At 67.7% G+C, this 113,582-nt stretch carries 104 protein-coding genes, 3 tRNA genes and 1 pseudogene; 50 read left to right on the top strand and 58 right to left on the bottom strand.

The annotated features are described in order from the left end of the window. Positions 1–136 precede the first annotated feature (136 nt). The 8 genes from MMB92_RS09570 to mltG form a co-directional block, all read right to left on the bottom strand. Positions 137–1,312: an AAA family ATPase gene (locus tag MMB92_RS09570; RefSeq protein ID WP_006485944.1), complete on the bottom strand. Its 1,176-nt coding sequence runs from the start codon at positions 1,310–1,312 to the stop codon at positions 137–139. 43 nt (positions 1,313–1,355) lie between these two features. Then, positions 1,356–2,528: a mechanosensitive ion channel domain-containing protein gene (locus MMB92_RS09565; RefSeq protein ID WP_006485950.1), complete on the bottom strand. Its 1,173-nt coding sequence runs from the start codon at positions 2,526–2,528 to the stop codon at positions 1,356–1,358. Positions 2,529–2,617: 89 nt separating this feature from the next. Next, on the bottom strand, positions 2,618–2,974 hold the full coding sequence (locus tag MMB92_RS09560; RefSeq protein WP_006485939.1) for a Rap1a/Tai family immunity protein: 357 nt from the start codon (positions 2,972–2,974) through the stop codon (positions 2,618–2,620). Between the two features lie 118 nt (positions 2,975–3,092). Further along, a complete protein-coding gene (locus MMB92_RS09555) occupies positions 3,093–3,803 on the bottom strand; it encodes an ankyrin repeat domain-containing protein (protein ID WP_006485954.1) in 711 nt (236 codons plus the stop codon). Between the two features lie 43 nt (positions 3,804–3,846). Next, positions 3,847–4,626, bottom strand: a complete 780-nt coding sequence (locus MMB92_RS09550; protein ID WP_062884483.1) for a TatD family hydrolase — start codon at positions 4,624–4,626, stop codon at positions 3,847–3,849. Between the two features lie 141 nt (positions 4,627–4,767). Continuing rightward, positions 4,768–5,796: a DNA polymerase III subunit delta' gene (locus MMB92_RS09545; protein ID WP_062884482.1), complete on the bottom strand. Its 1,029-nt coding sequence runs from the start codon at positions 5,794–5,796 to the stop codon at positions 4,768–4,770. A gap of 18 nt (positions 5,797–5,814) precedes the next feature. Next, on the bottom strand, positions 5,815–6,435 hold the full coding sequence (gene tmk / locus MMB92_RS09540; protein ID WP_006483888.1) for a dTMP kinase: 621 nt from the start codon (positions 6,433–6,435) through the stop codon (positions 5,815–5,817). Further along, a complete protein-coding gene (gene mltG / locus MMB92_RS09535) occupies positions 6,435–7,454 on the bottom strand; it encodes an endolytic transglycosylase MltG (RefSeq protein WP_006496368.1) in 1,020 nt (339 codons plus the stop codon). Before mltG ends, tmk begins: the two co-directional genes overlap by 1 nt. Before the next feature lie 77 nt (positions 7,455–7,531). Between mltG and MMB92_RS09530 the strand changes: the two genes are divergently transcribed. After that, the gene (locus MMB92_RS09530) at positions 7,532–8,566 is read left to right on the top strand and encodes a folate-binding protein YgfZ (RefSeq protein WP_062910568.1); all 1,035 of its coding nucleotides are present in this window, start codon (positions 7,532–7,534) and stop codon (positions 8,564–8,566) included. Between the two features lie 76 nt (positions 8,567–8,642). Further along, entirely contained in the window at positions 8,643–9,488 is an 846-nt protein-coding gene (locus tag MMB92_RS09525; RefSeq protein ID WP_277562672.1) for an NRDE family protein, read from the top strand. A gap of 16 nt (positions 9,489–9,504) precedes the next feature. Here the strand turns inward: MMB92_RS09525 and MMB92_RS09520 are convergent, their stop codons facing one another. The 6 genes from MMB92_RS09520 to MMB92_RS09495 all read right to left on the bottom strand — a co-directional run bounded on the left by MMB92_RS09520 (position 9,505) and on the right by MMB92_RS09495 (position 13,740). Then, complete coding sequence (locus MMB92_RS09520; RefSeq protein WP_006483905.1) at positions 9,505–9,951, bottom strand: GNAT family N-acetyltransferase; 447 nt, start codon at positions 9,949–9,951, stop codon at positions 9,505–9,507. A gap of 41 nt (positions 9,952–9,992) precedes the next feature. Then, positions 9,993–10,952, bottom strand: coding sequence for an alpha/beta hydrolase (locus MMB92_RS09515; RefSeq protein WP_058901537.1), 960 nt, complete (start codon positions 10,950–10,952; stop codon positions 9,993–9,995). A gap of 173 nt (positions 10,953–11,125) precedes the next feature. Continuing rightward, positions 11,126–11,605 carry a PaaI family thioesterase gene (locus tag MMB92_RS09510; RefSeq protein WP_006483907.1) on the bottom strand — a complete coding sequence of 160 codons (480 nt, stop codon included), beginning with the start codon at positions 11,603–11,605 and terminating at the stop codon, positions 11,126–11,128. Beyond that, the gene (locus MMB92_RS09505; protein WP_006483902.1) at positions 11,602–11,916 is read right to left on the bottom strand and encodes a Dabb family protein; all 315 of its coding nucleotides are present in this window, start codon (positions 11,914–11,916) and stop codon (positions 11,602–11,604) included. Before MMB92_RS09505 ends, MMB92_RS09510 begins: the two co-directional genes overlap by 4 nt. 561 nt (positions 11,917–12,477) lie before the next feature. After that, on the bottom strand, positions 12,478–13,212 hold the full coding sequence (locus MMB92_RS09500) for a hypothetical protein (RefSeq protein WP_049021673.1): 735 nt from the start codon (positions 13,210–13,212) through the stop codon (positions 12,478–12,480). Positions 13,213–13,344: 132 nt separating this feature from the next. After that, the gene (locus MMB92_RS09495) at positions 13,345–13,740 is read right to left on the bottom strand and encodes a RidA family protein (protein WP_058901539.1); all 396 of its coding nucleotides are present in this window, start codon (positions 13,738–13,740) and stop codon (positions 13,345–13,347) included. A gap of 703 nt (positions 13,741–14,443) precedes the next feature. Here MMB92_RS09495 and MMB92_RS09490 point away from each other — a divergent pair. Further along, positions 14,444–16,585, top strand: a complete 2,142-nt coding sequence (locus MMB92_RS09490) for a hypothetical protein (protein ID WP_062910567.1) — start codon at positions 14,444–14,446, stop codon at positions 16,583–16,585. Positions 16,586–16,676: 91 nt separating this feature from the next. On the opposite strand, the gene MMB92_RS09485 is transcribed toward MMB92_RS09490, so the two are convergent. From MMB92_RS09485 to MMB92_RS09465, 5 genes are all read right to left on the bottom strand, one after another. After that, positions 16,677–18,077: a sensor domain-containing diguanylate cyclase gene (locus MMB92_RS09485; protein ID WP_006483889.1), complete on the bottom strand. Its 1,401-nt coding sequence runs from the start codon at positions 18,075–18,077 to the stop codon at positions 16,677–16,679. A 262-nt stretch (positions 18,078–18,339) separates the two neighbouring features. Next, on the bottom strand, positions 18,340–19,518 hold the full coding sequence (locus tag MMB92_RS09480) for an acetyl-CoA C-acyltransferase (protein ID WP_062910566.1): 1,179 nt from the start codon (positions 19,516–19,518) through the stop codon (positions 18,340–18,342). A gap of 50 nt (positions 19,519–19,568) precedes the next feature. Then, on the bottom strand, positions 19,569–20,201 hold the full coding sequence (gene pncA / locus MMB92_RS09475) for a bifunctional nicotinamidase/pyrazinamidase (RefSeq protein WP_006483895.1): 633 nt from the start codon (positions 20,199–20,201) through the stop codon (positions 19,569–19,571). Between the two features lie 44 nt (positions 20,202–20,245). Continuing rightward, positions 20,246–22,330 carry a 3-hydroxyacyl-CoA dehydrogenase NAD-binding domain-containing protein gene (locus tag MMB92_RS09470; RefSeq protein WP_062910565.1) on the bottom strand — a complete coding sequence of 695 codons (2,085 nt, stop codon included), beginning with the start codon at positions 22,328–22,330 and terminating at the stop codon, positions 20,246–20,248. A 194-nt stretch (positions 22,331–22,524) separates the two neighbouring features. Continuing rightward, on the bottom strand, positions 22,525–24,168 hold the full coding sequence (locus MMB92_RS09465) for a 3-(methylthio)propionyl-CoA ligase (RefSeq protein ID WP_058901544.1): 1,644 nt from the start codon (positions 24,166–24,168) through the stop codon (positions 22,525–22,527). A gap of 178 nt (positions 24,169–24,346) precedes the next feature. Here MMB92_RS09465 and MMB92_RS09460 point away from each other — a divergent pair, with 178 nt between their 5' ends. From MMB92_RS09460 to MMB92_RS09440, 5 genes are all read left to right on the top strand, one after another. Beyond that, positions 24,347–25,915 carry a protein adenylyltransferase SelO gene (locus tag MMB92_RS09460; protein WP_062910564.1) on the top strand — a complete coding sequence of 523 codons (1,569 nt, stop codon included), beginning with the start codon at positions 24,347–24,349 and terminating at the stop codon, positions 25,913–25,915. Positions 25,916–25,959: 44 nt separating this feature from the next. Then, positions 25,960–26,391: a peptide-methionine (R)-S-oxide reductase MsrB gene (gene msrB / locus MMB92_RS09455; RefSeq protein WP_006483891.1), complete on the top strand. Its 432-nt coding sequence runs from the start codon at positions 25,960–25,962 to the stop codon at positions 26,389–26,391. Between the two features lie 129 nt (positions 26,392–26,520). After that, entirely contained in the window at positions 26,521–27,051 is a 531-nt protein-coding gene (locus tag MMB92_RS09450) for a septation protein A (RefSeq protein WP_006483893.1), read from the top strand. Between the two features lies 1 nt (position 27,052). Next, entirely contained in the window at positions 27,053–27,361 is a 309-nt protein-coding gene (locus MMB92_RS09445; protein WP_006483904.1) for a BolA family protein, read from the top strand. Positions 27,362–27,379: 18 nt separating this feature from the next. After that, positions 27,380–28,162 carry a peptidylprolyl isomerase gene (locus MMB92_RS09440; RefSeq protein ID WP_006483903.1) on the top strand — a complete coding sequence of 261 codons (783 nt, stop codon included), beginning with the start codon at positions 27,380–27,382 and terminating at the stop codon, positions 28,160–28,162. A gap of 173 nt (positions 28,163–28,335) precedes the next feature. On the opposite strand, the gene MMB92_RS09435 is transcribed toward MMB92_RS09440, so the two are convergent. Together MMB92_RS09435 and purL are read right to left on the bottom strand one after the other, a co-directional pair. Continuing rightward, positions 28,336–28,881, bottom strand: a complete 546-nt coding sequence (locus MMB92_RS09435; protein ID WP_059720657.1) for an N-acetyltransferase — start codon at positions 28,879–28,881, stop codon at positions 28,336–28,338. Positions 28,882–28,886: 5 nt separating this feature from the next. After that, positions 28,887–32,951 carry a phosphoribosylformylglycinamidine synthase gene (purL, locus tag MMB92_RS09430; RefSeq protein ID WP_062910563.1) on the bottom strand — a complete coding sequence of 1,355 codons (4,065 nt, stop codon included), beginning with the start codon at positions 32,949–32,951 and terminating at the stop codon, positions 28,887–28,889. Between the two features lie 328 nt (positions 32,952–33,279). Between purL and MMB92_RS09425 the strand changes: the two genes are divergently transcribed. The 3 genes from MMB92_RS09425 (at position 33,280) to pgi (ending at position 37,913) form a co-directional block, all read left to right on the top strand. Beyond that, the gene (locus tag MMB92_RS09425) at positions 33,280–34,581 is read left to right on the top strand and encodes an FAD-dependent oxidoreductase (protein ID WP_062910562.1); all 1,302 of its coding nucleotides are present in this window, start codon (positions 33,280–33,282) and stop codon (positions 34,579–34,581) included. Positions 34,582–34,634: 53 nt separating this feature from the next. Continuing rightward, positions 34,635–36,179, top strand: coding sequence for an NAD(P)H-hydrate dehydratase (locus MMB92_RS09420; RefSeq protein ID WP_062910561.1), 1,545 nt, complete (start codon positions 34,635–34,637; stop codon positions 36,177–36,179). Positions 36,180–36,290: 111 nt separating this feature from the next. Further along, the gene (gene pgi / locus MMB92_RS09415; protein WP_034201616.1) at positions 36,291–37,913 is read left to right on the top strand and encodes a glucose-6-phosphate isomerase; all 1,623 of its coding nucleotides are present in this window, start codon (positions 36,291–36,293) and stop codon (positions 37,911–37,913) included. A 69-nt stretch (positions 37,914–37,982) separates the two neighbouring features. On the opposite strand, the gene MMB92_RS09410 is transcribed toward pgi, so the two are convergent. Further along, complete coding sequence (locus tag MMB92_RS09410; RefSeq protein WP_196432868.1) at positions 37,983–38,696, bottom strand: ABC transporter ATP-binding protein; 714 nt, start codon at positions 38,694–38,696, stop codon at positions 37,983–37,985. Between MMB92_RS09410 and MMB92_RS09405 the strand changes: the two genes are divergently transcribed. Next, complete coding sequence (locus tag MMB92_RS09405) at positions 38,695–39,363, top strand: arylesterase (protein ID WP_006489343.1); 669 nt, start codon at positions 38,695–38,697, stop codon at positions 39,361–39,363. The genes MMB92_RS09410 and MMB92_RS09405 overlap by 2 nt on opposite strands. 74 nt (positions 39,364–39,437) lie before the next feature. On the opposite strand, the gene MMB92_RS09400 is transcribed toward MMB92_RS09405, so the two are convergent. The 7 genes from MMB92_RS09400 to tig form a co-directional block, all read right to left on the bottom strand. Continuing rightward, entirely contained in the window at positions 39,438–41,372 is a 1,935-nt protein-coding gene (locus tag MMB92_RS09400) for a SurA N-terminal domain-containing protein (RefSeq protein WP_006496352.1), read from the bottom strand. Positions 41,373–41,781: 409 nt separating this feature from the next. Continuing rightward, positions 41,782–41,858 (bottom strand) — tRNA-Asp (locus MMB92_RS09395). Between the two features lie 23 nt (positions 41,859–41,881). Further along, positions 41,882–41,957: transfer RNA gene (locus MMB92_RS09390), tRNA-Val, on the bottom strand. 204 nt (positions 41,958–42,161) lie between these two features. Beyond that, complete coding sequence (gene lon / locus MMB92_RS09385; RefSeq protein WP_006489349.1) at positions 42,162–44,585, bottom strand: endopeptidase La; 2,424 nt, start codon at positions 44,583–44,585, stop codon at positions 42,162–42,164. 197 nt (positions 44,586–44,782) lie between these two features. Beyond that, the gene (gene clpX, locus MMB92_RS09380; RefSeq protein ID WP_277562671.1) at positions 44,783–46,054 is read right to left on the bottom strand and encodes an ATP-dependent Clp protease ATP-binding subunit ClpX; all 1,272 of its coding nucleotides are present in this window, start codon (positions 46,052–46,054) and stop codon (positions 44,783–44,785) included. A gap of 163 nt (positions 46,055–46,217) precedes the next feature. Continuing rightward, positions 46,218–46,871 carry an ATP-dependent Clp endopeptidase proteolytic subunit ClpP gene (gene clpP, locus MMB92_RS09375; protein ID WP_006496351.1) on the bottom strand — a complete coding sequence of 218 codons (654 nt, stop codon included), beginning with the start codon at positions 46,869–46,871 and terminating at the stop codon, positions 46,218–46,220. 140 nt (positions 46,872–47,011) lie between these two features. Continuing rightward, a complete protein-coding gene (tig, locus tag MMB92_RS09370; RefSeq protein WP_006489335.1) occupies positions 47,012–48,358 on the bottom strand; it encodes a trigger factor in 1,347 nt (448 codons plus the stop codon). 391 nt (positions 48,359–48,749) lie between these two features. Here tig and MMB92_RS09365 point away from each other — a divergent pair, with 391 nt between their 5' ends. Together MMB92_RS09365 and MMB92_RS09360 are read left to right on the top strand one after the other, a co-directional pair. Further along, complete coding sequence (locus MMB92_RS09365; protein ID WP_058901551.1) at positions 48,750–49,895, top strand: glycerate kinase; 1,146 nt, start codon at positions 48,750–48,752, stop codon at positions 49,893–49,895. 62 nt (positions 49,896–49,957) lie between these two features. After that, complete coding sequence (locus tag MMB92_RS09360; protein WP_006478574.1) at positions 49,958–50,407, top strand: MarR family transcriptional regulator; 450 nt, start codon at positions 49,958–49,960, stop codon at positions 50,405–50,407. Between the two features lie 190 nt (positions 50,408–50,597). On the opposite strand, the gene MMB92_RS09355 is transcribed toward MMB92_RS09360, so the two are convergent. Together MMB92_RS09355 and MMB92_RS09350 are read right to left on the bottom strand one after the other, a co-directional pair. Beyond that, positions 50,598–51,596, bottom strand: a complete 999-nt coding sequence (locus MMB92_RS09355) for a 2-dehydropantoate 2-reductase (protein WP_058901553.1) — start codon at positions 51,594–51,596, stop codon at positions 50,598–50,600. A 107-nt stretch (positions 51,597–51,703) separates the two neighbouring features. Beyond that, positions 51,704–52,849, bottom strand: coding sequence for a helix-turn-helix transcriptional regulator (locus tag MMB92_RS09350; RefSeq protein ID WP_048989286.1), 1,146 nt, complete (start codon positions 52,847–52,849; stop codon positions 51,704–51,706). Positions 52,850–52,981: 132 nt separating this feature from the next. Here MMB92_RS09350 and MMB92_RS09345 point away from each other — a divergent pair, with 132 nt between their 5' ends. From MMB92_RS09345 to MMB92_RS09325, 5 genes are all read left to right on the top strand, one after another. Then, positions 52,982–53,155, top strand: coding sequence for a hypothetical protein (locus MMB92_RS09345; RefSeq protein ID WP_006496346.1), 174 nt, complete (start codon positions 52,982–52,984; stop codon positions 53,153–53,155). Continuing rightward, the gene (locus tag MMB92_RS09340) at positions 53,152–54,198 is read left to right on the top strand and encodes a porin (RefSeq protein ID WP_006496345.1); all 1,047 of its coding nucleotides are present in this window, start codon (positions 53,152–53,154) and stop codon (positions 54,196–54,198) included. Before MMB92_RS09345 ends, MMB92_RS09340 begins: the two co-directional genes overlap by 4 nt. Positions 54,199–54,219: 21 nt before the next feature. Next, entirely contained in the window at positions 54,220–55,428 is a 1,209-nt protein-coding gene (locus MMB92_RS09335) for an MFS transporter (protein ID WP_006496344.1), read from the top strand. Between the two features lie 14 nt (positions 55,429–55,442). Then, positions 55,443–56,552 carry a class II histone deacetylase gene (locus MMB92_RS09330; RefSeq protein WP_006488011.1) on the top strand — a complete coding sequence of 370 codons (1,110 nt, stop codon included), beginning with the start codon at positions 55,443–55,445 and terminating at the stop codon, positions 56,550–56,552. 111 nt (positions 56,553–56,663) lie between these two features. Continuing rightward, positions 56,664–56,894 (top strand): hypothetical protein, encoded by a 231-nt coding sequence (locus MMB92_RS09325; RefSeq protein WP_006487995.1) that lies wholly within the window; start codon positions 56,664–56,666, stop codon positions 56,892–56,894. A gap of 107 nt (positions 56,895–57,001) precedes the next feature. On the opposite strand, the gene MMB92_RS09320 is transcribed toward MMB92_RS09325, so the two are convergent. Together MMB92_RS09320 and MMB92_RS09315 are read right to left on the bottom strand one after the other, a co-directional pair. Then, the gene (locus MMB92_RS09320) at positions 57,002–57,295 is read right to left on the bottom strand and encodes a hypothetical protein (protein WP_006488005.1); all 294 of its coding nucleotides are present in this window, start codon (positions 57,293–57,295) and stop codon (positions 57,002–57,004) included. Positions 57,296–57,486: 191 nt separating this feature from the next. Beyond that, positions 57,487–57,573, bottom strand: a tRNA-Leu gene (locus MMB92_RS09315). Positions 57,574–57,808: 235 nt separating this feature from the next. Here MMB92_RS09315 and hpnD point away from each other — a divergent pair. After that, a complete protein-coding gene (hpnD, locus tag MMB92_RS09310) occupies positions 57,809–58,642 on the top strand; it encodes a presqualene diphosphate synthase HpnD (RefSeq protein ID WP_006488013.1) in 834 nt (277 codons plus the stop codon). A 10-nt stretch (positions 58,643–58,652) separates the two neighbouring features. Here hpnD and MMB92_RS09305 read toward each other — a convergent pair whose 3' ends face one another. The 3 genes from MMB92_RS09305 to MMB92_RS09295 form a co-directional block, all read right to left on the bottom strand. Then, positions 58,653–59,873, bottom strand: a complete 1,221-nt coding sequence (locus MMB92_RS09305; RefSeq protein ID WP_006487989.1) for a DUF1501 domain-containing protein — start codon at positions 59,871–59,873, stop codon at positions 58,653–58,655. Between the two features lie 67 nt (positions 59,874–59,940). Further along, complete coding sequence (locus tag MMB92_RS09300; RefSeq protein WP_062911425.1) at positions 59,941–61,443, bottom strand: DUF1800 domain-containing protein; 1,503 nt, start codon at positions 61,441–61,443, stop codon at positions 59,941–59,943. Between the two features lie 134 nt (positions 61,444–61,577). After that, complete coding sequence (locus MMB92_RS09295) at positions 61,578–61,856, bottom strand: hypothetical protein (RefSeq protein WP_012492681.1); 279 nt, start codon at positions 61,854–61,856, stop codon at positions 61,578–61,580. Between the two features lie 267 nt (positions 61,857–62,123). On the opposite strand from MMB92_RS09295, the gene ompR reads away from it, so the two are divergent. The 4 genes from ompR to MMB92_RS09275 all read left to right on the top strand — a co-directional run bounded on the left by ompR (position 62,124) and on the right by MMB92_RS09275 (position 65,594). Further along, on the top strand, positions 62,124–62,849 hold the full coding sequence (ompR, locus tag MMB92_RS09290; protein WP_004199523.1) for a two-component system response regulator OmpR: 726 nt from the start codon (positions 62,124–62,126) through the stop codon (positions 62,847–62,849). A 41-nt stretch (positions 62,850–62,890) separates the two neighbouring features. Continuing rightward, entirely contained in the window at positions 62,891–64,252 is a 1,362-nt protein-coding gene (locus MMB92_RS09285) for an ATP-binding protein (protein ID WP_006488007.1), read from the top strand. Between the two features lie 189 nt (positions 64,253–64,441). After that, complete coding sequence (locus tag MMB92_RS09280) at positions 64,442–64,990, top strand: peroxiredoxin (RefSeq protein WP_006478563.1); 549 nt, start codon at positions 64,442–64,444, stop codon at positions 64,988–64,990. A 76-nt stretch (positions 64,991–65,066) separates the two neighbouring features. Further along, complete coding sequence (locus MMB92_RS09275) at positions 65,067–65,594, top strand: carboxymuconolactone decarboxylase family protein (RefSeq protein ID WP_006478562.1); 528 nt, start codon at positions 65,067–65,069, stop codon at positions 65,592–65,594. Between the two features lie 125 nt (positions 65,595–65,719). On the opposite strand, the gene ispF is transcribed toward MMB92_RS09275, so the two are convergent. Continuing rightward, entirely contained in the window at positions 65,720–66,205 is a 486-nt protein-coding gene (ispF, locus tag MMB92_RS09270) for a 2-C-methyl-D-erythritol 2,4-cyclodiphosphate synthase (RefSeq protein WP_062910557.1), read from the bottom strand. Between the two features lie 28 nt (positions 66,206–66,233). Next, entirely contained in the window at positions 66,234–66,944 is a 711-nt protein-coding gene (gene ispD, locus MMB92_RS09265) for a 2-C-methyl-D-erythritol 4-phosphate cytidylyltransferase (protein WP_034201609.1), read from the bottom strand. Positions 66,945–67,051: 107 nt separating this feature from the next. On the opposite strand from ispD, the gene mfd reads away from it, so the two are divergent. From mfd to MMB92_RS09245, 4 genes are all read left to right on the top strand, one after another. Next, positions 67,052–70,522, top strand: coding sequence for a transcription-repair coupling factor (mfd, locus tag MMB92_RS09260; protein ID WP_034201608.1), 3,471 nt, complete (start codon positions 67,052–67,054; stop codon positions 70,520–70,522). A 104-nt stretch (positions 70,523–70,626) separates the two neighbouring features. Continuing rightward, the gene (argE, locus tag MMB92_RS09255; protein WP_006495598.1) at positions 70,627–71,847 is read left to right on the top strand and encodes an acetylornithine deacetylase; all 1,221 of its coding nucleotides are present in this window, start codon (positions 70,627–70,629) and stop codon (positions 71,845–71,847) included. 60 nt (positions 71,848–71,907) lie between these two features. Further along, a complete protein-coding gene (locus MMB92_RS09250) occupies positions 71,908–72,927 on the top strand; it encodes a threonine/serine dehydratase (RefSeq protein WP_006495597.1) in 1,020 nt (339 codons plus the stop codon). Between the two features lie 144 nt (positions 72,928–73,071). Continuing rightward, positions 73,072–73,506 carry a DUF3574 domain-containing protein gene (locus MMB92_RS09245; protein ID WP_006495596.1) on the top strand — a complete coding sequence of 145 codons (435 nt, stop codon included), beginning with the start codon at positions 73,072–73,074 and terminating at the stop codon, positions 73,504–73,506. Between the two features lie 84 nt (positions 73,507–73,590). On the opposite strand, the gene MMB92_RS09240 is transcribed toward MMB92_RS09245, so the two are convergent. Continuing rightward, positions 73,591–76,113 (bottom strand): penicillin-binding protein 1A, encoded by a 2,523-nt coding sequence (locus MMB92_RS09240; protein ID WP_006488026.1) that lies wholly within the window; start codon positions 76,111–76,113, stop codon positions 73,591–73,593. Between the two features lie 443 nt (positions 76,114–76,556). On the opposite strand from MMB92_RS09240, the gene MMB92_RS09235 reads away from it, so the two are divergent. The 4 genes from MMB92_RS09235 to MMB92_RS09220 all read left to right on the top strand — a co-directional run bounded on the left by MMB92_RS09235 (position 76,557) and on the right by MMB92_RS09220 (position 79,956). Further along, positions 76,557–77,237, top strand: a complete 681-nt coding sequence (locus tag MMB92_RS09235; protein ID WP_006487987.1) for a PspA/IM30 family protein — start codon at positions 76,557–76,559, stop codon at positions 77,235–77,237. A gap of 90 nt (positions 77,238–77,327) precedes the next feature. Beyond that, positions 77,328–78,506 carry a tetratricopeptide repeat protein gene (locus MMB92_RS09230; protein WP_006495595.1) on the top strand — a complete coding sequence of 393 codons (1,179 nt, stop codon included), beginning with the start codon at positions 77,328–77,330 and terminating at the stop codon, positions 78,504–78,506. Positions 78,507–78,744: 238 nt separating this feature from the next. Further along, positions 78,745–79,176, top strand: a complete 432-nt coding sequence (mscL, locus tag MMB92_RS09225; protein ID WP_006487991.1) for a large conductance mechanosensitive channel protein MscL — start codon at positions 78,745–78,747, stop codon at positions 79,174–79,176. A 333-nt stretch (positions 79,177–79,509) separates the two neighbouring features. Continuing rightward, positions 79,510–79,956 carry a hypothetical protein gene (locus MMB92_RS09220; protein WP_006488003.1) on the top strand — a complete coding sequence of 149 codons (447 nt, stop codon included), beginning with the start codon at positions 79,510–79,512 and terminating at the stop codon, positions 79,954–79,956. A gap of 66 nt (positions 79,957–80,022) precedes the next feature. Here MMB92_RS09220 and MMB92_RS09215 read toward each other — a convergent pair whose 3' ends face one another. Then, on the bottom strand, positions 80,023–80,916 hold the full coding sequence (locus MMB92_RS09215; RefSeq protein ID WP_062910556.1) for an NAD(P)-dependent oxidoreductase: 894 nt from the start codon (positions 80,914–80,916) through the stop codon (positions 80,023–80,025). 134 nt (positions 80,917–81,050) lie between these two features. Between MMB92_RS09215 and MMB92_RS09210 the strand changes: the two genes are divergently transcribed. Together MMB92_RS09210 and MMB92_RS09205 are read left to right on the top strand one after the other, a co-directional pair. Next, on the top strand, positions 81,051–81,260 hold the full coding sequence (locus tag MMB92_RS09210; RefSeq protein WP_006493215.1) for a dodecin: 210 nt from the start codon (positions 81,051–81,053) through the stop codon (positions 81,258–81,260). Positions 81,261–81,481: 221 nt separating this feature from the next. Further along, a complete protein-coding gene (locus tag MMB92_RS09205) occupies positions 81,482–82,411 on the top strand; it encodes a LysR substrate-binding domain-containing protein (protein ID WP_006490213.1) in 930 nt (309 codons plus the stop codon). 95 nt (positions 82,412–82,506) lie between these two features. On the opposite strand, the gene MMB92_RS09200 is transcribed toward MMB92_RS09205, so the two are convergent. Next, a complete protein-coding gene (locus tag MMB92_RS09200) occupies positions 82,507–83,919 on the bottom strand; it encodes an 8-oxoguanine deaminase (protein ID WP_062884475.1) in 1,413 nt (470 codons plus the stop codon). A 507-nt stretch (positions 83,920–84,426) separates the two neighbouring features. Between MMB92_RS09200 and uraH the strand changes: the two genes are divergently transcribed. After that, positions 84,427–84,780, top strand: a complete 354-nt coding sequence (gene uraH, locus MMB92_RS09195; protein WP_006490200.1) for a hydroxyisourate hydrolase — start codon at positions 84,427–84,429, stop codon at positions 84,778–84,780. 51 nt (positions 84,781–84,831) lie between these two features. Next, a complete protein-coding gene (locus tag MMB92_RS09190) occupies positions 84,832–86,025 on the top strand; it encodes a urate hydroxylase PuuD (protein WP_006490217.1) in 1,194 nt (397 codons plus the stop codon). A 101-nt stretch (positions 86,026–86,126) separates the two neighbouring features. On the opposite strand, the gene MMB92_RS09185 is transcribed toward MMB92_RS09190, so the two are convergent. Further along, the gene (locus MMB92_RS09185; protein WP_006495592.1) at positions 86,127–86,537 is read right to left on the bottom strand and encodes an ACT domain-containing protein; all 411 of its coding nucleotides are present in this window, start codon (positions 86,535–86,537) and stop codon (positions 86,127–86,129) included. Between the two features lie 60 nt (positions 86,538–86,597). Beyond that, positions 86,598–87,518, bottom strand: coding sequence for a LysR substrate-binding domain-containing protein (locus tag MMB92_RS09180; RefSeq protein WP_006490229.1), 921 nt, complete (start codon positions 87,516–87,518; stop codon positions 86,598–86,600). Positions 87,519–87,538: 20 nt separating this feature from the next. Between MMB92_RS09180 and MMB92_RS09175 the strand changes: the two genes are divergently transcribed. Beyond that, the gene (locus MMB92_RS09175) at positions 87,539–88,468 is read left to right on the top strand and encodes an aminotransferase class IV family protein (RefSeq protein ID WP_058901558.1); all 930 of its coding nucleotides are present in this window, start codon (positions 87,539–87,541) and stop codon (positions 88,466–88,468) included. A gap of 33 nt (positions 88,469–88,501) precedes the next feature. Here the strand turns inward: MMB92_RS09175 and MMB92_RS09170 are convergent, their stop codons facing one another. Further along, a complete protein-coding gene (locus MMB92_RS09170) occupies positions 88,502–88,906 on the bottom strand; it encodes a RidA family protein (RefSeq protein WP_048989279.1) in 405 nt (134 codons plus the stop codon). Between the two features lie 149 nt (positions 88,907–89,055). On the opposite strand from MMB92_RS09170, the gene MMB92_RS09165 reads away from it, so the two are divergent. Then, a complete protein-coding gene (locus MMB92_RS09165; protein WP_062884474.1) occupies positions 89,056–90,021 on the top strand; it encodes a LysR family transcriptional regulator in 966 nt (321 codons plus the stop codon). A gap of 81 nt (positions 90,022–90,102) precedes the next feature. Here MMB92_RS09165 and MMB92_RS09160 read toward each other — a convergent pair whose 3' ends face one another. From MMB92_RS09160 to MMB92_RS09110, 11 genes are all read right to left on the bottom strand, one after another. After that, on the bottom strand, positions 90,103–90,615 hold the full coding sequence (locus tag MMB92_RS09160) for an ureidoglycolate lyase (protein WP_062884473.1): 513 nt from the start codon (positions 90,613–90,615) through the stop codon (positions 90,103–90,105). Then, on the bottom strand, positions 90,612–91,625 hold the full coding sequence (gene alc, locus MMB92_RS09155) for an allantoicase (RefSeq protein ID WP_006490198.1): 1,014 nt from the start codon (positions 91,623–91,625) through the stop codon (positions 90,612–90,614). Before alc ends, MMB92_RS09160 begins: the two co-directional genes overlap by 4 nt. A 62-nt stretch (positions 91,626–91,687) precedes the next feature. Further along, positions 91,688–92,209: a 2-oxo-4-hydroxy-4-carboxy-5-ureidoimidazoline decarboxylase gene (gene uraD / locus MMB92_RS09150; protein ID WP_006490235.1), complete on the bottom strand. Its 522-nt coding sequence runs from the start codon at positions 92,207–92,209 to the stop codon at positions 91,688–91,690. Continuing rightward, positions 92,206–93,159, bottom strand: coding sequence for an allantoinase PuuE (gene puuE / locus MMB92_RS09145; protein ID WP_006490231.1), 954 nt, complete (start codon positions 93,157–93,159; stop codon positions 92,206–92,208). The genes uraD and puuE overlap by 4 nt, the downstream gene beginning before the upstream one ends. A 160-nt stretch (positions 93,160–93,319) precedes the next feature. Further along, positions 93,320–94,111 (bottom strand): aspartate/glutamate racemase family protein, encoded by a 792-nt coding sequence (locus tag MMB92_RS09140; protein WP_058901560.1) that lies wholly within the window; start codon positions 94,109–94,111, stop codon positions 93,320–93,322. A gap of 10 nt (positions 94,112–94,121) precedes the next feature. After that, complete coding sequence (locus MMB92_RS09135; protein WP_006495585.1) at positions 94,122–95,606, bottom strand: NCS1 family nucleobase:cation symporter-1; 1,485 nt, start codon at positions 95,604–95,606, stop codon at positions 94,122–94,124. Between the two features lie 149 nt (positions 95,607–95,755). Continuing rightward, positions 95,756–96,460 (bottom strand): GntR family transcriptional regulator, encoded by a 705-nt coding sequence (locus MMB92_RS09130; protein ID WP_006490206.1) that lies wholly within the window; start codon positions 96,458–96,460, stop codon positions 95,756–95,758. A gap of 308 nt (positions 96,461–96,768) precedes the next feature. Further along, a complete protein-coding gene (gene ldcA / locus MMB92_RS09125; RefSeq protein WP_264835303.1) occupies positions 96,769–97,707 on the bottom strand; it encodes a muramoyltetrapeptide carboxypeptidase in 939 nt (312 codons plus the stop codon). Positions 97,708–97,805: 98 nt separating this feature from the next. Then, on the bottom strand, positions 97,806–98,402 hold the full coding sequence (gene tadA, locus MMB92_RS09120) for a tRNA adenosine(34) deaminase TadA (protein ID WP_264835304.1): 597 nt from the start codon (positions 98,400–98,402) through the stop codon (positions 97,806–97,808). Further along, complete coding sequence (locus MMB92_RS09115; protein WP_006490221.1) at positions 98,399–98,800, bottom strand: DnaJ family domain-containing protein; 402 nt, start codon at positions 98,798–98,800, stop codon at positions 98,399–98,401. Before MMB92_RS09115 ends, tadA begins: the two co-directional genes overlap by 4 nt. A gap of 300 nt (positions 98,801–99,100) precedes the next feature. Beyond that, positions 99,101–100,318, bottom strand: a complete 1,218-nt coding sequence (locus MMB92_RS09110; RefSeq protein WP_034201597.1) for an MFS transporter — start codon at positions 100,316–100,318, stop codon at positions 99,101–99,103. Between the two features lie 316 nt (positions 100,319–100,634). Here MMB92_RS09110 and MMB92_RS09105 point away from each other — a divergent pair, with 316 nt between their 5' ends. The 11 genes from MMB92_RS09105 (at position 100,635) to MMB92_RS09055 (ending at position 109,948) form a co-directional block, all read left to right on the top strand. Continuing rightward, complete coding sequence (locus tag MMB92_RS09105) at positions 100,635–101,405, top strand: GntR family transcriptional regulator (RefSeq protein ID WP_006490849.1); 771 nt, start codon at positions 100,635–100,637, stop codon at positions 101,403–101,405. Further along, positions 101,402–103,141 (top strand): fumarate reductase/succinate dehydrogenase flavoprotein subunit, encoded by a 1,740-nt coding sequence (locus MMB92_RS09100; RefSeq protein WP_264835305.1) that lies wholly within the window; start codon positions 101,402–101,404, stop codon positions 103,139–103,141. The genes MMB92_RS09105 and MMB92_RS09100 overlap by 4 nt, the downstream gene beginning before the upstream one ends. A gap of 11 nt (positions 103,142–103,152) precedes the next feature. After that, positions 103,153–103,398 (top strand): ferredoxin family protein, encoded by a 246-nt coding sequence (locus MMB92_RS09095; RefSeq protein ID WP_006490846.1) that lies wholly within the window; start codon positions 103,153–103,155, stop codon positions 103,396–103,398. A gap of 49 nt (positions 103,399–103,447) precedes the next feature. After that, a complete protein-coding gene (locus tag MMB92_RS09090; protein ID WP_034201595.1) occupies positions 103,448–104,872 on the top strand; it encodes an ABC transporter substrate-binding protein in 1,425 nt (474 codons plus the stop codon). 44 nt (positions 104,873–104,916) lie between these two features. Then, on the top strand, positions 104,917–105,792 hold the full coding sequence (locus tag MMB92_RS09085; RefSeq protein ID WP_006495577.1) for an ABC transporter permease: 876 nt from the start codon (positions 104,917–104,919) through the stop codon (positions 105,790–105,792). Further along, the gene (locus MMB92_RS09080) at positions 105,789–106,577 is read left to right on the top strand and encodes an ABC transporter ATP-binding protein (RefSeq protein ID WP_006490845.1); all 789 of its coding nucleotides are present in this window, start codon (positions 105,789–105,791) and stop codon (positions 106,575–106,577) included. Before MMB92_RS09085 ends, MMB92_RS09080 begins: the two co-directional genes overlap by 4 nt. A gap of 37 nt (positions 106,578–106,614) precedes the next feature. Further along, on the top strand, positions 106,615–107,610 hold the full coding sequence (locus tag MMB92_RS09075; protein WP_080331625.1) for a HEAT repeat domain-containing protein: 996 nt from the start codon (positions 106,615–106,617) through the stop codon (positions 107,608–107,610). Next, positions 107,607–107,885, top strand: coding sequence for a DUF971 domain-containing protein (locus MMB92_RS09070; protein ID WP_264835306.1), 279 nt, complete (start codon positions 107,607–107,609; stop codon positions 107,883–107,885). Before MMB92_RS09075 ends, MMB92_RS09070 begins: the two co-directional genes overlap by 4 nt. A 106-nt stretch (positions 107,886–107,991) precedes the next feature. Then, positions 107,992–108,876 carry an NAD(P)-dependent oxidoreductase gene (locus tag MMB92_RS09065; protein WP_264835307.1) on the top strand — a complete coding sequence of 295 codons (885 nt, stop codon included), beginning with the start codon at positions 107,992–107,994 and terminating at the stop codon, positions 108,874–108,876. A gap of 52 nt (positions 108,877–108,928) precedes the next feature. After that, on the top strand, positions 108,929–109,402 hold the full coding sequence (locus MMB92_RS09060; protein ID WP_080403465.1) for an NUDIX hydrolase: 474 nt from the start codon (positions 108,929–108,931) through the stop codon (positions 109,400–109,402). 96 nt (positions 109,403–109,498) lie between these two features. After that, positions 109,499–109,948 (top strand): acetyltransferase, encoded by a 450-nt coding sequence (locus MMB92_RS09055; RefSeq protein WP_062911362.1) that lies wholly within the window; start codon positions 109,499–109,501, stop codon positions 109,946–109,948. Positions 109,949–110,029: 81 nt separating this feature from the next. Here MMB92_RS09055 and MMB92_RS09050 read toward each other — a convergent pair whose 3' ends face one another. Next, on the bottom strand, positions 110,030–110,653 hold the full coding sequence (locus tag MMB92_RS09050) for a 2'-5' RNA ligase family protein (RefSeq protein WP_046337317.1): 624 nt from the start codon (positions 110,651–110,653) through the stop codon (positions 110,030–110,032). A gap of 118 nt (positions 110,654–110,771) precedes the next feature. Between MMB92_RS09050 and MMB92_RS09045 the strand changes: the two genes are divergently transcribed. Continuing rightward, positions 110,772–111,389 (top strand): 3'-5' exonuclease, encoded by a 618-nt coding sequence (locus tag MMB92_RS09045; protein ID WP_062911361.1) that lies wholly within the window; start codon positions 110,772–110,774, stop codon positions 111,387–111,389. 208 nt (positions 111,390–111,597) lie between these two features. Here the strand turns inward: MMB92_RS09045 and guaA are convergent, their stop codons facing one another. Together guaA and MMB92_RS09035 are read right to left on the bottom strand one after the other, a co-directional pair. Then, complete coding sequence (gene guaA, locus MMB92_RS09040) at positions 111,598–113,217, bottom strand: glutamine-hydrolyzing GMP synthase (protein WP_006495569.1); 1,620 nt, start codon at positions 113,215–113,217, stop codon at positions 111,598–111,600. A gap of 107 nt (positions 113,218–113,324) precedes the next feature. Further along, a pseudogene (locus MMB92_RS09035) lies at positions 113,325–113,582 on the bottom strand (hypothetical protein); the annotation flags it as partial.

Here is a 113,582-nt window from a genome sequence, read left to right as displayed (position 1 = left end):
AGGTCTTGCATTTTTTGGGCGTTGTTACAGACCGGATACATTCGACCGATCGGGCTCGCCGCGTCGCTCGGGGCCGGCTGGCGCGGATTCGGCGCGGCCGGGCGTCGAACACATGCCAACGATCGCGATCAGGCCGTCAACGCGACGGCCACTTCCATGCCGGCAGGTGGCGCGAGTCGGCATCGACGAGCGCGGTCGCGCCGAGCTGCTTGTCGAGCACCAGCGATTCGCAGCCCGCCTCGCGCTCGAGCGTCGCGATGAGCCGCGCCGCGTGCGACACGACCAGCACCTGCGAGCGCCGGGCGGCCTGCGCGATCAGGCGGCCGAGCGCCGGCAGCAGATCGGGATGCAGGCTCGTCTCCGGTTCGTTCAGCACCATCAGCGCCGGCGGCCGAGGCGTCAGCAGCGCGGCCGCGAGCAGCAGGTAGCGCAGCGTGCCGTCGGACAGCTCGGCCGCCGCCAGCGGCCGCAGCAGCCCCGGCTGGCGCATCAGCACGTCGAAGCGGCCACGGCCGCCCGGGTTGTCGATCTCCACCGACGCGCCGGGAAACGCGTCGTCGATCGCCGCGTCGAGCGCCGCCGCGTCGCCGATTTCGCGGATCGTCTGCAGCGCGGCGGCGAGGTCGGCCCCGTCGTCCGCGAGCACCGGCGTATGGGTGCCGATGTGCGACTGGCGCGCCGGCGCCTGCGCATCGGTCCGGAAATGGTCGTAAAAGCGCCACGAGCGGATCCGTTCGCGTACCGCGATCATCTCGGGCGCGCCGGTCGGATCGGCGAACTCGGTCATCATGCTGTCGAAGCTCGCGACCGGCTGCGGAATCGTCTGCCAGTCGCCCGATGCGGTACGCACGCGGATCTGCGCGCCCTGCCGGTCGACCAGCAGCGTGGACGGGCGCAGCAACGCGCCGCCCCAGACGCATTCGCGCTTGACCACCGGATCGAGCGCAAACTGCGAACTGCTCGGCAGCGGCAGGCCCAGATCGATCGAGTAGCCGAAATCGTCGCACGCAAAGCCGAGCTTCAGGCTCACCGGGCCCTTGCGCACCGTGCCCGTCACCGGCACGTCGCCGGCCAGCATCGCGCGCGAGAAACGCTCGGGGCCGGCCCACAACGTCGACGGCAAGCCACCCTCGCGGGCGAGCGACGGGATCACGCGGCCCTGCGCGGTGTCGGCGAGCAGCCGCAGCGCGCGGTACACGCTCGACTTGCCGCTGCCGTTCGGCCCCGTGACGACGTTGAGCGCCGCGAGCGGCACGATCAGCTCGCGCAGCGAGCGGTAATTGGCGATGGCGAGCGTCTTCAGCGCGGTCATGGAATTGGGCGACGGGGAATGGCAGGCAGGCGCCGGGCCGCGTTCAGCGGCCGTCGACGGCCTGCGGATCGGCCGCGGTGTTGGCCGCCGTGCTGGCCGCAGGCGACCGCGCGTGCGGCCGCTCGGGATTCGGCGCATCGGGCGCGGATTCGTGCGGATACAGCTCCATCCGGCTGCGCGGCAGGCATTGCGGATAACGGTCCTGCAGATAGGCGATCAATCCTTCGCGCACGCGGCAGCGCAGGTCCCAGCACGACGACGAATCGGCCGCGCTGACGAGCGCGCGCAACTGCATCGTGCGCTCCGTCGCGTCGGTCACCTGCAGCACCTGCACGCGGCCGTCCCATTCCGGCGCCGCGTGGACGAGCCGCGCGAGCTCCTCGCGCAGCGGCGCGAGCGGCGTACGGTAATCGACCGACAGGTAGACCGTGCCGATGATCTCCGCGCTGCTGCGCGTCCAGTTCGTGAACGGGTTCTCGATGATCCACTGCAGCGGCACGACGAGGCGCCGCTGGTCCCACAGCCGCACCGACACGAACGAACCGGTGATTTCCTCGATGCGCCCCCACTCGCCCTGGATCACGACCACGTCGTCGAGCCGGATCGGCTGCGTGAGCGCGATCTGCAACCCGGCAATCAGGTTGCCCAGCACCGGCCGCGCGGCGATACCGGCGACCAGCCCCGCGACACCGGCCGATGCCAGCAGGCTCGCGCCGATCTGGCGCACGTTCGGAAACGTCATCAGCGCGGCGCCGGTACCGATGATCACGATCAGCACCATCACGGTCCGTACGAGCACCTTGGCCTGCGTATGGACGCGTCGCGCGTGGAGGTTGTCGGCCGTATCGATCGGATGGGCCTGGATGATCGCGTCGCCGACGCCGGCCGCGAGCCGCACCAGCAGCCACGTGAGCGACACGATCGAGCCGACCGCCGCCGCGGTGCGCATGCCGCGCACGAACGACATGCCGTCGTCGGCCTGGACCCACACGAATTCGAGCGCCAGCAACGCCAGCACGACGAGCGACGGCTTGTCGATGTAGCGCAGGATCGCGCTCATCAGCGGATACGGCTGCGCGATGCGCTTGACGATGCGTGCGCCGAGGCGGTGCACGACCGTGACGACCAGTATCACGATGACCGACACGACCAGCGTGCCGAGCCACGAATGCAACGGCGCATCGGCGATGCGCTGCAGTTCCTCGATTGAAATCATCGGCGCCCTCGAGTGATGAAGCGCGCAGGCTTCGTCCTGGATGCGTCGGCGACGTCCGGGCCACGCACGCGCCCGGACACGGCGTCAGATCAGTTGCCGCTCCTGCAGGGAAACGCCTTGCCGAGACCGAGCGACACCGCGGTGCTCGCGTTGTAGTCGGCCAGCTTCGGATTTTCGGCGATGTACTTGCGCACGGCGTCCGTCATCTGTTGCGCCCGGATGTCGGGCGGCAGGCAGAAGTACTGGCCGACGCGCGGCCCCGTGGTGCCGCCGATCGCATCGATCGTGTTGTAGACGCCGTCGGCGGCGCCTTCGATATAGGCCGCGCACGACGCCCGCGACTTGACGTCCGTCTTCGCGCACAGCCGGTCGAGATCCGCGCCCGTGAAAGCCGCCGCCGACAACGGCACGGCAAACGCCGCGGCACAAAACATTGCGCGCAACATGGTGTTCCTTATGTCAATGCGGCCGGTGACCGCCTGCTGCGTTGGCCGGTGCGGCGCCGGCTGCCCTGCCGCGGCCGGAAGCCGGCCGGGCGGACAGGCGGCGCCGCACCAAAAACCGTTATTTTGCACTCTTTTGTGCATCTGCCGGCGTCGACGCACCGATACGCGTCGTCCGCTTGCTCAGGATCTCGATCGCGTCCGGCGCGTTGTAGTGCTTCGCGAATTCGAGCGCGGTGATGCCGAGCTGGTTCTTCACCTGCGGATCGGCACCCTGGTCGAGCAGCAGCGTGACCGTCGACGCATGGTTGCCGCGCGCGGCCATCATCAGCGGCGTCGTGCCGTTCGGCGATGCGGTATCGATGTACGCGTCGTGGTCGAGCAGCACCTTGACGACCGCGTCCTGGCCGTTGGTCGCCGCGTAGTGCAGCGGCGCCCAGCCCTTCTTGCTGACTTCCGCGCCCTTGTCGATCAGCAGCTTGACGAGGCCGAGGTCGCCGTTCAGCGACGCGAGCATCAGCGCGTTTTCGCCGGCCTTGTCTTCCTTTTCGAGATCGACGTTCGGCGTCGTCGCGATCGCGGCCGCGACCTTGTCGGACTTCTCGCGCGCGGCGATCACGAGGATCGGGTCGCCGTTCGGCGCGAGCGTGTTCGGATCGAGCTTGCCGCTCTTGAGCTGCTTGCCGATATCGGCGATGTCGTCGAACTTGACGGCCTTGACGATCGCGTCGAGCGACTCGGCATGCGCGCCGGCGGCGGCGAACAGCCCGCTCGCGACGAATGCGGCCGCAACGAGTGCGCGTTTGGGCAGATGGTTGGTCGGCTTCGTCATTGTTGTGGGCTCCTTCCCTGGGTTGTCGGCTGCGCGCCCGTCGTTAGCGGGCGATCCTGAACAGCCGGAAAAAGTTCTGCGTCGTCGCATCCGCGAGCGCCTCGACGGCGATCCCGCGCTCGGATGCGATAAAGCGTCCGACATGGCTGACGTACGCAGGTTCATTCGGCTTGCCGCGATACGGCACCGGCGCGAGGTACGGCGAGTCGGTCTCGATCAGCAGCCGGTCGAGCGGCACGCGCCGCGCGACGTCCTGCACGTCGGTCGCGTTCTTGAACGTGACGATGCCCGACAGCGAAATATGGAAGTTCTGCGCGAGCGCCTGCTCGGCGACCGGCCACGGCTCGGTGAAGCAGTGCATCACGCCGCCCGGCACGTCCGCGCGCTCCTCGGCCATGATCCGCAGCGTGTCTTCCGACGACGAACGCGTATGGATGATTAGCGGCTTCATCGTCGCGGTCGCCGCGCGGATGTGCGTGCGAAAGCGGTCGCGCTGCCATTCCATGTCGGCGATCGAGCGGCCTTCGAGACGGTAGTAGTCGAGGCCGGTTTCGCCGATCGCGACGACCTTCGGGTGCGCGGCCAGCTCGACGAGCTCCGCGAGCGCCGGCTCGCGCATGTCCTCGTGATCGGGATGCACGCCGACCGACGCGTACACGTTGTCGTGCGCTTCGGCGATCGCGAGCACGTCGGGCAGCGTCTCCAAATCGACCGACACGCACAGCGCGTGGGTGACGTCGTGCTCGCGCATGTTCTCGAGAACGGCCGGCAGGCGGTCGGCCAGGCCCTTGAAGTTGATGTGGCAGTGAGAGTCGACGAACATCGTGTTTCCTGAATACGTGAGACGGACGCTCATGCGCCCGCCGGCATGCGGCAGCGGGCGACGTGGGCGGGCCGGCCGGCCACGGTCGCGCCGTCGCGTGACCCGTTCATCGTTTCGCAACCCATCGGAAACAATGCCGGATCAAGCAAACATTTCCCGATAGCCGAGAAACAATTCCTCGAATACGAGCCGCGCGTTGAGCGGATGGTTCTCGACGGTCCGCTGCCGCGTCACGGCTTTCATGAAGCGGGCGAATGCGTTCGCGTCGACCGCTTCCGCGCAGCGCGCCAGGGCCGCCGCGTGCATCGGGAAGTAGCGCGGCGCGCCGGCCATCCGCTGCGCGAGCACATCGTACAGCCAGCGTTGCAGCCAGCCGAGCACCAGCGGCACCGGCAGCTTCTGCAGCGTCTCGCCGCACGCGAACGGGTCGCAGGCCGCCCCGGCGGCCAGTTGCCCCAACGTGTAGTCGCGCAGCGGACGATTCTCGTCGCTCGCGAGCGCCAGCGCGGCGAGCGGCGCGCCGCCGGCTTCCGCAAGCAGCGCGCTGGCCTGGTCGACGCCCTGCGCCGCCAGCCACGCGGCGGCGGCCTCCGGTGCCGGCACGGTCATCGGCCACTGGCGGCAGCGGCTGATGATGGTCGGCAACAGGCGGTCGATGCGCGCCGACACGAGCAGGAACACGACGCCGGCCGGCGGCTCCTCCAGCGTTTTCAGCAGCGCGTTCGACGCGGCGACGTTGAGCGCTTCCGCCGGATACAGCACGACGACGCGCGCGCCGCCGCGGTGCGAGCCGACCCCGCAGAAGTCGAGCAGCGCGCGCACCTGCTCGATCTTGATTTCCTTGCTCGGCGCCCGGGTCTTCTTGCCGCCTTCGTCCGCGTCGGCCGGCTTCGCGTCGTCCGCGGCGCCCGGCGCCTCGCCCGCCAGCGCCTCGGGCAGCACGATCCGGTAGTCCGGGTGGTTGCCCTGCGAGAACCAGTTGCAGGCCGCGCAGGCGCCGCACGGCTCGCCGTTCGGCTGCGGCGATTCGCACAGGAAACCCTGCGCGAGATGCTGCGCGAACTGCAGCTTGCCGATCCCGGCCTGACCGTGCAGCAGCAACGCATGCGGCCATTGCGCGCGCAGTTGCTGCAGGCGGTTCCAGTCGTCGGTTTGCCACGGATAGATCATGGGGTGCGTCCTTGCGGGTTACAGCGCGGCGAGCACGCGTTCGAGCTGCTGGCGAATCTCGGGAATCGATCGCGTCGCATCGACGATCGCGAAGCGGTGCGGCGCCTCTTCCGCGCGCCGCAGGTATTCGGCACGCGTACGCGAGAAGAACGCGTCGGACTCGCTTTCGAACTTGTCCGGCATGCGCGCGGCCCCGCGACGCTCGCTCGCGACCTGCGGCGCGACGTCGAACAGCACCGTGAGGTCGGGCTGGAAACCGCCCTGCACCCAGCGCTCGAGCGTCTCGAGCTTGTCGCGCGGCAGCCCGCGGCCGCCGCCCTGGTACGCGAAGGTCGCGTCGGTGAAGCGGTCGGACACGACCCAGTCGCCGCGCGCGAGCGCCGGCTCGATCACGAGCGCGAGGTGCTCGCGCCGCGCGGCGAACATCAGCAGCGCTTCCGTCTCGAGATCCATCGGCTGGTTCAGCAGGATCTCGCGCAGTTTCTCGCCGAGCTGCGTGCCGCCCGGCTCGCGGGTCACGACGACCTGCCGGCCGGCCGCAGCCAGCCGGCCCTGAAGGCGTTCGCAGAACCATGCCAGGTGGGTGGTCTTGCCCGCCCCGTCGATGCCCTCGAACGTGATGAATTTACCGCTCGCCATTATTGACCTCGTATGTATTTGTCCACGGCCTTGTTGTGGTCGCCGAGCGTGTCCGAGAACACGCTCGTGCCGTCGCCCTTCGCGACGAAATAGAGCGCGCTCGTCGGGGCCGGATTGATCGCCGCCTGCAGTGCGGCGACGCCCGGCAACGCGATCGGCGTGGGCGGCAGCCCGCGTCGGGTGTAGGTATTGTAAGGAGTGTCGGCCTGCAGGTCGCGCTTGCGCAGCCGGCCGTCGTACGCGTCGCCGAGCCCGTAGATCACGGACGGATCGGTCTGCAGCGGCATGCCGATGCGCAGCCGGTTCGCGAACACGGCCGCGACGAACGCGCGGTCGGCCGCGTGGCCGGTTTCTTTCTCGACGATCGACGCGATCGTCAGCATCTCGTAAGGCGTCTTGTACGGCAGCCCCGGCGTGCGCGCGGCCCATGCCTCGTCGATGCGCGTCTGCATCAGGCGATAGGCGCGCCGGTAGATGTTCAGGTCGCTCGTGCCCTTGTCGAACAGGTAGGTATCGGGGAAAAACAGCCCCTCGCCGCTGCCGCGCTGCACCACGCCGTCCGGCGCGCCGATCGCGCGCAGCAGCTCGGCGTCGCTCATGCCGGCCGTCGCGTGCGCCAGATCGGGATTCGCGTCGAGCTCCGCGCGCATCCGCTTGAAGGTCCAGCCCTCGATGACCGTCGCGACGTATTCGTTCACGTCGCCGCGCGCGATCTTCTGCAGCACGTCGTACGGCGTGATGCCGGTCTTGAATTCGTAATTGCCCGATTTGAGCCGGCTCGACAGCCCGAGCACGCGCGTCATCGCGACGAAGGCGAACGGCTCGACCGGCACGCCGCCGCGCTTGAGCTGCAGCGCGACGCTCTTCACGCTGCTGCGCGGCTTGATCGTGACGTCGAGCGATGCCGACCCCAGCAACAGCGGCCGGGTCGCCCAGTAATACCCGCCGCCCGCGCCGGCAGCGGCCACAACGACGGCCAGCGCCACGATCGTCGCGGCGCATTTCTTCAGTAGGGACATGGAAACGTGACTCAGGTAAGACCCATATAATACTTGCTCGCCTTCGTCAAAGTCAGGGTTGACTGTTCCCTCATTCCATGAGCACACCGTTCGCTTCACCGGCTGCCCAGGCCGCATCTGCCTCGCTCCCCGTTTTCCCCCGCCCGTCCGCCGCCGATTTCGATGCGCCGGGCGCCTGCATGCCGCTGCCGCAGTTCGGCGTGATCGACGTGGCCGGCGACGACGCCGCGACGTTCCTGCACAGCCAGCTCACCAACGACATCGAGCATCTCGATGCCGGCAGCGCGCGGCTGTCCGGGTACTGCTCGCCGAAGGGCCGCCTGCTCGCGTCGTTCCTCACGTGGCGCGCCGGCCACGGTGTGCGCCTGCTCGTGTCGAAGGACGTGCAGCCTGCCGTGCAGAAGCGGCTGTCGATGTTCGTGCTGCGCGCGAAGGCGAAGCTGACGGATGCGAACGACACGCTCGCGGTGGCCGGTTTCGCTGGCGACGTGCGCGACGCGCTGTCGGGCATCTTCGATGCGCTGCCCGATGGCGTACACGTGAAGGTCGACGGCCCGGCCGGCACGCTGATCCGCGTGCCGGATGCGGCCGGCCGCAAGCGCTATCTGTGGATCGGCCCGCGCGCCGAGGTCGACGCGCGCCTTGCCGCGCTCGCCGACACGCTGCCGGTCGTGTCGCCTGCCGTGTGGGACTGGCTCGACGTGCGCGCGGGCGAGCCGCGCATCACGCAGCCGGCCGTCGAACAGTTCGTACCGCAAATGGTCAACTTCGACGTGATCGGCGCCGTTAACTTCAGGAAAGGGTGCTACCCGGGCCAGGAAGTGGTGGCGCGCAGCCAGTACCGCGGCACGATCAAGCGCCGCACCGCGCTCGCGCACGTCGCCGGCGAGACCGATACCGTGCATGCCGGCGTCGAGCTGTTCCACAGCGACGACCCGGGCCAGCCGTGCGGGATGATCGTCAACGCGGCGGCCGCGCCGGCGGGCGGCGTCGACGCACTGGTCGAGATCAAGCTCGCCGCGCTCGACAGCGGCACGGTGCACCTCGGTTCGGCCGACGGCCCGGCGCTCGCGTTCGACGCGCTGCCGTACGCGTGGCCGACCGAAGCGTGATGCACTGACAACCCGTTCGCGCGCCGGCTCGCGAGTCGCAGCCGGCACCCGATGTTTCCTGCGAGAGATTCGCCCGATGTGTCTGATTGCCTTCGACTGGCAGCCTGATGCCGCCGCCGGTCCCGTCTTTACCCTCGCCGCCAATCGCGACGAGTTCTTCCGCCGGACCAGCGCGCCGCTCTCGTGGTGGGAGGACGTGCCGGGCGTACTGGCCGGCCGCGATCTCGAAGCCGGCGGCACGTGGCTCGGCGTATCGCGCGACGGCCGCTTCGCCGCGCTGATCAACTACCGCGCGCCGTTCGACATCCGCGCGGGCGCGCCGACCCGCGGCAAGCTGGTATCCGACTTTCTCGGCGGACCATCGGTCGCACCGCTCGACTATCTCGCGCAGCTGGCCGAGCATGCAGCCGTGTACAACGGCTTCAACCTGCTCGTCGGCGACTGGCGCCGGCGCGAACTCGCGTGGTTCTGCAACCGCGCGCCCGAGGGCGAAAGCCGTGTCGCCGCACCCGTCGCGATCGCGCCGGGCGTGCATGCGCTGTCGAATGCGCGGCTCGACACGCCCTGGCCCAAAGTGGTGCGCAAGCGCGCGGAGCTCGGCACGCTGCTCACCGACAATCCGACCCCGTCGCTCGACGAACTGATCGCGCTGATGCGCGACCCGCACGTCGCGGACGACGACGCGCTGCCGCACACGGGCATTCCGATCGAGCGCGAGCGCGCGCTGTCGGCCGCCTTCATCGAGACGCCCGAATACGGCACACGCGGCACCACCGCGCTGCGCGTAACGATGAAGGAAGGCGTGCGGCTGACGGTGGAGGTCAAGGAGCGCAGCGACGACGACGGCTCGCACCGCACCGTCCGGCCGGGCGCGTTCGAGCGCGCGTTCACATTCGATATCGACGCGACGCGGCCGCGCTGAACGCACGCGTTGCGCGCTACGGCGCGCGCGCCATCTCGACGTGCGGCACGCCGGCTTCGACGAACGGTTCGCCGACCGCCGCGAAGCCGTGCCGCAGATAGAACGACACCGCCGAATCCTGCGCGTACAGCCGCACGACGGCTTGGCCGCGGCGCCGCGCGGCATCCAGCAGCGCATTCAGCACGGCGGACCCGACGCCCTGCCCGCGCATGTCGGCCAGTACCGCGACGCGGCCGATCGTGCCGGACGGCAGCAACCGCCCCGTCGCGACCGCGCGGCGCAACCCGGTCGCCGCGTCGGTCCGGTACGCGACCGCATGCAGCGACAGCGGATCGTCGTCGTCGAGCGCCCATTCCGGCGGAATCTGCTGCTCGCGCACGAATACCGCGTCGCGGATCCTGGCTGCGTCGCCGCCCAGTACCGTCCAGTCGCCCGTTTCCACTCCGCCCACGCCGTTCGTCATCGCAGTCCCTCCCACGGCGGGCGGCCTTCGGCCGCCCGCCGTCAAACCTCGTCGAATGCAGCCTTCAGCGCCGCGACCGCATCGGCATGCGCGGCCCGCACCTCCGGCACGTAGCCGCCCATCTTGAAGAATTCGTGGATCATCCCCGGATAGCGGACCAGCGTGACCGCGTTGCCGGCCGCACGCAACTTGTCCGCGTACGCGGCGCCCTCGTCGCTCAGCGGATCGTATTCGGCCGTCGCGATCCACGCCGGCGCAACGCCCGCGAACGACGGTGCATCGCGCGTGCCGTCGAGCGGCGCGAACCGCCAGTCGTCGCGATCCGCCCGATCGCGCACGTATTGCGCGAAGAACCACTGGATCGTGTCCTGCGTCAGCAGGTAGCCGTTGGCGAGCCGCGCGTGCGATTCGGTGTCCTGGTAGCCCGTCACGCCCGGATAGATCAGCATCTGCAGCGCAAGGCGAATGCCCGCGTCGCGCGCGAGCACCGCGCAGACCGTCGCGAGCGTCCCGCCCGCACTGTCGCCGCCGACCGCCAGCCGCGCGGCGTCGATGCCGAATGCGGCGGCCTCGCGATGCAGCCATTGCAACGCGTCGTCCGCATCGTTCACCGCGGTCGGAAATTGGTGCTCGGGCGCGAGCCGGTAGCCGACCGACAGCACCGCGCATTGCGCATCGTGCGCGAACATCCGGCACAGCGCATCGTGCGTGTCGACGCTGCCGACCGTGAAGCCGCCGCCGTGGTAGTACACGAGCGCGGGCAGCGGTTCCGCCAGGCTCGGCGCGACCGGTAAATACAGCCGCGCACCGATCGTGCGGCCGTCGCGCGTCGGCACGACGCACGCCTCCACCGAATGCATCGGCGCCGGCGCGACGTCGAGGATCGGCGCGCTCTTCTCGTACGCGGCGCGCGCCTGCTGCGGCGTCTGATGGTGATACGACGGACGTTTCGCGCGCTCGATCATGTCGAGCACCTGGGCGATCTTCGGATTCAGCGGCATCGGTATGGACGGCGCCGGCGTGGCGCCGTGAACGGACAAAGCGGACAAGCGTGACATGATGCCACGCGGCGGCCGGACCGGCGTACGCGCCGCGCCGTGTGCCGCCATCCCGTGCTGCCAAACAAAACGGCCCTGCCTCATCGAAGAGACAGGGCCGTGCATGGCCGGTGCGTTTACGCGTCGCTCGGGCCCGGCTGGGCGTCCGGCGCGGTGCGCGAACGTTGCCGCTTGATGTCGCGGCCGACCGCGAGCCGCCGCATGTACTTGAACGTACCGAGCGCCTTCGCAACGAAATTGCCGTCGCTGTCGCGCACTTCGCCTTCGCAGTAGGCCATCGTCGTCGAGCGGTGCATCACGCGCCCGTAAGCGCGCAGTTCGCCGCGCCCCGGCTGCATGAAGTTCACCTTCATCTCGACCGTGACGACGCCGACGCCGTCGTCGGTCAGGCTGCGCGCCGCCATCGCGAGCGCGATATCGGCGAGCGTCATCGTCACGCCGCCGTGCGCGATGCTCCACGTGTTCATGTGCCGCTCCTCGAGCGGCAGCACGATCTCGCTCGCGCCATCCTTCGCGGACACCAGTTGCACGCCGAGCAGATCGACGAACGGGCTTTCGATCGACGGGCCTTCCGTCGGGGTTGCCGCGTCGCTCATCGTGCGTTGTCGACGATGTAGTCGACACATTCGCGCGATTCGGCCACCGCGACGACGAATTTCTTCACTTCCTGGTGAACCGGATGCACCTGGTACGCGTCGAGCGCGGCCTTGTCGGCGAAATCGGAGACGAGCACGATGTCGGCGGTCGCATCGAGGCCGGGCGTCGCCACGCCGACGTCGATCTGCAGGGTGCCCGGCACGAGGTCGCGGCAGCCTTCGAGCTTTTCCTTCAGCTTCAGCGCGTTCTGCGCACGCGTCGCGCCTTCGGCCGATTCCTTCAACTTCCACATCACGATATGTCTGATCACTTCGGTTGCTCCTGTTCGTGTTGATTCGGCGATTGGCCTGTCATCCTTGGCAGTCGGGCACTTTACACCTTTCCACCGTTCGCCCACGGTTACCCTGTCCGGCCTCGAGCGCCGACAAGCTCGCGCAGGCGAGAAGCCTATCAAACTTGCCGACGTCAATGGACTGTATCTCGAAGTCGGCGTGTCCGCTGCCAGGCTCTGGCGCCAAACGTGTGCACCGTTCCCGCCCCGGCCCACAGCAGCATTGACGTTGCAACAAGGCCGAATAGAAGTACGCGATCCGCCGTCACGTTTCTTTTCCGAAACACATCTCGACAGAAATCGTCTCGCAGTTCAAAACGGGTTTCGATTGCCTGCTCGAGCGCCAAGCGGCGGATGGAGATTTGCCCCTGAAACCGGCGTCCTTGGTACAACGACGGGGAGAGTCTGGACCGTGCCCCGCCGACCCCGAGTACGCTCCCGCGCAGGTCGACCCGGTTCGCGTTTCGGTGCCCCCAATGCAAAAGCCCCGAGCGCTCTCGCACCCAAGGCTTTGACAGCGTCACATCCGATCACGCCGGACTAGTCCCAAAACAGGTTCTCGAATGGCGTGAACCACCCGTACGTATCTGCGCCGACCACGACTTTCCCGCCGTACACACCGTAGCAGACGTCCTTGCCACCCACTTTCCCCACCACGGGCGCGCCACTGTCACCCGGTTGGGTCCGAGCCTCTCCGTCCAGGTTGAGCAGGACGACATTCTTGACTTGATCGTTGGTGTCCGGCACCGTGATATCGACATCTGTCCCGGCAACCGAGCAATTCACGAGACCAGAGAACGCACCCTGCAACCACAAACGCTGGTCCTTCGTGGGACGCACGTCTGAACCGAACGCCACCTGTTTTATACCGCTGTCCGTCCATATCTCGTTGGGTGTTGCGTCGACTCCCGACGATACCTTCACGATGGCGATATCCTGGTTGTCCTCCAGGAAGTTTTCAAGCAGGTCACCCACCGGGTTTGCGTCATCGGGCTGCCCCACCCTCGCATCTCCCTTTCCGAACACATGGCCCGCCGTCACAAAGCACATGTTGCCGTTGTATTTCACGACCAAACCTAAAGTGCCAATCTTGCTGCGGGTCACAATTTTGATCCCGCCGACCAAAGGACGAACTTTGAGATTGTTTGCAGGCATCACGGGCTCCACCAACGAGTGAAAAAAGCGATCGATAATTGCCGGATGACTATCAAGAACGTTGAAACGCGACGCTCGTGAACCCTGAAACAGGAGCCTGGGGCGCCAAAGGCGGATCATGGGCAACAACCGCAGGTGTCTCGCTCGAGACCAGGCTGATGCAACCTGGTTTCACAACGCAACTGGTGGCCGATAAAGAAAAAGGCACGTAGTGAGCGTGCCGGCGATGCAATGATTGCGACTGCCGAACGATCAATCGACGACCGCGATCGCATCCACTTCGATCAGGTAACCGGGCGACAGCGCGGCCACGCCGAGCACCACGTCCGCGGGCTTGTGATCGCCGAACAGCGCCACCCGGGCGCTTTCGATGATCGGCAAGCATGCATCGCGCTCGTAGTTCACGACGTAGATGGTGATCCTCGCGACCTGCTCGGGCCGCGCACCGGCAGCGGCAAGGGCGCGACCGAGATTGCCGAATACCTGACGCGCCTGGGCCGCGAGATCACCGTGGCCCACCAGCTTGCCGTCGATGTCCTCGGGCTCCTGGCCCGAGATGAATACCATCTTGCTTCCCGTCGCAACGACGACCTGCGTGTACGTTTGCGGTGTGGGCAGATCCTTGGGATTGATGCATTCGAGCGTCATTGACGAGTCTCCTGCGATGATCGCATGCCAGCATCCCGACAGGGTTGTCGGAATCATCCGATGCTAGCAGACGTCGCAGTTCTTTCCGCTTTCGTCAGCGATCCGTCGTCGTGGAAAGCATGCGCAGGAACGCGGCTTGCTCGGCTTCGTGCGCGCCGTTTCAGCATGTCGGCATGTCACGGCATTGACCGACACCACGCGGCGATTCGTTCGCTGTCCGGCAACAATCGCCGGCGCGGCATGCCATTGCCAATTGCTTCGCCCTCGGACAGCTGCAGCACATTAATCGGCATCCATTAAATCGCACATTTTACCGGGGCGGCGGGTAATAATTGCGACCACTTTTCAATTCAATATTCAAAAACCAAAACATTATTGACTTCGGCTTTCCCGCAAATTTAGAATCGCCTACGATGGCTTACGCATCATTTTCTGCGCCGCCCCGGATTCGCCACCACCCGCGCGAAGGCCCGTCGCATAGCCTTTCCCGCGGGACATCGACGCGCACCCCTGTGGTTTTCAGCTTTCGACATTATCGGCCACTCGGTTATTTGCCAACCCATTTTCCTTTCGACGAATCGCAACGCCTCGATTAATTCCCGCCATTTGCCAGAATGAATACAAGACGGGATCAAACGGACTCAAGATCCGCCGATTAGAACATCCGGATAAAAAATCGCCAGTCATCAGGAGGGACATCAACATGCATCGCCTTGCGAAGTCGCTGTGTCTCGGGCTCGTCTGTGCCGGCCTGCTGTCGGCCTGCAACGACGACGACGTCCAGTCGAACACCCCGCCATCGAACACCGCCGCGTTGTCGTTCCGCATGGATACCGGCGGCCAGATCAACGCGTTCTACCGGCAGGACAAGGTCGCCGCGCACCTGCTGGTGCGCTCGTCGACGAAGCCGCGCCTGCTGGTAGTCTTCCCCGCCGGCAACAGCGGCACCGGACTATGGTTCGACGACACCGCGCAGCCGGTAAACTGGAGCCTCGACACGCCGCCGTCCGCGTTGTCGGCCCCGGACACGCATGGCCGCCCGCTGTACGGCATCGGCGCCGACGTGTCGGTCGACACCACGTCGCTGACGATCCGCCAGGGCATGCTCAGCAACGTGCGCTTCCTGCGCGACTTCAACGGCGGCGCCACGATTCCGCCGCAGATCCTCACCGCGCCGACGGTCCAGGGCAGCACCGCGCAATGGCAACGCGACCGCATCGACGGCGCACCGGGCTATGCGCTGCGCATCACGCTGCGCGACGGCGGCAGCATCGCGCCGGCTGCGGGTGGCAAGCTGGTGCTGAACGCGCCGGCGGGCGCACGCACGCTGAAGCTGCACATCGATGCGCTGTCCGGCGAGACGCCGCTGTCGCCGATCACGCACGCCGACCTGTTCGCGCCGGCCGTGAATCCCGACCCGGTCAGCCAGAACGTGCTCGAATTCCTGAGCTTCAACGACAAGCTGCTGGCCGGTTCGTGGCAATACGACACGTACTTCGGCCGCGACACGCTGATTTCGGTCCGCATGCTGATGCCCGTGCTCGAACCCGCGGCGATCGAGGCCGGCCTGTCGTCGGTGCTCAGCCGCCTGTCGGCGGACGGCAAGGTCGCGCACGAGGAAGGCATCGGCGAATTCGCGCTGATCGACAACCAGAAGAACGGGCGGCCTAACGATGCGACGCCGACCTACGACTACAAGATGATCGACAGCGACTACCTGCTCGCGCCGATCGCGGCCGCGTGGCTGATCGACGATACGCGCGGCCAGGCCCGCGCGGCCGCGTATCTGGCGCAGCGCGGCAGCGACGGGCAGACCAACGGCAGCCGCCTCGTCGTCAATCTGCTGCACGTCGCGACGACCGCGCAGCCGTTCGCGCAGCAGCCGTCGGTCGCGAACCTGATCCACCTGCGGCCCGGCGAAATCGTCGGCAACTGGCGCGACAGCACCGATGGCCTCGGCGGCGGCGTCTACCCGTACGACGTGAACGCGGTGCTCGTGCCGGCCGCGCTGCGCGCGGCGAACGCGTTCCTCGCCCGCGGCCTGCTCGATCCGTACCTCGATGCCGGGCAGCGTGCGACGCTCGCCAACACGGCGAATCAGGCGGCCACCTGGGAAACGCAGGCGCCGCCGCTGTTCCAGGTCAGCGTGCCGGCCGCACAGGCGGCCACCGACGTGTCGGCCTATGCGCCGTCTGCCGGCGTGCCGGCCGGCGCCGCGCCCAACGCCCCGCTGGCCTTCTACGCGCTGTCGCTCGATCAGCAGGGCAACCCGATTCCGGTGATGAATTCGGACGGCGGCTTCGCGCTGCTGTTCGGCACGCCGCCGGACGATCAGCTCCAGCGGATCGTCAGCGACGTCACGCGGCCGTTCCCGACCGGGCTCGTGACCGATGCCGGGATGCTGATCGCGAACCCCGCGTATGCAAGCCAGACGCTGTGGCCGAAGTTCACAAGCTCCGCGTATCACGGCACGGTGATCTGGTCGTGGCAGCAGGCGATGTGGGTGGCCGGGCTCGATCGCCAGCTCGCGCGTCAGGACCTTTCGGCCACGACCCGCAGGCTGCTCACGCAAGCGCGGCAGACGATCTGGCAGGTGATCTCGAACGGGCGCGACATGCGCACGTCGGAAATGTGGACGTGGTCGTACGTGAACGGCAAGTACCAGACCGACGCATTCGGCACGCGCAGCGCCGATGCGACCGAAGCCAACGCGGCGCAGCTCTGGAGTACGACGTATCTCGCGATCCGTGATCCGCAGCAGCGCGCGGGCAAGTACTGGTGGCAGGCGTCGCAGCCGACGCAGGACGCACAGCCGAAACAGGCGACGGCGGTGGCGGCGCGCTAGCGCGTCGCCGCACGCATACCGACGGGCAACGGCATCGGCATGCAAAAAACCCGGCGGCACGCCCGCCGCCGGGACGTCGAAGGAATCCGGATCACCGCGACACCACGCGATTCCGCCCTTCCCGCTTCGCCTGATACAGCCGCTCGTCGACCACCCGCAGCAGCGTATCGACCGTGCTGCCGTCGACCCCGTACTGCGCGACGCCGACGCTGACCGTCACCTGCACGCGCTTGAAGTCGAGCCCGAACGGCGAACTCGAGATCGACGAACGTACGCGCTCGGCCGTCATCCGCGCACCTTCGAGCGGCATCTCGGGCAACAGCGCCATGAATTCCTCGCCGCCGACCCGCGCGAGCGCGCCCGCCGGACGAATCGCCTCGAGGCACTGGCGCACGACGCCGCGCAGCACCTCGTCGCCGATCTGGTGCCCGTACGCATCGTTGATGTTCTTGAAATTGTCGAGATCGAGCGCGAGCAGGCAGAACGGCGTGCCGTCGCGCTCGGCCCGCACGATCTCGCGCTCGACTTGCGCGATGAACTGCCGGCGGTTCGACGCGCCCGTCATCGGGTCGGTCGCGGCCATGTACTCGAGCTTCTGGTTCGTGCGCCGCAGCTCCTGCAGCGCGCTTTCGGTGCGCGCCATCGATTCCGACAGCCGGCTCATCAGGTCTTCCTGGCTGTAGATCGCCGAGAACGAGCGCGTCGTCTGCAGCGCCTGCACGACGCCGTAACTGAGCAGGAAGAATCCGCCCGCGAAGATCGCATGCGCGAGCCACCACATGTGATTCCATGGCTTGCCGAGGATGAACGCGAGCGACGACAGCGCGAACGCCATGATCGACACGCCGTAGATCACCATCAGCGGCGAGCGGATCCGCCGCGCGAGCAGCAGGCACACGTTCAGCAGCGAAAACACCAGCGCGCCGCCTTCCATCGACAGCCGCGTGCCCGGCGCGCCGGCGACCGGCGAATAGGCGATGTACGCGACCGCCACGTTGACGATCAGGAAGAACACGATCCACGGCAGCCAGGTGCGCACGCTCGTGCGCTTGTCGAGCCGGTCGGGCGGACGCGAATACGACAGCAGGCCCGTGAGCAGCAGCGCCGACATCACGAACCGCGACGCGGGCCCGTACAGCAGGAACAGCCAGATATTGTGGTGCGCCATCCCGGTGAACGCCCCGTGCAGCGCATAGATCATCGCGAAGCCGAGGAAGCCGAGCGTGAGCCAGCGCAGCAGCGGCTCGCCGGACGACCGGTAGCACACCCACGTCACGTAGGTGACGAACGCGCCTTCGACCGTCGCCGCCGCGATCGCGATTTCATGGAAAGCGTGGCTCTCGAACACGACGCCCGGGTCGCTGAAGAACCACAGATAGGCAATCAGATAGGCGGGCAGCAACGCGAATCCGACCAGCAGGCATTTCGCGTAGAGCCTCGCGGCCGCGCTGACGACGCGCGGCGGTTCCCCGGCTGCATAGGTCGTACTCATTCGGTCCCCGGTCGGTCTGCTGCGTTGGTTCGATTCTTCGCGGCACGGATCGCACGACGCACGATCTGGCCCATCGTGCCGAAAGGCAAATGTCAGAGCAAGTATAGGTGGGGCAATTCGTTTGACAAGTCAGGGGAAACGGCATTGCCGGGCGCATGCCTTTTACTTCCCGATCGTTGCGAATCGCGCGTGCGCCGCGCCGATTCACCACGGCGGCGGGCGGTGACGCGAAAGCGCAACCGCGGCCGCCGCCGGTCAAAGATCAGAGGATTTCGAACAGGCCGGCCGCGCCCTGCCCGCCGCCGATGCACATCGTGACGACCACGTACTTGACGCCGCGCCGCTTGCCTTCGATCAGCGCATGGCCCGTCAGGCGTGCGCCCGACACGCCGTACGGGTGGCCGACCGCGATCGCGCCGCCGTTCACGTTCAGGCGATCCTCAGGGATCCCGAGCGTGTCGCGGCAATACAGCACCTGCACCGCGAACGCCTCGTTCAGCTCCCACAGGCCGATGTCGTCGACCTTCAGCCCCGCCTGCTTCAGGAGCTTGGGCACCGCGAACACCGGGCCGATGCCCATTTCGTCGGGTTCGCAACCGGCCACCGCGAAGCCGCGGAACGCACCCAGCGGCTGCAGCCCTTCGCGCTGCGCGGCCTCGGCGCTCATCACGACGCACGCCGACGCGCCGTCCGAGAACTGGCTCGCGTTGCCCGCGGTGATCACGCCGCCCGGCACCGCCGAACGGATCTTCGACACGCCTTCGAGCGTCGTGTCGGGCCGGATGCCTTCGTCGGCCGACACCGTCACTTCCTGCGTGAACAGGCGGCCCGTCGCCTTGTCGGCGATGCCCGCCAGCACGGTGATCGGTACGATCTCGTCGAGGAACAGCCCGGCTTCCTGCGCGGCCGCCGCGCGCAGTTGCGACTGCACGCCGTACGCGTCCTGCCGCTCCTTCGAGATGCCGTAGCGCTTCGCGACGTTCTCGGCGGTCTGCAGCATGTTCCAGTAGATCTCGGGCTTGTGCTGGACGAGCCAGCCTTCCTGGATCATGTGCCGGTTCATCTCGTTCTGCACGCACGAGATCGACTCGACGCCACCGGCCACATAGATCTCGCCTTCGCCCGCGACGATCCGCTGCGCGGCCAGCGCGATGGTCTGCAGCCCTGACGAACAGAAGCGGTTCACCGTCATCCCCGGCACGCTCACCGGCAAGCCGGCGCGCAACGCGATCTGCCGCGCGATGTTCGCGCCCGTCGCGCCTTCGGGGTTCGCGCAGCCCATGATCACGTCCTCGACGCGGGCGGGGTCGAGCTTCGCGCGCTCGAGCGCGGCCGCGACCACGTGGCCGCCGAGCGTCGCGCCGTGCGTCATGTTGAATGCACCGCGCCAGGATTTCGCCAGCGGCGTGCGTGCGGTCGATACGATTACGGCTTCGGTCATGCGAGTCTCCTTCGGTCCTGCTTCATGTCCTGAATCGGATGGGAAATGCGCTACGCCGCCGGGCGCGCGCCCGCGGACGTCGCATGCGCGACACCCGCTGCCTGCATCTGCTGCCATGCGTGCGCGAGCGACCCGTTCAGGTCGATCGCACGGCACGCATCGTTGATCACCGCGGCTTCGAAGCCTGCCGCGCGCGCATCGAGCGCCGACCACGCGACGCAATAGTCGGTCGCGAGCCCGCAGCACCACACGCGTTTCGCGCCGAGTTCGCGCAGATAGCCCGCGAGCCCGGTACGCGTCGTGCGGTCGGCTTCGACGAACGCGGAATAGCTGTCGACCTGCGCGTCGCCGCCCTTGCGGATCACGAGCCGCGCGTGCGGAATGTCGAGGTCGCGATGCAGCGCCGCGCCGTCGGTGTCCTGCACGCAGTGCACGGGCCACAGCACCTGCTCGCCGTACGGCAGCGCGAGCGTCGAGAACGGCTCGCGGCCCGGATGGTTCGCCGCGAACGACACGTGTTCGCGCGGATGCCAGTCCTGCGTGAGCACGACCTGGTCGAAGCGTTGCGCCAGTGCGTTGATCACCGGCACGACCGCATCGCCGTCGGGCACCGCGAGCGCGCCGCCCGGCATGAAGTCGTATTGCACGTCGATCACGAGCAGGACGTCGTCGGTGCGTTTCATTGCGTGTCTCCAGACAGGATCGGTCGCGCCGCGATACGGCGGCGTCAGCCGTTGAACCCGCGGCCGGCCTTCGCCAGTTCCGCGATCGACGGCGCGAGTTGCCATGCGTCGCCGTTCGGCGCGGCCGCATAACGGCGAATCGCGCGCTCGACGTTGTAGAGACCGACCGTATCCGCGTACAGCATCGGGCCGCCGCGCCACAGCGGGAAGCCATAGCCGGTCAGGTAGACCATGTCGATGTCGGACGCCTTCGACGCGATCTTCTCTTCGAGGATCTTCGCGCCTTCGTTGACGAGCGCGAACACGAGCCGCTCGACGATCTCGTCGTCGCCAATCTTGCGCCGCTCGACGCCGCGCTCCTTCGAGTACGCGACGACCATCTCGTCGACGAGCGACGACGGCTTCGCCTTGCGGTCGCCCGGCACGTAGTCGTACCAGCCGGCGCCCGTCTTCTGGCCGAAACGGCCCTGTTCGCACAGACGGTCGGCGATCTTCGAATACTGCAGGCCGGGCTGCTCGACGTAGCGCCGCTTGCGGATCGCCCAGCCGATGTCGTTGCCGGCGAGGTCGCTCATCCGGAACGGCCCCATCGCGAAGCCGAATTTCTCGATCGCGCGATCGACCTGCGCGGGCAGCGCGCCTTCCTCGAGCATGAACAGTGCCTGGCGGATGTACTGCTCGATCATCCGGTTGCCGATGAAGCCGTCGCACACGCCCGACACGACCGCCGTCTTGCGGATCTTCTTCGCCACCGCCATCACGGTCGCGAGCACGTCCTTCGCGGTCTGCGCGCCGCGCACGACCTCGAGCAGCTTCATCACGTTCGCCGGGCTGAAGAAGTGCATGCCGACCACGTCCTGCGGACGCTTCGTGAACGCGGCGATCTTGTCGACGTCGAGCGTCGACGTGTTCGACGCGAGGATTGCGCCCGGCTTCGCGACTTCGTCGAGCTTCTTGAACACCTGCTCCTTCACGCCGAGTTCCTCGAACACGGCTTCGACGATCAGGTCGGCGTCCTTCAGGTCGTCGTAGGACAGCGTCGGCGTGATCAGCGCCATGCGCGCGTCGAGCTTCTCCTGCGTGAGCTTGCCCTTCTTCACCTGCGCGTCGTAGTTCTTGCGGATCGTCGCGAGGCCGCGCTCCAGCGCGTCCTGCTTCGTCTCGAGCAGCGTGACAGGCAGCCCGGCGTTGATGAAGTTCATCGCGATCCCGCCGCCCATCGTGCCCGCGCCGATCACGCCGACCCGGCGGATCTCGCGCAGCGGCGTATTGGCCGGCACGTCGGGAATCTTGCTCGCCGCCCGCTCGCCGAAGAATGCGTGGCGCAGCGCGCGGCTTTCCGGCGTCATCATCAGCGCGACGAAACCTTCGCGCTCGGCGACGCTGCCCTTGTCGAAACCGTTCAGCACGCCGGCCTCGATCGCGTCGATGCACTTGTGCGGCGCGGGGTAGTTCGGCGCGGCGGCCCGCGCGGAATTGCGCGCGAACTGGATGAAACCGGCCGCGTTGTCGTGGACGATCTTGCGATCGCGCACGCGCGGATGCGGCCTCTTCTGCGCGCCGACCTTGCGGGCGAACGCCACGGCCGCGTCGAGCAGGTCGCCGTCGGCCATTTCGTCGAACAGCCCGCTCTTCGCGAGCTGCTCCGACGGCACCGGCGCACCCGACACGATCATGTTCAGCGCGGTTTCGAGCCCGACCGCGCGCGGCAGGCGTTGCGTGCCGCCCGCGCCCGGCAGCAGCCCGAGCTTCACCTCGGGCAGCGCGACCTGCGCGCCCGGCGCCGCGACGCGGTAATGCGCGCCGAGCGCGAGCTCGAGGCCGCCGCCCATCACGACGCTGTGCAGCGCCGCGACGACCGGCTTCGCGCTCGCCTCCACCGCGCGGATCACGGTGTGCAGCGTCGGCTCCTGCAGCGCCTTCGGCGTATTGAATTCGGTGATGTCGGCACCGCCCGAGAACGCGCGGCCCGCGCCGGTCAGCACGATGGCCGTGACCGACGGGTCCTGCGCGGCGCGATCGAGCGCGTCCATGACGCCCTGGCGGGTCGACAGGCCGAGCCCGTTGACGGGCGGATTGTTGAGCGTGATGACGGCCACGCCGTCGCGAGTCGAGTAATCCACTGCCATCTGCCTGCCTCCATGCATCGCGCGCCGGATTGGCTGCGCTTCATTGTGCGCGGTCGAACAGCCGCATGTCCGGATGAACGGAGGCAGCATACAACGAAAAAGCACGGTCGTTCAATTTGAATTTTGTTCCCGATCCGGGGACGGATCGGGCGACCGATGCGGAGGTTGAAGCGGCGGCGGCCCGGGCCTGGGCCTTACGGCGCGCACACCGCCGTGGGCAACACGTAATCGCGGAACGTCTCGCGCAGCTTCAGCTTCTGCAGCTTGCCGGTCGCGGTGTGCGGCAGCGATTCGACGAACACGACGTCGTCGGGAATCCACCATTTCGCGACCTTGCCCTCGTAGAACGCGAGCAGCGTGTCGCGGCTCAGGTTCGCGCCTTCGCGCGGCACCACGACGAGCAGCGGCCGCTCGGTCCATTTCGGATGCGCGCAGGCGATGCAGGCGGCTTCGGCCACGCCCGGATGCGCGATCGCGACGTTCTCGATGTCGATCGAACTGATCCACTCGCCGCCCGACTTGATTACGTCCTTGCTGCGGTCGGTGATCTGCAGGAAGCCGTCGGGGTCGATCGTCGCGACGTCGCCGGTCGGGAACCAGCCGTCCGCGAGCGGCGACGCGTCGCCGCGAAAGTAGTGGTCGATCACCCACGGCCCGCGCACCTGCAGTTCGCCGAACGCGACGCCGTCCCACGGCAGTTCGCGGCCATCGTCGCCGACGATGCGCATGTCGACGCCGCAGATCACGCGCCCCTGCTTCTCGAGCAGCCGGCGCTGCGCGTCGAGCGGCCGCTGCGACTGCGCCCAGTTGAGCTTCGCGAGCGTGCCGAGCGGCGACAGTTCGGTCATCCCCCACGCATGGATCACGCGCACGCCGTATTCGTCCTCGAACGTGCGCAGCATCGCGGGCGGGCACGCGGAGCCGCCGATCACCGTGCGGTTCAGCGTCGAGAAACGGACACCGGCTTCGCGCATGTAGTTCAGCAGCCCGAGCCACACGGTCGGCACGCCTGCGGAAAACGTCACGCGCTCGGCCTCCATCAGCTCGTACAGCGATTTCCCGTCGAGATCCTTGCCCGGCAGCACCAGCTTGCCGCCCGTCAGCGGCACCGCGTACGGCAGCCCCCATGCGTTGACGTGGAACATCGGCACGACGGGCAGCACGGCGTCCATCGCGGACAGGTTCATCGCGTCGGGCAGCGCGGCGCCGTACGCATGCAGCACGGTCGAACGATTCGAATACAGCACGCCCTTCGGGTTGCCGGTCGTGCCGGACGTGTAGCAGAGCCCCGACGCCTGCTGTTCGTCGAGGCGCGGCCAATCGTAGTGGCCGTCTTCCGCTTCGACGAGCGTTTCGTAGCAGAGCAGCGGCGTGGCGGCGGACGGCAGGTGTGCGGCGCCCGTCATCGCGATCCAGCCCTTCACGTGCGGGCATTGCGGCGCGATCGCGTCGACCAGCGGCGCGAAATTGATGTCGAACAGCACGTAGCGGTCTTCCGCGTGATTGACGATGTACGCGATCTGTTCGGGAAACAGGCGCGGATTGATCGTATGGCACACGGCGCCCATCCCGCCGATCCCGTAGTACGCTTCCAGATGCCGGTAGCCGTTCCACGCCAGCGTGCCGACGCGGTCGCCGGTTTCGACGCCGAGCCGCGCCAGCGCCTGCGCCAGCTGCTTCGCGCGGCGTTCGCAATCGCGGTACGTGTAGCGATGCAGGTCGCCTTCCACGCGCTTCGACACGATCTCCGTGTCGCCGGCGTGCCGCGCGGCATGCGAAATCAGCGACGACACGAGCAACGGCACATCCATCATCTGGCCCAGCAACGGCTTACCCATCGTCTTGTTCTCCCTGAGGATGCGAATCGGTGACCAGCCTGGGGGCTGTTTCCGTAGCGAAGCAGCCCTGGTGTGCGCCCGTCAGCGGCCCCGGACGGGCGTGGCGCACGGTGCGCGGGCCGCCATGCGGGCGGCGCGGCGCCGCCTTACAATATCGGCTTACCCAGAGGCGCTCAACATGTCGTTTTCCCGAAGCGCAGCCGATGCGGCTGACACCCTCCCCGACCTCGCCGCGACGCTCGGCGCGCCCGCCGAGGGCGCGTTCGTCACGCTCGGCGACGCGTTTCATACGCGGCTGCCGGCCGCGCCGCTTGCCGCGCCGTACGTCGTCGGCTTTTCCGACGAAGTCGCGCAGCTGCTCGATCTGCCGCCCACGCTCGCCGCGCAGCCCGGCTTCGCCGAGCTGTTCGCCGGCAACCCGACGCGCGACTGGCCCGCGAACGCGATGCCGTATGCGTCGGTCTATTCCGGCCACCAGTTCGGCGTGTGGGCCGGCCAGCTCGGCGACGGCCGCGCGCTGACGATCGGCGAATTGCCCGGCACCGACGGCCGGCGCTACGAACTGCAGCTCAAGGGCGGCGGCCGCACGCCGTATTCGCGGATGGGCGACGGCCGCGCGGTGCTGCGCTCGTCGATCCGCGAGTTCCTGTGCTCGGAAGCGATGCATCACCTCGGCATCCCGACCACGCGCGCGCTGACGGTGATCGGCTCCGACCAGCCGGTGGTGCGCGAGGAGATCGAGACGGCGGCCGTCGTCACGCGCGTGTCGGAAAGCTTCGTGCGCTTCGGCCACTTCGAGCACTTCTTCTCGAACGATCGCCCCGACCTGCTGCGCCAGCTTGCCGATCACGTGATCGACCGCTTCCATCCGGCCTGCCGCGACGCGGACGATCCGTACCTCGCGCTGCTCGAGGCCGCGACGCTGCGCACGGCCGACCTCGTCGCGCAATGGCAGGCCGTCGGTTTCTGCCACGGCGTGATGAACACCGACAACATGTCGATCCTCGGCGTGACGATCGACTACGGTCCGTTCGGCTTCGTCGACGCGTTCGATGCGAACCATATCTGCAACCACTCCGATACCGGCGGCCGCTATGCGTACCGGATGCAGCCGCGCATCGCGCACTGGAACTGCTACTGCCTCGCGCAGGCGCTGCTGCCGCTGATCGGGCTGCAGCACGGCATCGCCGACGACGATGCGCGCGCCGAGCGTGCGGTGGACGACGCCCAGGCCGTACTCGCGAAGTTTCCGGAACGCTTCGGCCCCGCGCTCGAACGCGCGATGCGCGCGAAGCTCGGCCTCGCGCTCGAACGCGAGGGCGACGCCGAACTCGCGAACAAGCTGCTCGAGACGATGCATGCGAGCCACGCGGATTTCACGCTGACGTTCCGCCGGCTCGCGCAGATCTCGAAGCACGACGCGAGCCGCGACGCGCCCGTGCGCGACCTCTTCATCGACCGTGAAGCGTTCGACGCATGGGCGAACCTCTATCGCGCGCGGCTGTCCGAGGAAACGCGCGACGACGTGGCACGCGCAGTTGCAATGAACCGCGCGAACCCCAAATACGTGCTTCGCAACCATCTGGCCGAAGTCGCGATCCGGCGCGCGAAGGAAAAGGATTTTTCGGAAGTCGAGCGGCTCGCGCAGATCCTGCGCCGCCCGTTCGACGAACAACCGGAGCATGAAGCGTATGCGGCGTTGCCGCCCGACTGGGCCGGCTCGCTCGAAGTGAGCTGCTCGTCCTGAGCCCGCAACCCGCGCATCTCGACCGACCGATCAGGAGAACCCCCATGTCCCACGATTCCGACGACAAGACCTTCCCGTACCAGAAAGACGACGCCGAGCTGCGCCGCCGGCTCACGCCGATGCAGTACGAGGTCACGCAGCACGCGGCGACCGAGCGCGCGTTCACCGGCGAATACACCGACACCGAGGATGCCGGCATCTACAAGTGCGTCGTCTGCAGCACGCCGCTGTTCGAATCCGGCGCCAAGTTCCACTCGGGCTGCGGCTGGCCCAGCTACTTCAAGCCGCTCAACGGCGAGGTGATCGACGAGAAGATCGACTACTCGCACGGAATGGTGCGCGTCGAGGTGCGCTGCAACCACTGCGGCGCGCATCTGGGCCACGTCTTCGAGGACGGCCCGCGCGACAAGACCGGTTTGCGGTACTGCATCAATTCGGCTGCGTTAAACTTCGAGTCCCGACCCGAAAACGAATGAGCGGCGCCGGGCGGATCGCCGCGGCAGCCAGCCCCGGGCTGGCCGCCCCGATCCGCGACGGCGATGCCTGGCGGGTCCCTACAACGGTGACAGGCCGCGCCCGCGGCCCGTCACGCAGCTGCGAGCGCCATGAAATTCCTGTTCGATCTGTTTCCGATCATCCTGTTTTTTGTCGCCTTCAAGGTCTGGGGCATCTTTACCGCCACCGCCGTCGCGATCGTCGCGACGCTGGCCCAGGTCGCATGGGTCGCCTTCCGGCACCGGAAGGTCGACACGATGCTGTGGGTCAGCCTCGGCGTGATCGTCGTGTTCGGTGGCGCCACCCTCGTCCTGCATGACGAGAAATTCATTCAATGGAAACCGACTGTGCTGTACTGGCTGTTTGCGATCGGGTTGCTCGCCGCGCGCTATGCGTTCAGCAAGAACCTGATCGAGAAGATGATGGGCAAGCAGCTCACGCTGCCGTCCCCCGTGTGGGACAAGCTGAACCTCGCGTGGGCGCTGTTCTTCGCGGTGCTCGGCGTCGCGAACCTGTACGTGGTGCACAACTTCACCGAATCGCAATGGGTGAACTTCAAGCTGTTCGGGACGACGGGCGCGATGGTCGTATTCATCATCCTGCAGAGCCTGTGGCTCACGAAGTACCTGAAGGACGAGTGACATGACCGACGCCTTTCTCCACGCCTCCGCCGACGAACGCATCGCGCTGATCGAAGCGCGCCTCACCGCGTCGCTCGCGCCGCTGTCGCTCACCGTGCGCGACGACAGCGCGCAGCACGCAGGCCACGCCGGCGCGGCCGCCGGCGGCCACTTCACGGTCACGATCGTGTCGTCCGCGTTCGCGGGCAAGCCGCGCGTCGCGCGGCACCGGCTGGTGTATGATGCGCTCGCTGATGCGATGCAGCGCGGCATTCACGCGCTCGCGATCGTGGCTTACACGCCCGAAGAATTCAACGAATCTTCAATCTAGTCTCATTAGGAATTCCCGATGATCCTGACATCCCCCCGCCTGTGGGTCGCGGCGGCTGCATTTGCAGCGGCACCGGCATTCGCCCAGAACATCGCCGTCGTCAACGGCACGCCGATTCCGAAGTCGCGCGCCGACGCGATGGTCGCGCAGCTCGTCCAGCAAGGCCAGACCGACGGCCCGCAACTGCAGCAGGCCGTGCGCCAGGAGCTCGTGAACCGCGAAATCCTGATGCAGGAAGCGATTCGCGAAGGCATCCCGAACCGTCCGGACGTAAAGGCGCAAGTCGCCGTCGCGCAGCAGACCGTCGTGCTGCGCTCGATGATCGAGGGCTTCCTGAAGAAGAACCAGCCGACCGACGCCGAAGTGAAGGCGCGCTACGACGAGCTCGTCAAGGGCGTGGGCGGCAACCGCGAGTATCACCTGCACCACATCCTCGTCGACAACGAGCAGCAGGCGAAGGACCTGATCGCGAAGATCAAGGGCGGCGCGAAGTTCGAGGATCTCGCGAAGCAATACTCGAAGGATCCGGGTTCGGGCAAGAACGGCGGCGATCTCGACTGGTCCGATCCGAAGGCGTACGTGCCGGAATTCGCGGCGGCCGCGCAGAAGCTGCAGAAAGGCCAGATGACCGACACGCCGGTGAAGACGCAGTTCGGCTGGCACATCATCCGCGTCGACGACATCCGCGACATCGCCCCGCCGCCGTTCGACCAGGTGAAGGCGCAGATCGCGCAGCAGCTCGTGCAGCAGAAGCTGCAGGCGTTCGAGGAAGGTCTGCGCCAGCAGGCCAAGATCCAGTAACGCCGGCGCGCGTCACACGCGCATCGATCAGCCGCTCTTCGGAGCGGCTTTTTCTTTTGGCGCGCACGAACAGGGGTGCCGCGATGCGATGGGGCTTAGCCGACGCACAATAAAAAACCGCTCCGAGGAGCGGTTTTTTATTGTGCCAGGCCGTCACCCGCCCGCAGCGTTCGCTACGCGGGATAAAACACGTCGTGGTAACGCACGTCGCCTGCCGGAAGCGGCGCGGAATCATCGAGCGACAGCGCGAGGAAATACTCGGCCGGCACGCCCGCAAACACGATGTCGCCGTGCGGTTCGAATCCGAAACGCGCGTAATACGCCGGCTCGCCGAGCACCACGCAGCCACGCGCGCCGAGCCGGCGCAATGCGTCGAGCCCCGTGCGCACGAGCCCCGCGCCGATGCTCTGCCGCTGGCAATCGGGCCGCACCGCGAGCGGCGCCAGCCCGTACCACTGCTGACTGCCGGCCGGCTCGCCGCCGATCGCGACCGGCGAGAACGCGACGTGCCCGACGATGCGCCCGTCGCGCTCCGCGACGAGCGATACGCTCAGCGCACCGTCGGCACGCAGCGTGTCGACGATGCGCTGCTCGAACGCGCCGCCCTGCGGCTCGCCCGCGAACGCCGCACGGATCACGCGGCCGATCGCGTCGGCCTCGCTCGCACGCTCGTCACGCAGCGTGACGATCTCGACCGGCGCGTTCGGGTCGAACATCATCCGGATCAGCCGATCCAGCGACGTGCGTTGCGGAACACCCGCATCCACGGGCTCGCGTCACCCCAGCCTTCCGGGTGCCAGCTCATCGTCACCGTACGATGCACGCGCTCCATGTGCGGCATCAGCACCGAGAAGCGGCCATCAGCCGTCGTGACCGACGTGATGCCGGCGGGCGACCCGTTCGGGTTGAACGGATAGCGCTCGGTCGCTTCGCCGCGGTGGTCGACGTAACGCATCGCGACCGCGACGCGGTCGATGTCGCCTTGCTGCGAGAAGTCCGCATAGCCTTCGCCGTGCGCGACCGCGACCGGAATCCGCGAGCCTTCCATTCCCGCGAAGAAGATCGACGGCGATTTCTCCACTTCGACGAACGAGAAACGCGCCTCGAACTGCTCGGACTTGTTGCGCGTGAACTTCGGCCACGCTTGCGCGCCCGGGATCATCGACGCGATGCTCGACAGCATCTGGCAGCCATTGCAGATACCGAGGGCGAACGTATCGGGACGCGCAAAGAAGGCCGAGAACATGTCAGCGAGGTTCGCGTTGAAACGGATCGTCTTCGCCCAGCCTTCGCCCGCGCCCAGCACGTCGCCGTACGAGAAGCCGCCGCACGCGACCGCACCCGCGAAATCGGCCAGCGTCGCGCGGCCCGCGAGCAGGTCGCTCATGTGCACGTCGTGCGCATCGAAGCCGGCGCGGTCGAACGCATACGCCGTTTCCAGATGCGAGTTCACGCCCTGCTCGCGCAGGATCGCGACGCGCGGCCGTGCGCCCGTCGCGATGAACGGCGCGGCGATGTCGTCGGCCGGATCGAACGTGAGCACCGGCGAGAGGCCCGGGTCGGCCGCGTCGAGCAGCGCGTCGTATTCGGCATCCGCGCAGGCGGGGTTGTCACGCAGGCGCGCGATGCGCCAGCTCACTTCGCTCCAGGCGCGATGGAGCTCGGTACGCGGCGCGTCGAAGATCTTCTTCGCATCGCGGTACACCTCGATCACGTCGCGATCGTTGACCGAGCCGATCACGTGCGAGCACGTCGACAGGCCGAATTCGCGCAGCGCGCCGAGCACCGCGTCGCGGTCGGACGCGCGCACCTGCACGACGGCGCCGAGCTCTTCGGAGAACAGCGCGCGCAGCGTGCGGTCGTCGCGACGGCCGCTCGTCTGCTTCGCCCAGTCCTTCGCGTCGCCGTAGTCGGATTCGTGGTTCGGGTCGAGCGTCAGCATGTCGACGTTCAGCGATACGCCCGCGTGGCCCGCGAACGCCATTTCGCACACGGTCGCCCACAGGCCGCCGTCCGAGCGGTCGTGGTACGCGAGCAGCTTGTCCTGCGCATTGAGCGACTGGATCGCGTTGAAGAAGCGCTTCAGGTCTTCCGCGTCGTCGACGTCCGGCGTCGTGTCGCCGACCTGCTGCGTGACCTGCGCGAAGATGCTGCCGCCCATCCGGTTCTTGCCGCGGCCGAGGTCGATCGCGATCAGCACGCTGTCGCCCGCATCCGCCACGCGGCGCAGTTGCGGCGTGAGATGGCGGCGCACGTCCTCGACCGGCGCGAACGCGGAGATGATCAGCGACACCGGCGACACCACTTCCTTCGCGACGCCCTGCTCGTCCCACTTCGTCTTCATCGACAGCGAATCCTTGCCGACCGGGATGCCGATCCCGAGCGCCGGGCACAGCTCCATGCCGATCGCCTTGACCGTGTCGAACAGCGCGGCGTCTTCGCCGGCCGTGCCGCACGCGGCCATCCAGTTCGCGGACAGCTTCAGCTTGTCGAGCGACGCGATCGGCGCGCTCGCGATGTTCGTGATCGCTTCGCCGACGGCCATGCGGCCCGATGCCGGTGCATCGATCACGGCGAGCGGCGTGCGCTCGGCCATCGTCATCGCCTCGCCCTTGAAGCCCGCGTAGTCGAGCGCGGTGATCGCGCAGTCGGCCACCGGCACCTGCCACGGGCCGACCATCTGGTCGCGCACCGACGTACCGCCGACCGAACGGTCGCCGATCGTGATCAGGAACGACTTGCTGCCGACCGTCGGGTGCTTCAGCACGTCGAGCGCGACCGCCGACAGCGCGATGCCGGTCACGTCGACCGGCGCACGCTCGGTGTTCACGCGCGTGACGTCGCGGTGCATGCGCGGCGGCTTGCCGAGCAGCACTTCCATCGGCATGTCGACCGGGTATTCGTCGGCGCCCGTCGCTTCGTCGTCGACGAGCTTCAGCTGGCGTTCGTCGGTCGCGACACCGACCACCGCGAACGGGCAGCGCTCGCGCGCGCAGATCGCCTCGAAGCGCGGCAGGTCGGCCGGCGCGATCGCCAGCACGTAGCGCTCCTGCGCCTCGTTCGACCAGATTTCGCGCGGCGACAGGCCCGATTCCTCGAGCGCGACCTTGCGCAGTTCGAAGCGCGCGCCCTTGCCCGCGCCGTCGACGATTTCGGGGAATGCGTTCGACAGGCCGCCCGCGCCGACGTCGTGGATGCTCAGGATCGGGTTTTCCGCGCCGAGCTGCCAGCAGCCGTTGATCACTTCCTGCGCGCGCCGCTCGATTTCCGGGTTGCCGCGCTGCACCGAGTCGAAGTCGAGTTCGGCCGTGTTCGCGCCGGTCGCCATCGAGCTCGCGGCACCGCCGCCCATGCCGATCCGCATGCCGGGGCCGCCGATCTGGATCAGCAGCGAGCCCGCCGGCACGTCGTGCTTGTGCGTGTGCTGATCCGCGATGTTGCCGAGGCCGCCCGCGATCATGATCGGCTTGTGATAGCCGTGCACCGTGCCGCCGACGTTCTGCTCGTACACGCGGAAGTAACCGCCGAGGTTCGGGCGGCCGAATTCGTTGTTGAAGGCGGCGCCGCCGAGCGGGCCGTCGATCATGATCTGCAGCGGCGACGCGATGCGGTCCGGGCGGCCGTACGGGCCGTGCTGCTCGTTCGGGTTGCGCTCGGCCACCGGCTGCGCGGCGTCGCGCGCGTTTTCCCACGGCTGGCGGGCGTCCGGCAGGTCGAGGTTCGACACGGTGAAGCCCGTGAGGCCGGCCTTCGGGCGCGCACCGCGGCCCGTCGCGCCTTCGTCGCGAATCTCGCCGCCCGCGCCGGTCGCCGCCCCCGGGAACGGCGAGATCGCCGTCGGGTGGTTGTGCGTCTCGACCTTCATCAGCGTGTGCGTGAGTTCGGTGTGGCGGCCGTAGCGCTCGCCCGGCTCGCCGAGCGCACCGGCCTTGCGCGGGAACCAGCGCTCGGCCTCGGCGCCGACCATGATCGACGAGTTGTCCGAATACGCGACGATCGTGCCCTGCGGGCTCAGCTTCTCGGTGTTGCGGATCATCGCGAACAGCGACATGTCCTGCGCTTCGCCGTCGATCGTCCACTGCGCGTTGAAGATCTTGTGGCGGCAGTGCTCGCTGTTCGCCTGCGCGAACATCATCAGTTCGACGTCGGTCGGGTTGCGTTCGAGCTTGCGGAACGCGTCGACCAGATAGTCGATCTCGTCGTCGGCGAGCGCGAGGCCCAGCTCGACGTTCGCGCGCTCCAGCGCGCCGCGGCCGACGCCCAGCACGTCGACGGTCGACAGCGGCTTGGCCGGCAGTTCGTCGAACAGGTGCTTCGCGTCGTCGCGCGCCGCGACCACGCTTTCGGTCATCCGGTCATGCAGCGCGGCCGCGACGGCCGCGCGCGCGTCGTCCGACAGCGCCTTCTTGCCGCCGAGCAGGCCCGACTTCAGCGTGACCGTGAATTCGACGCCGCGCTCGATGCGGCGCACCTGCGTGAGGCCGCAGTGCTGCGCGATGTCGGTCGCCTTGCTCGCCCACGGCGAGACCGTGCCGAAGCGCGGCAGCACGACGAAGGTCTCGGTCGTGCCCTTCTCGCCCGCCGGCTGGAACGGCTCGCCGTAGTGCATCAGCGCATCGATGCGCGCGCTGTCGTCGGCCGACAGCGGCTCGGCCGCATTGACGAAGTGCAGGAACTGGCCGCGCACCGCGACGATGTTGGCGTCGATTTGCCTGAGCGTATCGAGCAGACGGGTTTGACGGAAATCGGAGAGGGCCGAAGCGCCGGGAAAACACGAGAAGTGAGCCATGGGCTGGACTGACGTCGATGAGTCGCGCGAGGTGGCGACGTGGGGCGAAAGGAAGGCCGTAATTATACCCGGAAGTCGGCCGCCCAAGACCGGCCGATCGGTAGTCCGCATGCACCGCGACGGTGCCGGGACGCGTGGCGCGCACGGCCGCCCGCCGGGCCGGCCTGCGCGGGCCCAGGATGCCCGCCGCCGTGGCCCGACCGCACGACCCATGCTCGGCCGGCGCCGGCTCGCGCACTTTTGGCGCTATCATTCCGGGTTCACCGGGCCCGGCCCTCAGCGAATTCTCACCGGGCGGCGTGCGCGCCGCCCGTCATCGAAGCACTCCATGGATGTCATCGTCATCGGCGGCGGAATCAGCGGCGTCGCCACCGCCTACCAGCTGCGCGCGGCCGGCCATCGCGTGTGCGTGGTCGAACGCCACGCGACCGTCGCGCAAGGTGCGACCTACGGCGACGGCGGCGCGCTGCTGCCGAGCCCGCTCGACGTCTGGTTCGGCCCGACTTTCATGCGCCAGCGCCAGCCGCGCGACAGCGGCATCGTCTACAAGCCGGGCTTCAACGGCGGCGTGCGCCGCTTCGTCAAGCAGCTCGGCACGCTGCGCGAGCCCGACGCGTTCGCCGCGCAGTACGCGCGGCTGCGTCCGCTGATCGACGCGTCGCGCGACGCGCTCGCCGATATCGACGCGCGTTTCGAGCTCGAATTCGAACAGAAACCCGGCATCCTGCACGTCGTGCGCGATCCGCGCGACTGGGATGCGCTGCAACCGGCGCTCGACCTGCTGCGCACGCTCGACCAGCCGTACCGCACCCTCACCGCCGACGAATGCGCGGCGCTCGAACCGTCGGTGCCGGCCGAACCCGGCTTTGCCGGCGGCGTGCTGCTCGAAACCGAGCGCACCGGCAATTGCCCGCTGTTCGCGAAACTGATCAAGCAGACGCTGGACGAGCACGGCGTGCAGTTCCGCTTCGGCGCGGACGTCGCCGCGATCCGCGTCGACAGCGGCCGCGCCGCGGTCGAGCTCGTGCCGCCGGGCAACCGGCGCGCGGCGCAGGCGCGCGAGGTCGACGTGATTTCCGCGGACGCGATCGTGGTCGCCGCCGGCGCGGGCAGCCTCCCGCTGCTCGAACGGCTCGGCTGGCGCCTGCCGCTGCACCCCGCGCGCGTCCATACGCTCACCGCACCGGTCGCGTACGAAGAACACTCGCCGCACCTTTGCGTCGTCGATTCGATCAAGCGGATCTCGATCACGCGCACCCACCAGCGGCTGCGCGTCGGCGGCGCCGCCGTGCTGCAGAGCGTCGCCGATACCGCAAAACCGCTTGCCGAGCCGTTGTCCGAGGCCGCGCTCGCGCTGCTCGGCCAGGCCGTCCATGACTGGGTGCCCGGCGCCGCCAAGATCTCCGCCGCCCTGCCGTGGCGGGGCATGCAACTGCTGTCGCCGGACGGCCTGCCCGTCGTGGGTCCGACCCCGCACCCACGCGTGTTCGTCAATTTCGGCCATGGCCCGGCCGGCTGGGGCCTCGCGTGCGGGTCTGCTAAAGTGGTGACCGACTATCTGGGCGGCAACGTCCAGCACTGGCCCGCCGACACGCTCGCCGCGCTGAGCGCCGGCCGCTTCACGACCTGACCGCCGCGGGGCCGACCCGTGGCGGCCTCCTTGCCCGCCGCCACGATCCCGCGATGACCGTTACCCGCCCGCTTCCCGATTCCGATCCGATCGCACTGCTGCGCGTCGCCGACCTGCGCGCGGCCGAAGCCGACGCCGCCGCCGCGCTGCCGCCGCACACGCTGATGGGCCGCGCCGGCGCCGCCGCCGCGCACTGGCTGTCCGAACGCGTCGCCGGCGACGATCGCCCCGTCTGGTTCGCGGTCGGCCCCGGCAACAACGGCGGCGACGCGCTGGTGGCCGCCGCGCAGCTCCAGCAGCTCGGTGTCGCCACGCATGCGTGGATGCCGGTGCCGGTCAAGCCGGACGACGCGCAATGGGCGCTGGGCCTCGCGCGCACCGCCGGCGTGCCGTTGTCGGCCACCGCGCCCGCGTCGCTGGAGGGCTACGCGTGGGTCGTCGACGGGCTGTTCGGCATCGGCCTCGGCCGTGCGCTCGACGGCGCGTTCGCGGAGCAGGCCGCACGCATCGCCGCCCATGCGCGCAGCGGCGGCCGCGTACTCGCGCTCGACGTGCCGAGCGGGCTCGACAGCGATACGGGCCGGATCGTCGGCGCGGGCGTCGCCGTCGCGGCCACCCACACGCTCACCTTCATCGGCGCGAAGCCCGGCCTCTACACGGGCGACGGCCGCGATCTCGCCGGCGAGATCCACGTCGCGTCGCTCGACGTCGCGCCGCCCGCCGCGCCGGCCATCGTGCTGAATGCGCCCGCGCGCTTCGCCGCGGCGCTGCCCGCGCGCGCCTTCGCGTCCCACAAGGGCACGTACGGCAGCCTCGCGGTGCTCGGCGGCGACACGGGCATGTGCGGCGCGCCGATCCTCGCCGCCCGCGCCGCGCTGTTCGCGGGCGCCGGCAAGGTGCACGTCGGCTTCCTTGGCGCGGGCGCGCCGCCGTACGACCCGCCGTTCCCCGAACTGATGCTGCATCCGGCCGACACGCTCGACCTCGGCGCGATGACCGCGATCGCGGCCGGTTGCGGGCTCGGCACGCGCGAGGCCGCGGCGACGCTCGTGCGCGACGTGCTCGCGCACGACCTCCCGACGCTGCTCGATGCCGACGCGCTGAACCTCGTCGCGACGCACGCGGACCTCGCGGCCGCCGTCGCCGCGCGCGGCGCACGCGGCAAGCCGTGCGTGCTGACGCCGCATCCGCTCGAAGCCGCGCGCCTGCACGGCAGCGACACGGCCGCGGTGCAGCGCGATCGCGTCGCGGCCGCGCAGACGCTCGCCGCCCGTTACGCCGGCATCGTCGTGCTGAAAGGCTCGGGCACGGTGATCGCCGCGCCCGACGGACGCGTAGCGATCAACCCGACCGGCAACGCGGCGCTCGCCACCGGCGGCACCGGCGACGTGCTCGGCGGCCTGATCGGCGCGCTGCTCGCGCAACGGGTCGCGCCATACGAAGCCGCGCTGGCCGGCGTCTACCTGCACGGCCTCGCGGCCGACACGCTGACCGCGAACGGCACCGGCCCGGCCGGGCTCACCGCGGGCGAGCTCGCGCCGATGGTGCGCACGCTGATCAATCGCCTTTTTTATCCGTCGCCGCGCGCCGACACGTAACGCCGCTATACTGACTGCCCCGCCGCACGGCGGGCCTTCTCGTCCGCCGGCTTTCCGATCCCGATGAGCCGGCGCGGCATTCCTCCCGATTCACGCTTCACTCGAACCGTCATGACGCTGAAATCGCTCCCCGCCTGGACTGCCCTTCAATCCCACTTCGAACAGATCCGCCACGCGCGGCTGCGCGACTGGTTCGCGCCGGAAAACGACCGCGCGCCGACCCGCGCCGAACGCTTCACGATTCCGGGCGGCGGTCTTGCGGCCGATTTCTCGAAGAACCGCATCGACGACGAAACGGTGCGCCTGCTCGTGCAACTCGCGCGCGACGCGGGCGTCGAAGCGCGCCGCGACGCGATGTTCGCGGGCGAGATCGTCAACCCGACCGAAGGCCGCGCCGCGCTGCACACCGCGCTGCGCGCGACCGACCCGCAAGCGCCGTTCCACGCGCAGGTGAGCGCCGAGCGCGCGAAGATGGCGACGTTCGCGCGCGCCGTGCGCAGCGGCACGTGGACGGGCTATACGGGCAAGCGGATCCGCCACGTGATCAACATCGGCATCGGCGGCTCGGATCTCGGGCCGAAGATGGTCGTGCATGCGCTGCACCACGTCGCGACGCCCGAGATCTCGACCCACTTCGTGTCGAACGTCGACGGCGCCGATCTCGCGCGCGTGCTCGAACAGGTCGATCCCGAGGAAACGCTCGCGATCATCGTGTCGAAGACCTTCACGACGCTCGAGACGATGACGAACGCACGCTCGCTGCGCGACTGGTTCGTCGCGCGCGGCTGCCCCGAGGACGCGCTCGCGAAGCACTTCGTCGGCGTGTCGGCGAACCCGGCCGAAGTCGTGAAGTTCGGCATCGCCGCGGACAACGTGTTCGAAATGTGGGATTGGGTCGGCGGCCGCTATTCGCTGTGGTCGGCGGTCGGCCTGTCGATCATGATCGCGGTCGGCCCGGAGCAGTTCGACGAGCTGCTGGCCGGCGCGAACGACATGGACCGCCACTTCCGCGAAGCGCCGCTCGAGCGCAACCTGCCGGTGCTGCTCGGCCTGATCGGCATCTGGTACCGGAATTTCTTCGGCTCGCAGAGCTATCTCGTCGCGCCGTATTCGGAAGCGCTGCACTACCTGCCGTCGTACCTGCAGCAGCTCGAAATGGAGAGCAACGGCAAATCCGCGCGGCTGGACGGCACCTTCGTCGACTATCCGACGTCGGCCGTCACGTGGGGCGAGCCGGGCACCAACGGCCAGCATGCGTTCTTCCAGATGCTGCACCAGGGGCCGACGATCGTGCCGATCGACTTCATCGCGGTGCTGACGCCCGAGCATCCGCTCGCCAGCCACCATCCGAAGCTGCTCGCGAACTGCTTCGCGCAGAGCGAGGCGCTGATGCTCGGCCGCACGCTCGAAGAAGCGCGCCAGGTCGCCGGGCCCGGCAAGGAAGCGCTCGCGCCGCACCTGACGTTCCCCGGCAACCGCCCGACCACGACGCTGCTCGTCGATGCGCTGACGCCGCGCGCGCTCGGTGCGCTGATCGCGCTCTACGAGCACAAGGTGCTGGTGCAGGCGACGGTGTGGGACATCAATCCGTTCGACCAGTGGGGCGTCGAGCTCGGCAAGATTCTCGGCAAGGTCGTCGAAGCCGACCTGTCCGCCGAATCGGTCGACCCGGCGAAGCACGACTCGTCGACCACCGCGCTGATCGAGCGCGCCCGTGCGGCGCTCAAGCGTTGAAGCACTGACGCATCAACGCCCATGCCCGTGCGGGCCGCGCCACTCAGGTTGCGCGGCCCGCACGACCCTTCACGCGTTGCGCGATGCCGCGTGCGGCGCGACGATGCGCCCCGCTTCGATCGTCACCGTCGTCGCACAGCGGCGCGCGAGTTCGGCATCGTGTGTGACGAGCACGAGTGTCGCGCCGTGCGTGCGGTTCAGTTCGAACATCAGGTCGATGACCGCGTGGCCGGTGGCCGCGTCGAGGCTGCCGGTCGGCTCGTCGGCGAACAGGATCGCCGGACGCGTGACGAACGCGCGTGCGAGTGCGACGCGCTGCTGTTCGCCGCCCGACAGCAGCTTCGGATAATGCGTGGTGCGTTCGCCCAGACCGACCTGCACGAGCAGCGCCCGGGCACGCTCGGCCGCCTCGCGCGCGCTGATGCCGCCCTGCAGTTCGAGCGGCAGCATCACGTTCTCGAGCGCCGTCAGGTGCGGCATCAACTGGAACGACTGGAACACGAATCCGACCGCGCCGTTGCGCAGCGCCGCGCGCTCGTCCTCGTCGAGCTGGTCGAGCGCGCGGCCGAGCAGGCGAACCGTGCCGCTCGTCGCGCTGTCCAACCCCGCAAGCAGGCCGAGCAGCGTCGATTTGCCCGACCCCGATGCGCCGACGATCGCGAGGCTGCTGCCCGGTTGCACGGCGAGCGTGATGCCGTCGAGGATCGTCAGCTCGCCCGTTGCATCGGCAACCCGCTTGCACACGTCATGGACTTCGATGATCGGATCGGTAATCTTGAACATGGACACGACATTTCGCTGGAAAAGACGCGCGGCGGCCGCCGCGCTGCTGGGCACCCTGCTGGCCGTCACCGTACCCGCGCGCGCCGCGACGGCGTCGGCATCGAGCCAGCCCGTGATCGTCGTGCTCGGCGACAGTCTCTCGGCCGAATACGGACTGCCGCGCGACACAGGCTGGGTTGCACTGCTGCGGCAACGGCTCACGACCGAGCGAATCGATTATAGCGTCGCGAACGCCAGCGTCAGCGGCGACACCACGAGCGGCGGCCGTGCGCGGTTGCCCGCGGTGCTGCAGCGACTCAAGCCGTCGATCGTCGTCGTCGAACTCGGTTCGAACGATGCGCTGCGCGGCGTGCCGCTCGCGACGACCGAGCAGAACCTGCGCGACATCATCGCCAGTGCGCAGCGTGCGCGGGCGAAGGTCGTGCTGGTCGGCATGTACGTGCCGCCCAATTACGGCCCCGACTACACGCAGAAGTTCCACGCGGTCTATACGCGGCTGTCGAAGGACCTCGCCGTGCCGCTCGTGCCGTTCCTGCTGGCCGGTATCGAGAACAAGCCGGAGATGTTCCAGGCCGACCAGATGCATCCCGCGCAGCAAGCCCAGGGCATTCTGCTCGACAACGTGTGGCCGGCGCTGAAACCGTTGCTCGGCAAGCCGCACGGCTGAGCGCAGCCGCGCACCGGAAAACAAAAAGCCCCGCTTCGAGCGGGGCTTTTTGATGGTTGCGGGCGAAACGACGTTCAGTTGTCGCCGTCTTGCTGCTGGCTGGCCGTCGTGCCGTACAGCTTCACCTTCGAGCGATCGCGCAGCGCGGCGAGATACGCCTCGCCTTCGCTTTGCGCGTCGACCTGCGCCATCTGCTGCTGCGCGGCCGCCAGTTGCTGCGGATCGACCGCCGAACCCGGGATCACCGCGTTCACGCGATAGATCGCATAACCGTCCGCACCAAGATCGACCCCGACGTACGCCGGCAGCGTCTTCGCATCGACCTTGTAGACGGCGCTCAGCGCAGCCGGCGTCAGGCCCTGCGATTGCGTGCGCGACACCTTCTGCGCGGCCGCGAAGCCGTCGGTCGACTTCGACTTCTGCAGCTCGGCCAGCTTCGCCGCCCCATCCTTCTTCGCGAGTTCCGCGGCTTGCTCGGCGATGACCTTCTGGCGCACGACGTCCTTGATCGCATCGAGTGCGGGCACGGCAGCCGGCTTGTAGTCGGTCACGCGCGCGGAGATCAACGTATTGTTGCCGACGTCGATCGCCTGCGTGTTGTTCTGGTTCTTCACCGAGTCGTTCGCGAACACGGCGGCGAGGAATTTCGCGTTGTTCAGCGGGCTCGTCGCCGGCAGTTGCGGATTCGGCGTCGGCGTGACGGTGGCCGTCTGGATCGTCAGCTTGTACTTGTCCGCGGCCGGCTGCAGCGTCTTCGCCTTTTCGTAGACGGTCGACGTGAACCCTTCCGCGTTGTCCGAGAACGCCTTCGATGCGTACTGCTGCTTCAGGTCGATCGCGATCTGGTCCTTCACTTCCGCGAACGGTTTGACGACCGCCGGCTTCACTTCGGTCGCCTTCAGGATGTGGAAACCGAGATCCGACTGCACGATACCGCTCACGTCGCCCTGCTTCAGCGAGAACGCGGCATCGTCGAACGCCTTGCCGCCCGCGGTCGAGCCGCGCGTGATGAAGCCGAGGTCGCCGCCCTTCGCCGCCGACGGCGCGTCCTGCGAGCTCTTCTGCGCGATCTGCGCGAACTGGTCCGGATGCGCCTTCACGTCGGCGAGCAATTGCTCGGCCTTCGCTTTCGCGGCCGCCTTGTCGGCCGCGCTGGCGCTGCCCGGCGCGGCGATGAAGATGTGGCTCACGCGCACCTGCGCTTCGGTACGGAAGTGCGTCGGATTGTCGTCGTAGAACTTCTTGATGTCCGCTTCGGTCGGCTGCGCGCTCGCGGCCGCTGCGGCCGGCGAATAGACGAGGTACTGGATCGTCGCGGTTTCCGGCGTCGCGAAGCTCTGCTTGTGTGCGTCGTAGTACGCGGTGAGCTGCGCGTCGGTCGGCTGCACCTTCGCTGCGAAGTCGCTCGTCTTCAGCACGAGCGCCTGCACTTCACGCTGTTGCGCGGCGAGTTCGGACAGGCGTTGCGCGAGGCTCTTCGGCGTGAACGCACTCGACACGATGCTCGCCGGAATCTGCTGCAGCGCGAGGCTGTAACGCACGCGCTCCTGGTACTGCTCGGGCGTCATTCCCTGGAACGACAGCAGCTGTGCATAGCGTTCGACGTCGATCGATCCGTCGGGCTTCTTCAGCGACGCGATCATCGGGTCGCTCATCAGCGCGTCGCGTACGGCGTTGTCGGAGGCGGTCAGGTGCAGACGTTGCGTCTCGTCGGCCAGCACGCGTTGCTGGATCAGGCCGTCGAGGACCTGCTTGCGATGCTCGGGCGTGTCGAACATCTTGATGTCGAACTGCCCGCCGAGCGCCTGGCGCGCCTGGTCGATCTGCTGGCGAAACGCGCCGTCGAATTCGACCCGCGTGATCTTGTGCCCGTTGACTGCCGCGACGTTCGCACTGTCGTCGAAGAAGCCGCGGAAGCCTTGGATCCCGACGAAACCCAGCCCCGGCAACACGATCAGGAGCAGGAGCGCCATCATCAGGCGCTGGTGATTACGGAAGAAATCGAGCATGCGTGACGGGAAAATTGGACAAAACGTCCGATATTACAACATACGGGGTGGGACGGGAAAAAACGCAGACGTACCGTGCGCGAGCGGGATGCGACAACGGGACACGAGAAATGAAAAAGCCGGCACGAGAGACGGGCTTCTTCACGCACCCGCCAGCGGGCGCAAAACCGAATGCCCGAATGCACAAACGACAATGCCCGCACGACGCGGGCACTGTCGTTTGTTTGGCGGAGCGGACGAGACTCGCCTGCATCCCGCAGGCCGCGGATGCGCGTACACGCGCATCCCTTCTCGTCCCGCCGCAAGCCGCGCAGGCGGCTTCCTCCGCCCCGCCGTCACACTGCCCGCAAGCGGGCACGACGAACGATGCAAATGAAAAAGCCCGCACGAGGCGGGCTTCTTCATTTTCTGGCGGAGCGGACGGGACTCGAACCCGCGACCCCCGGCGTGACAGGCCGGTATTCTAACCGACTGAACTACCGCTCCTTGGTCTGGCTGAATCGGGAAACTGGTGGGTGCTGAGGGGTTCGAACCCCCGACCTACGCCTTGTAAGGGCGCCGCTCTACCAGCTGAGCTAAGCACCCGTTTCCGATTCGTTCTGACTGCGATCTGCGTTTCCGCATCAACAATCAGCGAGCCCGCAAGTTTAATTCATCCCCGATCATTTTGCCAAGCCCGCACGCGAATTTTTTTAACGCGCGCGCGCACGATTCCGATACGCATAAAAAACCCGCGGACAGCGCCGCGGGTTTCGTGAACGGCCGTCAGCAACGACGGCGTTCAGGGCTTCAGTGCTTGACCACTTCGGTCGAGCCGGCATCCTTCGCCGCCTCACCGACCGGCGCTGCTGCCTTCGCTTCTTCTTCCGGCGGCAGCGGCGTCGGCGAACGCTCGAGCGCGAGCTCCAGCACCTTGTCGATCCAGCGGACCGGCACGATCTCGATCGCGTTCTTCACGTTGTCCGGAATGTCCGCGAGATCCTTCACGTTTTCTTCCGGGATCAGCACGAGCTTGATGCCGCCGCGATGCGCAGCCAGCAGCTTTTCCTTCAGCCCGCCGATCGGCAGCACTTCGCCACGCAACGTGATTTCGCCCGTCATCGCGACATCGGCACGCACGGGGATACCCGTCAGCACCGATACCAGCGCGGTCGTCATCGCACCGCCGGCGGACGGACCGTCCTTCGGCGTCGCGCCTTCCGGCACGTGGATGTGGATGTCCTGCTTCTCGAACGCTTCGTCCTTGATGCCCAGACGGCGCGAACGCGAGCGCACGACCGAACGTGCGGCCTCGACCGACTCCTTCATCACGTCGCCGAGCGAACCCGTACGAATCACGTTGCCCTTGCCGGGCATCACCGCGGCTTCGATCGTCAGCAGATCGCCGCCGACTTCCGTCCACGCGAGGCCCGTCACCTGACCGACCTGGTTTTCCTTCGCCGCGAGGCCGAAGTCGTACTTGCGCACGCCGAGGAACGTGTCGAGATTTTCGCCATCGACCTTGATCGCGCCCGATGCCTTCTTCAGCAGCAGCATCTTCACGACCTTGCGGCAGATCTTCGACACTTCCCGCTCGAGCGAACGCACACCGGCTTCGCGCGTGTAGTAGCGGATGATGTCGCGGATCGCCTGCTCGGTGACGTCGATCTCGCCTTCCTTCAGCCCGTTGTTCTTCTTCTGCTTCGGCAGCAGGTAACGCTGGGCAATGCTGACCTTCTCGTCTTCCGTGTAGCCCGACAGACGGATCACTTCCATCCGGTCGAGCAGCGGCGGCGGGATGTTCAGCGAGTTCGACGTCGCGACGAACATCACGTCCGACAGATCGAAGTCGACCTCGATGTAGTGGTCGGCGAACGTGTGGTTCTGTTCCGGATCGAGCACTTCGAGCAGCGCCGACGACGGATCGCCGCGGAAATCCATGCCCATCTTGTCGACTTCGTCGAGCAGGAAGAGCGGATTGCGCACGCCGACCTTCGCGAGGCTTTGCAGGATCTTGCCCGGCATCGAACCGATATACGTGCGGCGGTGGCCGCGGATCTCGGCTTCGTCACGCACGCCGCCGAGCGCCATCCTGACGAACTTGCGGTTCGTCGCACGGGCGATCGACTGGCCGAGCGAGGTCTTGCCGACGCCCGGAGGCCCGACGAGGCACAGGATCGGCGCCTTGACCTTGTCCACGCGCTGTTGCACCGCGAGGTACTCGAGGATCCGTTCCTTGACCTTCTCGAGGCCGAAGTGATCCTCGTCGAGCACCTGCTCGGCGTTCGACAGGTCGTTGTTGACCTTGCTCTTCTTGCGCCACGGCAGGCCGATCAGCGTGTCGATGTAGTTGCGCACGACGGTGGCTTCCGCCGACATCGGCGACATCAGCTTCAGCTTCTTCAGCTCGGCGTCGGCCTTCTTCTTGGCTTCCTTCGGCATGCGCGCGGCGTTGATGCGCTTCTCGAGCTCCTCGAGATCCGCGCCTTCTTCGCCTTCGCCCAGTTCCTTCTGGATCGCCTTGACCTGTTCGTTCAGGTAGTACTCGCGCTGGCTCTTTTCCATCTGGCGCTTCACGCGCCCGCGGATGCGCTTTTCGACCTGCAGGATGTCGATCTCGGCTTCGAGTTGCGCGAGCAGGTGCTCGAGGCGCTCGATGACCGGGAACATCTCGAGGATGTGCTGCTTCTGGTCGAGCTTCAGCGGCAGGCGCTCGGCGATCATGTCGGCGAGGCGGCCTGCTTCGTCGATGCCCGACAGCGACGTGAGAATCTCCGGCGGGATCTTCTTGTTCAGCTTCACGTACTGATCGAACTGCGACACGATCGCACGGCGCAGCGCTTCCGTTTCGGCGCTGTCGGCGTGATCGGGCTCGAGCGGCATCACTTCGCAGGAGAATTGGGTCTCCTGTTCTTCGATGGACAATGCCTTCGCACGCTGCAGGCCCTCGACGAGCACCTTCACGGTGCCGTCCGGCAGCTTCAGCATCTGCAGGATGTTGGCGATACAACCGACCTCGTACATGTCCTTTTCGGTCGGTTCGTCCTTGGCCGCGGTTTTCTGGGCGACGAGCATGATGTGCTTGCCGCCTTCCATCGCTGCTTCGAGGGCCTTGATCGATTTCGGCCGGCCCACGAAGAGCGGAATGACCATGTGCGGGAAAACGACGACGTCCCGCAGCGGCAGCAGCGGGAGCGTGATGCGTTCCGGCGGGAGAAGTTGGGTGCCTGACATTTCATTTCCCCATGAGTGGAATCAATTGTTCGGTAATTGAGGCCGCCACAACGAATTGCAAGCCTTCAAGTGCGGGAAATATTCGGTAAGAAAGTAACCACCGCGTGTCGAGTCAGAGTTACCCACAAGATAAACGAAAAAAAGCCGCCCACGGACTCATGAACGGCCTTTTTCGCTGAACATCGTCGGCAAGCCGGTCAGTTCGAACCCGCCACCTTCGGCGTGTCCTCGTAGATCAGCAAGGGCTTGCCGTCCCCATCGATGACGTTCTCGTCGATGATGACCTTGCTGACCCCTTTCATCGTCGGCAGCTCGTACATCACGTCGAGCAACGCCTGTTCGATGATCGAACGCAAACCGCGCGCGCCGGTCTTGCGGCGAATCGCCTTGCGGGCGACTGCCTGCAACGCGCCCGGCAGGATTTCCAGCTCGACACGCTCCATCGCGAACAGCTTGTGATACTGCTTGACGAGCGCATTCTTCGGCTCGACCAGGATCTTCATCAGCGCGGCTTCGTCCAGCTTGCCGAGCGTCGCGACCACCGGCAGGCGGCCGATCAATTCGGGGATCAGACCGAATTTGATCAGGTCTTCCGGTTCCGTTTCGCGCAGCACTTCGCCCGCGTCGCGTTCCTGCTTGCTCTTGACCGTCGCGCCGAAGCCGATGCCGGTCTTCTCGGTGCGATCGGTGATCACCTTTTCGAGACCGTCGAACGCGCCGCCGCAGATGAACAGGATGTTGGTCGTGTCGACCTGGATGAAATCCTGGTTCGGGTGCTTGCGGCCGCCCTGCGGCGGCACCGACGCCATCGTGCCCTCGACGAGCTTCAGCAGCGCCTGCTGGACGCCCTCGCCCGACACGTCGCGCGTGATCGACGGGTTGTCCGACTTGCGGCTGATCTTGTCGATTTCGTCGATGTAGACGATCCCGCGCTGAGCCTTGTCGACCTCGTAGTTGCAGTTCTGCAACAGCTTCTGGATGATGTTCTCGACGTCCTCGCCGACGTAGCCGGCTTCGGTCAGCGTCGTCGCGTCGGCGATCACGAACGGCACGTTGAGCAACCGCGCGAGCGTCTGCGCGAGCAGCGTCTTGCCGGAGCCCGTCGGGCCGATCAGCAGGATGTTGCTCTTCGACAGCTCGACGTCGTCCTTCTTGTCGAGATGCTTCAGGCGCTTGTAGTGGTTGTACACGGCCACCGCGAGGATTTTCTTCGCGCGCTCCTGGCCGATCACGTACTGATCGAGGATGTCGCGAATTTCCTGCGGGCTCGGCAGATCCGACCGGGACAGGCTGGCCTCGACGCCGGCGGCAGCCGCCTCGTCGCGAATGATTTCGTTGCAGAGGTCGATACATTCATCGCAGATGAACACCGACGGGCCCGCGATGAGTTTTTTCACCTCATGCTGGCTCTTCCCGCAAAACGAGCAATACAACAGCTTCTCGCTGTTCGAACCTTTTTTGTCCGCCATGAATGTAGAGCCTCCGGACAGGTAAATGACATGATACGCCGATTGCTCCGAACGCCGCGCCTAGGGCGCGACCGGAGCCGGCTGGATGCGCTTGCCGCAGATGCTCAGGGCACTCGGGACGTTGCGGGGCGCCGCGCGAATCGGGGCGGCACCCCGTTTAAGCTCACGGGCGCTTCAGCAGCACCTGATCGATCAGCCCGTACGCCTTCGCGTCCTCGCTCGACATGAAGTTATCACGGTCGGTGTCGCGCGCGATGCGCTCGACGTCCTGGCCCGTGTGCTGCGCGAGCAGGTTGTTCAACCGTTCCTTCAGGTAGAGGATCTCGCGTGCCTGGATCTCGATGTCGGATGCCTGGCCGCGCGCGCCGCCCAGCGGCTGGTGAATCATCACACGCGAATTCGGCAGCGCGAAGCGCTTGCCCTTCGCGCCCGACGCGAGCAGGAACGCGCCCATGCTGGCCGCGAGGCCCATGCACAGGGTCGACACGTCCGGCTTGATGAACTGCATCGTGTCGTAGATCGCCATCCCGGCCGACACCGAGCCGCCCGGGCTGTTGATGTAGAGGCTGATGTCCTTGTCGGGATTCTCGCTCTCGAGGAACAGCAATTGCGCGACCACGAGGTTGGCGGTCTGGTCGTTCACTTCGCCGACCATGAACACCAGGCGCTCCTTCAGGAGACGCGAATAGATATCGTACGAACGCTCGCCGCGGCCGCTCGTTTCGACGACGATCGGCACCAGCCCCAGCGCTTGCGCCTCGAAACCCTGCGGCGCGTTCGAAGCAAGCATGTCCAGCAATTCAGCGCGAGTGATCATTCAATGAACCTTGTTCGAATGGAAAATTGAACGGAAGGAAGCCGCCCGCTCAATCGCCATATTAATGGCAACCGTGCGCTTGACGTAAAAACGGCGTGCGGGCCGTCGCTCCGACAGCCGGCACGCCGCTAGAGCAACACTTACGCTTGCGCCGATGCGCTCGCGAGTGCCTCGAAGCTCACTTCCTTGTCCGTCACCTTTGCCTTGCCCAGCACGAAGTCGACGACGTTGCTTTCAACGACGAACGCTTCCATCTCGGCGAGGCGCTGCTGGTTGGAATAATACCAGCGGACCACTTCCTTCGGGTCTTCGTAGCTCTTCGCGAACTCGTCGACTTCCGCGCGGATCTGTTCCGGCTTCGCTTCGAGGCCGTTCGCCTTCACGAGTTCAGCCAGCACGAGACCCAGCTTCACGCGGCGCTCGGCCTGCTCGGCGAACATCTCGGCCGGGATCGGTGCGTCCTTCGCGTTCGGCACGCCGCGCTGCGCCAGATCCTGGCGAGCCATTTCGACGAGACGTTGCTGGTCCTGCTCGATCAGCGCCTTCGGCACGTCGAGTTCGGAAATCTTCAGCAGCGCGTCCATCACCTGGTTCTTGACGATCGACTGCGTGCGACGCTTCGCTTCGCGCTCGAGGTTTTCCTTGATCTCGGCGCGCATCTTCGTGAGGTCGCCGTCTTCGATGCCGAGCGACTTCGCGAATTCAGCGTCGATTTCCGGCAGGTGCGGCCACTCGATCTTCTTCATCGTGACCGTGAACTGTGCCGTTTTGCCGGCGACGTCCTTGCCGTGGTAATCATCCGGGAACTTGAGGTCGAACGTACGCTGTTCGCCGACCTTCAGGCCCAGCGCCGCCGTCTCGAATTCCGGCAGCATGCGGCCTTCGCCGAGCACGAACGGGAAATCTTCGGCCGTGCCGCCCTGGAACGCGACATCGTCGATCTTGCCGACGAAGTCGACCGTCACGCGGTCGCCGTTCTTCGCTGCGGTGTCCGCGCCGCCGTCGCCGTGCTCGCCGGCTTCGCCGCGTGCGTGGAAGTGCACGCGCTGCTTGCGCAGGATGTCCAGCGTGCGGTCGATTTCGGCGTCGCCGATCGTCGTCGTCGAGCGCTCGACTTCAGCCGTCGCCAGATCGCCGATCTTCACTTCCGGGTAAACCTCGAACGTCGCGTCGAACGCGTATGCATCTTCAGCCTGCTCCTGCTTCGGCTCGAAGCTCGGCTGGCCGGCGACGCGCAGGTTTTCCGCGCGGCTGATCGTGAAGAATTCCTGGCCGATCTTGTCGCTCAGCACTTCCGCTTCGACCTGGCCCGAGTACTGTTGCGCGACCATCTTGAGCGGCACCTTGCCCGGGCGGAAACCCGGCATGCGCACGTTCTTCGCGAGTTTCTGGATACGGGCGTCGATTTCCTTCTGCACGGTGTCTTTCGGCAGGGAAATCGTCACGCGGCGTTCAAGCTTGCCGAGGTTCTCAACAACGTTAGCCATGGCTTCAATCGTCCTAAAATTATTCGAGCGAATCGGGTTTTCCTTGCCGTGCCTGCCTGCAGCGTGCGGTGCGTCGCACTCGCACGCCGCGCCGGAGCGCCACGCCATCCCTGCACGCGCCGGATGGCTAGCGCAAGCGGCTCGGAGCACGGCTTTGGCCGGAAGAATCGACTATTCTAGCAAACAATTTTCCTCGTACCGCCAGATCAGCGCGACACGCGTGTGTCCCCGCCACGTCGACGGCCCGTTGCGCGGCGACGCATGCAGATCGCCGCTATGCCGAACGGCGTATCCACCACGGGCCCGCCATCCTGTAAGCTCCGATTGCGTGTGAGCCCGCTCGTCGCCTCACCGCGCATTCTTCACACCAATCACGCCTTCCGGAGACACCATGCCGCAACACCCGTCCGCGCCTGTCGTCGTCATCGCGCCCGATTCGTTCAAAGGCTCGCTTTCCGCCGAGCAGGTCGCGGACGCGATCGCCACCGGCATCCGCCGCGCCCGGCCCGACGCCGTGGTGCGCTGCTGCCCGATGGCCGACGGCGGCGAAGGCACGCTCGACGCGATGCTGGCGGGTGGCGGTACGCGGCGCACGCTGCGGGTGGCCGGCGCGTCGCTGGCGGCACGCGACGCGGCGGTCGGCGTGATCGATGCGCGCACCGCGATCGTCGAAACGGCCGAGATCGTCGGCATTACCGATCCGGTCGGCATGAGCGTGCCGGTCGACGCGCGCAGCACGCGCGGAATGGGCGAGGCGATCCGCGCGCTGCTCGACGACGGCGTGCGCCGCTTCTTCGTCGCGCTCGGCGGCAGCAGCACCAACGACGCGGGCGCCGGGCTGCTCGCGGGCCTCGGCCTGCAATGCTTCGACGCGAGCGGCCAGCCGGTCGAGCCCGTGCCGTCGCGGCTCGCCGACATCGCGCGCATCGACGCGTCGGGGCTCGATGCGCGCCTGGAGGAAACGGAATTCGTCGGCATGTCCGACGTCGACAACCCGCTGACGGGCGCCCACGGCGCCACTGCCGTGTTCGGTCCGCAAAAGGGTGTGACGGCCGCGCAGGTTGCGACCCTCGATGCCGCGCTCGGCCACTTCGCCGATCTGCTCGAAGCCGCGCTCGACCGCCGCGGCCGCGATCTGCCCGGCGCGGGCGCCGCCGGCGGCCTGGGTTTCGCGCTGCACATGCTCGGCGCGCGGTTCGAGGCCGGCGCCGAAGTCGTCGCGCGCCAGGTCGGGCTCGACGCCGCGCTCGCCGGCGCCGACTGGCTGATCACCGGCGAAGGCCGCTCCGACGTTCAGACGCTGCACGGCAAGGCGCCGTTCATCGCGTGCCGGCACGCGCAGGCCGCTGGCGTCCCCGCCTCGCTGCTGTCGGGCGCGGTCGACCCGGCCGCGCTGCCGCGCCTGTCCGAGCATTTCTCCGGCTGCTTTTCGCCGGCCCCCGGGCCGATCACGCTCGACGTCGCGATCCGCGATGCGGCCGATCTGCTCGCGAACGAAGCGGAACAGTTGACACGCCTGAAGTACGGTGCACACTGACCGTTGACCCGAGCGCGCGATACAGGAACAATCGGGCCCGCCCTTTTTCTTCAGGATTCGACATGAAAGGCCGTCAAGCCGGGCTCGATCAGTTTCTGACCTATCGCCTCCATGCGCTCACGAAGCGCTCCGACCGCGGGATCGGCGAGGTGTACCGGCACAAGCTCGACATCTCGCTGCCCGAGGCGCGCGTGATCGCCGCCGTCGGCGCATTCGGCCCGTTCTCGATCATGGATCTCGCGCGCCACACCAACCTCGACAAGAGCCAGGCGAGCCGCGCGGCCGAAGCACTGCTGCGCCAGGGGCTGCTCGAGCGCAGCGCGAGCGACGAGGACGGCCGGATCGTGCTGATCGCGCTGACCACCGACGGCCGGGCGCTGCATCGCAAGATCATGCCGATCGTGCGCAAGTGGAACGACGGCTTGCTCGCGTGCCTGTCCGACAGCGAGCGCCAGACGTTCGAGCGGCTGCTCGACAAGGTCGTCGCGCACGCGACCGAACGCGACGACTGAGCCGCGCGCCGGCCCGGCATCGCGCGATGGCCGGGTGCTGCGCGCAGCATTGATCCGACGAATCAGACAGGCCGCCCGGGTCGCGTCACGCGCAATCCGGGCGGCCCGTTTTGCATCATGCGGCGGCATCGCGTGAAGCGCGTGTTGCCACGTTACCGGCGGCGGCCGCGCATTCAGCGGCCTCGTCGCGCTACAACCCGCTGTTCGTCGCGCGCTGGCGCAACAACCCCAGCACCGCGTCGCAATACGGCGTCGGCACGCCAAGCTTGCGGCCGAGCTCCGGAAACACGCCGAGGATCGGCCCGATCTCGAGCGAGCGCCCCGCCTCGAAATCCTGGAGCATCGACGTCTTGAACGCGCCGAGCTTGCGCGTGACCGCGATCCGCTCGGGGCCGCTCATCCCGGTGGACAGGCCGAGCTTCGCACCGATCGCGGCCGCCTCCTCCATCATCCGCAGCGCGAGATCCTGCGTGAACGGATCGTCGAGCAACTGCTCGGCCGTCGACCCGGTCAGCGCGCTCAACGGGTTCATGTTCATGTTGCCCCACAGCTTCGTCCAGATCTCGGTCCGGATCGCGCGCGTCGACTCGACGTCGAAACCGCCCGCCGCGAGCGCCGCGGCGAACCGCGCCGTGGCCATGTCGAGCCGCGGATCGGGCGTGCCGACGATCAGCCGGTTGCCGCGCCCGCGACGCACGACGCCGGGCGCGTCGGTACTCGACGACAGGTGCACGACGCAGCCGATCGCCTGCGCCGGCGGCAACGCGGCCGACACCGCGCCGGCCGGATCGACCGCATCGAGCGGCACGCCGTCGATCGCGCCTCCGAGCCCGTGCGTGAACCACCATGGCAGCCCGTTCATCGCCGCGACGATCACGGTGTCCGGCCCGACCAGCGGCGCAATGCGCCTGGCCAGCGCGGGCAGCGCCTGCGCCTTCAGCGCGATCACCACGTAGTCCTGCACGCCGAGCGCGGCCGCATCGTCGCTGGCGCGCACCGGCACCGACGAGATTGCGCCCGCCTCGTCGATCACGCGCACGCCGTGCGTATTCAGCGCATCGAGCGTCGCGCCGCGCGCATATGCGCTCACGGTCATGCCGGCTCGCGACAGCGCGGCCGCGAGCAGACCGCCGATCGCGCCGACGCCGACCACCGCCGCGCGCACCGACCCTGAATTCGTGTCGTTCATGATGGCATTCCGTCTCCTGGAAGCTGACGAGCATAACGCTCAATGGTTGCGGGCACAACCATTCGGGCAGCGTACCGCGCACCGCGCGGCCCACGCGTGCGTTCGCCTCAGCGCGGCACGCCGCCGGCTTCCACCGCCTCGTCGTCGGTCGCGCCGCCCGTCGCGCCCAGCACGCCGGCGATCTGGCTCTTGTCGTGCATGCCGAGCTTGCGGTACGCGCAACGCAGGTAGTGACGCACGGTCGTCGGCGAGATCGCCATCTGCTGCGCGACCTCCTTGTGCGAACGCCCGGCGCCGTAATAGCGGATCGCCGCGAGTTCGCGCGGGCTCAGCCGGTCGAGCAGCGAGCGCGGCCGCGCCTCGATCTGGAACAGCCCCGCGACCGGCACGCACTGGATGCGCAGCGCGTCGCCGACGAACGGCTGGCCCGACTGGCGCCGCAGGTGTGCGACGAGCGGCTCCGGCACGCGCGCGCCGGCCCACGACGGCCATTCGGTGCGCAGCACGTCGTCGAAACCGTGATCGGCATGGTGCAGCACCCCGAAGTTGTCGCACAGCGCCCGCGCTGCCGGCGCGACCGTGTCGGCGCGCTCGCGCGTGAGTTGAGCCGCGCGATTGATCGTCAGCGCGGCGGCCAGATGCGGGATCACTTCCTCGAAACGTCGCGCGTCGTCGTCGCTGAACGGCCGGTTCAGGCCCTGGCGGTAGATCGACATGAACGTCGTCAGGCCGAAGCGGCGATCGAGCGTACACACGCACATCAGCTGCGCGAGCCCGTACTTCACGCACCAGTCGCGAAACCGCGCATCGAGCCCCGGCTCGACGACCGTCAGCCGCACCGCGCGGCCGTGCGCGCCATGCAACGTGCGGTGCGCCAGCGGGTCGCAATCGCGCACGCGCTTCCAGTCGGTGAAGAACGCATGCGGCAACCGGTACAAAAAGCTGTTGTGCATCACCGGGCCGGTCGGCACATGGGTCGCGACGCCCGTCCACGCCGCATCGAACGGCATGAGCGCCTGCAGCAGCGAAAAGAACCGGCATTCGAATTCGCCGATGCCGGACTGCGCGGCCACCGCGTACAGGTCGAGCAGCATCAGCCCGAGTTCGCGCTGCGCTGCGTCGCCGCGCGTGACGCCGTCGAAGTCGGCGCGCCGGGACGGCAGCGGCGGCCACGCGAACTCGTCGAGGACGATGGCGGCCGGCACGTCGCGCAGCGCGTCGAGATCCTGCCCGATATCCGTCGTGATCCTCACCTTCCGCTCCCCTGCCCGGTCGGGCTGCTGATGTGCGCAACGACACCGGCCGATTATAGCCAGCGGCTTTTTTGGCGGGCCACGGCGCCGGAACGCGCGCCAGCCCCATCCATTTGAACGGTGCGCCGCCCGTTGCTGCTGCGCAGCACGGCGCGCGACGGCATCGCGCGGCGCACATGCCGTGCACCGCGGGTTTTCCGCACCGTTCATCTGGACGACTGTTCGACTGTTTTCCCGCTGCGGACACTGCGTCGCGACAACACCAACGACAAACCGATGCAGCACGGTATGGAGAACCCCACGTGACGACACCCCGCTTCATCCGCACGGCCGCGGCCGCCGCGACGCTGGCCGCCTGCAACGCCGCCGCGCACGCGCAGTCCGCCCTCACGCTGTACGGCGCGCTCGACGCCGGCGTGCAATACCTGACGCACGCCGACGGGCATCGTTCGGCCGTGCGGTTGCAGAACTACGGCATCCTGCCTTCGCAGGTCGGGATCAAGGGCCACGAGGATCTCGGCGGCGGCTGGCGCGCGCTGTTCAAGCTCGAACAGGGCCTCAACCTCAACGACGGCACCGCGACCGTGCCCGGCTACGCGTTCTTCCGCGGCGCATACGTGGGCCTCGCGGGGCCGGTCGGCACCGTCACGCTCGGCCGCCAGTTCAGCGTGCTGTTCGACAAGACGCTGTTCTACGACCCGCTCTGGTACGGGTCGTACAGCGGCCAGGGCGTGCTCGTGCCGATGTACGCGAACTTCATCGATCACTCGGTCAAATACCAGTCGCCGACGTTCGCCGGCTTCGACGTCGAAGCGCTCGCCGCGACCTCCGGCGTCGCCGGCAATACGCGCGCCGGACGCGTGCTCGAGCTCGGCGGGCAGTACACGAGCAATGGCCTGTCGGTCAGCGCGGTGCTGCACCAGGCGCACGGCGAGGTATCGGCAGCCGACGACGCGTCCGCGCGGCGTCGCGAACTCGGCACGCTCGCCGCGCGTTATGCGTTCGCCACGCTGCCGCTCACCGTCTATGCCGGCGTCGAACGCCTGACCGGCGACCTCGACGCGGCGCGCACGATCGTCTGGGGCGGCGCGCGCTACCTGGCGTCGAACGGGATCGGCCTGAACGCGGGCGTGTACCACACCGATTCGCGCACGCCGGCGATCGGCCACCCGACGCTGTTCATCGCGAGCACCACCTACGCGCTGTCGAAACGCACCGTCGCGTACGTGAACCTCGGCTATGCGCGCAACAGCGGCCAGAGCTCGCAGACCGTCTACGAATACGACCCGACACCGCTTGCCGGCGCGTCGCAGTTCGGCGCGATGGTCGGCATGTACCACCTGTTCTGATTCCCTCCACGAGACCCCGCCATGAAGACCTTGTCCCCGGATGCCGCCCTCTCGCCCGACGGCCACGCGTCGCCGTTCGCGCGCTCGACGCTCGTCGCGCTCGTCGTGTTCGCGGCCATCACACCGTTGTTGCTGCTCGTGGCGCCCGCCGTCGCCGGTCAGCTCGCGACGCAGCTCGGCTTGTCCGCGTCGCAGATCGGCACCTACTTCTTCGTCGAACTCGGCGCGTTCAGCCTCGCGACCGTGCCGTCGTACCTGTGGCTCGGCCGTGTCGACGCGCGCCACATCGCGGCGCTCGCCATCGCGCTGTTCGGCGCGGGCAACCTGCTGACCGCGCTGTGGATGCCGGGCTTTGCCGTGCTGCTCGCGCTGCGCGCCGTCACCGCGCTCGGCGGCGGTTCGCTGATGGTGCTCTGCATGACGAGCGCCGCGACGAGCAGCAACAGCGACCGCGTGTACGGCCTGTGGGTCGTCGGCCAGCTGATCGCGGGCGCGATCGGCCTGTTCGTGTTGCCGCACGTGTTCGCCGCGTTCGGGCTGCGTGCGCTGTACGTCGCGCTCGCCGGGCTCGCGCTGCTCGCGGCGCCGCTGTCGCGCGGCTTTTCGCCGTCGCTCGGCACGCGAGCCGCGGCTGCGACCAGCGCACGCGGCGACGCGCCGCAAACGCCGCGACACTTCGTCGTGCTCGCCATCGGCGCGGTGCTGACGTTCTATCTCGCGATCGGCAGCGTATGGACGTTCGCGAGCCGCGCGGCGGCCGAGGCCGGGCTCGATCCGCAGTCGACCGGCAACGTGCTCGCGATCGCGAGCGTGATGGGGATCGCCGGCGCGGCGCTTGCCTCGTGCGCGGGCGGCCGGCTTGCGCGCCGCGCGATGCTGGCGGCCGGCTACGCACTGCTCGCGGCGTCGCTCGTCGCACTCGCCGCGATGCGTCATACCGGTGGCTACAGCGCGGCGATCTTCGCGTTCAAGTTTGCATGGACCTTCGTGCTGCCGTTCATTCTCGCGACGGTCGCGCAGATCGACACGTCGGGCCGCCTCGTCGCGACGCTCAATTTCGTGATCGGCGCGGGTCTCGCCGCCGGCCCGCTGCTGGCCGGCCTGATGCTCGACGCCGGCGGCACGATGCGCACGCTGTTCGTGGCCGCGACGGCCGTCGCGATCGTGTCGTTCGCCGCGCTGCGCCACATCGATCGCCGCGCACGCCCTTCCGTTTCCTCCCAACCGTGACAGGTCACGCCTCCATGAATCGCACTGCCTTTTTCACCGACGAACGCACTTTCTGGCATACCGGCGGCACGCACGCGCTGTTCTTCCCGGTCGGCGGCTGGGTCCAGCCGCCGTCGAGCGCCGGCTACGCGGAATCGCCCGATTCGAAGCGCCGCTTCCTGTCGCTCGTACAGGCGTCGGGCCTCGCCGCGCAGCTCGACCTGCGCGGCGCCGCGCCCGCGACGACGGCCGACCTGCTGCGCATTCATCCGGCGCACTATCTCGACGCGTTCCGCGCCCTCAGCGACGCGAACGGCGGCGACCTCGGCGATCTCGCGCCATTCGGCAAGGGCAGCTACGAGATCGCCGCGCTGTCGGCCGGCCTCGCGATCGCGGCGGTCGATGCGGTGGTCGGCGAGCGCGCGGCGAATGCGTTCTCGCTGTCGCGGCCGCCCGGCCATCACTGCCTGCGCGACCGCCCGATGGGCTTTTGCATGCTGGCGAACATCCCGATCGCGATCGAGGCCGCACGCGCGAAGCACGGCATCGAGCGTGTCGCGGTGATCGACTGGGACGTGCATCACGGCAACGGCACGCAGTCGATCTACTACGACGATCCGGATACGCTGACGATCTCGCTGCACCAGGACCGCTGTTTCCCGCCCGGCTACAGCGGCGCGGACGATCGCGGCGAAGGCGCGGGCATCGGCGCGAACCTGAACGTGCCGCTGCTCGCCGGCAGCGGCGACGACGCGTACCGGTATGCGTTCGAGCGGATCGTGCTGCCGGCGCTCGCGCGCTTCCGCCCCGAGCTGATCGTCATCGCGAGCGGCCTCGACGCGAGCGCGGTCGATCCGCTCGCGCGCATGCAGCTGCATACCGACAGCTACCGGTTCATGACGCGCGCGGTGAAGGAAGCCGCGCAGCGCCATTGCGGCGGGCGGCTCGTGATCGTTCACGAAGGCGGTTATTCGGAGGCGTACGTGCCGTTCTGCGGGCTCGCGATCGTCGAGGAACTGGCAGGCGTGCGCACCGAGGTCGCCGATCCGATGCTCGACCTGGCGATCGCGCAGCAGCCGGGCGAGCGGTTCGTCGCGTTCCAGCGCGAACTGCTCGACGAACTGGCCGCGTCGTTCGGGTTGTAACGCGCGGGAACGGGCGTGACGGGGCCGGCCCGCGCCGGCCCTTGCGCGATCCGTGCGGATGGGGTTTCCTGTGGCTTTACCCCTGTTCCGGCCCGAGGCCACACTCTTCCGATGAAATCGTCCCCGCGCGATAACAACGACAACGCCAAAACGCGCCGCCAGCCGTCGAAGCTGGCCCTGAACATCGCCGCCGTGACGGTCGGCCTCATCACGTTCGCGATCGGTGCGGCGTGGGTGATCTATAGCTGGGTCGTCGATCGCGAAGCGCAGTATTTCGCGATTCCGCTGGTGTTCTCGGTACCGGTGATCGTGGCCGTCGCGATCCGCAGCTTCTGGGAATAGGCGCGCCGGAAACGACGAAGCGCAGCGGTCGTGCGACGCGCGGGGAGGTTTGTCGAGCCGGGCATGTCAGTTGAAGCGCTGCGCCCGGCGATTCGACTGCACGCAGGTCACAGGCCCGGACGCTGGCACGGATTGGGGACTGCGCCCTGATATCCGCCGGCGACGGCGCCCAGCGCGGCGCCGGCCAGCGACGTGCCGAGCGCTTTGAGCACACCCTCCGTCGACAGCGGCTCGCCACTCGACATCGCCCGTCCCGAGTACGCCGTGCACGCCGACGACGATGCGACCGTCTTCACCGGTTTGGCGCTCCAGACGACATTGTCGGCGGGCGTATTGGCGAAGGCCGGCGCGGCGAACATCAGCGCCAGAACGGAAATCGGAATGCGGACGGTGCGTTTCATCGGCGACCCCTCGGTGTCGTGGTGCTTCTTGTATGAAAAGTGAGCACGATATTACACGCGGCCGTTTTTTCGGGCGAATGCGGACGCCTGGCGAGGAAACCGGTATCAATGGACGATAAAAAAGCGCTGCGGTCAGCCGACCGGCAGCGCTTTTTCGCGAACGAGACCCTGACGGGGGCTCGTTCGACTTCTGGTGCGTGAGGCCGGACTCGAACCGGCACACCCTTGCGGGCGTCAGGACCTAAACCTGGTGCGTCTACCAATTTCGCCACTCACGCGCATTTCCGTCGCCTGACCGCGCGGGACGCAAGATGCGTGCTCCACGCGCCCGGGACTTCACGCCGGCCCGAAAACCGGCACGCCCGATCAGGCGAGCGCGAGATTCTACCCGATCCGTGCGGCCTTGTCTCGCCCTGCCGGCACCCGTCGTGCCGCGGTGCTAGAATGCCGCGCTCGACGTTTCGGCAGCGCGCCGCCGCGCGTCCCCCGAACCCGCCCCACACGATTTCGCCCGTGAACTTCGACGACTACTGTCAGCAAAAGGCCGCCCCCGCAGGCTCCAGCGTCTACTACGCGCTGCGCCAGGCGCCGCTCGCCACGCAGCCGCGCCTGACCGCGCTGTTCGCGCTGCGCCGCGAACTCGAGGAAACCGTCAAGGAAACCAGCGATCCGACCGTCGGACACACGAAACTCGCGTGGTGGCACAAGGAACTCGCGGCACTCGCCGACGGGCAACCGTCGCACCCGGTCACGAAGGCGCTCGCACAGCATCACCCGGCGATCGCCGCCGAGGCCGATGCGCTGCGCACGCTCGTCAACGGTTACGGGATGGACCTCGAACAGGCACGCTACCTCGACTTCGCGAACCTGCAGCGCTATATCGCGCAGGTCGGCGGCACCTTCGCGTCGCTGGTTGCGCGCGCCAGCTCGGCGGACCCGACCGACCCGCAGCCGTGGGCCGAGGACGTCGGCCGCGCGCTGATGCTCGCGCAATTCGTGCAGGAACTCGGCAACGACGCACGCCACGGCCGCATCTATCTGCCGATCGACGAACTGCAGCGCTACAACGTGACCGCCGCCGATCTGCTGAACCGTCGCTATAGCCCGGCCTTCACCGAATTGCTGCAATTCCAGACGACCCGCGCGCGCGACGCGCTCGCGGCGGCCGGTGCGGCGATTCCCGCCGCCGAACGCCGTGCACAGCGCACGCTGCGCGCGCAGATCGCGCTGGCCGGCGCGCTGCTCGACGAAATCGCGCGCGACGGCTACCAGGTGCTGCACCAGCGCATTGCGCTGACGCCGATCCGCAAGCTGTGGATCGCGTGGCGCGCCGCGCGCCGCCGCTGAGCCGCGCGCATCACGCCTTCAGCAACGGCAGCGTGTCGAAACGCTGCTGCAGCACGCGCGTCGCATCGAGCCCCCACCACGGCCCAAGCACGGTCGCATAAAGCTGGCGGAAATCGACCGCGACCGGCAGGTTGCCGTTGCCGTCGAGCCGCCCGAGCGCCGGCGGCGCACCGTACAGGCCGCCCGCCACGCGGCCGCCCATCACGAAATGCGGCGCGGCCGTGCCGTGATCGGTGCCGTTGCTCTGGTTCTCGCGCACGCGCCGCCCGAATTCCGCATACGTCATCACGAGCGTCTCGTTCCAGCGCCCGAGTTCGACCAACGCCGCGCGCATCGCGCTCATCCCTTGCGCGAACTGCTTGAGCAGCGCGGCCTGCTGCCCTGGCTGGTTCTGGTGCGTGTCGAAGCCGTTGAGCGTCAGGCGGAGCACCGCGACCCCATCCTGCGCGCCGGGCCCGGACGCTTCGCACGCGGCCAGCACTTGCATCGCGGTCTTGACCGACGTGCCGAACGCGCCGGCCGGAAAGGCCGTCCTGAATTCGCGCATCCCGCCGCGCGGGCGCAGCCGGTCGGCCGCCTTCACGATGTCGTTCTCGACGTCGATGATGTGCGCGAGCGCCGGGTTCTGCTCGCGCAGCGACGACGGCTCGGCGAGCCGGGCCGCCCGGATGAACTGCGCGGGATTGACGAGTGCGATCGCGCGCGCGCCGTTCGACAGCGGCCCCATCTCGGCGCTGCCGAGCACGACGCCGTCCGCCGCGAAACCGGGCGGGACCGGCGCCTGCGCGAAGGTGCGCGTGAGCCAGCCTTCGTGCAGGTACTGATCCGAGCGCGATGCGGTGTCCCAGATCTCGATCGAGCGGAAATGCGACAGGTTCGGCTGCGGATAGCCGACGCCCTGCACGACCGCGACCTGCCCGTCGCGCCACAGCGGCATCAACGGCGCGAGCGACGGGTGCAGCCCCGTCTGCGCGTCGAGCTGCAGCACCTGGTCGCGCTTGATGCCGATGCTGCGCCGGAACTGGTAGTACAGCGGATCGGCATACGGCACCACCGTGTTGAGGCCGTCGTTGCCGCCCTTCAGCTCGACGAGGACCAGCACGTTCGCATACCCGGCCGCCGGCTTTCGCCCGGCCTGCGGCACGGTGGCCGCCATCGCGGGGGCTTGCCACATCGACACGCCGGCCGCCGCCGCAGCGCCGGTCAGCGTCAGAAAATCACGTCGGTTCATCGCACATCCTTTGGTTCGCCGCCGGGCACCTTTGCCGCGGCGGCTGCCCGCTTCGTCGTCGTTCGCATCATTTCAGTTGATAGGCGGGATCCATCAGCAGCGCCTCGAGATACGCGCTGCCGGTCGAATCCGTATCGATCGCCGCGACCGGCGAGAGTTGCAGCACCGCATGCTGCAACTGCAGCTCGGTCGACAATCCCGCGATCGCCTGCGGCCGCGCACGATACTGGGCCAGCCAGCGCTCGAGGTCGAAGCGCAGGCCGCCGCGCGCCGGCTTCGCGGCCGTGTCCCGCAGGCCGGCGGCGGACGCCGCATCGGCCGCCGGCATCGCATGCGCCCGCGCGTTCGGCGGCGGCGCGATCGCGCGAGCCGGCGGCCGCATGCCGACCGTTTCGGTCGCGCGGAACAACTGCTCGACGAACTGCTTGCGCGACAGCAGCGTGGTGCTGTTGATCCACAGCGCGCCGCCCGGCCAGCCTTTCACGTTCGGCGGATAGAACAGGTTCTGCCCGAGCGTGCGCACGGTGTTCGCGAGCAGCTGCGGATCGCCGTACGCGACGTCGAACAGCCGCACCGACCCGACGACGAATTCCGCCGGCGACTTCACGAGCACGCCGCGGTTGCGCGGATCCCAGAACGCGTCGGTCGACCACAGCGCGGCGAGCGCGGCGCGAATGTCGTAGCCGCTCGCGCGAAACCGCTCGGCCACCGCATCGAGTGCGTCCGGTTCCGGCGTATCGGACACGAACTCGCGCCACAGCTTGCCGGCGATGAAGCGCGCGGTGCCCGGCCGCTTCAGCAGGATGTCGAGAAAGCCGTCGCCGTCGAACGGCCCGGTTTCGCCGAGGATCGTCTTGTCGCCGGTATCGTGCCACTCGGGCCGCACCGTGAAGCGCAACGTGTCGGGATCGACCGTCCAGCCGGTCATCGCGCGCGCGGCTTCGGTCACGTCGGATTGCGTGTAGTGCCCTTCGCCGAGCGTGAACAGCTCCATCACCTCGCGCGCGAAATTCTCGTTCGGCCGCCCCTTGCGATTGCTCGCGCCGTCGAGATACTGGAGCATCGCCGGATCCTTCGCGACCGCGTGCAGCAGCGTGCCGAAGTTGCCGAGCGCCTCGCGGCGAAACAGCGCGTTCTGCGCGGCCATCGTCTGCGGGTACGGCACCTTGTCCTGCCCGGACGTGAAATGCCCGTGCCAGAACAGCGTCATGCGCTCGGTGAGCGGCGACGGCGTCGCGACCATCTCGTGGACCCACGCCGCGCGCAACGCATCGTAGCGGCGATTGCGCTCGCGCTGCTCGTCGCGCCGCATGTCGGGCGTCAGCGCCTGGCGCTGCGCGCGCGTCGGCGGCAACTCGCCGAGCCAGTCGGGCCACGTCGTGACGGGTTCGTGTCGCGCATTGCCGAGCGTATCGGCCACGACCTGCGCGCGCGTCATGCCGACGATGCGCGCGACCTCGGCGGGCGCGGGAGAAAAACCGGTGCGACTGAGGAAAAACAGCGCGTCGTCGGCATCGAGCGTCGCCTGCATCGCAGGCGACGGCGCCGGTGCGGCAGCGTTCGCTTTCATCGTCATGGACTCCCGGAACGCACCGGCGGTGCGGATGCCCGTACAACGGCATTCGGCGCCTGAAAGTTGACGGCAAAAGTGCTACGAATTTTTTCCGCGCGGAGATTTCCGCGCAAGACGAACGACGACACGCGTCAGCGCTTGTACAGCTCGCGAACGGCGTCTTCGATGTGCTGGCGCAACAGGTGCCGCTCTTCGGGCGTCATGTGCCCGTCGCGGCGGCGCTGTTCGAGATCGGGAGGCACGGCGGAACGGACCGTCATATCGGCGGCACGATCGGACTGCGGCGCTTTGCCGCGCGGCAGCTTGCGCGACGATGCGCCCTGCTCGGGGCGCTGCGCATACGCGAAGTTCGACGCATATGGACCGGCAAGCGCGATCGTCAGCATCAGTGCAATCCGGGCAGATCGCATGACCGTCCTCGCTTCTTTGGTCGATTTGTTCCCTTCGTCACGCGGCAACCGGCTACCTCTGGTACTTGAAAAACCCTGCGGAATTCGGGTGTGCAAAGATGAAAGATGGAGTGCAGGGGAGTATCTACCGAATTTCGGCTTCGAGTAAAGGAATCTCTATAGCCTGCCTTTACTCGGCGCGACACTACGGGTAAATTTTGTAACCGACTGTAACGCACGAAAATACGCGGCCGTGCGTCAATTCCCATTCGCGATAAGATGCCGATCATGGAAACGAAAAACCCCTCCAAGATTCTCGTCGTCGACGACGACCCTCGCCTGCGCGATCTGCTGCGCCGTTACCTCGGCGAACAGGGTTTCAACGTCTATGTCGCGGAAAACGCGACCGCGATGAACAAGCTCTGGGTACGCGAGCGTTTCGACCTGCTCGTGCTCGACCTGATGCTGCCCGGCGAAGACGGCCTGTCGATCTGCCGCCGGCTGCGCGGCAGCAACGACCGCACGCCGATCATCATGCTCACCGCGAAGGGCGAGGACGTCGATCGCATCGTCGGCCTCGAGATGGGCGCCGACGATTACCTGCCGAAGCCGTTCAACCCGCGCGAGCTGGTCGCGCGCATTCATGCGGTGCTGCGTCGCCAGGCGCCGGCCGAACTGCCGGGCGCCCCGTCCGAAACCACCGAGGTGTTCGAGTTCGGCGAATTCTCGCTGAATCTCGCCACGCGCACGCTGACGAAGTCCGGCCAGGAAATTCCGCTGACCACCGGCGAATTCTCAGTGCTGAAAGTATTCGCGCGTCATCCGCGCCAGCCGCTGTCGCGTGAAAAGCTGATGGAACTCGCACGCGGCCGTGAATACGAAGTGTTCGACCGCAGCCTCGACGTGCAGATCTCGCGCCTGCGCAAGCTGATCGAACCCGATCCGGGCAGCCCGCGCTTCATCCAGACGGTCTGGGGCCTCGGCTACGTGTTCATCCCGGACGGCGCCGCCTGAGCTTTTTCCTTTCCGGTTTCGCCCCGTCCACGGCCCGTCCCATGCGTATCGACCGGCGCCTTCTGCAGCTCGCGTTCGGCGGGCTGTTCTGGCGCACCTTCCTGCTGATCGCGCTGCTGATCTCGGTCAGTCTCGCCGCGTGGTTCCAGAGCTTTCGCGTGATCGAGCGCGAGCCGCGTGCGCAGCGCGTCGCGCTCCAGCTCGTCGCGGTCGTGAAGCTCACGCGCACCGCCCTGCTCTATTCCGATCCCGATTTGCGGCGCGCGCTGCTGCAGGATCTCGAGAGCAACGAGGGCGTGCGCGTGTACCCGCGCGAGAAAACCGACAAATTCAAGCTGCAGCCCGACGAATCGCTGAACCGCCTGATCGAACACGACATCCGCAGCCGCCTCGGCGACGATACCGTGATCGCGCAGTCGGTCAACGACATTCCCGGCGTGTGGATCAGCTTCAAGATCGACGACGACGATTACTGGGTCGCGCTCGACCGCGACCAGCTCGACAACGTCACGGGGCTGCAGTGGGCCGGCTGGGGGCTGTTCGCGCTCGCGCTGTCGCTGTTCGGCTCCGCGTTCATCACGAGCCTCGTGAACCGGCCGTTCTCGCGGCTCGCGCTCGCCGCGCGCCAGGTCGGGTCGGGCCAGGCGCCCGAGCCGCTGCCCGAGCGCGGGATGGGCGTCGCGGCCGAGACCAACCGCAGCTTCAACCAGATGGTGCGCGACCTCGAACAGCTCGAAGCCGATCGCGCGCTGATGCTCGCGGGCATTTCGCACGACCTGCGCACGCCGCTCGCGCGGTTGCGGCTCGAAACCGAGATGAGCCCGTCCGACCAGGCGACCAAGGACGCGATGGTCGACGACATCGAACAGATGGACCGCATCATCGCGGCCTTCATCGACTACGCGCGCCCGTCGCAGCGCAAGCCGGAACCCGTCGACCTGTCGTCGATCGCGCACGAAGTCGCCGCGCGCGTGTCGGGCGAGGACGGCGTCGAGATCCGCACGCGGCTCGCGCCGAGCGCGATCATCGAAGCCGACGAGACCGACATGCGCCGCGTGATCGGCAACCTCGTCGAGAACGCGCGCAAGTACGGCCAGAGCAAGCAGGACGGCATCTCGCGCATCACGCTCGAGACGCGCGTGTCGCATGCGCGCGTCGAGCTGTCGGTGAGCGACGAAGGCCCCGGCATCCCCGAGGATCAGCTGCCGCTCGTGATGCGGCCGTTCTACCGCGTCGACACCGCGCGCACCAAGGCCGACGGCACGGGCCTCGGGATGGCGATCGTGCTGCGGCTCGTCGGCCGCTACCGCGGCGCGCTGCGCCTGCGCAATCGCCAGCCGGAAGCCGGCCTCGAAGTCACGCTCGAATTCCCCGGCGCCGGCAAGGCGCGTGCGACCGCGTGACACGCGCACGCACGCATCTTGCGCGTCACACTATCGAGGCGGTTGACAAAAGCTATGAGAGTAGTTAGTCAAAATCTATTGAAGCGTCTTGCCAATAGTGTTATAGTTTTACCCATGCTGTCACATCATCGTTGCAGCACCGAGGTAGCTTGACTCAGTCTTCTTCCCAACTCACACAGGAGTATCCGCATGAAAACCGTGGGCGATAAACTCGAAGCTTTCACCGTCGTAGCCGCGAAGCCGGGCTTCAACAATCACGAGGAAAACGGCCAGTCGGCGTTCGAGACCGTCACCGAAGCGTCGTTCCCGGGCAAGTGGAAGATCATCTACTTCTATCCGAAGGATTTCACGTTCGTGTGCCCGACGGAAATCGTCGAATTCGCGAAGCTCACGAAGCAGTTCGAAGAGCGCGACGCCGTCCTGCTCGGCGGCAGCTCGGACAACGAATTCGTCAAGCTCGCATGGCGCCGTGAGCACAAGGACCTGGACAAGCTGAACCACTACTCGTTCGGCGACGTCAAGGGCGAACTGATCGACCAGCTCGGCGTGCGCGACAAGGAAGCCGGCGTGGCCCTGCGTGCAACGTTCATCGTCGACCCGGACAACACGATCCAGCACGTTTCGGTGAACAACCTGAACGTCGGCCGCAGCCCGGAAGAAGTCCTGCGCATTCTGGACGGCCTGCAAACGGACGAACTCTGCCCGTGCAACCGCGCAGTCGGCGGCGCAACGCTGTAAGCGCAGCAATGCACGAAGCCCGCGGCGCGCGTTCTGCCTGCGGGCTTTTTTAACGGCCAACCCATAGGAGATATCAATGGAATTCATCGACTCGATTAAGGCACGTATCCCCGACTACGCGAAGGACATTCGCCTGAACCTCGACGGCACGATCTCGCGCTCGTCGCTCGAAGGCACGGACGCGGTCGGCGTGGCGCTGGCGGCGGCCATCGCGGCGAAGAGCACGGTGCTCGTCAAGACGATTCGCGAAGCCGGCGTCCTGTCGCCCGAAGAGACGAACGCCGTGCTGACGGCGGCCGCGCTGATGGGGATGAACAACACCTGGTATCCGTATGTCGAGATGGCCGACGACGCCGACCTGAAGACGCAGCGCGCCGAATTGCGGATGGGCGCGTACGCGACGCACGGCGGCGTCGACAAGCGCAAGTTCGAGATGTACGCGCTGGCCGCATCGATCGTCGGCAAGTGCCACTTCTGCGTGAAGTCGCACTATGCGCTGCTGAAGAACGAGCAAGGGATGACCGTCACGCAACTGCGCGACGTGGGCCGCATCGCGTCGGTGATCAACGCCGCCGCGCAGGTGATCGCCGCCGAAGGCGAATGAGCGAGCCGGCCGCGCGGCCATGAGCCGCGCGGCGGCTGCAAACGAAAATGCCACGCATTCGCGTGGCATTTTTCATTCCGGCGGCGCGGCGCGCGGCACGAACCGTACGCCGCAACGGCCGGACGTCAGCCGCCCTGCTTCACCAGCAGCGCGGCGGCCTGCGCCTCGATCCCCTCGCCGCGGCCGAGATAGCCGAGCTTCTCGTTGGTCTTCGCCTTCACGTTCACGCGCTCGAGCGGCAACCCGAGATCCGCCGCGATGTTCGCGCGCATCCCGTCGATATGCGGCGCGAGCTTCGGCGCCTGCGCGATCACGGTGCTGTCGACGTTCTGGATCGTGAAACCGGCCGCCTTGACGCGCTCCGCGGACGCGCGCAGCAGCACGCGGCTGTCCGCACCCTTGAACGCCGCGTCCGTGTCGGAGAAATGGCGGCCGATGTCGCCGAGCGCCGCCGCGCCGAACAGCGCGTCGGTGATCGCATGCAGCAGCACGTCCGCGTCCGAGTGGCCGAGCAGGCCGCGCTCGTACGGAATCGTCACGCCGCCGATGATGAGAGGGCGCCCTTCGACGAGCTGGTGCACGTCGTAGCCTTGTCCGATTCTGAAATCCATGCGTGTTCCGATTGAGATGGGGTGAAAGTCAGGAAGCGTTCGCGGGACGCGCGAGGATCGCCTCCGCGAGCGCGAAATCTTCCGGGTACGTGACCTTGAAGTTGCGCAGGCTGCCCTGCACGACGCGCGGCGTATGGCCGGCCCATTCGATCGCGCTCGCTTCGTCGGTCAGGTCGTGCCCTTCGCGCTGCGCGCGCAGGATCGCCTCGCGCAACATGCCGATGCGGAACATCTGCGGCGTCTGCGCCTGCCACAGCGCGTCGCGCGATTCCGTGCGCGCGATCGCGTCGCCGCCGGCCGGCACGCGCTTGAGCGTGTCGGCCACCGGCAGCGCGACGATGCCGCCGACCGGGTCGTCCTTCAGCGTCGCGACGAGCGTGCGGATCAACTCCGGCGTGATGCCCGGGCGCGCGGCGTCGTGCACCAGCACCCAGTCGTGGTCGGTCGCGCCGAATTCGGCCAGCTCCAGCAACCCGTTCAGCACCGACGCCTGCCGCGAGCCGCCGCCGCAGCGGCGCACCGCGAAACGCAGGCCAGCGAAACGGCGGGCGTCGAAATGGGAATCGTCGGGCGCGAGCACGACGAGCGTCTGCGCGAATTCGCTGCACGCGTCGAACGCGGCGAGCGTGTAGTGCAGCAGCGCGCGGCCGGCCAGCGTCCGGTATTGCTTCGGCACGGCCGAACCGGAACGGCTGCCCGTGCCGGCGCAGGGAATCAGGGCGAAAAGTCGGGGAGTCACGAAGGGAAACGCCGGAAAGGTGAAATCGAGAAGCGGATTTTATAATAGGTCTTTCGTCTCGACCGGCGCACCGCGCTGCGCCCGTGCACGCCACCCCTGTCGTCCCTATGCCAGATAACGCTTCCACCCCGTCCGCTTCACCCGTTGCCCGCGTCAAGCCCGGCCAGCGTTTCGCCTTCGACGGCGCGCACGGCTCCGCCGACGCGCTCGCCATCGCCCGTTATCTCGCCGACAACCGCCAGGACGTGCCGCTCCTCGCGGTGATCTGCGCGAACGCGGTCGATGCACAGCGGCTGTCGCAGGAAATCCGCTACTTTTCGCCCGATGCGCGCGTGCGCCTGCTGCCCGACTGGGAAACGCTGCCGTACGACACCTTCTCGCCGCACCAGGACCTGGTGTCCGAGCGGCTCGCGACGCTGCACGACCTCGGCGAGGGCCGCTGCGACATCCTGCTCGTGCCCGCGACCACCGCGCTGTACCGGATGCCGCCCGCGTCGTTCATGGCCGCGTACACGTTCGCGTTCGCGCAGGGCGAGCGGCTCGACGAGGCGAAGCTGAAGGCGCAACTCACGCTGGCCGGCTACGAGCACGTGAGCCAGGTCGTGCGGCCCGGCGAATACTGCGTGCGCGGCTCGCTGATCGACCTGTACCCGATGGGTTCGCCGCTGCCGTACCGGATCGACCTGTTCGACGACCAGGTCGATTCGATCCGCGCGTTCGATCCCGATACGCAGCGCAGCCTCTACCCGGTGCGCGACGTGCGGCTGCTGCCCGGCCGCGAGTTTCCGTTCGACGAAGCCGCGCGCACGGCGTTTCGCAGCCGCTGGCGCGAAACCTTCGAAGGCGACCCGAGCCGCGCGCCGATCTACAAGGACATCGGCAACGGCGTGCCGTCGGCCGGCATCGAGTATTACCTGCCGCTGTTCTTCGACGAGACGGCCACGCTGTTCCACTACCTGCCGCAGGACGCGCACCTCGTGTTCACCGGCGACCTCGAGGCGTCGATCCGCCGCTTCACGGCCGACACGAAGCAGCGTCACGCGTTCCTCGCGCACGATCGCGAGCGGCCGATCCTCGAGCCGCAGCGCCTGTTCCTGTCCGACGAGGATTTCTTCGCGTTCGCGAAGCCGTTCGCGCGCGTCGTGCTGCCCGCGCAGCCGGCCGGCGGCTGGGCGACCGCCCTGCCCGAGCTCACCGTCGACCGCCATGCGGACGATCCGCTCGCGTCGCTGCGCACGTTCGTCGAATCGTCGGGCAAGCGTGTGCTGCTGACGGTCGAATCGGCCGGCCGCCGCGAGACGATCCTGCAACTGCTGGCCGAACACCACCTGCGCCCCGCGTCGAACGACGACTTCGCGAGCTGGCTTGCAAGCGACGAACGCTTCGCGCTCGGCGTCGCGCCACTCGCGAACGGCTTCGCGGTGCCGGGCGAAGGCTATGCGGTCGTCACTGAGACCGAGCTGTACGGCGCGCTCGGCCGCCGCGCGGGCCGTCGTCGGCAGGAGCAGGCAAGCAACGTCGACGCGATGGTGCGCGACCTGTCCGAGCTGAAGGTCGGCGACCCGGTCGTCCACGCGCAGCACGGCATCGGCCGCTACATGGGCCTCGTGTCGATGGATCTCGGCGAAGGCGAAACCGAATTCCTGCATCTCGAATACTCGGGCGACAGCAAGCTCTACGTGCCGGTCGCGCAACTGCACGTGATCTCGCGCTACAGCGGCGCCGATCCCGACAGCGCGCCGCTGCACGCGCTCGGCTCCGGCCAGTGGGAGCGCGCGAAGCGCAAGGCCGCCCAGCAGATCCGCGATACGGCCGCCGAACTGCTGAACCTGTACGCGCGCCGCGCGGCCCGCGAAGGCCACGCGTTCTCGCTCGACCCGCGCGACTACGTGAAATTCGCGGAAAGCTTCGGCTTCGAGGAAACGCCCGACCAGGCCGCGGCGATCGCGGCCGTGATCGGCGACATGACGAGCGGCAAGCCGATGGACCGCCTCGTGTGCGGCGACGTCGGCTTCGGCAAGACCGAGGTCGCGCTGCGCGCGGCGTTCATCGCGGTGCTGGGCGGCAAGCAGGTCGCGCTGCTGTCGCCGACCACGCTGCTCGCCGAGCAGCACACGCAGACCTTCGCCGACCGCTTCGCGGACTGGCCGGTGCGCATCGTCGAGCTGTCGCGCTTCAAGACCGCGAAGGAAGTGAATGCGGCGATCGCGCAGATCAACGAAGGCAGCGTCGACATCGTGATCGGCACGCACAAGCTGCTGTCGTCGGACGTGCAGTTCAAGCGTCTCGGCCTCGTGATCATCGACGAGGAACACCGCTTCGGCGTGCGCCAGAAGGAAGCGCTGAAGGCGCTGCGCGCGGAAGTCGACGTGCTGACGCTCACCGCGACGCCGATCCCGCGTACGCTCGGGATGGCGCTCGAAGGGCTGCGCGATTTCTCGGTGATCGCGACCGCACCGCAGAAGCGGCTCGCGATCAAGACCTTCGTGCGCCGCGAGGAGGAAAGCGTGATCCGCGAGGCGATGCTGCGCGAGCTCAAGCGCGGCGGCCAGGTGTACTTCCTGCACAACGAAGTCGAGACGATCGAGAACCGCAAGGCGATGCTCGAGGCGCTCGTGCCCGAGGCGCGCATCGTGATCGCGCACGGCCAGATGCACGAGCGCGAGCTCGAACGCGTGATGCGCGATTTCGTCGCGCAGCGCGCGAACGTGCTGCTGTGCACGACCATCATCGAGACCGGCATCGACGTGCCGAGCGCGAACACGATCATCATGCACCGCGCGGACAAGTTCGGCCTCGCGCAGCTTCACCAGCTGCGCGGCCGCGTCGGCCGCTCGCACCACCAGGCCTACGCGTACCTGCTGGTCCACGATCCGCAGTCGCTGACCAAGCAGGCGCAGCGCCGCCTGGAAGCGATCCAGCAGATGGAGGAACTCGGCTCGGGCTTCTATCTCGCGATGCACGACCTCGAGATCCGCGGCACCGGCGAAGTGCTCGGCGACAAGCAGTCGGGCGAAATCCACGAGATCGGCTTCCAGCTCTATACGGACATGCTGAACGACGCGGTGAAGGCGCTGAAGAACGGCAAGGAGCCCGACCTCACCGCCCCGCTCGCCGCGACGACCGAAATCAACCTGCATGCGCCCGCGATCCTGCCGGCCGACTACTGCGCGGACGTGCAGGAGCGGCTGTCGCTGTACAAGCGGCTCGCGAACTGCGAGCACGGCGACGCGATCGACGGCATCCAGGAAGAGCTGATCGACCGCTTCGGCAAGCTGCCGCCGCAGGCGCACGCGCTCGTCGAGACGCACCGGCTGCGGATCGCCGCGAAGCCGCTCGGCATCGTGAAGATCGATGCGAGCGAGGTCGCGATCGGGCTGCAGTTCGAGCCGAATCCGCCGATCGACCCGATGCGGATCATCGAGATGGTGCAGAAGCATCGCCACATCAAGCTCGCGGGCCAGGACAAGCTGCGCATCGAGACGCGCTCGCCCGATCTCGCGATCCGCGTGTCGACGATCAAGGAAACGCTGCGCGCGCTCGGCCCGAAACAGGGGGCGGCCGTCGCGGCCCGCTGATGCAATCCTGACGGGCGCGACGTTGCTGCACCGCATCGCGCCCGACGAAGGCGGGCGGGCGCGTTTTTGAGTATGATTTCCCATTCATCAGACGGAGTTTTGCCATGTCCACTCTCGACGCGCCGGCGCCGTCCGCCGCAACCGAAGGCGACGCATCGCTCGTCAGCCTGCCCTGGGTCAAGCAACTCGTGTCGATGGACACGACGAGCCGCGTGCCGAACCTCGGCCTGATCGAAACGGTGCGCGACGCGCTCGCCGCGAAGGGCATCGTGTCGACGATCACGCACGATCCGCGCGACGGTTGGGCGAACCTGTTCGCCACCGTGCCCGCGCACGACGGCTCGACGAACGGCGGCATCGTGCTGTCGGGCCACACCGACGTCGTGCCGGTCGACGGCCAGCAGTGGGACAGCAACCCGTTCGCGCCGGAAATCCGCGACGGCCGCCTGTACGGCCGCGGCACCTGCGACATGAAGGGTTTCATCGGCGCGGCGCTCGCGCTGCTGCCCGAGATGCAGGCGACGAAGCTCGCGAAGCCGATCCATTTCGCGCTGTCCTACGACGAGGAAATCGGCTGCGCGGGCGCGCCGTTGATGATCGCCGATCTCGTGAAGCGCGGCGTGCAACCGTCGGGCTGCATCGTCGGCGAACCGACCAGCATGCGGCCGATCATCGCGCACAAGGGCATCAACGCGTACCGCTGCTGCGTACGCGGCCACGCCGCGCATTCGTCGCTGACACCGAAGGGGCTCAACGCGATCGAGTACGCGGCGCGCCTCATCTGCCACATCCGCGACATCGCCGAGCGCTTTCGCGCCGAAGGCCCGTTCGACGAACTGTACGACGTGCCGTTCACCACCGCGCAGACGAGCACGATCCAGGGCGGCAACGCGATCAACACGGTGCCGGCCGAGTGCCGCTTCGACTTCGAATTCCGCAACCTGCCGACCCTCGATCCCGAGCAGATCTTCACGCGCATCGAAGCGTATGCGCAGGAAACGCTGCTGCCGCAGATGCTGCGCGAGCATCCGAACGCCGCGATCGAGTTCTCGAAGATCGCCGCGGCGCCCGGCCTCGACGCGACCGAACAGGCCGCGATCACGCAGCTCGTACGCGCGCTGACGGCCGACCAGGACAAGCGCAAGGTCGCGTACGGCACCGAGGCCGGCCTGTTCGCCCGTGCGGGCATCCCGAGCGTCGTGTGCGGGCCCGGCAACATCGAGCAGGCGCACAAGCCGAACGAATATGTCGAGCTCGCGCAGCTCGCCGGCTGCGAGCAGTTCCTGCGCAAGTTCATCCGCAGCATGTCGGTCGACGCGCACTGACTGCCTCCCGCCACGCCGGCCCGCGTGTGCGGGTCGGCCCACTCCGCCACCCGCCACGTCATGTCGACTGAACAACAGGGCACTGCCCATACGACGATCGACGGCGAGCCGATTCCGACGCTCGACGAAATCGCCGCGCAGCATTTCGCGTTGTCGCCGTGGGTCGCGCGCACGCCCGTGTTCGAGCGCGCCGACCTGCCCTCCCTCGAAGGCACGCACGTCAACTTCAAGTTCGAGCTGCTGCAGGCGAGCGGCAGCTTCAAGGCGCGCGGCGCGTTCACGCACCTGCTCGCGCTCGACGAAGCCCGCAAGAACGCCGGCGTCACCTGCGTGTCGGCCGGCAATCATGCGGCGGCCGTCGCGTATGCGGCGATGCGGCTCGGCAGCAGCGCGAAGGTCGTGATGTTCCATACCGCGAGCCCGACGCGCATCGCGCAGTGCAAGCAGTACCGCGCGGAAGTCGTGCTGGCGGGCAGCGCATCGCAGGCATTCGACCTCGTGCGGCGCATCGAGGCCGAGGAAGGCCGCTTCTTCATTCATCCGTTCAACGGCTATCACACGATCCTCGGCACCGCGACGCTCGGCTACGAATGGGCGACGCAGACGCCCGACCTCGACGCGGTGATCGTGCCGATCGGCGGCGGCGGGCTCGCGGCCGGCATGGCGACCGCGCTGCGGCTCGCGAATCCGCACGTGCACGTGTACGGCGTCGAGCCGGACGGCGCCGACGCGATGAGCCGCAGCTTCGCGGCCAATCACACGATCAAGATGAGCGCGATGCAGACGATCGCCGATTCGCTGATGGCGCCGCATACCGAGGAATACAGCTACCAGCTGTGCCGGCGCCACCTCGACCGCATCGTCACCGTCTCCGACGACGCGCTGCGCGCCGCGATGCTGTTCCTGTTCTCGCACCTGAAACTGTCGGTCGAGCCGGCCTGCGCGGCCGCGCTCGCCGCGCTGCTCGGCCCGCTGCGCGAAACGCTGCAGGGCAAGCGCGTCGGCGTGCTGCTGTCGGGCACGAATACCGACCCCGCCACACTCGGCATGCATCTCGCGCACGCGCAACTGCAGCACTGACCGCGACTCGGCGCGTGCGGGCCAACCTAGGGTTATCCCCAGATTATGTTGACAGCCCTGTTGATAACCCGCCGGACCCGCACGCAAGTGGTTGAGCGCGCAGCGTTTTGCGCGCGCGAAGGTCGATCGTCACGAAATGGGCAGATGCGGCGGCTGGCCGCATGCACGGCGGTGCTCGCGCTGCTCGCCGGTTGCGCGGCGCCAGCCTCGTCCACCGCCGGCGCGCAATCCGCGTCCTGCACGCAACCGGGTGAAAGCCGCATGCTGCAGGCCGATCTGCTGTTCGGGCGCGACGTCGCCGGGCGCGGCCCCGTCACCGATGCCGAACGCGCGGCCTTCCTCGCCGACACGGTCACGCCGCGCTTCCCCGACGGCCTCACCTACTGGGACACGCACGGCCAGTGGCACGACCGCTCGACCGACAGGATCACGCACGAAGACAGCTTCGTGATCCGCATCATCGCCGACGATACGCCCGACACGCGCGCACGGCTCGCCGCGATCCGGCAGGCATACGTCCAGCGGTTCCATCAGCAATCGGTCGGCATCGCCATCGTGCCGGCCTGCGCGTCGTTCTGATTCACCGCGCTCCACTGCCGGCCGCGCACGACAAAACGGGCGCCCGAAGGCGCCCGTCGGCATGTCTGAAGCACGGCGTAGCGCTTACCTGTTCTCGAACATGTCCATGATCTGCTGCTTCTCCTGCGGCGTGACGGGCGGCGGCGCCAGCCCGGCCGCGCCGGCCGAACCCAGTGCGTCGTTCGCGCTGATCGCGTTCTCCGCCGGGTTGATGTCGACGTTCGCGACGAAGCCGTTGCCCGGCGTGCGATCGGCGTAGTACAGCTCCCCGTCGATCGTGGTCAGGCCGTCCGGCATCGGCATCTGCTGCTCGGGCACGCCGTTCAGCGCGGTGCGCATGTAGTTCACCCAGATCGGCAACGCGAGCTGCGCACCGAATTCGCGGCTACCGAGGCTCTTCGGCTGGTCGAAGCCCATCCACGCGACCGCGACGAGCGACTGCTGGTAGCCGGCGAACCAGCCGTCCTTCGCATCGTTCGTGGTACCCGTCTTGCCCTGCAGGTCGTTGCGGCCCAACGCGTTGGTGCCCGCGCCCGTGCCGGCCGTCGCGACCGAATGCAGCAGGCTGTTCATCACGTACGCGTTGCGGCCTTCGATCGTGCGCGGCGCCGTGCCGCCCGCGACCACCGGCTGCGACTTCTGCAGCGGCTGGCCGCGTGCGTCGTCGACTTCGGCGATCAGGTACGGGTCGACCTTGTACCCGCCGTTCGCGAACACCGCGTAGCCGGTCGCGAGCTGCAGCGGCGTCACGAGGCCCGCGCCGAGCGCCATCGGCAGGTACGGCGGCGTCTTCGCCGGATCGAAGCCGAAGCGCTGTGTCACGTACTGCTGCGCATACTGCGTGCCGATCGACGCGAGGATCCGGATCGACACGAGGTTCTTCGAACGCTGCAGGCCGGTGCGCATCGTCATCGGGCCGTCCGGCTGGTCGTCGTCCTTCGGCTCCCATGCGGTGCCACCCGGCACGCTCGGCGGGAAGTACAGCGGCGCGTCGTTGATCATCGTCGCCGGCCCGAGCCCCTTGTCGAGCGACGCCGAATAGATGAACGGCTTGAACGACGAGCCCGGCTGCCGCCACGCCTGCGTCACGTGGTTGAACTTGCTCTTGTTGAAGTCGAAGCCGCCGACGAGCGAGCGGATCGCACCGTCCTGCGGCGCAATCGCGACGAGCGCGCCTTCGACCTGCGGCAGCTGCACGACCTGCCAGCCCGTCTTGCCGTCCTTCAGCACGCGCACGACCGAGCCCGGCTTGATGCGCAGCGTGTTGTTCGCACGGGCGCCCAGCGCGGCCGCGACGAAACGCAGCCCGGCCGGGCCGATCGTCGTGGTCGCCCCGCCGACGAACTGCACCTCGACCGCGTTCGGCGACGCCGACAGCACGACCGCCGACTGCAGGTCGCCGTTGTCCGGGTGATCGGCGAGCGCATCGTCGATCGCCTCGTCGCGTTCGTCGCCGGCCGCGGGCAGGTTGATCGATGCCTCGGGGCCGCGATAGCCGTGGCGGCGCTCGTAGTCGAGAATGCCGCGACGCACGGCCTGGTACGCGGCTTCCTGGTCGGCCGAGTTGATCGTCGTCGTGACGGTCAGCCCGCGCGTATAGGTTTCGTCCTTGTACTGCTGGTACATCATCTGCCGCACCATCTCGGCGACGTACTCGCCGTGCACCGCGTACTGGTTGCCCGGCGTGCGCACGTGGATCTCTTCCTTGATCGCTTCGTCGTACTGCGGCTGCGTGATGTAGCCGATGTCGAGCATGCGCTTCAGGATGTATTCCTGACGCACCTTCGCGCGCTTCGGATTGACGACCGGGTTATACGCGGACGGCGCCTTCGGCAGCCCCGCGAGCATCGCCGCTTCCGCGAGCGTGATGTCCTTCAGGTCCTTGCCGAAGTACACGCGCGCCGCGGCCGCGAAACCGTACGATCGCTGACCGAGATAGATCTGGTTCATGTACAGCTCGAGGATCTGGTCCTTCGTCAGGGCCTTCTCGATCTTGTACGCGAGCAGCATTTCGTAGATCTTGCGCGTGTAGGTCTTCTCGCTCGACAGGAAGAAGTTGCGCGCGACCTGCATCGTGATCGTGCTCGCGCCCTGGCGCGCGCCGCCGTGCATCAGGTCGGCCACGCCCGCGCGCAGGATGCCGACGAAATCGACGCCGCCGTGCTCGTAGAAGCGGTAGTCCTCGATCGCGAGCACGGCCTTCTTCATCACGTCGGGAATATCCTGGAAGCGCACGAGGCTGCGGCGCTCCTCGCCGAACTCGCCGATCAGCACGTGGTCGGCGGTGAACACGCGCAGCGGCACCTTCGGCTGGTAGTTCGTCAGCGCGTCGAGCGACGGCAGTTGCGGCGCCATCACGACCAGCGCGTAGCCGACGATCAGCGCGCCGACCACCGCCAGGGTCGCGAACAAGCCGACGAACCACAGCGCGACGCGCGAGCCGAACGTACGGCGGCGCCCTCCGCCACCGCCGCTGCGCTGCTGCGCGCGGCGGCCGTCGTCGCGATCGTCGTCATCGGGGTAATAGGCTCCGGACGGCGAACGGCGCAGCGTGTAGTGGGGCTCGTTCCTGTCGGAAGAAGAAGGCGGTCGTTTGATAATTGGCATGTCGGAATGGCGGGCGTACGTGGCGCCCTCGGACGCATGCGGAAATGCAAGCGGATGAATCAGAGTGGGTGCATCGAGATGCGGCTGTCACGTCGACAGACCCCACCGCGCGGCGATCCGTTCCCGCGACGTGACAGCGCATTTTAATGAAATCGCCCGGGGGCCTTCGCGATTTTTTGTAAAAATTCCCGCAATGCCGTGATTTGCGGAACGTATTGTCGGCATCCTCGGCCTATGATGGACACGCGATACGGCGCGCGCGGGCATTTTTCTTTCAGTCGCGAAAGGTTTGGCGTCCTGATGCGTGCGCCGCTTGAACTCGCGCGTTTAAGCCGTATTTAAGTGAACCGGTGGTGTAATATCCGCCGGCTCACGCGGGCCGGAACCGGCTCGCGACGGGCATTGCCGCGGTCACGCGGCGCCTTTCAACCACGGAGGATTTCATGTCGCTTTTCGACTCTATTTCGCGCACGATCAAAGGCCTGCTGAACGATGCGGCCGATTCGGTACAGGATCCGTCGCGCGACGCACGGCAGATCGTGCGGGAGCTCGACGACAGCATCGGCCGTGCCGAGAATTCGCTGATCGAGATCGAGGCACAGGTCGCGACCCAGCGCAGCAAGCGCGATGCGGCCGACGACAAGGTCAGGAAGTACGAGGACGGCGCGAAGCGCGCGCTGCAGGGCGGCGACGAAGCGCTTGCGCGCGAGGCGCTCGCGGCGCAGTCGAACGCGGAAGCCGAGCGCGATGCGCTCGCGGCCGAACTGACGACGCTCGAGCCGTCGGTCGACAAGCTGAAGGGGCAGATCGCCGACATGCGCCAGCGCCGCAACGACCTGAATGCGCGCTCGAACATCCTGCAGGCCAAGCAGGAAATCGCGCAGGCGAAGGACGTGGCCGCCAGCGCGCTGGGCGGCATCGGCGGCAAGAACCTGTCCGAGGACTTCCAGAAGCTCGAGGACAAGGTCGCGTTGCAGAACGCGCGCTCGGACGCGCGCCTCAACTCGGCCGACACGTCGAGCGGCAAGGCGCTCGACGACAAGCTCGCCGCGCTGAACAAGGGCCCGTCGGTGGAAGATCGCCTCGCCGCGCTGAAGAAGCAGCTCGATACGCCCGCGCAGTAACCGCCATCGCGGGCCACCGCGCCGCGCCCCGGCCCGGGCGCGCGGCGCGAACCGATCGTCAGGAGACGGGCGCCTGCGCCCGGTTCGACCATGAAGAAATCTCTCGCCGCACTCGGCCTCTCGCTGATGTTGCTGTCGTCCGCCGCGTTCGCGGTACCGTCGCTGCAGCAGGTCGAGCAGTCGATCGCGCAGCGTGACTGGCAACGCGCCGACACGCAGCTGTCGCAAGTCATCGACGCCCATCCGAACAACGCGCACGCGCGCTACCTGTATGCGCAGGTGCTGGACCGCGAAGGCCGCGCGTCCGATGCGCTCGTGCAACTGCAGCGCGCGAAATCGCTCGATCCGCAACTGCGCTTCACCGACGCGTCGCGTTTCGCGCAAACGGAGTCGCGCATTCGCGCCGACGCCGCGCGCGTGAGCGGCAACACGCCGTCGGCCACGCAGGCCGGCACGCTGCAGCCGGGGCTCGCCCCCGCCGTCGCGCCGGCCGAAAAACACGGCCCGTCGACCGGCATGTGGATCGGCCTCGGGCTGATCGTCGCCGTGATCGCGCTGGTGCTGCGCTGGACGCTGCGGCGCGCGCGCACGGCCGACAACGGCCGCGCCGACGACGAACGCCGCACGCAGCTCAAGCGCGCGACCGACGTGCTGAACGACATCCGGCCGCTCAAGCTCGATGCGAAGCTGTCGACGGCGCCGGGCGCCGCGGCGCTGACCGGCGAACTCGAAGCGATCGAGAACGACGCGCGTACGCTCGTCGAAACGCTGTCGAACGGCAAGAATCCGGTGCCGCCGTATCGCGTCGACGAACTCGAACAGCGTCACGCCAGCGTGAAGGCGCGCGTCGAGGGCCGCCCCGACCCGGCCGCGCAGCCCGCGGCGCCGACGAACGGCAGCGGCTCCGTGTACGCGCAGGAAGCCGATCGCGTGACGGGCGCCCAGGGCCAGCCCTATCAGCAGCAGCCCTACCCGCCGCAACAACCCTATCCGCAACAGCAGCCGCCCGTCGTGATCCAGCAAGGCGGCGGTTTCGGCGGCGGGATGGGCGGACTGCTGACCGGCGTGCTGCTCGGCCAGGCGATGTCCGGCGGCCGCGATCGCGTGGTCGAACACGACGTGATCGTCGACGGCGAGCGCCGCCGGCAGGAAGCCGACCCGGGCTTCGACCTCGGCCGCGGCGACGATTCGAACTGGAGCGACGGCAACGGCGGTGGCGGGATGGACCTCGGCAGCAACGACGACGGCTGGACCGACGACAACACCTGAGCCCCTGCCCACCGGGCGTCGACGTGCATGTCGACGCCCTGACACGCACGCCACGCCCCGTTGCATGACCGGCCGCGCCGACGCGCGGATTTGTCAATCATTTCAAGATGGACTACCGGCAATGGGGCACGTTCGCTATCATGCGGCCATCGGCGTGCCACCGACCCTGATTCGACGCAAAGCAATCCTGCGCGTCGCGGCACGCCTCCTCTCGCCCCCAACCAGGAGAAAGCCGCTCATGAGCATCATCAAGGAATTCAAGGAGTTCGCCGTCAAGGGCAACGTGATGGATCTCGCCGTCGGCGTGATCATCGGCGGCGCGTTCTCGAAAATCGTCGACTCGGTCGTGAAAGACCTCATCATGCCGGTCATCGGTGTGCTGACCGGCGGTCTGGATTTCTCGAACAAGTTCGTTCTGCTCGGCACCATCCCCCCGACGTTCAAGGGTAATCCCGACTCGTTCAAGGACCTGCAGGCCGCAGGCGTCGCCGCATTCGGCTACGGCTCGTTCATCACCGTGGCGATCAATTTCGTTATCCTCGCGTTCATCATTTTCCTGATGGTGAAATTCATCAACAAACTGCGCAAGCCGGAAGAAGCCGCGCCGGCCGCGACGCCGGAAGACACCGTGCTGCTGCGCGAGATCCGCGATTCGCTCAAGCAGCGCTGATCGCCACGCGCTCCGCCCCCCAGGCCCGCCTCGTGCGGGCCTTTTTATTGCGTACACGATGCACCGCCGCATGCGGCCCATCTCATTTTTTTGTGACGAGCGAATGCACGCGCGGGAAAAGCAGGTCTATGATGGAGACTAAACGACAGTACGGGCGCCAAGACGCTGGCTGTGTCGATCATGGCGAGCAGGTCGACGGGAGACATTGATCGTCGTACTGCACGAATGCAGCATTTTCGTGTGCTATAAAGGATCGACATGCGGCGTACATAGCCGGGAGTGGGTCGCATGAAAGTGCCGCATTTCTTGCAATTGTTTTTGAGGCGAGTGTTTATGTCCTTCCCGAAAAAACGTCGGCGTGCGCCGCAGGATGGCCAGGAGTCGTTCCTCGCGGTCCTGCGTCACTCGAAACCGTTTGCCCAGCTCGACACCAAGATTGCCCGCGCCCGCGCGCAGGACGAACCCGTCCTCTATGCGCATGTGCTGCCCGGCCTCGACGTGCTCCTGTGCAGCGTGCGCGGCGCACAGCCGCCTTATCCGGCCATCGCCGAATTGCGCAAGCGCTGCATCGAATCGATCGCCAACGCGCTCGAGCAGCCGCTCGACGGCCTCGAGAACGGCGGATACTGGTACGAAGCAAACGGCTTCGGCTTCCTCGTCTTCGCGAGCCGCGCCCGTGCGCGCATCCTGCCCGAGTTTGGTGCAGGCACGAAAGCGAGCCTGCGCGGCGGCCTCGGCCGCCAGAACGCGGGCGACACGACACCCCGCTCGCTCGGCTGATCCGCCAGTCATTCGATGGGCCGCCTTTGGGCGGCCCATCTGCCATTCACACGCTCCGCTTGCCCGTCACGACACCTGTTGACGGCCGTTGTTCGGCCGCACGATGTCGATAAACGCGGCGAAATCGGCGCCGGCGAGCCCCTGTGCCGCGCCGAGCCTCAGCACCTGCTGCACGGCGGCCGACACGGGCATCACCGCGCCCGTGTCGCGCGCGGCGTCGGCGATGGCATCGACATCCTTCTGGAACGTCGCGAGCGCGCCGATCGGCGGATGCCCGCCCGACGTCATGCGCGGCACGAACGTCTGCAGCAGCACCGAATCGGCCCAGCCGCCGGCCAGTGCCTCGGCCAGACGCGCGGCGTCGATGCCGCTCGCCTGCGCGAGGCCGACCGCCTCGGCGATCGCGGTGACCGTCGCGGTCACGATCGCCTGATTGCACAGCTTCGCCGTCTGGCCCGCGCCCGCGTCGCCCATGTGCGTGATGCGCGACGCGTACGTATCGATCAGCGGGCGCACCGCGTCGAGATCGGCCGCGCGGCCGCCGGCCATCACCGCGAGCGTGCCGGCCTGCGCGCCCGGCACGCCGCCGGACACCGGCGCATCGACCCAGCCGACCCCGAGCGCCGCCGCGCGCGCCGCGTAGTCGCGCGTGGCGGCAGGCGGAATGCTCGAATGATCGACGATGCGCTGCAGGCGACGCGCATTCGCGCCACCGGAAAGCAGCCCGTGCTCGCCGAACACGACGTCGCCGACCGCACGACCGTCGAGCACGCACACGAATACCGTATCGACGCGCTCGGCCAGCTCGCGCGGCGTGCCGACTACCTGCGCGCCGTCCTTCACGAGCGCCTCGGCCTTCTCGCGCGAGCGATTCCACACGCTGACGCGATGCCCGGCCGCCAGCAAATGCCGAATCATCGGCGCGCCCATCAATCCCGGTCCGCAAAATCCGACTTCCACGATGTTCCTCGTCTCCGATATGGGTTGCACTTGCCGCCCATCATACCTATCACTCAAGAAGCCGGGCACGCACGGCGCCGTTGCGCGCGCGCGCCTTGCACCGGCCCATCATGCGAACGTCCCAGGGAGGCATCATGAGCGACCACGTGTACAAGATGATCGAACTGACCGGCTCGTCGCGGCAATCGAGCGACGACGCGATTCGCAACGCGATCTCGAAAGCCGGCAAGACGCTGCACAACCTGCACTGGTTCCAGGTGACCGAAACGCGCGGTCACATCGAAGGCGACCAGGTCGTGCACTGGCAGGTCACGCTGAAGGTCGGCATGCGCATCGACGACTGACGCGCGCACCGCCGCACCCGCCGCGCCGCGATCCGGATCCGCGCAAGGCGGAGCCGTGCGGCGCCGCGCGCCCCGCATTGCATCCCGTTCGGGCCCCTTGTCGCGGCCCGGCCGCCGCGTGCCTGCGGGTATCCATCTCTTGACGCTGATTTTCGTTCATATTAAAAACGATATACCCCACCTGCCCCTCGATCAGCCCAGCCATATAAACCGGAGATAACATGAGTCAGCAACGCGAGGCGATCGACACGTACCTCTTGCGCGTCTTGCATACCTTGTTGATGGAGCGCAGCGTCACACGCGCGGCCGTCAAACTGAACCAGTCGCAACCGGCGATCAGCGCCGCGCTGCGGCGCCTGCGCGACATCACCGGCGACCCGCTGCTGGTGCGCGGCAAATCCGGCATGGTGCCGACCGAATACGGGCTGCGCCTGCTCGAGCCCGTGCAGAACGCGCTGCGTGAAATCGAGCGCATCAAGTTCCAGCAGCACAACTTCGATCCGGCCACGTCGATCCGCTGCTACCGGATCGGCTGCCCCGACTACCTGAACGTGCTGTTCGTCCCGACCGTCGTCGAACGCTTCCGCCAGGCCGCGCCGAATGCGACGCTCGAGTTCCATTCGCTCGGCCCCGCGTTCGACTACGAGCTCGCGCTGGAAGACGGCAAGCTCGACATCGTCGTCGGCAACTGGCCCGAGCCGCCCGAGCAACTGCACCTGTCGAACCTGTTCGTCGACGAAATCGTCTGCCTGATGAGCAATACGCACCCGTTCGCGAAGCGCGGCGGGCTCACGCTCGACCAGTACCTGAACGCACCGCACCTCGCGCCGACGCCGTACTCGGTCGGCCAGCGCGGCGCGATCGACGTGCATCTCGCGCGCGAGCGGCTCAAGCGCCACGTGGTCGTCACGCTGCCGTACTTCAACCTCGCGCCGTACGTGCTCGTGAAGTCGGACCTGATCTTCACGACCACGCGGCTGTTCGCCGATCACTACGCGAAGTTCCTTCCGCTGTCCGTCGTGCCGGCGCCGCTCGACTTCCCGCCGATGCAGTACTACCAGCTGTGGCACGAACGCTGCCATTACTCCGACGAAGTGCGCTGGCTGCGCAGCCTCGTCGCCGAAGCCACCCGCACGCTGATCGAGCCGTAACGGCCTGCACGCGCCCGCGCTTTCACGGCGCGGGGCGACGATGGCCGGGGGCGGCGCGCCCGGCCTGGCCGCCGCCGCGCGGCTTCAGCGCCGCTTCAGCGCGATGCCTCGACGAGTGCGTGCGCGAGCGCATTGTGACGCTCGATCACGGGCGGCAGATCGAGCGTCGCCAGCCGCCCTTCCCGCACCACCACCTTCCCGTTCACCACCGTGTACGCCGTCTGCGACGGCGCGCAGAACACGAGCGCCGCGACCGGATCGTGCAACGCGCCCGCGAACAGCGGCTGCCGCAGGTCGAACGCGGCGAAATCCGCGGCCATGCCGGGTTTCAGCGCGCCGATGTCGTCGCGGTTCAGCACCTTCGCGCCGCCGAGCGTCGCGATCTCGAGCGCTTCGCGCGCGGTCATCGCATCGGGCCCGAAGCCGACCCGCTGCAGCAGCAGCGCCTGGCGCACTTCCGCCACCATCTGCGCACCGTCGTTCGACGCGGAACCGTCGACGCCAAGCCCGACCGGCACGCCCGCGAGCCGCATCTTCTTCACGGGCGCGATGCCGGACGCGAGCCGCATGTTCGAACACGGACAGTGCGCGACGCCCGTGCCGGTACGCGCGAACAGGCCGATGCCCGCATCGTCGAGCTGCACGCAGTGCGCATGCCACACGTCGTGGCCGACCCAGCCGAGATCTTCCGCATATTCGGCAGGCGTCATCCCGAACTTCTCGCGGCTGTACGCGATGTCGTTGACGTTCTCCGCGAGGTGCGTGTGCAGCGACACGCCGTATTCGCGCGCCAGCACGGCCGCGTCGCGCATCAGCTCGCGGCTCACCGAGAACGGCGAGCACGGTGCGACCACCACGCGCAGCATCGCGTAGCGGCCTTCGTCGTGATAGGTCTCGATCAGGCGCTGCGCGTCGCGCAGGATGTCGGGTTCGCGCTCGACGACCGAATCGGGCGGCAGCCCGCCGTCGCGCTGGCCGACGCTCATCGCGCCGCGGCTCGCGTGAAAGCGCATGCCGATCCGCTGCGCGGCGCCGATGCTGTCGTCGAGCCGGCTGCCGTTCGGGTAGATGTACAGATGGTCGCTCGACGTCGTGCAGCCCGACTGCAGCAGCTCGGCCATCGCGGTGAGCGTCGACACCTCGATCATCTCGGGCGTCAGGTGCGCCCAGATCCGGTACAGGTTCGTGAGCCAGCCGAACAGCTCGGCGTTCTGCGCGGCCGGCACCGCGCGCGTGAGGCTCTGGTACATGTGGTGGTGCGTGTTCACGAGCCCCGGGATCACGAGGTGGCCGCGCAGGTCGAGCACTTCGTCGGCCGTGTCCGGCAGCTCGGCGCTCGGGCCGACCGCGACGATCCGGTTGTCTTCGATGTAGAGCCCTGCGTCGCGCAGCTCGCGACGCGTGTCGTCCATGGTCACGAGCACGTCGGCGTGCTTGACCAGCAGGGTCGTCGGGCGGGATGAGGAGTGGTTCGGCGCGCGTGCGCCAGCGTGCTGCTCGAGATTCATGCGTTCTCCGCGTCGGTCTGCCTCCAGGGGCTGTCCTGGAGGCGGTCACACAGCCGTTCGAACGCTGAATCGCGGCACGCCCCGGTGCCTGCGTCCGTTCGAACGCCCTGGCCCGGTTACCCGGCGTGCTCGCCGTCTTCGGGGTACGCGCGGGCCACGGGCCGACGCGCACGGCGGGAGGATCGCCCAAGCGCGCGCCGCACACAATGCGCGATCCGGAATACCGCCCTTCAGGGATTCGGTATGGTACGCCGCCCGCCGCCCTGCCGGGCGCCCGCAACCGCCGCTCGAAGCCCTATCCGGCGGGCCGTCGACAGCCGCTCATGCGCGGCGCATTATCTTTGATATCGCGCCCGTATTTGCGTGGGGAACCTTTTTACAATGCCTGCACGGCGCTCGCTTCACTCTCGCCGACGGGTATGTAGCCACGTGACGTGGAGCCTCGATCCGCCGCACAGTCATGGATCGAGCCGCCGCCGAACCTCGCATTCACACAAGGAACAACGAATGGGAAAGCTCACTACCCACGTACTCGATACGGCGCACGGCCGTCCCGGCGCCGCCATCAAGGTGGACCTCTACGCGCTGGACGGCGAATCGCGCCGCGCGATCAAGACCGTGCTGACCAATAGCGACGGCCGCTGCGACGAACCCCTGCTCGAAGGCGCGGCGCTCGCCGCCGGCGAATACGAACTCGTATTCCATGCCGGCGACTACTTCGCGGCGCTCGGCGTGAAGGTGCCCGAACCCCGCTTCGTCGACCGCGTCGTGCTCCGCTTCGGCATCGCCGACACCGCATCGCACTACCACGTGCCACTGCTCGTGTCGCCGTGGTCGTACAGCACCTATCGCGGCAGCTGACATACGCATCAGCGCCCGCATCAAGACAAAATCTGAGTCTGGAGGAGTTTCATGGAAGGCTTCATCACCGACTGGCTGAACCTCGCGCTGCGATGGCTGCACGTCATCGTCGCGATTGCGTGGATCGGCGAGTCGTTCTATTTCGTCGCGCTCGACAACAGCCTGAAACCGCCGACCGACCCGAACCAGCGCAAGCGCGGCGTGTTCGGCGAGCTGTGGCACGTCCACGGCGGCGGCTTCTACAACATGCAGAAGTACACGGTCGCCCCGCCGGAAATGCCGGATGACCTGCACTGGTCGAAGTGGCCGTCGTACACGACGTGGCTGTCGGGCTTCACGCTGTTCTTCGTGCTGTACCTGCTCGCCCCGAACACGTACCTGATCGACAAGAACGTGCTCGACATGGGCCCGGTCGTCGCCGTCGCGTCCGCGCTCGGCTTCCTCGCCGCCGGCTGGATCGTCTACGACTCGCTGTGCCGCATCCTCGGCACCAACGACCGCGTGCTGGGCATCTGCGTCGGCCTGTACGTCGTCGTCGCGGCGTACCTCGCGTGCCACATCTTCTCGGGCCGTGCCGCCTACCTGATCGTCGGCGCGATGCTCGCGACGATCATGTCGGCGAACGTGTTCTTCGTGATCATCCCCGGCCAGCGCAAGATGGTCGACAAGATGCTCAAGGGCGAAGAGCCGAACCCGATCTACGGCAAGCGCGGCAAGCAGCGTTCGGTGCACAACACGTACTTCACGCTGCCGGTCGTGTTCGCGATGCTGTCGAACCACTATGCGATGACGTACACGAACAAGTTCAACTGGGTCGTGCTCGTGCTGATCATGCTGGCCGGCGCCCTGATTCGCCAGTTCTTCGTGATGCGTCACCGCGGCAAGCAGCTGTGGTACCTGCCGATCGGCGGCGTCGCGCTGCTGTCGGGCGCGCTGGTGTGGACGATGCCGAAGCCGGTCGCACCGGAAGCGCAAGCGGCCAACGCACCGAAGATCGTGATCAACGACATCATGCCGATCCTGCAGCAGCGCTGCGTCGAGTGCCACTCGGCCAAGCCGACGCTGATGGGCAGCGCGCCCGCGGGCGTGATGTTCGATACGCCGGACGAAGTGTCGAAGAACGCGCAGCGCATCTACGACCAGGCCGTGCGCCTGAAGGCGATGCCGATCGGCAACGTCACGCACATGACCGACGACGAGCGGACCAAGCTCGCCGCCTGGTTCGAGGGCGGCGCGGTCAAGTAAGCCGCCCGGCGCCGGCACGGTCATGCGCCGGCGCCATCCTCTCCGTTCGCGGGCCCGGTCACGGGCCCGTTTTTTTGCCCGCTCAGAATGCCCTGCGCGCGTCAGCCGCGCATCGCGTCGCGCTGCAGTGCGACGAGTGCATCGCGGGCGCGCGGGCCGTCGTCGAACGGCACGAAGATGTGATCGTGGTACGCGGCGGCCATCACGTTGCAACTGATGCCGGCCGCACCGAGCGCGCGTGCGAACGCGGCCGTGAGGCCGACGGCCGCGAGGTCGGAATGCACGGTGAGCGTGATCCAGGCGGCGCGGAACAGCACCGGCCAGCCGCGCCGGGCGGCCGTCTGCTCGTCGACCACGACCGTCAGCCCTTCCGCTTCGCGGAACGTCGCGATCACGTCGGATACCGATACGTCGGCGTCGTGCGGCAGCGCGATGAACGCGAACGCGCCCGGATGCAGTTCGGGCCGCATCGTGCGCAGCAGGACCGCGAGGTCGTTTTCAGGCTGGCTCATCGGAAGATCGCGCCCGGAAGCGGGCGTCGTGCAGTGGCGCTGCGGGCACGATAGCACGCGCTACACGCGCACCGTCGCGACTTCGTCCGCGAGCCAGCCGCGCAACGCGACGATGCGCGGATCATCCTGCAGGTGCGCCGGATATACGACGTGATACGCGAGCGCCGGCGCCACGTCGACGCTCACGTCGAACAGCCGCACGAGGCGCCCGTCCGCGAGATCGCGCACGATCATGTGCGGCTCGGCCAGCCCGACCGCCGCGCCGTCCGCCACGGCCTGCACGACGTGGCTGGAATCCGGAAACGCGACGCACCGGCTGTCGTCGAAACCTGCGACCCCGGCTGCCGTCATCCATGCCGACCAGCGCGGCCAGCGCACGCCGTCGACTTCGCAGTCGGCGTGGCACAGCGTGTAGCGCAGCAGGTCGCGCGGCACGCGCGGCGGCTGCCCGGCCGACAGCAGCGCCGGGCTGCAGACCGCGACGACCGACGTGCCGAACAGGCGCTGCGCACCTGCATCGCGGTAACGCCCGGTGCCGAAGCGGATCGCGACGTCCACATCGTCGTCGGCGAAATCGCGCAGGCGATCGGTGATGTCGAACGTGAGTTCGAGCGCGGGATGGGCGGCCCTGAAACGCGGCAGGCGCGGCAGCAGCCAGTGCGTCGCGAAGCGTGCGCCGACCGACACGCGCAGTTCGGTCTGCTCGCGCGCGAGGCGGCGCGCCCGTGCGGTCGCACGTTGCAGGCCCGCCAGCGCGTCGGCGGCCGCGCCGGCCAGCACGACGCCGGCGGGCGTCAGCCGGATGCTGCGGCTCGTACGGACGAACAGGTCCATGCCGAGTTGCGCTTCGATTTCCTTGATCTGGTGACTGACGGCGGCCGGCGTCAACCCGACCTCGTCGGCCGCCCGCGAGAAATTCAGGTGCCGCGCCGCTGCATCGAACGTCCTCAGCGCGCGCGTACCGGGCCACATGCGTTCCATCGATCTTCAAAAGGAATTTGATGACCGTCCGAAAACTACTCGTTTTTCATGACGCCATCAATGAGCAAACAATAGCCGTTCTTGAAGATGCCGCGCGCCGCCCCGTGCCCGCGGCCGAACCCGGAGATTTGCCGATGACCGCCGTATCGTTCCCGTCCGTCACTCAACTCAACGGCACGACCACCGCGCCGGATGCACTCGCCGCGCTGGCCTTCGCGGGCCACGCGCATTTCACCGCGATGCAGGTCCGCGACGGGCGCGTGCGCGGCCTCGACCTGCATCTCGCCCGGCTGCGCGAAGCATCGAATGCACTGTTCGGGCAGGCGCTGCCCGACGCACGAATGCGCACGTTCCTGCACGCCGCGCTCGAGCACGCGCCATCGGCGCTGTCGCTGACCGCGACCGTTCATGCGACGAGCGGCGAATTCGTCGCGCCGCGCGCCGATGAAACGCTCGACGTGCTGGTGCGCACCGCGGCGCCGTCGTCGGGGCCCGCAGGCCCACTCGATCTCGCGCTGTTCGACTACGAGCGCGTGCTGCCGGCGATCAAGCACGTCGGCGAAGTCGCGAAAACGCACTTTCTGCGCCGCGCGGTCTCACTGGATTTCGACGATGCGGCGTTCATCGATCGCCACGGGCGCATCAGCGAAGGCTCGATCTGGAATCTGGCGTTCTGGACCGGCGACGCGGTCGTGTGGCCGGTGGCCGGCATGCTCGGCGGTGTCACGATGGGCATCCTGCGGCGGCAACTGGCACGCCTCGGCGTCGCGCAGCACGATCGTGAAGTCAGGCCGGCCGACCTGCCGTCACTGGCCGGCGCCGTCGTGATGAATTCATGGACGCCGGCCATCGCGGTGCGCCGGCTCGGCACGGCGACGCTGCCCGATTCGTCGTCGTTCGTCGCGCTGCTGCATCGCGCGTATGAACACGAGCCGGCCGTCGCGCCGTGATGCACGCCAAGCTGAAACCCAGGCGCCGAATGCTCATGCGTCGCCCGTCTCCGGCAGCCGCGCAATCACCTTGATCTCGAACTGAAACCCATACAGCCAGGTCACGCCGACGGCGGTCAGCGTCGGATGCGGTGCGTCGCCCCAGTATTCGGGCACGATCTCCCAGACCCGCTTGAACGTCGCTTCGGGATCGACGAGGAACACCGTCACGTCGACGACGTCGTCGAACGTGCAGCCGGCCGCGCGCAGCACCGCATTCAGGTTGTCGAACGCACGGCGCACCTGCGCGCCCAGTTCCGGCTCGGGCGAGCCGTCCTCGCGGCTGCCCACCTGCCCGGATACGAACAGGAAGCCGTTCGCGCGCAGCGCCGGCGAATAACGGTTGCGGTCGTACAGCGCCTGGCGACCCGGCGGAAAAACTGCGCTACGCTTTGCCATTCGACACCTCCATCGGTCTTGGGCGGCATGCCCGTGCTCAACGATGAAGGCACTTTAAGGACCGTTGCGCGGCGGATAAACCGGCAACCCTGTCCAACACTGTTTGCACATCCCAAACAATCCTGCGACCGACGCGGAGCCCCGACCCGATGGATCGATTCGACGCAATGCAGGCGTTCGCCCGCGTGGTGGAAGCCGGCAGCTTCACGAAGGCAGCCGACACGCTGCACATGAGCCGCACCACCGTCACGCAACTGGTGCAGCAGCTCGAAGCGCGGCTGCGCGTGAAGCTGTTCAACCGCACGACCCGCAAGGTCGTCGTCACGGCCGACGGCGCCGCGTACTACGAACGTGTCGTGCGGCTGCTGGCCGACATGGACGATGCCGAAACGAGCCTGTCCGCGGCGTCGGCGTCGCCGCGCGGGCGGCTGCGGGTGGACGTGCCGAGCCCGTTCGCGCGCCTGATCCTGATCCCCGCGCTACCCGCGTTTCATGCGCGCCATCCGGACATCCAGCTCGACATGGGCGTGAGCGACCGCGTGGTCGACGTGATCGGCGAGAACGTCGATTGCGTCGTGCGCGGCGGCGAGCTGACCGACCGCTCGCTGGTCGCGCGCCACATCGGCGACCTGCGGCTCGGCGTGTACGCATCGCCCGCCTATCTCGCGCGCGCCGGCACGCCGTCGCATCCGGCCGAACTGGACGACGCGCATCATCGCGTCGTGGGCTTTCTGTGGGCGCGCACCGGCAAGACGCTGCCGTTCGCGATGGCATGCGACGGCGAGCAGGTCCACGTGCGTGGGCGCTACGTGCTCGCGGTCGACGACGGCAATGCGTACCTCGCAGCCGGCCTCGCGGGGCTCGGCATCCTGTGGCTGCCCGACTACATGGCCGCCGCGTATCGCGCGAACGGCGAACTGGTGCCGCTGTTCGCGCAATGGCAACTCGAACCGATGCCGATGTACGTCGCCTTCCCGCCGAACCGGCACGTCAGCGCGAAGCTGCGCGTGTTCGTCGACTGGGTGGCCGAGCTGATGGCGCAGCATGCGCCGGTCGCCAGCCGGCGGCGCGGCGGCCAGGGTTCGCGCGCGATGCGCCAGTCCTCGTCCATCTGATTCGCGCGCAGGCGAGCGTCCATGAAAAAACCCGCGCAGGCCGCGCGGGTTTCGACGGGAGGACGATCGGATCGGCCTGACTCAGGCCGTCACCGCATCCAGTGCATCCTCGGTGAGCCACAGCGATTCCGGCAGATCCTGCTCGTTCAGGTTCAGGCCGTCGCCGCCGCGATCGACGACGATGAAGTCGCTGACGCCGCCGAGCGCGATCAGCGGGTGATGCCACACGCCCTTCGCGTAGTTGACGCCCTGCCAGCCGCTCGTCACGAACGCACGGATCTTCGCCGGGTCGAGATCGCCCGCGGGCGCGACGACGATGAGATACGGCTGGTCGTTCAGCGGCACGAACGCCTGGCTGCCGAGCGGGTGCCGCTCCAGCATCTTCACTTCGAACGGCAGCGTGCGCGGCTGGCCGCGGAACAGGTTGACGAGCGTGCGGCCGCCTTCATCGGTCACGTCGACTTTCGCGAGATCGTGAAAGCGGATCGTCGTGCCGAGGTTGATCGGGATCTGCTTCGCCCCTTCCGTTTCGATCACGTCGCCGAACGGCGCGAAGGCTTCCTTGGTCAGCGGTTCGATGGCAAGCGTCTTCATTTGTCGAGCGTCCCCCACAGACGCAGGCGCGACACGCCGCCGTCCGGAATGATGTTCAGTCGCACGTGCGTGACGGGGCCGAGCGACGCGATGTCCTGTTCGAAGTAGTGCTGCTTGTCCATCTGCAGCTTCTGTTCGCCGAGCAGCACCGGCCAGAACATCGACTGCGTGATCAGCGAGCTGTCCGTGCCGCCCGACACGTACGCGGCCTGGATCGAGCAGCGATCCGGATAGTTGCCCTTGAAGAACGCGGTATCGACTTCGATCTTGCGGATCACGCCCGGCTGCGCGAGCGCGATGATCGCCCAGTCGTTGCCCGGCTCGCGGCGGCGGCGGGTTTCCCAGCCGTCGCCCATGTTCACGCCGCGGCCCGGCAGCAGCAGGTTCGACGCGACGCCGAAGTGCTGGTTGTTCGCGGCCACCACGTAACCGCCGTTTTCCATCGCCGCGAGGTCGAACTGCTCGGTCGCGCTCGCGCCGGCCCAGTCGAGCTGCGGCTGGCCGTACACGCGCAGGCGCGCGATGCCGCCGTCCGGGTAGATGTTCACGCGCAGATGCGTGAACGCCCGTGCGTCGTGCGCTTCGACGTAGTGATGGCTGTTGCCCTGCAGCGTCGTCGACGGCACGATCTCGACCCACTCGGTCGCATGCGTCGGCGCGCCGTCGGCCACGAACGCGGCCTCGATCGACGCGGCCGGCGGGAAGTTGCCGGTGAAATGGCTCGTGTCGATGTCGAAGCCCTTGATCACGCCCGGGCGCGCGAGCTTGACGATGCACCAGTCGTAGCCGGTCGTACGCTTGCGGCGCGTTTCCCAGCCGTCCATCCACTTGCCGTGGTCGTCGTACTTGCCGGGAATGAAGACGGCCGGCTCGGGGTTCAGCATCCGGTCCTTCGGCGCGAAGAAGTCGTCGCTGGCCTCGAGCGCCTGCGCACCGAGACGCGGGTCGGCAAGATTCACGTAGCGCCGCGTGAAATCGGGTGCGTTCGGATCGAGAAGCGGAACAGCCATGATGTTTCCTTGTTTCAGTGAGGCGATCAGGCCGCTGCGACGCAGCAGGCCGTATTGCGGTGTCAGGCGTCGATCAGGTCGTCGAGGCGGAAGCGCGCGATCCGGTAGATCTGGTCGAGGCTCGTGCGCAGTTCCTCGGTGCGCGAATGATTCACGCGCGACTCGAAATTCGCGATGATGCCGTGGCGATCATAACCGCGCACTGCGAGGATGAACGGGAAGCCGAACTTCTCGCGATACGTGCGGTTCAGCGTCAGCAGCTTGTCGAATTCTTCCTGCGTGCACTGGTCGAGGCCTGCGCCGCTCTGTTCGCGGGTCGACTCGGCCGTCAGCTCGCCGCGCACGGCGGCCTTGCCGGCCAGCTCCGGGTGAGCGTTGATCAGCGCGAGCTGGCGCACTTCGCCGCCGTTTTCCACCGCGCCCGACATCGTCTTGTGCAGCGCGTCGATGCTCGCGAACGGCCGCTCGCCCGCGGCGACTTCGGCCACCCACGGCGAATGTTCGAAAATCCCCGACAGCGCCGCGACAAATGCGCTCGGCGCCATCGTGTTCAGTTGCTCCAACGTGTAGCGCATCGCCTTCATGCTTTCCCTTCGTTTCGATGATTGGGCTGATACGGATGATGTTCACGCCAGTGACGCGCGATATCGACACGGCGCGTCACCCATACGCGATCGTGCTTCTCGATGTGATCGAGGAAACGCTGCAGCCCGCGGAACCGGCCCGGCCGGCCGAGCAGTCGGCAGTGCATGCCGATCGACAGCATCTTCGGCGCCTCGTCGCCTTCCGCGTACAGCACGTCGAATGCGTCGCGCAAGTAGTCGAAGAAGTGGTCGCCGGTGTTGAAGCCCTGCGGCGTCGCGAAACGCATGTCGTTCGTGTCGAGCGTGTACGGCACGATCAGTTGCGGCGACGTGCGGCCGCCCGACACTTCGACGTCCATCCAGAACGGCAGGTCGTCGCCGTAGTTGTCGGAGTCGTACAGGAAGCCGCCGTATTCGGCGACCAGGCGGTGCGTATTGGGGCTGTCGCGGCCGGTATACCAGCCGAGCGGGCGCTCGCCCGTCACGCGCTCGATCGCCTCCATCCCGAGGCGCATGTGCTCGGCTTCGAGCTCCGGCGCCATGCTCTGGTAGTGGATCCAGCGCCAGCCGTGGCATGCGATCTCATGGCCGAGCTCGACGAAGGCGCGCGCGAGTTCCGGATGCCGCTCGATCGCCATGCCGACGCCGAATACCGTCAGCGGCAACCCGCGCTTCTCGAATTCGCGCAGGATGCGCCACACGCCGGCCCGCGACCCGTATTCGTAGATCGACTCCATGCTCATGTGGCGGTCCGGATACGCGGCCGCGCCGACGATTTCGGACAGGAACTGCTCGGAGCCCGGATCGCCGTGCAGCACGCAGTTCTCGCCGCCCTCCTCGTAGTTCAGCACGAATTGCACGGCGACGCGGGCGCGCCCCGGCCAGTTCGCCTGAACGGGATGGCGGCCGTAGCCGATCAGGTCGCGAGGATAGTTGGGATCGAGTGACATGGTTCGAAGTGCAACGAAAACGGGCTGAATGAGCGGGCTGAAATAATGGGTTCGCATCGACCGCGCGGTGCCGGAGGCCGGCCGCACAAGCCGATGCGATGACGGCCCAGTGTAGCGAAAAGGTTCATACGCGCCCATACAGCGGCGCAGATAGTGCGTGTCAGACGGTGTGTATGTGCGGTTGCGGCAAATTCGGGACCGGTTCCGCCGCATCCCCGTCCGACGGGCTGAAGCGGGCGAACGCGCCGTCGTAGCGCTTCGGCAGCGGCCGCGCGTAGTCGCCGCGTTTCGCGGTCGCGAGGCGCAGCGCGACCAGCGCCTCGGCCCACTTCACGGCCGCCGTGACGCCCTCGACCACCGGCGCGCCGATCTGCTGCTCGACCTCGTGCGCGAATTCGGCCATCCCCGCGCAGCCGAGCACGATCGCGTCGGCGCCGTCCTCGTCGAGCGCGCGCCGGCATTCGTCGACGATGATCCGGCGCGCGGCCGAGCCGGGCCGGTCGAGTTCGAGCACCGCGACGTCGGTCGCGCGCACGTTGCGGCAGAACCGCTTCATCCCGTAGCGCTCCGCGAGGTGCCACGCCATCCCGCAGGTGCGCGCGAGCGTCGTGACGACCGAGAAGCCCGGCGCGAGCACGCTCGCCGCATGCATCGCGGCCTCGGCGATGCCGATCACCGGCCCGCGCGCGAGCTCGCGCGCGGCGTACAGGCCCGGATCGCCGAAACACGCGATCACGTATGCGTCGCAGCCGTCGCGCTCGCCCTGCGCGATCTCCGCGAGGAGGCCCGGCGTCGCGAGCGCCTCGTCGTAATATCCTTCGATCGACGGCGGCCCCATCGGCGGGCTCACGGCGACGATCTCCGTGCCGGCGGCCGCGACCTCGCGCGCGCAGCGGCCCATCGCGTCGGTCATCCGCTGCGTCGTGTTCGGATTGATCAGTCGGATCTTCATCGCACGCTCCTTACGCCTTCGCGCTCGCGAGCAGCCGGTAGAACACGAAGCCGAGCCCCGCGCCGATGAACCACGAGAAATTCGCGACACCCTGCCAGCCCGGCACCATCACGCAGGCCACCGCGATCACCGCGGCCGGCAACAGCGCGGCGAGCGCGCGGCGGTTCACGCCGCCCGTGTACCAGTAGCTGCCGCTTTCCGACATCGTGTACAGGTCGTCGCGCACGAGGCGGCCGCGCTTGACGAGGTAGAAGTCGGCGATCAGCACGCCGTACAGCGGGCCGATGAACGCGCCGAGCACGTCGAGCGTGTAGTGGATCACGGCCGGGTTGTTGAACAGGTTCCACGGCGTGATGAAGATCGACGCGACGGCCGCGAGCATCCCGCCCGCGCGCCAGCTGATCAGGCGCGGTGCGACGTTCGAGAAATCGAACGCGGGCGACACGAAGTTCGCGACGATGTTGATGCCGATCGTCGCGATCGTGAACGTCAGCGCGCCGAGGATCACCGCGGTCGGATGGTCGATGCGGCCGACCGTCTCGACCGGGTCGGTGATCAGTTCGCCGAACACCGGCAGCGTCGCGGCCGTCGTGATCACCGTGACCAGCGAGAACGCGAGGAAGTTGACCGGCAGCCCCCAGAAATTGCCGCGCTTCACTTCGCCGAACGAGCGGCAGTAGCGCGAGAAATCGCCGAAGTTCAGCATCGGCCCGGAGAAGTACGACACGACGAGCGACACGGCGGTGATCATCACCGGAATCACTTCCGCGCCGTGATACTTGACGCCGCCGAGGTTGATGCCGATGTTGCGCCAGCCCGCGCGCCACACCATGTAGCCGGCGAGGATGAACATCACGACGTAGACAGCCGGGCCCGCGAAGTCGATGAACTTCTTGATCGTCTCCATCCCGTTCCAGAACACGAACGCCTGGAGCACCCACAACAGCATGAAGCCGGCCCAGCCGACCGCCGACAGCCCGAGGAAGCCGTAGCGATGGACGTCCGCATACGGCAGCCATTGCGGGAAGAATTTCAGCACGACGATCACGAGCGCGCTCGACGCAAGATAAGTCTGGATGCCGTACCACGCGATCGCGATCAGCCCGCGGATCACGGCCGGCACGTTGGCGCCGAGCACGCCGAACGTCGCGCGGCACGCGACCGGATACGGCACGCCGATCTGCTGGCTCGGCCGCGCGATCAGGTTGCACAGCGCGTTCACGAGGCCGATGCCGACGATCAGCGCGATCAGCACCTGCCAGCTCGTCAGCCCGAGCGCGAACAGGCTGCCCGCGAACACGTAGCCGCCGACGCTGTGCACGTCCGACATCCAGAACGCGAAGATGTTGTACGAGCCCCATGTCTGATTTTTAAGGGGTGCCAAATCTTCGTTGTACAGACGTTCGCTGTAACCATCCGGCAACGCCGGACCGCCGCCCTCGCCGCCTTCTTCCGCCGGATAGGCGCTGTCGTGCGCCACACTGAACTGAGCCATGACTTCTCCTTGACGCGGCCGGAAGGCCGCTCCACCGTCATCGATATCGCTCCGGATCGTCGCCCGGAGTCGGACCAGCGGCCCGCGGCAAACACCGCGGGCCCGCATTTCGCTCGTTCTGTGGCGCGCGGCCGGGTTCGCGTCGCCGCTCAGGCGCCGCCGAACACTTCGCGCAAATCGACCTGCCCTTGCGCGGGCCGGTCCAGCATCTTCAGTTCGACATGCTGCAGGTGGCGCGCCATCAGCGTCACCGCCTGCTTCGGATCGCCCGCCTCCAGCGCGGCGAGGATCTCGTCGTGGTCGTCGCACGAGCACGGGCTGCGCCCGTGCGATTCGTACAGCGCCGACATCAGCGTCGAGCGTGCGACGAGCCCTTCGAGGCACTCGCTGAGCGTCGCATTGCCCATCAGCGTCGCGAGCGCCGTATGGAATTCGCCAGACAGCCGGATCCACGCGGCGAAGTCGTGCCGCTCGAACGCCTTGCGCTCCTTGTCGATCAGCGCGGCGACGCCCTTCAAGCGCCTGGCGCCGGGGCCGGTGGCGAGCCGCTCGACCACGGCCAGCTCGATGATCCGGCGCATCTCGAACACTTCGTGCACGTCCTGCAGCGTCGGGCTCGCGACGAACGCCCCGCGGTTCGGCTCGAGGTCGACCAGCTTGTCGGTCGCGAGCTGCGCGAGCGCCTGGCGGATCGTCCCGCGCTTCACACCGAACACGTCGCAGAGCTGCGCCTCCGTCAGCTTCGCGCCGGGCGCGAGCCGATGCTCGAGGATCGCCGTGCGGATGCGCTCGGCGATCGCTTCGGGACCGGCTGCACCGGACGGAGAGGAATCGGGCTCGTTCATGATCTGCATCGTGTGATGGTCCTCATCCTAGGGCGGACACAAAGATTGTCAACAATTCTTTTGCAGGATTCCGCACAATCGGCGTGCGCCGGCATGTCTCCATTCGGTGCAGTGCGCACGAATTCCATGCACGACAAGCCTGACAGGCAATACGGAGGCCCTTCTCGTCGTATACCCTTCCGGCCATTTTGTTGACAAAAATGGTGCACAGACGGGCGAAAGTCGCGTGGACGTCGACGAAAAATATGGACCGTTAGTTGCGCGTTTACATGAAGAAAAAGGCGGGAAAACCCGCCTTTCGATCGATCGCGCCGGCATCAGCCGAGATGCGGATAGTCCGACACCGTGAGCCGGAACCCGTGCGCATTCGCGACCAGTTGCGCCTGCGCGCCGAACGGCAGCGTCAGCAGGTCGGCCACGTGGCCGAACTGGAGCCCCGTGACGACCGGAATCCCGACCACCGCGCGCACCTGGTCGATCATCGCCTGCATGTCGTAGCCGTTGTCGTACTCGAACGGCCGCGCGCCGGTGAACTGGCCGAGCACGAGCGCCTGCTGGCGTGCGAGCAGCCCCGACAGATGCAGCTGATAGATCATCCGCTCGATCCGGAACGGCTGCTCGTTGACGTCCTCGATGAACAGGATGCCGCCCTCGATGTCGGGCATGTACGGCGTGCCGACCAGCGACGTGAGGATCGCCAGGTTGCCGCCCCACAGCGTGCCGGTCACGTTCACCGCCTGCACCTGCGGTGCGTCGGCGACGATCGTCGTGCTCGGCTGCGTCAGCGTCTGCCAGAAATGCCGCATCGTGAAGTCGCTCGGCGTTTCGGCGCCGAAGTCGGCCGACAGCATCGGGCCGCCGAACGTCTTGATGCGCGCCTTCGCGTACAGCGCCAGCTGGATCGCCGTGAAGTCGCTGTGACCGACGAGCGCGACCGGCTGGTCGCGCAGCCGGCGCTCGAGGCCGCGATAGTCGAGCCCATGCAGGATGCGTGCGGCGCCGTAGCCGCCGCGCACCGCGAGCGCGATGTCCGGCAGCGGCCGCTCGGGATCCGCGAGGCGGTTCAGGTCGCCTGCGCGCTCGCCGTCGGTGCCGCCGAAGCGCTGGAAGCGCCGCTGCGTCGCCTCGATGTTCTCGATGCGCTGCTGCGCGGTGCTGAGGCGCTCGAGCGCGCGGTTGATCGCGTCGGGGTCGTGCGGATAGCCGGACGGCGCCAGCAGGCGGATGGTGTAGGACGCGGCGGGCTGGAAGGACATGGCGAAAGGTATCGGGATCGTCAAACCTGCTTAGAGGGTCCGAACCGGGTCCGGTTCACGGAAACCGTGCGCGCGCGGAACGACGGGCGCGGCGGCGTCTATGACGCGCCGGATTCGGCGTCGCGGGCGAGCCGTGCCTCGCGCAACGCGCGACGGCGCTCGGCGAAGAACGACTTCAGCGCGGCGCCGCATTCGTCGGCGAGCACGCCGCCCGTCACTTCGGTGTGGTGGTTCAGCTGCGGATTCGCGAATGCGTCGATCACGCTGCCGCACGCGCCCGTCTTCGGGTCGGCCGCGCCATAGACGACCCGCGCGATGCGGGCGTGCATGATCGCGCCGGCGCACATCAGGCATGGCTCGAGCGTCACGTACAGCTCGCAGCCCGGCATCCGGTAATTCTGCAACTGCTGCGCGGCCATGCGCAGCGCGGCCATTTCGGCATGCGCGGACGGGTCGTGCCCGCCGATCGGATGATTGAAGCCGCGTGCGATCACTTCGTCGCCGCGCACGAGCACCGCGCCGACCGGCACTTCGCCCGCCGCACGCGCCTCTTCGGCGGCGGCTTGCGCAAGACGCATGAAATGGAGGTCGCGCGCCGAGATAGGCGCGGCTTCGTGAACGGGAGAATCGGCGACGGGTTCAACGGCCGGGGCGGCTGCCGAGCGGGCTGCGTCGTGCAGCGCGTCGGACGTCACATCGTCCCCGCTTCGGCGGACGCGTCGTCGAGCCCGCGCTCGCACAGGCGTTCCGCGATGCGCCGGCAGTAGTCGCGCGGCATCACCATCGGGCCGCCGCGCAGCGATTCCAGCGCCATGTCGAGCGCGAGGATCTTCGCCTGCAGCCGGCAACGCGCGGCACGGTCGCTGACCGCCTGCACTTCGTCGTGCAGATTGCGCAGCGCGCGCAGTTGCTCGACGGCCGGCGGCACGAAGCCCGCGTTCTTCAGGATACGGTTGGCCACCCGCACCTCCTCGGGCACGAGCAGGTCGTCATCCAGCGCCTGCGGCGCGCCGGTACCCGGCAAATCGTCGAACTCGCCCCGCGCGGCGGCGGCGGCAATACGTTGTTCGACCAGGGCGTCAAGCAATCTCATCAGTCAATCGGAACAATGCGGCAGGCCGAATTCTAGCAGGGTGACGCCGGTATGACAGGCCCTTCGAATATATGCTCGATATTGCGTTTTTTAGGGGCCGAATCGCTGCGCATGCGCGCCGATCGCCGTCAGTTGCCGCTCTGCTGCGCCGCAGCAGGCTAAGCGCCGTTCGCACGCTTCCAAACGCATGCGCTGCCCGGACCCATTTTTTAATTCGCGACGAGACGATCGGCCCCTGTCGACCCGGCGAAAACGCCCACCGCCGCCACTTCCGCCGTCGCATTCGATGACGTGGCCCGATTACGCAGTCACCGTTTCCGGCCGCGCTTTCGCGAACGGGCGGAACATCGTCGCGATCAGGAACGCGCCGATCCCGATCGCGAACGACCCGAGGTACAGCCAGCCGTAGCTGCCGAACGCATCGACGATCAGCCCGCCCGCGACCGGGCCCGTGGCCATCCCGAGGCTGCCCGCCATCGCGCAGCCGCCGATCACGGTGCCCATCATCCGCAGCGGGAAATTCTCGCGCGCGAGCACCGAATACAGCGGCATCACGCCTGCATAGATGAAGCCGAACAGCGTCGCGACCGCGTAGAAGCCGTCGAGCGTGCGCACGAAGTAGTAGCCGAGCGCGCCGAGCGCCTGCGCGAGCAGCCCCGCCACCAGCATGCGCTTCGCGCCGAGGCGATCGCCGAGCAGCCCGAACGCGATCCGGCCGCCCATCCCCGCCAGCCCTTCGACGCTGTAGATCGACACCGCGACGATCAGCGGAATCCCGCAGGTCACCGCGTAGCTGACCGTATGGAAGATCGGGCCGGAATGCGTCGCGCAGCAGAAGAAATTGGTCAGCAGCAGCACCATGAACTGCGGCGAGCGCAGCGCATCCGCGACCGACATCGCGGCGGGCGCGCCGCCGGCCGCAGGCGCCGCGTGCGCGGGGGCCGCGTCGAGCGCGGGCGCCCGGCGCACCAGCAGCGACACCGGAATCATCACGGCGGCCGCCAGCGCGGCAATCAGCAGCATCGACGTGCGCCAGTCGCGCACCGACACGAGCCAGGCGGCGAGCGGCGCCATCGTCATCGGCGCCATCCCCATGCCGGCCGACACCAGCGACACCGCGAGGCTGCGGTGCGTGTCGAACCAGCCGGTCACGCACGCCATCATCGGCGCGAATATCGCGGCCGTCGCGCTGCCGACGGCCAGGCCGAAGGTCAACTGGAACACGAGCAACGACGGCGCGCGGCTCGCCAGCGCCAGGCTCGCCGACAGCAGCACGGCGCCCGCGATCACGACCGGCCGCGTGCCGACGCGGTCCGACAGGCTGCCCCACGCCATGCTCGCAAACGCCATCGCGATGAAACCGAGCGTCATCGCGGCGGAAATACCGGTCATCGACCAGCCCGTATCGCGCGCAATGGATCGCAGGAACACCGGTAACGAAAACATCGCGCCGATCGCGACGCAGCCCATCAGGCCGCCCGCGGCGACGATCACCCAGCGGTATCGGGAATCCGGCATGTGGCGTGTCATGGGGTCTCTCCTCGTTCGTTGCGCCAATCGCGGAAGCCGGGTGGCGGCCGCCTGGCGCGGCGCACTGCCCGGTCGATATCGATACGACGGGCGACGCAGCGGGAAATCGACACGCGCGGCGCACGAAACCGCGCTTTTTTATTGTCGACGATGCCGCACGGCTCGCAAGGGCCGGATCACCCGCCCGCCGCGCCGCCTGCCGCCCCGCTTTTCCGCAACCGGAAATTCGAAATCACAAATAGTTGGTTGGGGCGCGCCATCGCGCTGGCTACACTCGTCCCATCTTGTCATAACAAGTTGACCGATGCCCCCACCCAACGTCGTGCCGCTGTCCGCGGCCCCGCTCTACGTGCAGATCAAGGACACGCTGCGCGCGCGCATCCTCGACGGCACCTACGCGCCGCACAGCCGGATGCCGTCCGAGCACGAGCTCTGCGCGATGTTCGACGTCAGCCGCATCACGGTGCGCCAGGCGCTCGGCGACCTGCAGAAGGAAGGCCTGCTGTTCAAGCTGCACGGCAAGGGCACGTTCGTGTCGAAGCCGAAGGCGTTCCAGAACGTGACGTCGCTGCAGGGGTTCGCCGAGGCGATGTCGTCGATGGGTTACGAGATCGTCAACCAGTTGCGCAGCCTGCGCACGGTGAAGGCCGATCGCCATCTCGCGACGAAGCTGAACGTGCCCGAAGGCGCGCCGCTCGTCGAGATCCATCGCGTGCGGCTGCTGAACCGCGAACCCGTGTCGCTCGAACAGACCTGGGTGCCGGAAGCGCTCGGCAAGCGCCTCGCCGGCGCCGATCTCGCGACCCGCGACATCTTCCTGATCCTGGAGAACGACTGCGGCATCCCGCTCGGCCATGCCGACGTGTCGATCGACGCGATCCTCGCGGACGACGAAATCGTCGACGCGCTGCACGTCGAGGAAAGCAGCCCCGTGCTGCGCATCGAGCGCCTCACGCACGACGCGTCGGGCGCGCCGATCGACTACGAATACCTCTACTTCCGCGGCGACGCCTTCCAGTACCGGTTGCGCGTCGACCGGCAGAAGGCGCGCAAACCTGCAAGGAACCCGCGATGAATACCCATGTGCATGAATACGACATCGTCGTGGTCGGCGGCGGCACGGCCGGCCCGATGGCGGCCATCAAGGCGAAGGAGCGCGATCCGTCGCTGCGCGTGCTGCTGCTCGAGAAGGCCAACGTGAAACGCAGCGGCGCGATCTCGATGGGGATGGACGGCCTGAACAACGCGGTGATTCCCGGTCATGCGACGCCCGAGCAATACACGCGCGAGATCACGATCGCCAACGACGGGATCGTCGATCAAGAGGCCGTGTACGCATACGCGACGCACAGCTTCACGACGATCGAGCAGCTCGACCGCTGGGGCGTGAAGTTCGAGAAGGACGGCACCGGCGATTACGCGGTGAAGAAGGTTCACCACATGGGCTCGTACGTGCTGCCGATGCCGGAAGGCCACGACATCAAGAAGGTGCTGTACCGGCAACTGAAGCGCGCCCGCATCGCGATCACGAACCGGATCGTCGCGACGCGCGTGCTGACCGACGCGCAGGGCCGCGCGAGCGGCGTGCTCGGCTTCGACTGCCGCACCGCCGACTTCCACGTGATCCGCGCGAAGGCGGTGATCCTCTGCTGCGGCGCGGCCGGCCGCCTCGGCCTGCCGGCATCGGGCTACCTGATGGGCACGTACGAGAACCCGACCAACGCGGGCGACGGCTATGCGATGGCCTATCACGCGGGCGCCGCGCTCGCGAACCTCGAATGCTTCCAGATCAATCCGCTGATCAAGGATTACAACGGCCCGGCCTGCGCGTACGTGACCGGCCCGCTCGGCGGCTTCACCGCGAATGGCAAGGGCGAGCGCTTCATCGAATGCGACTACTGGAGCGGCCAGATGATGTGGGAGTTCTACCAGGAACTGCAGAGCGGCAACGGCCCCGTGTTCCTGAAGCTCGACCATCTCGCGGAAGAAACGATCCAAACCATCGAGCAGATCCTGCATACCAACGAACGGCCGAGCCGTGGACGCTTCCATGCCGGGCGCGGCACCGACTACCGCAGCCAGATGGTCGAGATGCACATCTCCGAAATCGGCTTCTGCAGCGGCCACAGCGCATCGGGCGTGTACGTGAACGCACGCGCGGAGACGACCGTGCCGGGGTTGTACGCAGCCGGCGACATGGCGGCCGTCCCGCACAACTACATGCTCGGCGCATTCACGTACGGCTGGTTCGCCGGACAAAACGCGGCCGATGACGTGGCCGGCCGCGACCACGCGCCGGTGGACGACCAACAGGTCGATGCCGAGCGTACCCGCGTGCTCGCGCCGCTGCTGCGCGAGCGCGGGCTGGCGCCGGCGCAGGTCGAGTACAAGCTGCGCCGCATGGTGAACGACTACCTGCAACCGCCGAAGGTGACGCGCAAGATGGAAATCGGGCTGCAACGTTTTGACGGAATTATTGAGGATATCGAAGAAATAAAGGCCGACAATCCGCACGAGCTGATGCGCGCGGCCGAAGTGCGCGCGATCCGCGACTGCGCGGAAATGGCCGCACGTGCGTCGTTGTTCCGCACCGAAAGCCGCTGGGGGCTGTACCACCACCGCGTCGATTTTCCGCACCGCAACGATACCGAATGGTTCTGCCACACGTGGCTGCGCAAGGACGCCGCGGGCGCGATGCGCAGCGAGAAGCGGCCGGTCGAACCGTACGTCGTGCCGCTCGCCGACGACGAACGCGGCGCCTACGCGCAGTTGCGCATCCGCGAACCGGCCGCCCTCGCGGCCGCCCTTTGAGGAACCTTGCCATGCCCCATACCCCGCACGACATCTTCCAGCGCAGCAGCGCGCCCGTGACGATCGACGAGTCGCTGTGCATCGCCGACAAGGGCTGCACCGTGTGCGTCGACGTGTGTCCGCTCGACCTGCTCGCGATCGACGTCACCAAGGGCAAGGCCTATATGCAGTTCGACGAATGCTGGTACTGCATGCCGTGCGAACGCGACTGCCCGACCGGCGCGGTCAAGGTCGACATCCCTTACCTGCTGCGCTGACACGGCGCGCCGACCCGCGCCCCGCTTCCCCCTACCGGACTCACGACACATGAACACCACGCTACGGATGTTTCACCTGCTCGCCGCGTCGCTCGCGGTCGCGACCGCCGGTTTCGCGCATGCGGAGACGATCCGCGTCGCGATCGGCACGCAGGACACGACGATCAACTGCGCGACCGGCGGCCTGTTGATCCGCGAACTGCATCTGCTCGACAAGTACCTGCCGCGCACCGGCAAGTACCAGGACGTGAAGTACGACGTGCAGTGGAAGGACTTCACGTCCGGCGCGCCGCTGACCAACGAGATGGTCGCCGGCAAGCTCGACTTCGGCGCGATGGCCGATTTCCCCGGCGCGCTGAACGGCGCGGCGTTTCGCAAGGCCGGCCGCAAGAGTGTGTTCATCACGGTGCTCGACGGCAGCATCGACGGCAGCGGCAACGGGATCGTCGTGCCGACGAATTCGACGGTGCGCGGGCTGGCCGACCTGAAGGGCAAGACGATCTCGGTGCCGTTCGCGTCGACCGCGCACGGCATGCTGCTGCGCGCGATCAAGGCCCAGGGCTGGAACCCCGACACCGACGTGAACATCGTCACGCAGGCGCCGGAAGTGGCCGGCAGCGCGCTGAAGGCGAACAAGATCGACGCGCATGCGGACTTCGTGCCGTTCGCCGACCTGTTCCCGTACCGCGGCATCGCGCGCAAGGTCTACGACGGCGCGCAGACCCACGCGCCGACTTTCCATGGCGCGCTCGTCGACGCGGACTACGCGCAGCGCTATCCGGAAATCGTGGTGGCCTATCTGCGCGCCGCGATCGAAGCGAACCGCCTGCTCGCGCAGAATCCCGAAAAGTACAGCCTGCTGATCGAGAAAGTCACCGGCATCGAGGCGCCGGTCGACTACCTGTATCACGGGCCGCTCGGCATCCAGACCCGCGACCTGACGTGGAAGCCCGAATACCGGCAAGCGGTCGCGACGGCGATCGATACGCTGAAGCTGCTGAAGAAGACCGACTCCGCGCCCGACCCCGCGACGTTCGTCGACGATCGCTATATCCGCGCGGCGTTCAAGGCGTCCGGGCTCGACTACGACGCGGCGCTGAAACACTACGGCAAGCAGCCGCTCGTCGCGAACGATGCGTCGACCGGCAAGCCGATCCGCGATTTCAACGACGTCGCGCAGGTCTGGCTCGCCGGCGACGAAGCCGTGCGCCACTATGCGAGCCCCGCAGCCGCCTTTGCGGCGCTCGGCAAGCTCGGCCCGTCCGCGAAGGTGCGCGCGGTGTTCGTGCACGACCACGGCAGCGGCCTGAAGCTGTTCGCCGACCAGGCGTGGTACGTGAAAGACGCACACGGCGTGCTGACCGCGTTCCTGCTGAAGTCGGGCGCCGATGCGTACGCGCAGCAGGTATCGGGCGCGGTGGTCGACTACGCGGCCGCGAAGACCGTCACCGCACAGGCGCTCGCCGCGCGCTGAGCATCGCGCCCTTCTCTTTCCATTCGTCGACACCGGACTTCCGCATGGCTGCCACCCTCGACCTCGTCAAACGCCGTCACGCCGACGCACCGCGCGCCGCCGACGCCCGCTCGCCGCATTCCGCCGCACGCCGCCGCCCGACACCGATGCGCCGCCGCGCGTGGCGCATCGCATCGCTCGCCGCCTGCATCGCGCTGTGGCAGGCGGCCGTCCACTGGCGGCTGTCGCTCGGCATCGTCACGTTCGCGAACGTGCCCGCGCCGGCCGACGTGGGCCCCGCGCTGGCCTCGTTCCTGCAATCGCCGAAGCTGCCGATGCATCTGTTCGCGAGCATCACGCGCGTGCTGGCCGGCTTCGTCGCGGCGGCGTTCGCCGGCATCGGCCTCGGGCTCGCGATCGGCCGCTATCGCGCGCTCGAGGACACGCTGCTGCCGCCGCTCGAGATGCTGCGGCCGATTCCGGCCGTCGCGTGGATTCCGCTCGCGATCCTGATGTTTCCATCGTCCGAGCTGAGCATGATGTTCATCACGTTCGTCGGCGCGCTGTTCCCGATCCTGCTCAATACCGTGCACGGCGCCGAAGCCGTCGACCCGCGGCTCGTCGCGACCGCGCGCAGCCTCGGCACGCGTGGCCTCGCGCTCTATGCGGAAGTGATCCTGCCCGGCGCCGCGCCGTCGATCTTCACCGGCCTGTCGATCGGGATGGGCACCGCGTGGTTCTGCCTGGTCACGGCCGAGATGATCGCGGGCCAGTACGGCATCGGCTATTTCACATGGGAGTCCTATACGCTGCAGAACTACCCGGACATCGTGGTCGGCATGGCGCTGATCGGCCTGCTCGGGATGGGCAGCAGCCTGCTCGTCAAGCGGATCGGCGCGGTGCTCACGCCGTGGTACGCGCCGCGTGGAGGCCGGTCATGAGCACCGCCGAGATTACCGCACCCGCTCCCGGCCGTGTCGGCGTGCGTGCGCTGACGATCGAACTCGGCCCGCCTCATGCGCGCTTCGCGGCGCTCGATGCGCTCGACGTCGATATCGCGCCCGGCGAATTCGTCTGCGTGCTCGGGCCGTCCGGCTGCGGAAAATCGACGCTGCTCGGCGCGCTCGCCGGCCACGTCGCGGCCACGCACGGCGAGATCGTCGTCGATGGCGAACCGGTCGACCGCCCGCATCCCGATCGCGGGCTCGTGTTCCAGCAGCACACGTTGTTTCCGTGGAAGCGCGTGATCGACAACGTCGCGTTCGGCCTGAAGATGAAGGGCGTGCCCGCGCACGAGCGCCGCCGCGAGGCGGCCGAGCTGCTCGAACTCGTCGGGCTCGGCGGCTTCGGCGCGCACTACCCTTCGCAGCTGTCCGGCGGCATGCAGCAGCGCGTCGAGATCGCCCGCGTGCTGATCAACCGGCCGCGCGTGCTGCTGATGGACGAACCGTTCGGTGCGCTCGACGCGCAGACGCGCCGGATGATGCAGACGCTGCTGCTCGATATCTGGTCGCGCATCGGCACGACCGTGCTGTTCGTCACGCACGACATCGAGGAAGCGCTGTTTCTCGGCGACCGCATCCTGATGCTGTCGCCGCGGCCCGCACGCATCGTCGCCGACATCCGCGTGCCGCTCGCGCGGCCCCGCACCGACGACAGCACGACCGAACCCGCGTTCGTCGAGATCAAGCGCCGCTGCCTCGCGCTGCTGCGCGACGCCGCCTGAGCCCGTGCCTGCCCATTCACCGTACCGACTTTTTTCCATGACCGCTTCTTCTTCCGCTTTCCCGCTGCCCGGCGTGCCGGCCGCCGATCATGCCGCGCTCGTCGCGCGCCTCGCCGCAGGCGATGCATCGGTGCGCCGCATCGCGCTGCTCGAACTCGCCGATCTCGAGGCGCCCGAACTCGTGCCGTCGTTCGTCGCGGCGCTGCGCGACGATCCGTCCGCCGACGTACGCAGCGAGGCCGCGCGCGTGCTCGACGCGTGGGAGCAGCCCGATGTCGTCGACGCGCTGTGCCACGCGCTGCTCGATCCGGACGACAGCGTGCGCGCGACGGCCGCGCAAAGCCTGTCCGAACTGAAGGACGCGGCATCGGGCGCCGTGCTGTGCCGATGGGCCGACCGGCCCGAGCCGTTCGTACGCGGCGCCGTGCTGCGCGGCTTGCGCGAGTTGCGCGACCCCGGCGCGTTCGCGCCCGCGCTGCGTGCGCTCGACGCGTGCACCGCGGCCGTACGCGCTGAGGCGGTCGTCGTGCTCGGCTGGCTCAAGGACGGCCGCGCGCTGGCGCCGCTCGCCCGCATCGCGACCACGGACGCCGATGCGGACGTGCGGCGCGCCGCGGTCGGCGCAATTGGGTTTGCGGCGCCGGGCGACGCCGCCGTCGTCACCGCGTTGCTCGCGGCGCTGCGTGACGCCGAATGGCAGGTGCGCGAGGAAGCGGCGACTACGCTCGGCAAGCTGCGCATCGCGACCGCACGCGAGCCGCTCGTCGCCGCGCTCGACGACGACTACTGGCAGGTGCGCCTGCGCGCCGCGCGCGCACTCGGGCAATTGCGCGATGCGGCTGCGGCGCCGGCCGTCGTCGCGCTGCTCTCGCATGCGATCAGCAACCTGCGCAAGGAAGCCGCGCTTGCGCTCGGCGAACTGCGCCACCGTGCAACGCTGCCCGCGCTGAGCGCTGCGCTCGACGATCGCGACCCCGAAGTCCGCAAGGCCGTGCGGATAGCGATCGGCCAGATCGACGAGGCGTCGCGATGATCGCGCCGATCGAAATCGCACTCGATCACCCGGCGCGCACACTGACGCTGCGCTGGTCCGACGGCGCGTCACAACGTATCGACTATGCGCAATTGCGCGGCGGTTGCCCATGCGCGGAATGCCGAAAGATCCGGCTCGACGGCGGCCACGTCGACGCGCGGCCCGACCTGACGCTCGACGGCGTGGAAGCGCTCGGCTACGGTGCCCGCTTCCTGTTCGGCGACGGCCATGCCCGCGGCATTTATCCGTGGCCGTACCTGGCGGACCTCGCGTAGCGACGACGACGCGGCTTGCGCGCTCGCGCGGGCCGGATGGCGGGCATGCGAAAACGCTGCGATACTGACGCCCACGATCGTCGCCACCTACCGTGGGAGCCGCACCATGCAAACCGCAGTCGGATTCATCGGCCTTGGCGTGATGGGCACGCCGATGGCGCTCAATCTCGCGCGGGCCGGCACGCCGCTCGTCGTGTGGAGCCGTTCGCACGGCAGCGACGATGCGCTGCGCGACGCCGGCGCACGCGTGGCCGACGACATCGACGACGTATTCGCATCCTGCCGCACCGTGATCCTGATGCTCGCGAACGATGCGGCAATCGATGCCGCCCTCGCACGCGGCACGCCCGCTTTTGCCGCCCGGGTCGGCGCGCACACGATCGTCAACATGGGCACGAATGCGCCGGACTATTCCCGCGCGCTCGCCGATGAAATCGCCGCCGCGGCCGGCCGCTACGTCGAGGCGCCCGTATCGGGCTCGCGCAAGCCGGCCGAAGCCGGTCAGCTCGTCGTGATGCTGGCCGGCGCGCCGGACGACGTCGAGGCCGTCCGCGCGCTCGTGAAGCCGCTGTGCCGCGACAGCTTCGTGTGCGGCGACGTACCGTCGGCGCTGACGATGAAGCTCGCCGTCAACCTGTTCCTGATCACGATGGTCACCGGTCTCACCGAAGCCACGCACTTCGCGCAACGCCACGGTATCAATCTCGCGCGCTTCGCCGACGTGCTGAATGCCGGCCCGATGGCGAGCGACGTGTCGCGCGTGAAGCTCGGCAAGCTCGTCGCGGCAGATTTCTCGGTGCAGGCCGCGATCACCGACGTGCTGAAGAATGCGCGTCTCGTCGCCGAATCCGCGCGCGGCATCGGCATCGCGTCGCCGCTGCTGGACATTTGCCACGCACTGTACGGCGAAACCGAGCGGGCCGGACACGGCGCGGCCGACATGGTCGCCGTGATCCGCGCGATCGAACAGCGTACCGGGGACGTGCGATGAGCCGCGTACACGTAGTACCCGCGTTCGTTCGAACCGACAGGTAGGCGCGACCATGTCCGCAACCGGCAACGCTACGCCCTTGCGCCCCGTTCCCGCGGTGATCGGCATCGTGCTGCGCGAACGCGACGTGCTGCTCGTGCGCCGCGCGAATCCACCCGATGCAGGCTGCTGGGGCTTCCCCGGCGGCAAGATCGAGCCGGGCGAGCCGTTCGCGGATGCGGTCGTGCGCGAAATCGCGGAAGAAACGACGGTCGACGTGGAAGCGCTCGACGCCTTTACCGCGCTGGACGCGTTCGATTACGATGCGCACGGCGCCGTGCGCCAGCATTTCGTCATGGTCGCCGTGCTGTGCAGATGGCTGCGCGGCACGCCGGCCGCCGGCGACGATGCGCTCGACGCGCGCTGGTTCGGCATCGACGAACTCGACCGCGACGATTTGCCGATGAGCGCCGGCGTGCGCGACGTTGCGCGGCGAGCGATCGAGCGGGCTGCGGCGCTAGGCCACGCGCGGCCACCATCCGCCTGACACACTGCCGTCGCTGGCGCACTACCTGCGCGCGACGCGTTCGATCTATCCTGGCGCCCGCTACCCGCCGAGCGCCGGATCACCCCACGTCAAACCATGATCAGAATTCGACAATCCACCAAGGCCGACGGCACACGCGTGCTGGATATCTGGCGCCATGCCGTCGATGCCACGCATCACTTCCTGAGCGACGACGATCGTCGTTCGATCGAATCCGAAGTCGTCGCGTTCCTGCCCGGCGCGCCGCTCGATCTGGCCGTCGACGAGACCGATCGCCCGATCGGCTTCATGCTGCTCGACGGCAGCCACATGGAAGCGCTGTTCGTCGATCCTGCCCACCATGGTGCGGGGGTCGGGCGACGGCTGGTCGAAGAAGCGCTCAAGCGCCATCCCGACCTGTCGACCGACGTCAACGAACAGAACCAAGCGGCAGCGGGATTTTATGAGCGCCTCGGATTCGAGCGCTGCGGACGATCGGAACTCGATGGACAGGGGCGGCCTTATCCGCTGCTTCATCTTCGTTATCGCGGGGGTGGTCGGGACTGAGCTGGAGTCCGGGCGAGCACGGAACGCGGCACCGGCCTGGTCCGGATGCGCTGAAACGGCACCGCCCTTACGACATCGCGATCATCCCGGGGAGCGGCCGGTTGCCAGCGGCCACCGCCCCAACACGTCATAGTGCGACTTGCCGAGCCAGCTATCGACCAGGACGAAGTCGAACACGGTCCAGGTAATCGGCTCGATCCGATACTCATCCGGCCGCTGCGGGCCATACAGCAGCGTCACGTGCGGGGTGAAACCCGAGGGAAAAACAGGTACGCCTACCCGTTTCAATGCATCTCGCAACTGCCGTCGAAAGTCGATCAAGTCTTCCAGACCGTTCCGCCCCGTCAGCACCAGCGGCTGATGACCGGGCCGCCCGTTGAAGCTGATGATCTTGTCGAACCTCACGGAGAAAGACGGCCCATCCATGCGGTCCGCGACCGCGCGGGCCCGTGCAAGCGTAGCGCCCGGCACGTAAGCGAAGTCGCCTAGCGAGCCCAGCGTGATGTGCAGACGCTCGGTGCCCACCGGACTGTCCTTCTTCTGCTGCAAGCTTTTGGCGATACCGGCAATGCGCGCGGCCGTGGCCGTATCCGGCATCACGGCGAAAAAGAAGCGGTGCACGGGAACCGGCGGCGGCGCATCGAATCCGGGTAGCGTCAGTTGAGTCACGGCAACATGTCCGACTGGCCTGGAGCGAGATTTCATTATCGTCAATCGGCAGCCGGCCCGCTCGCCGCTCCACGGATCCGCCGTTTGCACGCCCGAAGATGCTACCCTCTCGGGCCAAACTCGACACCCTCTGATGACGCCCCCGAATTCAACCATGCAAACCGTCGCGGTACTGGACTTCGAAACCACCGGCCTGTCACCGAATCTGGGCGACCGTGCGACCGAAATTGCCGTCATCCTGCTGCGCGACGGGGAAGTCGTCGACCGGTTCCAGAGCTTGATGAATGCAGGCAGACGCATCCCGTCCGACGTCGTTGCGCTCACCGGCATCACGAACGACATGATCGCGACGGCGCCACCCGCGTCCGAAGTCATGAAGGAAGCGGCCGCGTTCGTCGGCAAGCATGCGGTCGTGGCCCACAACGCCGGTTTCGACAAGCGCTTCTGGCAGTCGGAACTGGGGCTGCTCGGCATGTCGGCCGACCATGCGTTTGCGTGCACGATGCTGGTGGCGAGACGGATCTACCCGGACGCCCGGAGTCACCGCCTGTCGAGCCTGGTCGAGATGCTGCGGCTGCCGCAATCGGGCCGTGCGCACCGTGCGATGGTCGATGCCGAGATGGCTGGGCATCTGTGGTGCCGGTTGCAGCAGGATATTTCCCGGACTTATGGGCTGGATCGGATCGATCACGCGCTGATGTCGCGGGTTCAGGCGACGACCAAGGCGAAGGTGCCGATGTATTTGCGGTCGCTCGGGCGGGCGTGTGCGTGATGAATCCGGTCCGGGACTGCGAACACGGCGCTTCTTGACCGACTTCGCGCGTTAACGCAAAACGGCCTGGCAATCGCCAGGCCGCTTCTTGCCCACGCGTGAACCGGGGCAGCACGCCAACCGAACCGGCAGCCCGCTTGCGAATTATCGCGACATCAAACGACGCGCAACAACGCAGGCGAGACCGATGCCGCTTCGGCCGGAAAGCTTATTCCCACTCGATCGTCGCCGGCGGCTTCCCCGAGATGTCGTACACCACACGATTGATCCCGCGCACTTCGTTGATGATCCGGTTCGACGCGCGGCCGAGCAGCGCGTACGGCAGATGCGCCCAGTGCGCAGTCATGAAGTCGGTCGTCTGCACCGCACGCAGCGACGTCACATAGTCGTACGTCCGGCCATCGCCCATCACGCCGACCGACTTGACCGGCAGAAACACCGCGAACGCCTGGCTCGTCAGGTCGTACCAGCTCTTGCCGACATCGGCCTCGCCGCACAGGCCGGCAGCCGCATCCTGCGCGGTTGCCGTCGTGCCGCGCAGTTCCTCGATGAAGATCGCGTCCGCGCGGCGCAGCAGGTCCGCGTACTCGCGCTTCACTTCGCCGAGAATCCGTACGCCGAGGCCCGGGCCCGGGAACGGATGGCGGTACACCATCTCCGGCGGCAGGCCGAGCGCGACGCCCAGCTCGCGCACTTCGTCCTTGAACAGGTCGCGCAGCGGCTCGAGCAGCTTCAGGCCGAGCGTTTCCGGCAGGCCGCCGACGTTGTGGTGGCTCTTGATCGTCGTCGCCTTCTTCGTCTTGGTGCCGCCCGATTCGACCACATCCGGGTAGATCGTGCCCTGCGCGAGCCACTTCGCCTTCGACAGCTTCTTCGCCTCGGCCTGGAACACCTCGACGAACTCGCGGCCGATGATCTTGCGCTTCGCTTCCGGATCGGTCACGCCGGCCAGATGGCCGAGGAACTGGTCGGATGCATCGACGTGCACGACCTTCGCATGCAGGCGGCCCTCGAACATGTCGAGCACCATCTTGCCTTCGTTCAGGCGCAGCAGGCCGTGGTCGACGAACACGCAGGTCAGCTGATCGCCGATCGCGCGATGGATCAGCGCGGCCGCGACGCTCGAATCGACGCCGCCCGACAGGCCGAGAATCACTTCCTCGTCACCGACCTGCTCGCGAATCTTCGCGACGGCTTCCTCGATGTGGTTCTTCATGATCCAGTCGGGCTTCGCGCCGGCGATCTGCAGCACGAAGCGTTCGATGATCTGGCGGCCCTTCACGGTGTGCGTGACTTCCGGGTGGAACTGCACCGCGTAGTAGCCGCGCGCCTCGTCGGCCATGCCGGCGATCGGGCAGCTCGGCGTCGACGCCATCAGCGCGAAGCCCGGCGGCAGCTCGGCCACCTTGTCGCCGTGGCTCATCCACACTTTCAGCATCCCGTGGCCTTCGGCCGTCGTGAAATCCTCGATGCCGTCGAGCAGGCGCGTATGGCCGTGCGCACGCATTTCCGCATAGCCGAATTCGCGATGGTCGCTCCACTCGACCTTGCCGCCGAGCTGCACGGCCATCGTCTGCATGCCGTAGCAGATGCCGAGCACCGGCACGCCAAGATCCCATACGGCCTGCGGCGCGCGCAGTTGGTGGTCTTCGTACGTGCTCGCGTGGCTGCCCGACAGGATCACCGCCTTCGGCGCGAACTCGCGGACGAAGTCGTCGGACACGTCGTTCGGATGGATTTCGCAGTAGACGTGCGCTTCACGCACGCGCCGTGCAATCAGTTGGGTGACTTGCGAACCGAAGTCGAGAATCAGGATTTTGTCGTGCATGGCTGCGGACGGGATGAAGAGAATAAGAAAAGCAGCGCATCGAGCGCTGCGTCAAAAGCATGGACAGCGGCGTCGGGCGGCAGGCGGCACGCGCGACGCATCGCCGGTCAATCCTGCATCGGCGGGCGTTCGTCGAGGGCGACGCCGCCGCCCGACGATGCGCGGGAACCGGACGAGGCCGGCGACGATCCGGCCGGCGCCACGGGGCGGCCGACGACCGGCTCGACACGCTGCGCGGCAGGCGCCGACGCCGGCGCCATCGCCGGTTCGGCCGGCCGCTGCGCCGGTGCGCGCGCCTCGAGCGCCTGCGCTTTCTCGCGCCGGCGCACGGCCGATGCGAGCCGCACGCCGCCGAGGCCCAGCAC

Source organism: Burkholderia sp. IO2 (genome assembly GCF_029522185.1).
GTDB classification, from domain to species: domain Bacteria; phylum Pseudomonadota; class Gammaproteobacteria; order Burkholderiales; family Burkholderiaceae; genus Burkholderia; species Burkholderia cenocepacia.
Note: the sequence above shows the minus strand (reverse complement) of the source record. Positions and strands in the feature narration are given on the sequence as shown.

Bases quoted from the DNA above. Each gene is read 5' to 3' on its own strand.
- mltG (WP_006496368.1), bottom strand. From the start codon at position 7,454: ATGTCCCTACTGAAGAAATGCGCCGCGACGATCGTGGCGCTGGCCGTC.
- MMB92_RS09165 (WP_062884474.1), top strand. From the start codon at position 89,056: ATGGATCGATTCGACGCAATGCAGGCGTTCGCCCGCGTGGTGGAAGCC.
- ispF (WP_062910557.1), bottom strand. From the start codon at position 66,205: ATGGATTTCAGAATCGGACAAGGCTACGACGTGCACCAGCTCGTCGAA.
- MMB92_RS09325 (WP_006487995.1), top strand. From the start codon at position 56,664: ATGAAATCGTCCCCGCGCGATAACAACGACAACGCCAAAACGCGCCGC.
- MMB92_RS09445 (WP_006483904.1), top strand. From the start codon at position 27,053: ATGACCGACGCCTTTCTCCACGCCTCCGCCGACGAACGCATCGCGCTG.
- MMB92_RS09485 (WP_006483889.1), bottom strand. From the start codon at position 18,077: ATGAGTACGACCTATGCAGCCGGGGAACCGCCGCGCGTCGTCAGCGCG.
- MMB92_RS09200 (WP_062884475.1), bottom strand. From the start codon at position 83,919: ATGAATCTCGAGCAGCACGCTGGCGCACGCGCGCCGAACCACTCCTCA.
- MMB92_RS09320 (WP_006488005.1), bottom strand. From the start codon at position 57,295: ATGAAACGCACCGTCCGCATTCCGATTTCCGTTCTGGCGCTGATGTTC.
- uraD (WP_006490235.1), bottom strand. From the start codon at position 92,209: ATGAAGGCGATGCGCTACACGTTGGAGCAACTGAACACGATGGCGCCG.
- MMB92_RS09045 (WP_062911361.1), top strand. From the start codon at position 110,772: ATGCAAACCGTCGCGGTACTGGACTTCGAAACCACCGGCCTGTCACCG.
- MMB92_RS09360 (WP_006478574.1), top strand. From the start codon at position 49,958: ATGAAAGGCCGTCAAGCCGGGCTCGATCAGTTTCTGACCTATCGCCTC.
- MMB92_RS09050 (WP_046337317.1), bottom strand. From the start codon at position 110,653: ATGAAATCTCGCTCCAGGCCAGTCGGACATGTTGCCGTGACTCAACTG.
- MMB92_RS09355 (WP_058901553.1), bottom strand. From the start codon at position 51,596: ATGAACGACACGAATTCAGGGTCGGTGCGCGCGGCGGTGGTCGGCGTC.
- MMB92_RS09160 (WP_062884473.1), bottom strand. From the start codon at position 90,615: ATGAAGACGCTTGCCATCGAACCGCTGACCAAGGAAGCCTTCGCGCCG.
- mfd (WP_034201608.1), top strand. From the start codon at position 67,052: ATGCCAGATAACGCTTCCACCCCGTCCGCTTCACCCGTTGCCCGCGTC.
- MMB92_RS09490 (WP_062910567.1), top strand. From the start codon at position 14,444: ATGCATCGCCTTGCGAAGTCGCTGTGTCTCGGGCTCGTCTGTGCCGGC.
- MMB92_RS09235 (WP_006487987.1), top strand. From the start codon at position 76,557: ATGTCGCTTTTCGACTCTATTTCGCGCACGATCAAAGGCCTGCTGAAC.
- MMB92_RS09305 (WP_006487989.1), bottom strand. From the start codon at position 59,873: ATGAACCGACGTGATTTTCTGACGCTGACCGGCGCTGCGGCGGCGGCC.
- MMB92_RS09185 (WP_006495592.1), bottom strand. From the start codon at position 86,537: ATGAGCCAGCCTGAAAACGACCTCGCGGTCCTGCTGCGCACGATGCGG.
- MMB92_RS09085 (WP_006495577.1), top strand. From the start codon at position 104,917: ATGGCTGCCACCCTCGACCTCGTCAAACGCCGTCACGCCGACGCACCG.
- MMB92_RS09055 (WP_062911362.1), top strand. From the start codon at position 109,499: ATGATCAGAATTCGACAATCCACCAAGGCCGACGGCACACGCGTGCTG.
- MMB92_RS09530 (WP_062910568.1), top strand. From the start codon at position 7,532: ATGAGCACACCGTTCGCTTCACCGGCTGCCCAGGCCGCATCTGCCTCG.
- MMB92_RS09525 (WP_277562672.1), top strand. From the start codon at position 8,643: ATGTGTCTGATTGCCTTCGACTGGCAGCCTGATGCCGCCGCCGGTCCC.
- MMB92_RS09330 (WP_006488011.1), top strand. From the start codon at position 55,443: ATGAATCGCACTGCCTTTTTCACCGACGAACGCACTTTCTGGCATACC.
- ldcA (WP_264835303.1), bottom strand. From the start codon at position 97,707: ATGTCCTTCCAGCCCGCCGCGTCCTACACCATCCGCCTGCTGGCGCCG.
- MMB92_RS09175 (WP_058901558.1), top strand. From the start codon at position 87,539: ATGACCGTCCGAAAACTACTCGTTTTTCATGACGCCATCAATGAGCAA.
- MMB92_RS09570 (WP_006485944.1), bottom strand. From the start codon at position 1,312: ATGACCGCGCTGAAGACGCTCGCCATCGCCAATTACCGCTCGCTGCGC.
- MMB92_RS09440 (WP_006483903.1), top strand. From the start codon at position 27,380: ATGATCCTGACATCCCCCCGCCTGTGGGTCGCGGCGGCTGCATTTGCA.
- pgi (WP_034201616.1), top strand. From the start codon at position 36,291: ATGACGCTGAAATCGCTCCCCGCCTGGACTGCCCTTCAATCCCACTTC.
- purL (WP_062910563.1), bottom strand. From the start codon at position 32,951: ATGGCTCACTTCTCGTGTTTTCCCGGCGCTTCGGCCCTCTCCGATTTC.
- MMB92_RS09230 (WP_006495595.1), top strand. From the start codon at position 77,328: ATGAAGAAATCTCTCGCCGCACTCGGCCTCTCGCTGATGTTGCTGTCG.
- MMB92_RS09420 (WP_062910561.1), top strand. From the start codon at position 34,635: ATGACCGTTACCCGCCCGCTTCCCGATTCCGATCCGATCGCACTGCTG.
- tig (WP_006489335.1), bottom strand. From the start codon at position 48,358: ATGGCTAACGTTGTTGAGAACCTCGGCAAGCTTGAACGCCGCGTGACG.
- ompR (WP_004199523.1), top strand. From the start codon at position 62,124: ATGGAAACGAAAAACCCCTCCAAGATTCTCGTCGTCGACGACGACCCT.
- MMB92_RS09545 (WP_062884482.1), bottom strand. From the start codon at position 5,796: ATGATCTATCCGTGGCAAACCGACGACTGGAACCGCCTGCAGCAACTG.
- MMB92_RS09470 (WP_062910565.1), bottom strand. From the start codon at position 22,330: ATGGCAGTGGATTACTCGACTCGCGACGGCGTGGCCGTCATCACGCTC.
- MMB92_RS09450 (WP_006483893.1), top strand. From the start codon at position 26,521: ATGAAATTCCTGTTCGATCTGTTTCCGATCATCCTGTTTTTTGTCGCC.
- MMB92_RS09560 (WP_006485939.1), bottom strand. From the start codon at position 2,974: ATGTTGCGCGCAATGTTTTGTGCCGCGGCGTTTGCCGTGCCGTTGTCG.
- MMB92_RS09070 (WP_264835306.1), top strand. From the start codon at position 107,607: ATGATCGCGCCGATCGAAATCGCACTCGATCACCCGGCGCGCACACTG.
- MMB92_RS09410 (WP_196432868.1), bottom strand. From the start codon at position 38,696: ATGTTCAAGATTACCGATCCGATCATCGAAGTCCATGACGTGTGCAAG.
- MMB92_RS09245 (WP_006495596.1), top strand. From the start codon at position 73,072: ATGCGGCGGCTGGCCGCATGCACGGCGGTGCTCGCGCTGCTCGCCGGT.
- MMB92_RS09365 (WP_058901551.1), top strand. From the start codon at position 48,750: ATGCCGCAACACCCGTCCGCGCCTGTCGTCGTCATCGCGCCCGATTCG.
- guaA (WP_006495569.1), bottom strand. From the start codon at position 113,217: ATGCACGACAAAATCCTGATTCTCGACTTCGGTTCGCAAGTCACCCAA.
- MMB92_RS09435 (WP_059720657.1), bottom strand. From the start codon at position 28,881: ATGATGTTCGACCCGAACGCGCCGGTCGAGATCGTCACGCTGCGTGAC.
- uraH (WP_006490200.1), top strand. From the start codon at position 84,427: ATGGGAAAGCTCACTACCCACGTACTCGATACGGCGCACGGCCGTCCC.
- MMB92_RS09130 (WP_006490206.1), bottom strand. From the start codon at position 96,460: ATGCAGATCATGAACGAGCCCGATTCCTCTCCGTCCGGTGCAGCCGGT.
- MMB92_RS09135 (WP_006495585.1), bottom strand. From the start codon at position 95,606: ATGGCTCAGTTCAGTGTGGCGCACGACAGCGCCTATCCGGCGGAAGAA.
- MMB92_RS09275 (WP_006478562.1), top strand. From the start codon at position 65,067: ATGGAATTCATCGACTCGATTAAGGCACGTATCCCCGACTACGCGAAG.
- argE (WP_006495598.1), top strand. From the start codon at position 70,627: ATGTCCACTCTCGACGCGCCGGCGCCGTCCGCCGCAACCGAAGGCGAC.
- alc (WP_006490198.1), bottom strand. From the start codon at position 91,625: ATGGCTGTTCCGCTTCTCGATCCGAACGCACCCGATTTCACGCGGCGC.
- MMB92_RS09520 (WP_006483905.1), bottom strand. From the start codon at position 9,951: ATGACGAACGGCGTGGGCGGAGTGGAAACGGGCGACTGGACGGTACTG.
- MMB92_RS09295 (WP_012492681.1), bottom strand. From the start codon at position 61,856: ATGCGATCTGCCCGGATTGCACTGATGCTGACGATCGCGCTTGCCGGT.
- MMB92_RS09425 (WP_062910562.1), top strand. From the start codon at position 33,280: ATGGATGTCATCGTCATCGGCGGCGGAATCAGCGGCGTCGCCACCGCC.
- MMB92_RS09405 (WP_006489343.1), top strand. From the start codon at position 38,695: ATGGACACGACATTTCGCTGGAAAAGACGCGCGGCGGCCGCCGCGCTG.
- MMB92_RS09510 (WP_006483907.1), bottom strand. From the start codon at position 11,605: ATGAGCGACGCGGCAACCCCGACGGAAGGCCCGTCGATCGAAAGCCCG.
- MMB92_RS09550 (WP_062884483.1), bottom strand. From the start codon at position 4,626: ATGTTCGTCGACTCTCACTGCCACATCAACTTCAAGGGCCTGGCCGAC.
- MMB92_RS09190 (WP_006490217.1), top strand. From the start codon at position 84,832: ATGGAAGGCTTCATCACCGACTGGCTGAACCTCGCGCTGCGATGGCTG.
- pncA (WP_006483895.1), bottom strand. From the start codon at position 20,201: ATGAAACGCACCGACGACGTCCTGCTCGTGATCGACGTGCAATACGAC.
- MMB92_RS09555 (WP_006485954.1), bottom strand. From the start codon at position 3,803: ATGACGAAGCCGACCAACCATCTGCCCAAACGCGCACTCGTTGCGGCC.
- MMB92_RS09100 (WP_264835305.1), top strand. From the start codon at position 101,402: ATGAATACCCATGTGCATGAATACGACATCGTCGTGGTCGGCGGCGGC.
- tmk (WP_006483888.1), bottom strand. From the start codon at position 6,435: ATGGCGAGCGGTAAATTCATCACGTTCGAGGGCATCGACGGGGCGGGC.
- MMB92_RS09240 (WP_006488026.1), bottom strand. From the start codon at position 76,113: ATGCCAATTATCAAACGACCGCCTTCTTCTTCCGACAGGAACGAGCCC.
- MMB92_RS09105 (WP_006490849.1), top strand. From the start codon at position 100,635: ATGCCCCCACCCAACGTCGTGCCGCTGTCCGCGGCCCCGCTCTACGTG.
- MMB92_RS09075 (WP_080331625.1), top strand. From the start codon at position 106,615: ATGACCGCTTCTTCTTCCGCTTTCCCGCTGCCCGGCGTGCCGGCCGCC.
- MMB92_RS09080 (WP_006490845.1), top strand. From the start codon at position 105,789: ATGAGCACCGCCGAGATTACCGCACCCGCTCCCGGCCGTGTCGGCGTG.
- MMB92_RS09250 (WP_006495597.1), top strand. From the start codon at position 71,908: ATGTCGACTGAACAACAGGGCACTGCCCATACGACGATCGACGGCGAG.
- lon (WP_006489349.1), bottom strand. From the start codon at position 44,585: ATGTCAGGCACCCAACTTCTCCCGCCGGAACGCATCACGCTCCCGCTG.
- clpP (WP_006496351.1), bottom strand. From the start codon at position 46,871: ATGATCACTCGCGCTGAATTGCTGGACATGCTTGCTTCGAACGCGCCG.
- MMB92_RS09090 (WP_034201595.1), top strand. From the start codon at position 103,448: ATGAACACCACGCTACGGATGTTTCACCTGCTCGCCGCGTCGCTCGCG.
- MMB92_RS09460 (WP_062910564.1), top strand. From the start codon at position 24,347: ATGTCGTTTTCCCGAAGCGCAGCCGATGCGGCTGACACCCTCCCCGAC.
- MMB92_RS09300 (WP_062911425.1), bottom strand. From the start codon at position 61,443: ATGAAAGCGAACGCTGCCGCACCGGCGCCGTCGCCTGCGATGCAGGCG.
- MMB92_RS09110 (WP_034201597.1), bottom strand. From the start codon at position 100,318: ATGCCGGATTCCCGATACCGCTGGGTGATCGTCGCCGCGGGCGGCCTG.
- MMB92_RS09220 (WP_006488003.1), top strand. From the start codon at position 79,510: ATGTCCTTCCCGAAAAAACGTCGGCGTGCGCCGCAGGATGGCCAGGAG.
- MMB92_RS09285 (WP_006488007.1), top strand. From the start codon at position 62,891: ATGCGTATCGACCGGCGCCTTCTGCAGCTCGCGTTCGGCGGGCTGTTC.
- MMB92_RS09060 (WP_080403465.1), top strand. From the start codon at position 108,929: ATGTCCGCAACCGGCAACGCTACGCCCTTGCGCCCCGTTCCCGCGGTG.
- MMB92_RS09495 (WP_058901539.1), bottom strand. From the start codon at position 13,740: ATGACGCTCGAATGCATCAATCCCAAGGATCTGCCCACACCGCAAACG.
- MMB92_RS09095 (WP_006490846.1), top strand. From the start codon at position 103,153: ATGCCCCATACCCCGCACGACATCTTCCAGCGCAGCAGCGCGCCCGTG.
- puuE (WP_006490231.1), bottom strand. From the start codon at position 93,159: ATGTCACTCGATCCCAACTATCCTCGCGACCTGATCGGCTACGGCCGC.
- clpX (WP_277562671.1), bottom strand. From the start codon at position 46,054: ATGGCGGACAAAAAAGGTTCGAACAGCGAGAAGCTGTTGTATTGCTCG.
- MMB92_RS09115 (WP_006490221.1), bottom strand. From the start codon at position 98,800: ATGAGATTGCTTGACGCCCTGGTCGAACAACGTATTGCCGCCGCCGCC.
- MMB92_RS09400 (WP_006496352.1), bottom strand. From the start codon at position 41,372: ATGCTCGATTTCTTCCGTAATCACCAGCGCCTGATGATGGCGCTCCTG.
- MMB92_RS09210 (WP_006493215.1), top strand. From the start codon at position 81,051: ATGAGCGACCACGTGTACAAGATGATCGAACTGACCGGCTCGTCGCGG.
- MMB92_RS09335 (WP_006496344.1), top strand. From the start codon at position 54,220: ATGAAGACCTTGTCCCCGGATGCCGCCCTCTCGCCCGACGGCCACGCG.
- MMB92_RS09205 (WP_006490213.1), top strand. From the start codon at position 81,482: ATGAGTCAGCAACGCGAGGCGATCGACACGTACCTCTTGCGCGTCTTG.
- MMB92_RS09565 (WP_006485950.1), bottom strand. From the start codon at position 2,528: ATGATTTCAATCGAGGAACTGCAGCGCATCGCCGATGCGCCGTTGCAT.
- msrB (WP_006483891.1), top strand. From the start codon at position 25,960: ATGTCCCACGATTCCGACGACAAGACCTTCCCGTACCAGAAAGACGAC.
- MMB92_RS09500 (WP_049021673.1), bottom strand. From the start codon at position 13,212: ATGATCCGCCTTTGGCGCCCCAGGCTCCTGTTTCAGGGTTCACGAGCG.
- MMB92_RS09465 (WP_058901544.1), bottom strand. From the start codon at position 24,168: ATGGGTAAGCCGTTGCTGGGCCAGATGATGGATGTGCCGTTGCTCGTG.
- mscL (WP_006487991.1), top strand. From the start codon at position 78,745: ATGAGCATCATCAAGGAATTCAAGGAGTTCGCCGTCAAGGGCAACGTG.
- MMB92_RS09140 (WP_058901560.1), bottom strand. From the start codon at position 94,111: ATGAAGATCCGACTGATCAATCCGAACACGACGCAGCGGATGACCGAC.
- MMB92_RS09480 (WP_062910566.1), bottom strand. From the start codon at position 19,518: ATGACCGAAGCCGTAATCGTATCGACCGCACGCACGCCGCTGGCGAAA.
- MMB92_RS09180 (WP_006490229.1), bottom strand. From the start codon at position 87,518: ATGGAACGCATGTGGCCCGGTACGCGCGCGCTGAGGACGTTCGATGCA.
- MMB92_RS09065 (WP_264835307.1), top strand. From the start codon at position 107,992: ATGCAAACCGCAGTCGGATTCATCGGCCTTGGCGTGATGGGCACGCCG.
- MMB92_RS09170 (WP_048989279.1), bottom strand. From the start codon at position 88,906: ATGGCAAAGCGTAGCGCAGTTTTTCCGCCGGGTCGCCAGGCGCTGTAC.
- MMB92_RS09515 (WP_058901537.1), bottom strand. From the start codon at position 10,952: ATGCCGCTGAATCCGAAGATCGCCCAGGTGCTCGACATGATCGAGCGC.
- MMB92_RS09280 (WP_006478563.1), top strand. From the start codon at position 64,442: ATGAAAACCGTGGGCGATAAACTCGAAGCTTTCACCGTCGTAGCCGCG.